105 protein-coding genes, 4 pseudogenes and 1 riboswitch (1 of these 110 only partly in view) are annotated in these 113,589 nt (G+C 62.2%); of the genes and pseudogenes, 56 read left to right on the top strand and 53 right to left on the bottom strand.

The window, feature by feature from the left end; genetic code table 11:
• Positions 1 to 151, top strand: the end of a protein-coding gene (locus NKH36_RS11235; protein WP_352958908.1) for a formylmethanofuran dehydrogenase subunit C. Its footprint begins 659 nt before the window's first position; 151 of the gene's 810 nt are visible here — the last part of the coding sequence; the start codon falls outside the window, past its left edge; the stop codon is at positions 149 to 151.
• Positions 152 to 209: 58 nt separating this feature from the next.
• On the opposite strand, the gene NKH36_RS11230 is transcribed toward NKH36_RS11235, so the two are convergent.
• Genes NKH36_RS11230 through NKH36_RS11220 form a run of 3 tightly spaced genes read right to left on the bottom strand, consistent with a single transcriptional unit; the run spans position 210 to position 3,778 of the window.
• Positions 210 to 1,034: an alpha/beta hydrolase gene (locus NKH36_RS11230; RefSeq protein WP_352958910.1), complete on the bottom strand. Its 825-nt coding sequence runs from the start codon at positions 1,032 to 1,034 to the stop codon at positions 210 to 212.
• Positions 1,035 to 1,045: 11 nt separating this feature from the next.
• Entirely contained in the window at positions 1,046 to 2,533 is a 1,488-nt protein-coding gene (locus tag NKH36_RS11225) for an NAD-dependent succinate-semialdehyde dehydrogenase (protein ID WP_352958912.1), read from the bottom strand.
• 18 nt (positions 2,534 to 2,551) lie between these two features.
• The gene (locus NKH36_RS11220; protein ID WP_352958913.1) at positions 2,552 to 3,778 is read right to left on the bottom strand and encodes an iron-containing alcohol dehydrogenase; all 1,227 of its coding nucleotides are present in this window, start codon (positions 3,776 to 3,778) and stop codon (positions 2,552 to 2,554) included.
• Positions 3,779 to 3,920: 142 nt separating this feature from the next.
• Between NKH36_RS11220 and NKH36_RS11215 the strand changes: the two genes are divergently transcribed.
• Both NKH36_RS11215 and NKH36_RS11210 read left to right on the top strand, forming a co-directional pair.
• Entirely contained in the window at positions 3,921 to 4,622 is a 702-nt protein-coding gene (locus NKH36_RS11215) for a GntR family transcriptional regulator (protein ID WP_352958915.1), read from the top strand.
• 179 nt (positions 4,623 to 4,801) lie between these two features.
• Positions 4,802 to 5,395, top strand: a complete 594-nt coding sequence (locus NKH36_RS11210) for a DJ-1/PfpI family protein (RefSeq protein WP_352958917.1) — start codon at positions 4,802 to 4,804, stop codon at positions 5,393 to 5,395.
• An 86-nt stretch (positions 5,396 to 5,481) separates the two neighbouring features.
• On the opposite strand, the gene NKH36_RS11205 is transcribed toward NKH36_RS11210, so the two are convergent.
• The 3 genes from NKH36_RS11205 to NKH36_RS11195 all read right to left on the bottom strand — a co-directional run bounded on the left by NKH36_RS11205 (position 5,482) and on the right by NKH36_RS11195 (position 8,759).
• Complete coding sequence (locus NKH36_RS11205) at positions 5,482 to 7,005, bottom strand: xylulokinase (RefSeq protein WP_352958919.1); 1,524 nt, start codon at positions 7,003 to 7,005, stop codon at positions 5,482 to 5,484.
• 88 nt (positions 7,006 to 7,093) lie between these two features.
• Positions 7,094 to 8,038, bottom strand: a complete 945-nt coding sequence (locus tag NKH36_RS11200; RefSeq protein ID WP_352958920.1) for a shikimate dehydrogenase family protein — start codon at positions 8,036 to 8,038, stop codon at positions 7,094 to 7,096.
• Positions 8,039 to 8,117: 79 nt separating this feature from the next.
• Positions 8,118 to 8,759, bottom strand: a complete 642-nt coding sequence (locus tag NKH36_RS11195) for a glucose-6-phosphate isomerase (protein ID WP_352958922.1) — start codon at positions 8,757 to 8,759, stop codon at positions 8,118 to 8,120.
• A gap of 104 nt (positions 8,760 to 8,863) precedes the next feature.
• Between NKH36_RS11195 and NKH36_RS11190 the strand changes: the two genes are divergently transcribed.
• From NKH36_RS11190 to NKH36_RS11165, 6 genes are all read left to right on the top strand, one after another.
• The gene (locus NKH36_RS11190) at positions 8,864 to 9,643 is read left to right on the top strand and encodes an orotidine 5'-phosphate decarboxylase / HUMPS family protein (RefSeq protein WP_352958923.1); all 780 of its coding nucleotides are present in this window, start codon (positions 8,864 to 8,866) and stop codon (positions 9,641 to 9,643) included.
• Positions 9,586 to 10,134 (top strand): SIS domain-containing protein, encoded by a 549-nt coding sequence (locus tag NKH36_RS11185; protein WP_352958924.1) that lies wholly within the window; start codon positions 9,586 to 9,588, stop codon positions 10,132 to 10,134. Before NKH36_RS11190 ends, NKH36_RS11185 begins: the two co-directional genes overlap by 58 nt.
• Before the next feature lie 226 nt (positions 10,135 to 10,360).
• Positions 10,361 to 11,833, top strand: a complete 1,473-nt coding sequence (locus NKH36_RS11180; RefSeq protein WP_352958925.1) for an ABC transporter substrate-binding protein — start codon at positions 10,361 to 10,363, stop codon at positions 11,831 to 11,833.
• Between the two features lie 73 nt (positions 11,834 to 11,906).
• The gene (locus NKH36_RS11175; protein WP_352958926.1) at positions 11,907 to 13,043 is read left to right on the top strand and encodes a carbohydrate ABC transporter permease; all 1,137 of its coding nucleotides are present in this window, start codon (positions 11,907 to 11,909) and stop codon (positions 13,041 to 13,043) included.
• Complete coding sequence (locus NKH36_RS11170) at positions 13,040 to 14,086, top strand: carbohydrate ABC transporter permease (protein WP_352958928.1); 1,047 nt, start codon at positions 13,040 to 13,042, stop codon at positions 14,084 to 14,086. Before NKH36_RS11175 ends, NKH36_RS11170 begins: the two co-directional genes overlap by 4 nt.
• A 5-nt stretch (positions 14,087 to 14,091) precedes the next feature.
• Positions 14,092 to 15,168: an ABC transporter ATP-binding protein gene (locus tag NKH36_RS11165; protein WP_352958929.1), complete on the top strand. Its 1,077-nt coding sequence runs from the start codon at positions 14,092 to 14,094 to the stop codon at positions 15,166 to 15,168.
• 6 nt (positions 15,169 to 15,174) lie between these two features.
• Here the strand turns inward: NKH36_RS11165 and NKH36_RS11160 are convergent, their stop codons facing one another.
• From NKH36_RS11160 to NKH36_RS11150, 3 genes are all read right to left on the bottom strand, one after another.
• Positions 15,175 to 16,683: a tripartite tricarboxylate transporter permease gene (locus tag NKH36_RS11160; protein ID WP_352961827.1), complete on the bottom strand. Its 1,509-nt coding sequence runs from the start codon at positions 16,681 to 16,683 to the stop codon at positions 15,175 to 15,177.
• Between the two features lie 10 nt (positions 16,684 to 16,693).
• Positions 16,694 to 17,167, bottom strand: coding sequence for a tripartite tricarboxylate transporter TctB family protein (locus NKH36_RS11155; protein ID WP_352958932.1), 474 nt, complete (start codon positions 17,165 to 17,167; stop codon positions 16,694 to 16,696).
• Positions 17,168 to 17,261: 94 nt separating this feature from the next.
• On the bottom strand, positions 17,262 to 18,239 hold the full coding sequence (locus tag NKH36_RS11150; RefSeq protein ID WP_352958934.1) for a tripartite tricarboxylate transporter substrate-binding protein: 978 nt from the start codon (positions 18,237 to 18,239) through the stop codon (positions 17,262 to 17,264).
• A 363-nt stretch (positions 18,240 to 18,602) separates the two neighbouring features.
• Between NKH36_RS11150 and NKH36_RS11145 the strand changes: the two genes are divergently transcribed.
• Complete coding sequence (locus NKH36_RS11145) at positions 18,603 to 19,004, top strand: hypothetical protein (protein WP_352953422.1); 402 nt, start codon at positions 18,603 to 18,605, stop codon at positions 19,002 to 19,004.
• A gap of 129 nt (positions 19,005 to 19,133) precedes the next feature.
• Here the strand turns inward: NKH36_RS11145 and uxuA are convergent, their stop codons facing one another.
• The 3 genes from uxuA to NKH36_RS11130 all read right to left on the bottom strand — a co-directional run bounded on the left by uxuA (position 19,134) and on the right by NKH36_RS11130 (position 23,281).
• Positions 19,134 to 20,342: a mannonate dehydratase gene (gene uxuA, locus NKH36_RS11140; protein ID WP_352958936.1), complete on the bottom strand. Its 1,209-nt coding sequence runs from the start codon at positions 20,340 to 20,342 to the stop codon at positions 19,134 to 19,136.
• A 306-nt stretch (positions 20,343 to 20,648) separates the two neighbouring features.
• Entirely contained in the window at positions 20,649 to 21,755 is a 1,107-nt protein-coding gene (locus NKH36_RS11135; protein ID WP_352958937.1) for a glycosyltransferase, read from the bottom strand.
• A gap of 8 nt (positions 21,756 to 21,763) precedes the next feature.
• Complete coding sequence (locus NKH36_RS11130; protein WP_352962079.1) at positions 21,764 to 23,281, bottom strand: GumC family protein; 1,518 nt, start codon at positions 23,279 to 23,281, stop codon at positions 21,764 to 21,766.
• On the opposite strand from NKH36_RS11130, the gene NKH36_RS11125 reads away from it, so the two are divergent.
• Positions 23,208 to 23,504 carry a hypothetical protein gene (locus NKH36_RS11125; protein ID WP_352958941.1) on the top strand — a complete coding sequence of 99 codons (297 nt, stop codon included), beginning with the start codon at positions 23,208 to 23,210 and terminating at the stop codon, positions 23,502 to 23,504. The genes NKH36_RS11130 and NKH36_RS11125 overlap by 74 nt on opposite strands.
• Positions 23,501 to 24,814, top strand: a complete 1,314-nt coding sequence (locus NKH36_RS11120) for a VpsF family polysaccharide biosynthesis protein (RefSeq protein ID WP_352958943.1) — start codon at positions 23,501 to 23,503, stop codon at positions 24,812 to 24,814. The genes NKH36_RS11125 and NKH36_RS11120 overlap by 4 nt, the downstream gene beginning before the upstream one ends.
• An 18-nt stretch (positions 24,815 to 24,832) precedes the next feature.
• On the opposite strand, the gene NKH36_RS11115 is transcribed toward NKH36_RS11120, so the two are convergent.
• Positions 24,833 to 25,873, bottom strand: a complete 1,041-nt coding sequence (locus tag NKH36_RS11115) for a glucosamine inositolphosphorylceramide transferase family protein (RefSeq protein ID WP_352958945.1) — start codon at positions 25,871 to 25,873, stop codon at positions 24,833 to 24,835.
• A gap of 602 nt (positions 25,874 to 26,475) precedes the next feature.
• Here NKH36_RS11115 and wecB point away from each other — a divergent pair.
• From wecB to NKH36_RS11100, 3 genes are read left to right on the top strand one after another with little or no spacing between them, the layout of a single operon-like run.
• Positions 26,476 to 27,630, top strand: coding sequence for a non-hydrolyzing UDP-N-acetylglucosamine 2-epimerase (gene wecB / locus NKH36_RS11110; RefSeq protein ID WP_352958946.1), 1,155 nt, complete (start codon positions 26,476 to 26,478; stop codon positions 27,628 to 27,630).
• On the top strand, positions 27,623 to 28,960 hold the full coding sequence (gene wecC / locus NKH36_RS11105; protein WP_352958947.1) for a UDP-N-acetyl-D-mannosamine dehydrogenase: 1,338 nt from the start codon (positions 27,623 to 27,625) through the stop codon (positions 28,958 to 28,960). The genes wecB and wecC overlap by 8 nt, the downstream gene beginning before the upstream one ends.
• The gene (locus NKH36_RS11100) at positions 28,957 to 29,760 is read left to right on the top strand and encodes a WecB/TagA/CpsF family glycosyltransferase (RefSeq protein ID WP_352958948.1); all 804 of its coding nucleotides are present in this window, start codon (positions 28,957 to 28,959) and stop codon (positions 29,758 to 29,760) included. Before wecC ends, NKH36_RS11100 begins: the two co-directional genes overlap by 4 nt.
• Positions 29,761 to 29,871: 111 nt before the next feature.
• Here the strand turns inward: NKH36_RS11100 and NKH36_RS11095 are convergent, their stop codons facing one another.
• Positions 29,872 to 31,311: a lipopolysaccharide biosynthesis protein gene (locus NKH36_RS11095; protein WP_352958950.1), complete on the bottom strand. Its 1,440-nt coding sequence runs from the start codon at positions 31,309 to 31,311 to the stop codon at positions 29,872 to 29,874.
• Positions 31,312 to 31,465: 154 nt separating this feature from the next.
• Between NKH36_RS11095 and NKH36_RS11090 the strand changes: the two genes are divergently transcribed.
• Positions 31,466 to 32,584, top strand: coding sequence for a glycosyltransferase family 4 protein (locus NKH36_RS11090; protein ID WP_352958951.1), 1,119 nt, complete (start codon positions 31,466 to 31,468; stop codon positions 32,582 to 32,584).
• 107 nt (positions 32,585 to 32,691) lie between these two features.
• Here NKH36_RS11090 and asnB read toward each other — a convergent pair whose 3' ends face one another.
• A complete protein-coding gene (asnB, locus tag NKH36_RS11085; protein WP_502912012.1) occupies positions 32,692 to 34,581 on the bottom strand; it encodes an asparagine synthase (glutamine-hydrolyzing) in 1,890 nt (629 codons plus the stop codon).
• Here asnB and NKH36_RS11080 point away from each other — a divergent pair.
• Positions 34,508 to 34,696, top strand: coding sequence for a hypothetical protein (locus tag NKH36_RS11080; RefSeq protein WP_352958953.1), 189 nt, complete (start codon positions 34,508 to 34,510; stop codon positions 34,694 to 34,696). The two genes, asnB and NKH36_RS11080, sit on opposite strands and share 74 nt — an antisense overlap.
• Before the next feature lie 190 nt (positions 34,697 to 34,886).
• Here the strand turns inward: NKH36_RS11080 and NKH36_RS11075 are convergent, their stop codons facing one another.
• Positions 34,887 to 36,128, bottom strand: a complete 1,242-nt coding sequence (locus tag NKH36_RS11075; protein ID WP_352958955.1) for a glycoside hydrolase family 5 protein — start codon at positions 36,126 to 36,128, stop codon at positions 34,887 to 34,889.
• A 117-nt stretch (positions 36,129 to 36,245) separates the two neighbouring features.
• Between NKH36_RS11075 and NKH36_RS11070 the strand changes: the two genes are divergently transcribed.
• The 3 genes from NKH36_RS11070 (at position 36,246) to NKH36_RS11060 (ending at position 40,512) form a co-directional block, all read left to right on the top strand.
• Positions 36,246 to 38,153, top strand: coding sequence for a heparinase II/III family protein (locus NKH36_RS11070; RefSeq protein ID WP_352958956.1), 1,908 nt, complete (start codon positions 36,246 to 36,248; stop codon positions 38,151 to 38,153).
• Between the two features lie 236 nt (positions 38,154 to 38,389).
• Positions 38,390 to 39,385: a sterol desaturase family protein gene (locus tag NKH36_RS11065; RefSeq protein WP_352958958.1), complete on the top strand. Its 996-nt coding sequence runs from the start codon at positions 38,390 to 38,392 to the stop codon at positions 39,383 to 39,385.
• Positions 39,382 to 40,512: a GNAT family N-acetyltransferase gene (locus NKH36_RS11060; protein ID WP_352958959.1), complete on the top strand. Its 1,131-nt coding sequence runs from the start codon at positions 39,382 to 39,384 to the stop codon at positions 40,510 to 40,512. The genes NKH36_RS11065 and NKH36_RS11060 overlap by 4 nt, the downstream gene beginning before the upstream one ends.
• A gap of 96 nt (positions 40,513 to 40,608) precedes the next feature.
• Here NKH36_RS11060 and NKH36_RS11055 read toward each other — a convergent pair whose 3' ends face one another.
• The 6 genes from NKH36_RS11055 to coxB form a co-directional block, all read right to left on the bottom strand.
• Complete coding sequence (locus NKH36_RS11055) at positions 40,609 to 41,925, bottom strand: PQQ-dependent sugar dehydrogenase (RefSeq protein ID WP_352959060.1); 1,317 nt, start codon at positions 41,923 to 41,925, stop codon at positions 40,609 to 40,611.
• A gap of 108 nt (positions 41,926 to 42,033) precedes the next feature.
• The gene (locus NKH36_RS11050) at positions 42,034 to 43,119 is read right to left on the bottom strand and encodes a c-type cytochrome (protein WP_352958960.1); all 1,086 of its coding nucleotides are present in this window, start codon (positions 43,117 to 43,119) and stop codon (positions 42,034 to 42,036) included.
• Positions 43,119 to 43,742, bottom strand: a complete 624-nt coding sequence (locus tag NKH36_RS11045) for a cytochrome c oxidase assembly protein (RefSeq protein WP_352958962.1) — start codon at positions 43,740 to 43,742, stop codon at positions 43,119 to 43,121. Before NKH36_RS11045 ends, NKH36_RS11050 begins: the two co-directional genes overlap by 1 nt.
• Entirely contained in the window at positions 43,739 to 44,119 is a 381-nt protein-coding gene (locus NKH36_RS11040; RefSeq protein WP_352958964.1) for a hypothetical protein, read from the bottom strand. Before NKH36_RS11040 ends, NKH36_RS11045 begins: the two co-directional genes overlap by 4 nt.
• Positions 44,120 to 44,126: 7 nt before the next feature.
• Complete coding sequence (gene ctaD / locus NKH36_RS11035) at positions 44,127 to 46,643, bottom strand: cytochrome c oxidase subunit I (RefSeq protein ID WP_352958965.1); 2,517 nt, start codon at positions 46,641 to 46,643, stop codon at positions 44,127 to 44,129.
• Entirely contained in the window at positions 46,640 to 47,635 is a 996-nt protein-coding gene (gene coxB, locus NKH36_RS11030) for a cytochrome c oxidase subunit II (RefSeq protein WP_352958966.1), read from the bottom strand. The genes ctaD and coxB overlap by 4 nt, the downstream gene beginning before the upstream one ends.
• 192 nt (positions 47,636 to 47,827) lie before the next feature.
• Here coxB and NKH36_RS11025 point away from each other — a divergent pair.
• The 5 genes and pseudogenes from NKH36_RS11025 to NKH36_RS11005 form a co-directional block, all read left to right on the top strand.
• A pseudogene (locus NKH36_RS11025) lies at positions 47,828 to 48,265 on the top strand (DUF2267 domain-containing protein); the annotation flags it as partial.
• A 513-nt stretch (positions 48,266 to 48,778) separates the two neighbouring features.
• A complete protein-coding gene (locus NKH36_RS11020; RefSeq protein ID WP_352953440.1) occupies positions 48,779 to 50,728 on the top strand; it encodes a PrkA family serine protein kinase in 1,950 nt (649 codons plus the stop codon).
• Positions 50,729 to 50,747: 19 nt separating this feature from the next.
• Complete coding sequence (locus NKH36_RS11015) at positions 50,748 to 52,058, top strand: YeaH/YhbH family protein (RefSeq protein ID WP_352958969.1); 1,311 nt, start codon at positions 50,748 to 50,750, stop codon at positions 52,056 to 52,058.
• 9 nt (positions 52,059 to 52,067) lie between these two features.
• Positions 52,068 to 53,654 (top strand): SpoVR family protein, encoded by a 1,587-nt coding sequence (locus NKH36_RS11010; RefSeq protein ID WP_352958970.1) that lies wholly within the window; start codon positions 52,068 to 52,070, stop codon positions 53,652 to 53,654.
• 477 nt (positions 53,655 to 54,131) lie between these two features.
• A complete protein-coding gene (locus tag NKH36_RS11005) occupies positions 54,132 to 54,629 on the top strand; it encodes a DUF1772 domain-containing protein (protein WP_352958971.1) in 498 nt (165 codons plus the stop codon).
• 21 nt (positions 54,630 to 54,650) lie between these two features.
• Here NKH36_RS11005 and NKH36_RS11000 read toward each other — a convergent pair whose 3' ends face one another.
• Positions 54,651 to 54,857 (bottom strand): hypothetical protein, encoded by a 207-nt coding sequence (locus tag NKH36_RS11000; protein WP_352958972.1) that lies wholly within the window; start codon positions 54,855 to 54,857, stop codon positions 54,651 to 54,653.
• A 201-nt stretch (positions 54,858 to 55,058) separates the two neighbouring features.
• Entirely contained in the window at positions 55,059 to 57,050 is a 1,992-nt protein-coding gene (locus tag NKH36_RS10995; protein WP_352958973.1) for a protein-L-isoaspartate(D-aspartate) O-methyltransferase, read from the bottom strand.
• 287 nt (positions 57,051 to 57,337) lie between these two features.
• Between NKH36_RS10995 and NKH36_RS10990 the strand changes: the two genes are divergently transcribed.
• The 4 genes from NKH36_RS10990 to NKH36_RS10975 all read left to right on the top strand — a co-directional run bounded on the left by NKH36_RS10990 (position 57,338) and on the right by NKH36_RS10975 (position 62,265).
• Positions 57,338 to 59,749 (top strand): phosphoketolase family protein, encoded by a 2,412-nt coding sequence (locus tag NKH36_RS10990; RefSeq protein ID WP_352958974.1) that lies wholly within the window; start codon positions 57,338 to 57,340, stop codon positions 59,747 to 59,749.
• Entirely contained in the window at positions 59,749 to 60,921 is a 1,173-nt protein-coding gene (locus NKH36_RS10985) for an acetate/propionate family kinase (protein ID WP_352958976.1), read from the top strand. The genes NKH36_RS10990 and NKH36_RS10985 overlap by 1 nt, the downstream gene beginning before the upstream one ends.
• Before the next feature lie 88 nt (positions 60,922 to 61,009).
• The gene (locus NKH36_RS10980; protein WP_352961810.1) at positions 61,010 to 61,345 is read left to right on the top strand and encodes a hypothetical protein; all 336 of its coding nucleotides are present in this window, start codon (positions 61,010 to 61,012) and stop codon (positions 61,343 to 61,345) included.
• Between the two features lie 278 nt (positions 61,346 to 61,623).
• Complete coding sequence (locus NKH36_RS10975; protein ID WP_352958979.1) at positions 61,624 to 62,265, top strand: ThuA domain-containing protein; 642 nt, start codon at positions 61,624 to 61,626, stop codon at positions 62,263 to 62,265.
• A gap of 240 nt (positions 62,266 to 62,505) precedes the next feature.
• Here NKH36_RS10975 and NKH36_RS10970 read toward each other — a convergent pair whose 3' ends face one another.
• From NKH36_RS10970 to NKH36_RS10960, 3 genes are all read right to left on the bottom strand, one after another.
• Positions 62,506 to 63,171, bottom strand: a complete 666-nt coding sequence (locus tag NKH36_RS10970) for a DUF6064 family protein (RefSeq protein WP_352958981.1) — start codon at positions 63,169 to 63,171, stop codon at positions 62,506 to 62,508.
• A gap of 101 nt (positions 63,172 to 63,272) precedes the next feature.
• The gene (locus NKH36_RS10965; protein WP_352959062.1) at positions 63,273 to 64,091 is read right to left on the bottom strand and encodes an aldo/keto reductase; all 819 of its coding nucleotides are present in this window, start codon (positions 64,089 to 64,091) and stop codon (positions 63,273 to 63,275) included.
• Positions 64,092 to 64,355: 264 nt separating this feature from the next.
• Positions 64,356 to 64,796, bottom strand: a complete 441-nt coding sequence (locus NKH36_RS10960) for a hypothetical protein (RefSeq protein WP_352958982.1) — start codon at positions 64,794 to 64,796, stop codon at positions 64,356 to 64,358.
• Positions 64,797 to 65,259: 463 nt separating this feature from the next.
• On the opposite strand from NKH36_RS10960, the gene NKH36_RS10955 reads away from it, so the two are divergent.
• The 6 genes from NKH36_RS10955 to NKH36_RS10930 all read left to right on the top strand — a co-directional run bounded on the left by NKH36_RS10955 (position 65,260) and on the right by NKH36_RS10930 (position 71,044).
• Positions 65,260 to 66,102: an alpha/beta hydrolase gene (locus NKH36_RS10955; protein ID WP_352958984.1), complete on the top strand. Its 843-nt coding sequence runs from the start codon at positions 65,260 to 65,262 to the stop codon at positions 66,100 to 66,102.
• A 49-nt stretch (positions 66,103 to 66,151) separates the two neighbouring features.
• Positions 66,152 to 66,370 (top strand): hypothetical protein, encoded by a 219-nt coding sequence (locus NKH36_RS10950; protein WP_352958985.1) that lies wholly within the window; start codon positions 66,152 to 66,154, stop codon positions 66,368 to 66,370.
• On the top strand, positions 66,343 to 66,840 hold the full coding sequence (locus tag NKH36_RS10945) for an ABC transporter substrate-binding protein (protein ID WP_352958987.1): 498 nt from the start codon (positions 66,343 to 66,345) through the stop codon (positions 66,838 to 66,840). The genes NKH36_RS10950 and NKH36_RS10945 overlap by 28 nt, the downstream gene beginning before the upstream one ends.
• On the top strand, positions 66,770 to 67,717 hold the full coding sequence (locus tag NKH36_RS10940) for an ABC transporter substrate-binding protein (RefSeq protein ID WP_352959064.1): 948 nt from the start codon (positions 66,770 to 66,772) through the stop codon (positions 67,715 to 67,717). The genes NKH36_RS10945 and NKH36_RS10940 overlap by 71 nt, the downstream gene beginning before the upstream one ends.
• Positions 67,718 to 69,043: 1,326 nt before the next feature.
• Positions 69,044 to 70,417 (top strand): coiled-coil domain-containing protein, encoded by a 1,374-nt coding sequence (locus tag NKH36_RS10935; RefSeq protein ID WP_352958989.1) that lies wholly within the window; start codon positions 69,044 to 69,046, stop codon positions 70,415 to 70,417.
• A 234-nt stretch (positions 70,418 to 70,651) separates the two neighbouring features.
• Positions 70,652 to 71,044, top strand: coding sequence for a hypothetical protein (locus tag NKH36_RS10930; protein WP_352958990.1), 393 nt, complete (start codon positions 70,652 to 70,654; stop codon positions 71,042 to 71,044).
• 300 nt (positions 71,045 to 71,344) lie between these two features.
• Here the strand turns inward: NKH36_RS10930 and NKH36_RS10925 are convergent, their stop codons facing one another.
• The 7 genes and pseudogenes from NKH36_RS10925 to NKH36_RS10895 form a co-directional block, all read right to left on the bottom strand.
• On the bottom strand, positions 71,345 to 71,473 hold the full coding sequence (locus tag NKH36_RS10925) for a hypothetical protein (protein WP_352959068.1): 129 nt from the start codon (positions 71,471 to 71,473) through the stop codon (positions 71,345 to 71,347).
• A 17-nt stretch (positions 71,474 to 71,490) separates the two neighbouring features.
• Positions 71,491 to 71,994: an MOSC domain-containing protein gene (locus tag NKH36_RS10920; protein ID WP_352958991.1), complete on the bottom strand. Its 504-nt coding sequence runs from the start codon at positions 71,992 to 71,994 to the stop codon at positions 71,491 to 71,493.
• 97 nt (positions 71,995 to 72,091) lie between these two features.
• A pseudogene (locus NKH36_RS10915) lies at positions 72,092 to 72,229 on the bottom strand (MOSC N-terminal beta barrel domain-containing protein); the annotation flags it as partial.
• A gap of 25 nt (positions 72,230 to 72,254) precedes the next feature.
• A pseudogene (locus NKH36_RS10910) lies at positions 72,255 to 73,916 on the bottom strand (ABC transporter ATP-binding protein).
• A gap of 11 nt (positions 73,917 to 73,927) precedes the next feature.
• Positions 73,928 to 74,755 (bottom strand): ABC transporter permease, encoded by an 828-nt coding sequence (locus NKH36_RS10905; RefSeq protein ID WP_352958993.1) that lies wholly within the window; start codon positions 74,753 to 74,755, stop codon positions 73,928 to 73,930.
• On the bottom strand, positions 74,752 to 75,693 hold the full coding sequence (locus NKH36_RS10900; protein WP_352958995.1) for an ABC transporter permease: 942 nt from the start codon (positions 75,691 to 75,693) through the stop codon (positions 74,752 to 74,754). The genes NKH36_RS10905 and NKH36_RS10900 overlap by 4 nt, the downstream gene beginning before the upstream one ends.
• Positions 75,675 to 76,874, bottom strand: a complete 1,200-nt coding sequence (locus tag NKH36_RS10895) for a C45 family autoproteolytic acyltransferase/hydrolase (protein ID WP_352958997.1) — start codon at positions 76,872 to 76,874, stop codon at positions 75,675 to 75,677. The genes NKH36_RS10900 and NKH36_RS10895 overlap by 19 nt, the downstream gene beginning before the upstream one ends.
• A 135-nt stretch (positions 76,875 to 77,009) precedes the next feature.
• Between NKH36_RS10895 and NKH36_RS10890 the strand changes: the two genes are divergently transcribed.
• A complete protein-coding gene (locus tag NKH36_RS10890) occupies positions 77,010 to 77,942 on the top strand; it encodes a GntR family transcriptional regulator (protein WP_352958999.1) in 933 nt (310 codons plus the stop codon).
• Between the two features lie 131 nt (positions 77,943 to 78,073).
• Here NKH36_RS10890 and NKH36_RS10885 read toward each other — a convergent pair whose 3' ends face one another.
• Positions 78,074 to 78,259 carry a hypothetical protein gene (locus NKH36_RS10885; RefSeq protein WP_036267210.1) on the bottom strand — a complete coding sequence of 62 codons (186 nt, stop codon included), beginning with the start codon at positions 78,257 to 78,259 and terminating at the stop codon, positions 78,074 to 78,076.
• Between the two features lie 301 nt (positions 78,260 to 78,560).
• Here NKH36_RS10885 and NKH36_RS10880 point away from each other — a divergent pair, with 301 nt between their 5' ends.
• Entirely contained in the window at positions 78,561 to 78,995 is a 435-nt protein-coding gene (locus NKH36_RS10880) for a hypothetical protein (RefSeq protein ID WP_082982175.1), read from the top strand.
• A 172-nt stretch (positions 78,996 to 79,167) separates the two neighbouring features.
• Here the strand turns inward: NKH36_RS10880 and NKH36_RS10875 are convergent, their stop codons facing one another.
• Complete coding sequence (locus tag NKH36_RS10875; protein WP_352959001.1) at positions 79,168 to 80,874, bottom strand: HAD family hydrolase; 1,707 nt, start codon at positions 80,872 to 80,874, stop codon at positions 79,168 to 79,170.
• Between the two features lie 202 nt (positions 80,875 to 81,076).
• The gene (locus NKH36_RS10870; protein ID WP_352959066.1) at positions 81,077 to 81,361 is read right to left on the bottom strand and encodes an acylphosphatase; all 285 of its coding nucleotides are present in this window, start codon (positions 81,359 to 81,361) and stop codon (positions 81,077 to 81,079) included.
• 207 nt (positions 81,362 to 81,568) lie between these two features.
• On the opposite strand from NKH36_RS10870, the gene NKH36_RS10865 reads away from it, so the two are divergent.
• Positions 81,569 to 82,381 carry a nucleotidyltransferase family protein gene (locus tag NKH36_RS10865; protein WP_352959003.1) on the top strand — a complete coding sequence of 271 codons (813 nt, stop codon included), beginning with the start codon at positions 81,569 to 81,571 and terminating at the stop codon, positions 82,379 to 82,381.
• Positions 82,374 to 83,126 carry a metallophosphoesterase family protein gene (locus tag NKH36_RS10860; protein ID WP_352959004.1) on the top strand — a complete coding sequence of 251 codons (753 nt, stop codon included), beginning with the start codon at positions 82,374 to 82,376 and terminating at the stop codon, positions 83,124 to 83,126. The genes NKH36_RS10865 and NKH36_RS10860 overlap by 8 nt, the downstream gene beginning before the upstream one ends.
• A 16-nt stretch (positions 83,127 to 83,142) precedes the next feature.
• Here the strand turns inward: NKH36_RS10860 and NKH36_RS10855 are convergent, their stop codons facing one another.
• Together NKH36_RS10855 and NKH36_RS10850 are read right to left on the bottom strand one after the other, a co-directional pair.
• Positions 83,143 to 84,333, bottom strand: coding sequence for an NADH-quinone oxidoreductase subunit D (locus NKH36_RS10855; RefSeq protein WP_352959006.1), 1,191 nt, complete (start codon positions 84,331 to 84,333; stop codon positions 83,143 to 83,145).
• A gap of 73 nt (positions 84,334 to 84,406) precedes the next feature.
• Positions 84,407 to 84,886: a hypothetical protein gene (locus tag NKH36_RS10850; protein WP_352959008.1), complete on the bottom strand. Its 480-nt coding sequence runs from the start codon at positions 84,884 to 84,886 to the stop codon at positions 84,407 to 84,409.
• A gap of 170 nt (positions 84,887 to 85,056) precedes the next feature.
• Between NKH36_RS10850 and NKH36_RS10845 the strand changes: the two genes are divergently transcribed.
• Positions 85,057 to 85,494 carry a CBS domain-containing protein gene (locus NKH36_RS10845; RefSeq protein WP_352959010.1) on the top strand — a complete coding sequence of 146 codons (438 nt, stop codon included), beginning with the start codon at positions 85,057 to 85,059 and terminating at the stop codon, positions 85,492 to 85,494.
• A gap of 280 nt (positions 85,495 to 85,774) precedes the next feature.
• Here the strand turns inward: NKH36_RS10845 and NKH36_RS10840 are convergent, their stop codons facing one another.
• The 4 genes from NKH36_RS10840 to NKH36_RS10825 form a co-directional block, all read right to left on the bottom strand.
• Positions 85,775 to 86,134 carry a YybH family protein gene (locus NKH36_RS10840; RefSeq protein ID WP_352959012.1) on the bottom strand — a complete coding sequence of 120 codons (360 nt, stop codon included), beginning with the start codon at positions 86,132 to 86,134 and terminating at the stop codon, positions 85,775 to 85,777.
• A 114-nt stretch (positions 86,135 to 86,248) separates the two neighbouring features.
• Positions 86,249 to 86,473, bottom strand: a complete 225-nt coding sequence (locus tag NKH36_RS10835) for a hypothetical protein (protein ID WP_352959014.1) — start codon at positions 86,471 to 86,473, stop codon at positions 86,249 to 86,251.
• Positions 86,474 to 86,589: 116 nt separating this feature from the next.
• Positions 86,590 to 87,711 carry an NAD(P)/FAD-dependent oxidoreductase gene (locus tag NKH36_RS10830; protein ID WP_352959016.1) on the bottom strand — a complete coding sequence of 374 codons (1,122 nt, stop codon included), beginning with the start codon at positions 87,709 to 87,711 and terminating at the stop codon, positions 86,590 to 86,592.
• Positions 87,712 to 87,713: 2 nt separating this feature from the next.
• Positions 87,714 to 87,839 (bottom strand): hypothetical protein, encoded by a 126-nt coding sequence (locus tag NKH36_RS10825; protein ID WP_352959018.1) that lies wholly within the window; start codon positions 87,837 to 87,839, stop codon positions 87,714 to 87,716.
• Between the two features lie 143 nt (positions 87,840 to 87,982).
• On the opposite strand from NKH36_RS10825, the gene NKH36_RS10820 reads away from it, so the two are divergent.
• Both NKH36_RS10820 and NKH36_RS10815 read left to right on the top strand, forming a co-directional pair.
• Positions 87,983 to 89,359: an aspartate aminotransferase family protein gene (locus tag NKH36_RS10820; RefSeq protein WP_352959020.1), complete on the top strand. Its 1,377-nt coding sequence runs from the start codon at positions 87,983 to 87,985 to the stop codon at positions 89,357 to 89,359.
• 145 nt (positions 89,360 to 89,504) lie between these two features.
• A riboswitch (TPP riboswitch) is annotated at positions 89,505 to 89,616 on the top strand.
• Entirely contained in the window at positions 89,607 to 90,215 is a 609-nt protein-coding gene (locus NKH36_RS10815; protein ID WP_352959022.1) for a YkoF family thiamine/hydroxymethylpyrimidine-binding protein, read from the top strand. It overlaps the preceding riboswitch by 10 nt.
• An 8-nt stretch (positions 90,216 to 90,223) precedes the next feature.
• On the opposite strand, the gene NKH36_RS10810 is transcribed toward NKH36_RS10815, so the two are convergent.
• The 4 genes from NKH36_RS10810 to NKH36_RS10795 all read right to left on the bottom strand — a co-directional run bounded on the left by NKH36_RS10810 (position 90,224) and on the right by NKH36_RS10795 (position 95,176).
• Entirely contained in the window at positions 90,224 to 91,333 is a 1,110-nt protein-coding gene (locus NKH36_RS10810) for an alcohol dehydrogenase family protein (RefSeq protein ID WP_352959024.1), read from the bottom strand.
• An 8-nt stretch (positions 91,334 to 91,341) separates the two neighbouring features.
• The gene (locus tag NKH36_RS10805; RefSeq protein WP_352959026.1) at positions 91,342 to 92,721 is read right to left on the bottom strand and encodes an aspartate aminotransferase family protein; all 1,380 of its coding nucleotides are present in this window, start codon (positions 92,719 to 92,721) and stop codon (positions 91,342 to 91,344) included.
• Between the two features lie 53 nt (positions 92,722 to 92,774).
• On the bottom strand, positions 92,775 to 94,268 hold the full coding sequence (locus NKH36_RS10800; RefSeq protein ID WP_352959028.1) for an NAD-dependent succinate-semialdehyde dehydrogenase: 1,494 nt from the start codon (positions 94,266 to 94,268) through the stop codon (positions 92,775 to 92,777).
• Between the two features lie 416 nt (positions 94,269 to 94,684).
• A complete protein-coding gene (locus tag NKH36_RS10795) occupies positions 94,685 to 95,176 on the bottom strand; it encodes an Lrp/AsnC family transcriptional regulator (protein ID WP_352959030.1) in 492 nt (163 codons plus the stop codon).
• Between the two features lie 83 nt (positions 95,177 to 95,259).
• Between NKH36_RS10795 and ehuR the strand changes: the two genes are divergently transcribed.
• The 10 genes from ehuR (at position 95,260) to doeB (ending at position 105,061) form a co-directional block, all read left to right on the top strand.
• Complete coding sequence (gene ehuR / locus NKH36_RS10790) at positions 95,260 to 96,645, top strand: MocR-like ectoine utilization transcription factor EhuR (protein ID WP_352959032.1); 1,386 nt, start codon at positions 95,260 to 95,262, stop codon at positions 96,643 to 96,645.
• 124 nt (positions 96,646 to 96,769) lie between these two features.
• Positions 96,770 to 97,555 (top strand): ectoine/hydroxyectoine ABC transporter ATP-binding protein EhuA, encoded by a 786-nt coding sequence (gene ehuA, locus NKH36_RS10785; RefSeq protein WP_352959034.1) that lies wholly within the window; start codon positions 96,770 to 96,772, stop codon positions 97,553 to 97,555.
• A 92-nt stretch (positions 97,556 to 97,647) separates the two neighbouring features.
• Positions 97,648 to 98,499, top strand: coding sequence for an ectoine/hydroxyectoine ABC transporter substrate-binding protein EhuB (ehuB, locus tag NKH36_RS10780; protein WP_352959036.1), 852 nt, complete (start codon positions 97,648 to 97,650; stop codon positions 98,497 to 98,499).
• Between the two features lie 223 nt (positions 98,500 to 98,722).
• Positions 98,723 to 99,382 (top strand): ectoine/hydroxyectoine ABC transporter permease subunit EhuC, encoded by a 660-nt coding sequence (ehuC, locus tag NKH36_RS10775; protein WP_352959038.1) that lies wholly within the window; start codon positions 98,723 to 98,725, stop codon positions 99,380 to 99,382.
• A 16-nt stretch (positions 99,383 to 99,398) separates the two neighbouring features.
• The gene (gene ehuD / locus NKH36_RS10770; RefSeq protein WP_352959040.1) at positions 99,399 to 100,058 is read left to right on the top strand and encodes an ectoine/hydroxyectoine ABC transporter permease subunit EhuD; all 660 of its coding nucleotides are present in this window, start codon (positions 99,399 to 99,401) and stop codon (positions 100,056 to 100,058) included.
• Between the two features lie 6 nt (positions 100,059 to 100,064).
• Positions 100,065 to 100,838: an ectoine utilization protein EutA gene (gene eutA, locus NKH36_RS10765; protein ID WP_352959042.1), complete on the top strand. Its 774-nt coding sequence runs from the start codon at positions 100,065 to 100,067 to the stop codon at positions 100,836 to 100,838.
• 16 nt (positions 100,839 to 100,854) lie between these two features.
• Positions 100,855 to 101,847, top strand: coding sequence for a hydroxyectoine utilization dehydratase EutB (gene eutB, locus NKH36_RS10760; protein WP_352959044.1), 993 nt, complete (start codon positions 100,855 to 100,857; stop codon positions 101,845 to 101,847).
• Positions 101,844 to 102,836, top strand: coding sequence for an ectoine utilization protein EutC (gene eutC / locus NKH36_RS10755; protein WP_352959046.1), 993 nt, complete (start codon positions 101,844 to 101,846; stop codon positions 102,834 to 102,836). Before eutB ends, eutC begins: the two co-directional genes overlap by 4 nt.
• 39 nt (positions 102,837 to 102,875) lie before the next feature.
• The gene (gene doeA / locus NKH36_RS10750; RefSeq protein ID WP_352961788.1) at positions 102,876 to 104,054 is read left to right on the top strand and encodes an ectoine hydrolase DoeA; all 1,179 of its coding nucleotides are present in this window, start codon (positions 102,876 to 102,878) and stop codon (positions 104,052 to 104,054) included.
• A 5-nt stretch (positions 104,055 to 104,059) separates the two neighbouring features.
• On the top strand, positions 104,060 to 105,061 hold the full coding sequence (doeB, locus tag NKH36_RS10745; RefSeq protein WP_352959048.1) for a N(2)-acetyl-L-2,4-diaminobutanoate deacetylase DoeB: 1,002 nt from the start codon (positions 104,060 to 104,062) through the stop codon (positions 105,059 to 105,061).
• A gap of 60 nt (positions 105,062 to 105,121) precedes the next feature.
• On the opposite strand, the gene NKH36_RS10740 is transcribed toward doeB, so the two are convergent.
• The 4 genes from NKH36_RS10740 to cueR all read right to left on the bottom strand — a co-directional run bounded on the left by NKH36_RS10740 (position 105,122) and on the right by cueR (position 106,854).
• The gene (locus NKH36_RS10740) at positions 105,122 to 105,799 is read right to left on the bottom strand and encodes a phytochelatin synthase family protein (protein ID WP_352959050.1); all 678 of its coding nucleotides are present in this window, start codon (positions 105,797 to 105,799) and stop codon (positions 105,122 to 105,124) included.
• 110 nt (positions 105,800 to 105,909) lie between these two features.
• On the bottom strand, positions 105,910 to 106,320 hold the full coding sequence (locus NKH36_RS10735; RefSeq protein ID WP_352959052.1) for a cytochrome c: 411 nt from the start codon (positions 106,318 to 106,320) through the stop codon (positions 105,910 to 105,912).
• Positions 106,295 to 106,459, bottom strand: coding sequence for a hypothetical protein (locus tag NKH36_RS10730; protein ID WP_352959054.1), 165 nt, complete (start codon positions 106,457 to 106,459; stop codon positions 106,295 to 106,297). Before NKH36_RS10730 ends, NKH36_RS10735 begins: the two co-directional genes overlap by 26 nt.
• A complete protein-coding gene (cueR, locus tag NKH36_RS10725; RefSeq protein ID WP_352959056.1) occupies positions 106,456 to 106,854 on the bottom strand; it encodes a Cu(I)-responsive transcriptional regulator in 399 nt (132 codons plus the stop codon). The genes NKH36_RS10730 and cueR overlap by 4 nt, the downstream gene beginning before the upstream one ends.
• Positions 106,855 to 107,738: 884 nt before the next feature.
• Between cueR and NKH36_RS10720 the strand changes: the two genes are divergently transcribed.
• The 3 genes from NKH36_RS10720 to NKH36_RS10710 are packed head-to-tail and all read left to right on the top strand — an operon-like array spanning position 107,739 to position 110,736.
• Positions 107,739 to 108,806: a type III polyketide synthase gene (locus NKH36_RS10720; protein WP_352961783.1), complete on the top strand. Its 1,068-nt coding sequence runs from the start codon at positions 107,739 to 107,741 to the stop codon at positions 108,804 to 108,806.
• Positions 108,803 to 109,516 (top strand): methyltransferase domain-containing protein, encoded by a 714-nt coding sequence (locus tag NKH36_RS10715; RefSeq protein ID WP_352961781.1) that lies wholly within the window; start codon positions 108,803 to 108,805, stop codon positions 109,514 to 109,516. The genes NKH36_RS10720 and NKH36_RS10715 overlap by 4 nt, the downstream gene beginning before the upstream one ends.
• On the top strand, positions 109,513 to 110,736 hold the full coding sequence (locus NKH36_RS10710; protein ID WP_352961778.1) for an NAD(P)/FAD-dependent oxidoreductase: 1,224 nt from the start codon (positions 109,513 to 109,515) through the stop codon (positions 110,734 to 110,736). Before NKH36_RS10715 ends, NKH36_RS10710 begins: the two co-directional genes overlap by 4 nt.
• A gap of 63 nt (positions 110,737 to 110,799) precedes the next feature.
• Here NKH36_RS10710 and NKH36_RS10705 read toward each other — a convergent pair whose 3' ends face one another.
• Both NKH36_RS10705 and NKH36_RS10700 read right to left on the bottom strand, forming a co-directional pair.
• The gene (locus tag NKH36_RS10705) at positions 110,800 to 111,099 is read right to left on the bottom strand and encodes a hypothetical protein (protein ID WP_352961776.1); all 300 of its coding nucleotides are present in this window, start codon (positions 111,097 to 111,099) and stop codon (positions 110,800 to 110,802) included.
• Positions 111,100 to 111,478: 379 nt separating this feature from the next.
• Complete coding sequence (locus NKH36_RS10700) at positions 111,479 to 111,742, bottom strand: hypothetical protein (protein ID WP_352961774.1); 264 nt, start codon at positions 111,740 to 111,742, stop codon at positions 111,479 to 111,481.
• 244 nt (positions 111,743 to 111,986) lie between these two features.
• Between NKH36_RS10700 and NKH36_RS10695 the strand changes: the two are divergent.
• Positions 111,987 to 113,429: pseudogene (locus tag NKH36_RS10695) on the top strand (FAD-binding oxidoreductase).
• Positions 113,430 to 113,589: the final 160 nt, after the last annotated feature.

The following is a 113,589-nucleotide window of genomic DNA, read 5'->3' as shown; positions in this document are numbered from 1 at the left end:
CGGCGCGCCGGAGAGTGTCTTCGCCGCTATCATCGATCGCCATCTGATCGCCGAGGGTATTTTGAAACGGCCGCTTCTGGGCATCGCGCCGCAGAAATATGGCGGTGACAACGCGGTGCTTGGAATGGGTGAGGTTCTTTTCCCTCGCTAAGGCGTTCGGCAGACGGCATTGCGGTTAAGCCGCCATGGCCGGTATGTCTGCGGGAGGGTTAGCGGCTGTCGTTGGCAATCAGTTTCGTCAGGCAATCACCCGCCTGGCTCTCAGGCACGCCGAGATCTCTGACACTGTCCATGTGGTTGCGGTTCGTGAGAACAAGCGACGTTACCGGCGAACCCTGCTGCAGCAGGTTCTTCTTGAATCGATCTGCTTGCTGATGGAAAGGCGCCGTCTCATTGGCTCCGACCAGAACCGTCGCCTTGGTTTGAGGATCATGCCGATAGGCAAGAGGTGTAAACATGGCGACTTCCTCATCGGTGATTCCAATCTCGTTGGCGAGAAAGGAGTTCTGGAGCGGTTTCAAATCGTAGAGCCCGCCGAGCAGAAGAGCTGCCCGCACATTCGAGGGAGTATTCTCGCTGTTGAACAGAAACGTTGAAAGATGTGCTCCGGCCGAATGACCGCTGACAGTCAGTTCTGCCGGGTTTCCGCCATGGTCGGCGATATGGGCCAGAACCCACTGCTTGGCGCGGCGCACCTGGTCGACGATCGTAGCCATTCTGACCTTGGGCATCAGAGCATAGTCGACGATGACGGCAATCGCACCCGCCTGGGTAATCGTCGTCGCGACGTATGAGTAGTCGCGCTTGGAGAACATTCTCCAGTAGCCGCCATGGATAAACATGTGCACCGGCAGGCCGCTTCTTTTGCCCGAGGGAAAGAACAGGTCAATGGTTTCGGTCTGATCCGGCCCGTAGGCCACGTCCGCAGCCATTGCAATGGTTGCGCGAACGGCCTCGCTGCGGTGAACGATGTCCTGCACGATTTTGTCAAAATCCGCGACGTGGACGCGGATGCGGAACGGATCGCTTTGCACTCTTCCTCCGCTCAGATGCTGATGGCGAGGTATTTCGCCTCCATGAACTCGGCAATGCCGTGATGCTGGCCGCCCTCGCGGCCGAGGCCGCTCTGCTTGACCCCACCGAAGGGTGCTGCCGGATCGGACATCAAGCCGCGGTTGAGAGCGATCATCCCGGCTTCGATCTTGGATGCCACCCGCATTCCACTTGCAAGATCGCGCGTGTAGATGTAGGCGGCAAGACCGTATTCGGTGTCGTTGGCGCGCGCGATGACTTCGGCTTCCGTTTCGAATCTGGAGATCGGCGCCACCGGCCCAAAAATTTCCTCGTGTGCCATCTCCGCCTCGGCCGGGACGTCGCAGAGCACGGTCGGCGGATAATAGTATCCCGTTCCCGAGCCTGCCTTGCCCCCGCACAGCACCCGCGCGCCACGGGCGACAGCATCGTTGACCAGACGGTCGATCTTGTCGACGGCCTTCCTGGTGACCATCGGCCCGCACTCCGTGGCCGCGTCCGTACCGGCGCCGATCTTGAGTGCTGACATCCGCCTGGCGAGGCTTTCGCCAAAGGCATCGTAAACGCCAGACTGGACATAGATGCGGTTTGCAGCCGTGCAGGCCTCGCCGGCGTTGCGCATCTTCGCCACCATCGCCCCATCGACCGCCGCGTCGAGGTCCGCGTCATCGAACACAAGGAATGGCGCGTTGCCGCCAAGTTCCATCGAACACGAAACCACGTGCTTTGCCGCCTCGGCCAGCAGAACGCGCCCGACACCGGTCGAGCCGGTAAAGGAGAGTTTCCGCACCCGCGGATCGGCCAGCATCGCGGCCGTCACAGGGACGGGATTGGAGGTCGTCAGAACGTTCACCACACCAGGCGGAACGCCTGCTTCCTGGTAGAGCGCGGCAAGCGCGTAGGCCGTGAGCGGGGTCTCGCTGGCTGGCTTCAAAATTACCGTGCAGCCGGCAGCCAAGGCGGGCGCGATCTTGCGCGTCGCCATGGCGGCAGGGAAGTTCCAGGGCGTGACAAGGACGCAGATGCCGATGGGCTCGTAGTCGACCACGATCCGGTTCGTGCCGGAAGGCGCCATACCGAATTCACCGGTGATGCGAACGGCTTCCTCGGCATTCCAGCGAAAGAATTCCGCAGCATAGGCGATCTCGCCACGCGCGTCCCGGAGTGCCTTGCCGTTTTCCAGCGAGATCAGGGTTGCCAGCGTCTCGGAACGTTGCGTCATCAGCTCGAAGCAACGTCTAAGGATTTCGGACCGCTTGCGGGGTGCCGTTGTGCGCCAGCCATCGGCGGCCTTGGCCGCAGCCTCCACGGCGGCTGCGGCATCTTCGATCGTCGCATCGGGAACGGCGGCGATCACCGCCTCCGTGGAAGGGTCCACGACCTGGATTTCCCTGCCGTCGGCGGATTGCCTCCATTGGCCGCCGATATACAAGCCGTGGGAGAATCTATGGAAGTCGGCAGTGTCCTGATCGTCCTCCAGCACCTGATGGGATATGTTCATGGCCTGCTCCCCGATTGCTCACATGACGTAGGTGGCGAGGTCGCCATCATAGGCTGCCTGGATCAGGCCCCGCATGGCTGCCAGATCGAATGGCCGCGGATTGTTCTTGATGAGACGGTCAATGCCAAGCGCCTGTTCGGCCGTCCAATCGAGCTTGTCGGCGGGAAGCCCGAGCTTGGCCAGCGAAGGCGTGATCCCGATCGCTCCAAACAGCCGGTCGATCTCGTCGATCGTCGCGTCGGCCATCTCACCGGTACTCCGGTCCCTCCCCTCGAGACCAAGGGCGAGGCCGATCTCGGCCATCTCGGCGGCCGCGGCGGCCCGGTTGTACTTCATGACATACGGCAACATAGTGGCGACACCCAGCCCGTGAGCGGTGTGGGTAAGGGCGCCGACCGGATATTGCACCGCGTGCGCCGCCGCCGTTCCGGCCGTACCGAACGCACAGCCGGCAGCAAGCGCGCCCATCATCACATCGGCCCGAGCGTCCTCGTCGGCGGGGTCGCTGTATGCCTTCTCGAGACTGCGGCCAAGCAGCTTGATCGCGAGCAGCGCAAAATGATCGGTCAGCGCGCTCTTTCCGATGAAGACATGCTTCTGCGGCAGGCTAGGGTCAGTGCCGCGCCTGACGGCGGTAAAAGCCTCGATCGCATGTGTCAGCGCGTCTGCGCCTGCGATCGCCGTCAGTCCCGGGGGACATGTCATCGTCAGTTCCGGGTCGCAGATGGCGGCTGCCGCGATCAGATGCGGGCTGGAGATGCCAACCTTCAAGGTGCGATCCGGATCCGAGATCACCGCGACAGGGGTCACTTCCGAGCCGGTACCGGCTGTCGTTGGCACCGCGATCACCGGCAGCGTCGGACCAGGCGCCTTGAACTCGCCATAGTAGTCCTGGAGGAGGCCGCCGTGACTGATGAGCAACGCGGCGCATTTGGCCATGTCGAGACAACTGCCGCCGCCGATGCCGATCACCATATCCGGCGCGAACTTCCGCGCCTCCTCTACGCAGACGGCAACCGTGTCTCGGGGGACGTCGGGCAGCACGCGGTCATGCACGAGTACGTCTATCGATGCGCGTTCGAGCGCCGCCATGATCTCTGCGAAGCCGACAGTCGCGGCAAAGCGCTCGTCCGTGCAGACAAGCGCGCGACGGCCCAGCCTGGCCGCAACGGTTGGAATGACATGGCGCTGGCCCTTCCCGAAGAGGATCTCACGCGGCAGCCTTATTGCAGCGAAAAGGCTCATGTTCAGCATCTCTCGATGATGTTGGGAGTGGAAAGCGAAAGCTCGTTGAGGTCCAAAAACTATCCTCTATTAAATCGTATAGGATATAGGATTGTATTGTGCGAAGCATCGTGTTAGCCAGTGATCCTGTCAAGAGGCAAAGATGCAGGTCACGAACTTAAGCAATGCCCGAGAAGTCGGCCCCGCTAGCGGACGCATCCAGCGATCCAACAGCCTGGTGGAGGACGTGTATGAAGCGATCTTCGCGCAACTCATGTCGCTGAAGATCGCGCCTGGCTCACGGATCACCGTCGACAGTCTGGTCAAGGAGCTCGAAGTATCCCACACGCCAATCCGTGAAGCGCTTGGCCGCCTGGAAGGCGAAGGCCTTGTGCTGAAGACACATTTGATCGGCTACCGCGCCGCGCCGCAGATAACCAAGCGCCGATTTGACGAACTCTATGAGCTTCGCCTGCTGCTCGAGCCGCATGGGGCCGCCAAAGCAGCCGCATTGATGGATGAGACGAAACTTGCGGTGCTTCGGGAGTCCGCAGGGGGCATGGCGCGCCGCGAAGGCAAGGATGAACGCCTGCGTTACTCCAACTTTGCGCGGCAGGACGCCATTTTCCACGACAGGATCATGGAATTTGCAAACAATGACCTCGTGCGCCAGACGCTCGCGTTCCAGCATACGCACTTCCACATCTTCCGCCTGATGTTCCATTCGCGCGTCACCGAGGAAGCGCTCGACGAGCATGAGGCCATCCTGGCCGCCTTCGCTGCCTCCGACCCCGCTGCGGCGGAACAGGCGATGCGCCGTCATATCGAGCATTCTCGTGATCGTTTGTTGCTGGCGTTCGATTGAGGCTGGCACGATGTTCGTCACCGTCGGGAGCGGCGCCGTCAAGCTGAATGCACCGTTGATCAATGCAAGCAAACGCCCGCGCGGATTCCCTTTTCTGAGACCCGCGCCGCCGGGCGAGCGCAATCCCCGCCCGCCTTCCATTCACAAAACCCTTCCATTCACAAAACGAGGAACCGACCATGCCAGGCAAGAAAATACTGATGCTGACCGGTGAGTTCACCGAAGAATATGAGATCTTCGTCTATCAGCAGGCGATGGAGGCCGTCGGCCACATCGTCCACGTTGTCTGCCCTGACAAGAACGCTGGAGACCTGATCAAGACGTCGCTTCACGATTTCGAAGGTGACCAAACCTACACCGAAAAACCGGGCCACTACGCTTTGCTGAACAAGACCTTTTCGGAGGCGGAAAAACAGCTCGACCAGTATCATGCCGTGTATTGCGCGGGCGGTCGTGGCCCCGAGTACATCCGCACGGACAAGCGCGTGCAGGCAATCGTCCGCCATTTCCACGAAAACAGGAAGCCGATCTTTACGATCTGCCATGGCGTCCAGATCCTGATCGCGGTCGACGGGGTCGTCCGTGGCAAGAAAGTCGGTGCGCTGGCTGCCTGCGAGCCGGAAGTGACCCTCGCCGGCGGAACCTATATCGACCTGTCGCCGACCGAGGCCTATGTCGACGGAACGATGGTCTCGGCAAAGGGCTGGACCGCATTAGCCGCATTCATCCGCGAGTGCCTGAAGGTGCTGGGAACGGAAATCCGCCACAACTGACTCAATCGTCCGATGCATTCCAGACGGGATGCGTCGTGATTGCCAGGTCTGTCGCTCCAGGCAGGGCTCGGCAGGCCTGAGATGCATCACGGCTGCGTCGGCCGCGTCGCCGCCGCCAGCGTGTCGATGTCGTCGTAGAGCGCCTGGCTGTGATAGTAGAGCTTGTCGAAAACGGGTTGGGTGCGCCTGTAGATCTCGGCCCATCTGGGGTCCGGCAGGATTTCGGCGCCGTAGCTTACGAAGCGCTCGGCCGCCTGTTCGACGCGCGAGAAGCGGCCTGTCGCCGTCGCGGCCATCGCGGCACAGCCGACAATGCCGCATTCAGGCTCCCGCGGAACCAGGATCGGAATGTTGAAGGCACTGGCCTTGATCTTCAGCCAGAGTTGGGTGCGCGCTCCGCCACCCGCGGCGATAACGCGCTCCAGCGGCTTGTTCGACGCGTGTTCCATGATGCGAATGTGGCGCGTCATGGCAAAGGCGATGCCTTCAAGGATCGAGCGGTGCAGATGCTCCATGCCATGCGCGGCGCCCAATCCGAAGAACTGTGCGCGGGCGTTGCGATGGCGTCCCAGGCGCTCGCCAGTGAGAAAGGGCATGAAGAGCAATGCGTCGCAACCGGCGGGCGCCTCGGCGGCACGGGCGACGATCTCGTCATAGGACAGGGCGGTGCCGTGGAAGGCCCGGCGTGCCCAGCGCATCCCGTCGCCGCCAGTCTCCAGCAGCACGAATTGCGCCCAGTTGCCTTCGATCGTCGCAACGTTTGAGATTTCCGGGTCAAGCAGCGGCCTCTCCGCGATCACCGTGATGATGGCGCCCGTGCCGGTGCTGTCGGAACCCATTCCCGGGCGACAAGCGCCCGAACCGAGCAGTGCCACCGGATAGTCGGCGCCGCCGACAAGCACGGGGGTTCCAGATCGCAGGCCGGTGTCGCGCGCAGCCTGTTCGGTGAGGTGGCCGACGACATCGAGCGGGTTGCGGATCGGCGGCAGCTTGGCGGCGTCCAGACCCATGCGCTCGATCATCACCGGCGACCAGTCAAGCCGCTCTGGGTTCATCAGGAAGCTGCAGGACGCATCGCCTCTATCCATGGCAATCTCGCCGGTCAGCCGGTAGTTGATGTAATCCTTCGGCATGATGGCGACTGCGCTGCGGGCGTATGCGGCGGGATCGTTGTCTCGGACCCATTGCAATTTGAACCCCGGCCATGCGGGGGTCGGCGTGTTGCCGCTTTCGGGCAGGTAGCTGTCCGGCTCGTTCGCTTCCTCGAAGCGACGTACGAGATCGATGGTGCGCTTGTCGTTCCAGAGCGGTGCCGTGTCACGAACCAGCGCTCCGTGCGCGTCGAGCAGGACCAGCCCGTGCATCTGCCCGCAGACGCAGATGGCGGAGATGTGTTCGCGGGCACCATCGACGCGGTCCAGCACCGTCTTGACGCTCGCTCGCGCACCCTCCCACCAGTCGACCGGCCGCTGTTCTGCCCAGCCGAATTCCGGCACGATCTGATCGTGCTCTCGCGACGCAAGTTCGAGGATCTTGCCGGTGACATCGATCAGTGCGGCGCGGACGCTGCCGGTGCCGATATCGATGGCGAGGAAAAGCTCGCCGGTCATTTCGAGAGAGTCCTCAGATGGGCAAACATGTGATCCTCTGTCTATCGATCAGAGCGAGCGCGGCGTGACGAGAATGGGTTCCACGGCATTAGCCTTTCGCCGCTTCGATGGCGATGCGCGACATCTCGTCGAAATCCGGCCCCGACACCAGGATCGCGATGTCGAAAACCTCTGCGATCACCTGCGTCCAGCCATGCAGGAAATACGTCCAACCGTCCTCGATCTGCAACTGCTGTCCGGCCTGCTGCCACCTTGCCTGGTCGAGGAAGATCAGGTCGCCGCGATAATTGAGGTCCCAGGCAATGCCGCGCTTGGGGAACACGCCGCCATCGGTGATCGGCGAGCCTGGGGCGTCCTTGCCAAGTCCGGTCGCGTTGATCACCAGCGAGCCTGGTTTCAGCGCCGCCAACGCCTCATCATTGATCTCGGGTCGGTCCGCCAGGACATACTCGATGTCGACCGTCGACATCACGCCTCTGTGGATACGCTCGATTTCGTCGAGACGCGGCTGCGAACGGTCGGTGACAATGATGCGCGAAGGTCCACGTTCCTTGCGCATCAGGTGCCAAGTGATCGCAATCGTCGATCCGCCGGCGCCCATCGACAGGACTTCCGCACCGGTGTCCGCGAAGTATCCCGCCGGGATGAAACCATCCATCGCAAGGCCCGAAGAGATCGGATCCTTGGCATGGCAGATGAGTTTTCCGCCCCGCTTCGACAGGCAGCTGGTCTCGTGCATCAGGCGAGCATGCGGATCAATCACGTCGAACAGGTCGCGCGCCGCGTTGAAGAGATCGATCTTGTGCGTGGTGACGAGCGCGCCAAGCGACAGCGGGTCGGATTTTATGAAGGAGACGACCTCACGGTAGGCCTCCGGATCAGCATGGAGCGGAAAGTCGATGCCCTTGAGAACCGCATCCTTCAGACCGAGGTGGCGCGCCCATGCTGGGAAAACCCGCATGATCGAACTGCTCGTCGTCGTGACGCCGATAAAATAAAATGTCGGCTGGGTAGCCGGCCGACAGCGGCTCATTTGCCGGTCTCCCGGATTTCCGTCGCTCGCAGCGCCGCCGCAGCAGTGCGAAGTGAAGCAGCGATCTCGAAGGGAGCCTTCATGCCCGCACCGTGCGGGATCGTTGCCCATAGAGGGCGGAGATCAGCTTCGCGTCACGCGGTCGCCAATCCGGGTTGTCGACTTCCCTCCAGCCTCCATCGCCGGCGACGACGCGCGAGCGCATGCCTCCCGATTTTGCGATGATCTCGTAGTCCTGACCTGAATCGGCGGGATAGCAGAACAGCATCACCAGGTCGTCTTCCCCGACATTGATCGAGCGGTGGATCCAGAACGGGGGGACGTAACAGACGGTCTGCGCATCGACCGGCACGATCCGGACCTCGCCCTCCGGCGATTCCATCAGCATGAGGCCGCGGCCTTTCTGACCGTAATAAATTTCGGGCCGGTCGGCCTGCTTGTGGATATGACCGCGCGTTATGAAATACTCGTTGCCGACCTTGCCAGGCACCATGCGCGTGACGCCGAAAATCAGATCGCCCGACTGCTCGGTCGGCCGGAACTCGGAGACCTCGTAGACGATGCGCTCGCCCCATGTCGCACGCATGGCTTCGAACGCCGCGGCATCGGCGTAGAGCTTGTCCAGATCGCGGAAGCGTTTCTGGTAGCTGCCGGTTGCATTTTCCATCGCACCAGTCGACAGATCGACCTTGCATCCCATGGGCTCAAACAATCTCGTCAAGGACTGCCTCCATATCGCATTGCTGTTGGCGTCGGCGCTGATCATGCCCCGCACCTCCTGCTTTCAACAAGAACTTGCTTTGCAGGGTACGATTTGCTCTCCCTATGCAGACCAGCCTGGAGGTTGCTGGATTATGGCAGATTTCGACCACGAAGCACACGACAGCAGGTTGGGCGTTGTCGTCATGCCGCATCCGCTGTCTTAAGCAATCCGAGAGAACCGCCTTGCTCCTCCAAGTCGCCTTCGACAAGCCTGAACACCTGGCCCTGCTCCCGCAGATGAAGGCGTTCGCCGATATTATCGAGATCGGCACGCCGTTGCTGAAACGCCTTGGCCTCTCTGCCATCACCACGGCGCGCGAGCTCTGCCCTGAAGTCATGGTGTTGGCTGACACCAAAACCGTCGACGGCGGCCAATTCGAGGCGGATATGGTATTCGGCGCCGGGGCCGCGTTCATGACGGTGCTGTCGTGTGCTTCGTCCGCCACGCATGAGGCGGTGGGAAAACGTGCCGCCGCCTTCGGCGCGACGGTCATCGTCGACACCATCACCGAGTCGGGCAAGGCAGAATTGCTTCCCTTGAATGCTGTCTTCCCCGAAAGCTTCGGCTACATCGCGATCCACTCGCCAACCGATGCGCGGCTGGCGGGCAACACCTCCTCGTCACATATCGACGCTGTGAGAAAGATGCACGATCGCGGCTTTCTGGTTTCGCTCGCCGGCGGGATCGGCCCCGACACGCTGGAAGCAGTGATCGCAGTCGAGCCCGAAATCCTCGTGGTTGGCAGCGCCATTACAGAATCCGCAAGCCCGAAAGAGATAGCACGATGGATTCGCGACAGATTGCCCAATCCAGGCCGTGGCTGGCCGTGGGACAGGAGATAACCGACCTTCTTGGCCGGATCGACGTTGACGCCTTTGCAAGGCTGGTGCAGGCGTTCGATGACTCCGATCAGCGATGGTTCTTTTCCGGGCAGGGGCGTTCCGGCCTTGTCGCGCAGATGGGCGCGATGCGCTTCATGCACCTTGGCCGAACGGTGCATTTCGTCGGTGAGGTATCGGCGCCGTCGATCCGCAAGGGCGATGCGCTGCTGATCATCTCCGGCTCTGGAGAGACACCGGTCAGTACAGGCTTTGCCCGCATCGCCAAGGCGGAAGGCGCCAAGATCGTTACGCTGACGCATAAGCCAGCGGGGACCTTGGCCGGCATTGCCGACGTCACGCTGCATATACCCATCGAGGAATCGAAACAGTTTGGCGGCAGCCTGTTCGAGCAATCCTGCCTGATCCTGCTCGACAGCATGGTGCTCGGCCTGGCGCAGCAGATATCCGGCGCGCACAAGCTGATGTTGTTCCGCCACACCAACTTGCAGTGACTGCGCACCCTCGGGTCACGCCCGAGGGCGTGCTTTTGGGCGACATGCATTAGCCGGGAAGCCCCGGGGCACCTCACCTTCCGTTGCGGCAAGGCACTGGACTCGCTGTGCGATGCCGATATTGTGCTTGAGGAGCGTTGGTGCCGTGCTCTGGCGACGGCAGCCGACGGGGAGATACCGGCGGCTTGGTTCGGAACAGGTCCCGGTCAATATGGGAGGAAGTCTGATGAGAATTGGGACCTTTCTGGCTGGCGTCTCGGCTTTTGCCGCGCTGGTTGGCGCACCTGCCTTTGCGCAGGACAAGCCGTTTGCGGGAGTTACCGTGAACGTCATTACGCAGACCGGTGCGATTCAGGAGCCGCTGCAGAGGCGCGCTCCCGAATTCGAAGCGCTCACCGGCGCCAAGATCAATGTCATCGCGGTGCCCTTCTCGGATCTCTATCAAAAGATCCTCACCGACTGGGCCAGCGGCACCAACTCGGTCGACGCCGGCGTGTTCGCCCCGCAATGGATGGTCGACTACATCGCCGGCGGCTACCTCGAGGACCTGACGCCGCGGGTCGAGGCCGACAAGGACATCCAGCAGGAGGATGTGGGCGCGTTCTTCCGGGACTTCTCCGAGAAGTACAGCGGCAAGACCTACATGATCACGCTCGATGGCGACTTCCATATGATGTACTACCGCAAGGACGTGCTGGAAGCGGCCGGCCTGGCGGTGCCGAAAACCTGGGACGAGTATCTCGAAGTCGCCAAGGCCACGCATGGCAAGGACATGAGCGGCGATGGCACGCCGGATTTCGGTTCGTGCATTGCCAAGAAGCGCAACGCGCAGAGCTACTGGTTCGTCACCGATGTGGTCGGCTCAATGACCCAGTCCAAGGGAACCAGCCAGGGCACCTTCTTCAACACCAAGGACATGACGCCACTCGTCAACAACGACGCCTTCCGCAAGGCGCTCGACTTCCTGTCTGAATCGACCAAATACGGCCCGCCGGACGAGCTGAACCTCGATGTCAGCGACACAAGGCCGCTCTTCGCTTCCGGCCGCTGCGCGCTGAACCTCGACTGGGGTGATGTAGGCACGATCTCGATCGACCCGGCCCAGTCCAAGGTAATGGGCAAGTGGGGCGCGGCGATCATGCCCGGATCCAAGGAGGTCCTGAACTGGGACACCGGCAAGCTCGAGGCCTGCACGGCAGAAAACTGCCCACACGCGATCGACGGCGTGAACCACGCACCATTCGCCGCTTTTGGCGGCTGGGGCGGCGGCATCAACGCGGCGGCCGATCCGAAGGTAAAGGACGCCGCCTACGCCTACTTCTCGTTCATGACGCAGCCGGCACAGTCGAACGCCGACGTGACCGTCGGCGGCACCGGCTTCAACCCGTATCGCACCTCACAGCTCAGCTACAGCGACCTTTGGAAGAAGGCCGGGATGAGCGAGGAGGAGGCTAAAGTCTACCTGGGCGCGATCAATGACAGCATGAGCAGCCCGAACATGATCCTCGACCTGCGCATCCCACAGAATCAGAAGTACCAGCAGGTCGTGCTCGACGAGGCGGTGTCGCGCTTCCTCGCCGGCGAAATCGACAAGGAAGCGACCGTCGCGGCGGTCGAGGAAGGGTGGAATGAGCTGAACGAAGAGATTGGCAAAGACGAGCAGCTCAAACTTTACAAAGCGACAATCGGCGCCAAATAGGCGCTAGGCAATCGGCCCGGCGTGGCATCGGTCCGCGCCGGGTCTCATGCCTGCCCCACTTTCCCAGGATATGATGACCGCAACCGACATTATGCCAGAAGCTGCCGACCGCCGCAGCTGGGCCGAATGGCTGGACGGCCACTCGGGCCGGATCATGGTGCTGCCTGCCGTCGTCGTGCTTCTCTGCTTCGCGATTTTTCCGCTCATCATCTCGGCCTATCTCGCGCTTTCGCGCTTTGCGCTCGCGCCGGGCGGATTCACGCTGAAATTCATCGGACTTGTGAACTTCCGCAAGCTGCTGGTCGGCTCGCAGCAGTATCACCTGCTCGGCAAGTTTGGCACGTTCGGCTTTGTCCAATCCGTTTTGCTGGCGTTGATCGCGGCAGGGCTGTTTTTCCTCCTCGCCCGCTACTTGTTGCGTGGCAGGCCGACCGTCGTCGGCACGGTTGGTCGGCTTCTCGCGACGGCAATGGCGATGGGGCTGGCGGCGCTTGCGCTGGCCACCATGGCGCCGGGCGGCGTGCCAGGGACTGTCGTCAACACGCTTCTCTACGTGTTCGTCGGCGTGTCCGTGCAGTTCGCACTGGGGCTCGGCCTCGCGCTCCTCTGCGGCCAGCCTATCCGCGGCAGGAATTTCTTTCGTGTCCTCTTCTTCATCCCGCTGATGGTAACCCCGGTCGGCATCGCCTACACGTTTCGCATGCTTGCCGACATGCAGAAGGGGCCCTTCGCCCCGCTCGTGCGCGCTTTCGGCATCAGCGAGTGGTCGTGGGCCACAGAGGCCTGGTCGGCGCGACTCATGGTGTTGGTCGGCGACACCTGGCAGTGGACACCGTTCATGTTTATCGTGCTGCTGGCGGCCATTGAGAATCAGCCTCGCGATCAGGTCGAGGCGGCGCGGCTCGACGGAGCCAACGGCTTCCAGATTTTTCGCGACATTACCTGGCCGGCGATCGCGCCGATTGCTGCTACCGTCGTGCTGATCCGGCTCATCGAGGCTTTCAAGATCATCGACCTGCCGAACGTGCTCACCGGCGGCGGCCCTGGCCTGGCGACGGAATCGATGACGCTCCATTCCTTCATTTCCTGGCGCACCCAGGATCTCGGCGGCTCGGCCGCTGTCGGCTACATGCTCCTGTTCATCTCGACCATCGTATGCGTCTCGTTCTTCAACTTCGTGGTCCGGCCGGCGCGCCGGTTCGAAGCATGAGCGCCGAGCCGCGCTCCCTGGCGCGCCGGCTGTTCGAGCCGGCCTCGATCGACAGCCAGGCGCCGGTCGCCAGGATCGTGACGTATGCGCTGCTGTTCCTGTGGACGCTCGTTGTGGTGGTTCCTCTCTACTGGGTGTTGATCACCTCCTTCAAGGGACCTGGCGAGGTCGACAACGGGCCGTTCTATCTCCCGTTCGTCGACTTTGCCCCTTCGCTGCAGGCATGGGATTTCATGCTCGTGCAGAATTACACACTGCGCCCTTATATGAATTCCGTCGTCGTCGCGGTGGCCAGCACGCTACTCGCAGTCCTGATCGGCTCGCTGGCGGCCTACGCGCTCGTGCGTATCCGCTTCCAGGTGAAGCTCGCCGCCGTTGCGATCTTCTTGATCCTGCTCACCGCAATCATCGTGGCGGTGGCCACTTTCGGCGTGCGGTGGGAGATCGCCATTGTCGTGGCGACGGCTCTCTTCATCATTGCGCTGTTCACGCTCGTTGGGCGCACGAAGCATGCGGTCGGCAATAACGACATTGAGTTCTGGATCATCTCGAACCGTATCATGCCGCCGATCGTCGCCGTGTTGCCGATCTACGTGATGTTCCAGCAGATGCGCCTGCTTGACACGCAGGTGGCGTTGATCGCCACCTACACCGCCATCAACCTGCCGATCGTCGTGTGGCTGACGCGCGATTTCTTCGCCGGCATCCCGCTCGACCTTGAGGAGAGCGCACAGATAGACGGAGCCTCCAAGTTTCGCGTGTTCTTCACCATCGCGCTGCCGCTGGTGCGATCCGGCTTGGCCGCGACCTTCCTGCTGGTGCTGATCCTCGCCTGGAACGAGTATCTGCTGGCCCTCTTCCTCTCCAATGCCGATGCGCAGACGATGCCGGTGCTGGTATCGGCACAGAACACGACCCGCGGGCCGCAATGGTGGAACATGTCGGTGTTGATCACTGTGATGATCGCCCCCGTGATCGTCATCTCCAGCATCCTGCAGAAGCACATCGCGCGCGGGCTGCTGGTCGGCGCAGTGAAGGGCTAGTCGATATGCGGGTCACCCTGTCCGATATTTACAAATCCTTCGGCACGGTCGAGGTGGTCAAAGGGCTCGACCTGGAGATCGAGGACGGCGAGTTCCTGGTGCTGCTTGGCCCTTCGGGCTGCGGCAAGACGACGGCGCTGCGCATGGTCGCCGGGCTTGAATCGGTGAGTTCCGGCCGCGTCCTCATCGGCGACCGCGACGTCACCCACGTGCTGCCCAAGTACCGCGACGTGGCGATGGTGTTCCAGTCCTACGCGCTCTATCCGCACATGACCGTCGCGGAGAACATCGCATATCCGCTGAAGCTGCGGGGCGTACCGCGCGCCGAACGCGACGCCTCCGTCCGCAGCGCTGCAGTCAAGGTCCACCTTGAGGAGTTCCTCGATCGCTATCCACGGCAGCTTTCCGGCGGTCAGCGGCAGCGGATCGCGCTCGCCCGCGCCATGGTGCGGCGGCCGAGCGTCTTCCTGATGGACGAGCCGCTCTCCAATCTGGACGCCAAGCTGCGCGGCCACATGCGCTCGGAGCTGAAACGCCTGCAGGCCGATCTGGGCGTGACGACGATCTACGTCACCCACGATCAGATCGAGGCCATGACCTTGGCTCACCGTGTTGCCATCATGAACCGCGGCGTCGTGCAGCAGATCGCGACGCCCCGACAGATCTACGACGATCCGGCGAACCTGTTCGTCGCCGGCTTCATCGGTTCGCCGCCGATGAATTTTCTCCAGGGCGAGCTGGTCGAGGGTACCTTCGCCTGTGCGGAAGGACGATTTGCGACCAGCGTTGCCGAAAGCCGGAAAAAGGTCACTGCCGGCCTTCGGCCCGAGGATTGCCGGGTCACGGGCCCATCGGCGGGCAAGATTGCCGCGCGGGTCTACGCTGTGGAACTGATCGGCGATCATACCTTGATCACCTGCCAATTCGGCGGGGCCACCGTAACGGTCAAGGCCGATAAATCGGCGCACTACGATATGGATGAGCCGATCGGCATCACTTTCCAGGACACCGCGGTCTTTCTGTTCGATTCGGAAACCGGAGCCCGCGTCGGCGGCCGCGCCCGTGATGAGGCGGCCGCGTGACTTTCGCTAATTCTCCTCCACAAACACCTCTTCGCGCTTCTTCTTGACCGCCGGCAGGAAGACGATGACGAGCACGGCGAGCGCGATGAAGAGCAGACCGGCGCTGATCGGCCTCGTCACGAACGTGCTCGGGTCGCCGCGCGCGAGAATCATGGCGCGGCGCAGGTTTTCCTCGAGCAGCGGCCCGAGCACGAAGCCGAGCAGCAGCGGCGCGGGTTCGCAGCGCAGCTTGGTCAGGAGGTAGCCGAGGAAGCCGAAAAAGGCGACGGCGTAGAGGTCATAGACGTTGGTGTTGACGCTGTAAACGCCGATCGAGCAGAAAGCCATGATGATCGGGAAGAGCACATAATAGGGGATCGTCAGGAGTTTTACCCAAAGCCCGATCAGCGGCAGGTTCAAGATGATCAGCATCAGATTGCCGATCCACATCGAGGCGATGATGCCCCAAAACAGCGCCGGCTGTTCGATCGCCACATTGGGACCGGGCACGATGCCCTGGATGATCATCGCGCCGATCATCAGCGCCATGACCGGATTGGCCGGAATGCCGAGCGTCAGCATCGGGATGAAGGAGGTCTGCGCGCCGGCATTGTTGGCCGATTCCGGTCCGGCGACGCCTTCGATGGCGCCCTTGCCGAATTCCTCCGGGTTTTTCGATATACGTTTTTCGACCGTGTAGGAGGCAAAGGCTGCAAGGATCGCGCCGCCTCCCGGCAGGATGCCGAGCGCCGAACCGATGATCGTCCCGCGCACGATGGGCGCCGCCATTCGACGAAAGTCCTCGCGGGTCGGCATCAGGCCGGAGACACTTCGGATCATCACGGAGCGCTCGTGCTCGTTTTCGAGGTTGCGCAGGATTTCGGCAACGCCGAAGACGCCGACCGCCACCGCGACGAAATTCAGCCCGTCGGCATATTCGCGGATGCCAAGCGTGAAGCGCGGCGTGCCGGTGTAGATGTCGGTGCCGACAATGCCGAGCAGCAGGCCGAGCACCACCATCGCCAGCGCCTTGACAATCGAGCCGTGGGCGAGCGCGACGGATGAGACAAGGCCGACGATCATCAGCGAAAAATATTCGGCTGCGCCGAATTCCAGCGCGATCGCCGTCAGCGGCGGGGCAAAGATGGCGACGAGGAAGGTCGACACCGTGCCGGCGAAGAACGAGCCAATCGCCGCGATGGCGAGTGCCGCCCCGGCGCGGCCGTTCTTGGCCATCTGGTAGCCGTCGATCGCGGTGACGGCGGACGAGGATTCTCCGGGCATATTGATGAGAATGGCGGTGGTCGAGCCGCCATACTGCGCGCCGTAATAGATGCCGGCCAGCATGATGAGGGAAGAGACCGGGTCGCCGATCTGGAAGGTGATCGGCAAGAGCATGGCGATGGTTGCAGTGGCGCCGATGCCGGGCAGGACGCCGATCAGCGTGCCGAGAAGGACGCCGATCAGGCAGAAGCCGAGATTTGCCAGCGACGTGGCCGTCGAAAAGCCGAGCGCGAGATTGTTGAGGAGTTCCATGTTCAGCCCCTCACAACACCAGCCAAGAGGGCAGCCACGGGCCGAAGCGCCGGAACGGCAGGCCGAGCGCATAGCTGAAGACGAGGAACGCAAACAGCGTCAGGCCGGCGGAGAGCACGAGCGCGGTCAGCGGCCTCATGCGGCCGCTGGCAAAGGATGCGATCAGCGCCGTCAGGAAGATCGAGGGGATGAAGCCGAGGCCGCGCACGGTCAGGCCGAAGAAGATCGGGGCAGGTAGGATGAACAGCATGCCGCGCCAGGCTATATGCCCGATCGGTTCGCTCTCGAAGCGCACCGCTTCGATGAGGATGACGGCGCCAAGCAGGATCAGCACGATCGCCAGGACCAGCGGGAAATAGCCCGGTCCCATGCGGAAGGCGGTGCCGATTTCGAGGCCGAGCGACTGCAACGCGAAAAATCCGCCGAGAAAGATGAACAGCGCGGCGCATATGCCGTTGGTCGTGTCGATTGTGAAAGGTTTCATGTCGTCCTCCCAGGCCCGCGCCGCGGGCGCCCGGTGCAGTGCGAAAACGCGGCCGAAGCGAACGGGGCGCCGGTGGGCGCCCCGTTTCGAAACCTCAGTCGGCGTACTGGCCGGCGGCTTCGATGATCGGCTTCCAGCGCGCGATCTCGCCCTCCAGCTTGGCCTTCAGCGCGGCCGGCGTCGCGTCGGCGTCGGACGACGGCTTGGTGCCGAGCTCGGCGAAGCGGGCGGCGACGTTCGGGTCCTTCAGCGCGACCTGAAGCGACTTCGACAGGCGCTCGGTGACCTCGGCTGGCGTGCCCTTAGGCGCATAGAGGCCGTGCCAGATGCCGACCTGCACCTCCGGGAGACCGGCTTCCGTCGTCGTCGGGACGTCCGCCAGAACATCGAGGCGTTCCGGCGAGGTGACGGCGTAGGCCTTGATCGTGCCGCCCTGGATCTGCTTGGTGGTATTGGTCGTCTGGTCGCACATGATGTCGACCTGGCCACCGAGAAGATCGGTCATGGCCGGGCCGGTGCCCTTGTATGGCACGGTGACCAGCGGCGTGCCGATGGCGCTCATGAACAGCATGCCGCACAGATGCGAGGCCGCGCCTATACCGGCATTGGCGACGGTGACCGTGTCCTTGTTGGCCTTGGCGTAGTCGACCAGCCCCTTCAGATCTGTCGGCTCGAGGTCCTTGCGGCCGACGATGGTCATCGGCACCTCGGTGACGAGGCCGACATATTCGAAGCTGTTCAGCGTGTCGTATGCGAGCTTTCGATATAGCGTGGCGCTTGTCGCCATGCCGATGTGATGGAGGAGCAGCGTATAGCCGTCTGGCTCGGCGTTCGCGACGCGGCCGGCGCCCAGTGTGCCGCCGGCGCCGCCGACATTCTCGACGATGATCTGCTGGCCGAGATCCTTCGACATGGCTTCCGCGACGAGGCGCGTGACCGTGTCGGTCGGACCGCCGGCCGAAAACGGCACCACGACGGTGATGGTGCGTTCGGGATAGGTTTGCGCGCCCGCGGCGAACGAATACAGCGTGACGGCTGCGGCGGCGGCCAGAACGGCGGCGAACTTTCTCATCGTGATTTCCTCCCAGGATATGAATTCCCAACCGCCTCCTGGAGTTCTTTTCAACACCGGCTGCGGGTGGACCAATAACGAGCGTAACCCAGCGGATTGCAATCGGACTCAAGCCGCAAGCCGCCATTATACACAAGTCCGCGCAAATGGGTGAAAAGGTGCCATCTAGCCGGTGGCCCGCTGCGGAGCGCCCAATGGTCGAATTCGATGGAATGTTAGCGAGTACTGGTTGCGGACCGCCTGTGCCCTTCCTCTAGAGTATCAACCTGCATACGCACCATGCGTCAGGCCAGGGTCTGCGTTTATCTGCTCTGCACAAACCAGGATTTACCTGTCGTGTCGTTCCTTTCGTGGGAGGAAGTTATGCAGCGTGTTTACATCGTAGTGCTTGCGTCGACTCTTTCCTTAAGCTCAGCCGCTACCCAAGCTGAGGAGATGCCAAAGAGCGCCAAGCAGTTGACGGGTGATCAGATACCAGAATTTCTAGATGGCAAGAAGTTCAACGTGAAAATCGTTGACGCCGACGCGCCGATCACTGCAACCACCAACTGGAACTGGAACACGAAGAAAGTAAAAGGTACATTCGAATATAAGGGTCAAAAGGGGAAGTTCGAAAACGACTGGGTGGTAAGAGGTGACACTAGCTGCGCAGAAAAAACACCTAAGGGTAAATGGGTTTGCCAGAAGGTTTTTGTCGATGGCACTACGATGTACGAAGTGAACGCCAAGGGGAAGCTGCACGCTATTTCCGAACCCAGCAGCTAACGACAATCACGGAAGCCGTGGCGATGCCTGGCGAATAATTTAATTTCGGACGGCTTCCGCGCCGAACTGCTTTGGAAACCATTGCCGCTCATTGAACTGCGCCGGGAGGCGAGGCCGACCCGCAGCGAACTAAGTTCTTGCCGAGTTGCGAATGGCATGTTCGACGCCGCGGAGTTCGGCCAATCCCTTAAGCCGACCGATGGCCGGATAGCCGGGTTGGGCCCCCCGCGTCAGGTCATCGAGGATATCCTGGCCATGGTCGGGGCGCATCGGGATGACGGCGTCCTGGCGTCCTTCCTTCTTACGCCGCGCTTCCTCGTGGAGCAGCGCCGCCACCACCGCCACCATGTCGGTGTCACCGGCAAGGTGCTCGTCCTCGTGGAACGAGCAAGGAGTGCCGGCCGCTTCCTTGCGCACATTGCGCAGATGCGCGAAGTGGATTTTTGACCCCATCCGCCCGATCATGCCGGGCAGATCATTATCGGGTCTTGCGCCGAGCGATCCCGTGCACAGTGTCGCGCCGTTGGCCGGGCTGTCGACTGCGTCCAGAATGTACCTGTAGTCGGCCTCGGTCGACATGATGCGCGGCAGGCCCAGCAGTGGGAACGGCGGATCATCGGCGTGGCAGCAGAGACGCAGGCCGAGGCGTTCGGCCGTAGGCACGACCTCCGCCAGGAAATCGACGAAATGCCGGCGCAGGGTGGTTGCGTCGATGCGGTCGTAACTTGACAGTTGAGCCTCGAGACCCTCGAGAGAGGTGTCCTCGGTCGAGCCGGGCAGGCCGGAATTGACGCTTCTTGCCAGGATCTTCCGCGCACGGTCATCCATCTGCGCATATCGGCGCTCCGCCTCGGAGGCGATCTCCGGTGTGTAATCGCTGAGCGCCCCGTGGCGTTTCAGGATATGGATGTCGAATGCGGCGAAGTCGGTCAGATCGAAGCGCATGGTGGTGCCGCCATGCGGCAGGCGCCAGGCGAGATCGGTGCGGGTCCAATCGAGCACGGGCATGAAATTGTAGCAGATGACCGAAATGCCGGCCCGCGCCAGGTTTTCCAGCGATATCCTGTAGTTTTCTATATGGCTGCGCCATTCGCCGACCTGCGTCTTGATCGCTTCGGAAACCGGCAGGCTTTCGACAATCTCCCAGTTCAGATCGCTTGCGCTTCCATCCGGCAAAGACGCGACTTCGCGCTGGCGTCTTTCGATTTCGGCGGGCAGCCAGACGGCGCCGTGAGGAACGTGGTGAAGCGCCGAGACGATGCCTTGCGCCCCGGCTTGACGCGCATCCGCGATCGTCACCTTGTCGACCGGGCCGAACCAACGCCACACATGTCTCATTCGAACACCTCTTTAAAAAGGAATCGCCATGCGGCTGCACCCCGCGCTTCCCGCCGCGGTGACCGACCCGCTGCTACTCTTCATCGGCTGCTATCAGATTCCGATGTATCTGACACCCCATCCTGCTCGGGCCTGTACCGGCCAACGATCGATGCGAATGGCGATAGCGGCTGCATCAACGAACACCAGCGCGAAGTTTCTGGCTAAAGCGCGTCGCCTCTGAGAGATTCATGCGACGCGCTTTAAGTTCCTGTTTTTATGCATGTCGTTGTCCCAAAACCGCTGCGCACCTTTGGGCGACATGCATTAGAGCAGCGCTTCGTACAGATCCCCGATCTTTTCAACTTCGAAATCCGCTGCCCTGCTTTTCAGGATGGCGGCAGAAGTGGGGTGGTCCAGCATCTCAGCCATCGCCTTTGCCAGGGCCGCGGCATCGCCGACCGGCACCAAGGCGCCGAAACGACCGTCACCGAGAATCTCGCGCGGGCCATGTGGCGCATCTGTGGAGACTACCGTGACACCAGCAGCCATGGCCTCGACCAGAACATTGCCAAAGCCCTCGCTCGTCGACGTAAGGACGAACAGATCGGCTGCGGCATAACAGGCTGCGGGATCATTAACGTAGCCCGCAAAGAGCACATCCGCGCCGATCCCGCATTCCTGGGCATAGGTGCGCAGCTCAGCAGCCAGCGGACCTTCGCCGAAGATGACAAGCCGAGCGCGGCGGCCGGCGCGCAGGAGAGCGAAGGCCTGGAGCAAAGTCCGGTGATCCTTGACCGGCACCAGGCGTCCGGCGGTGGCGATGACCGGGGCATCGCCCATCGTCGCCAGCCTGGTCTGCCAGCCATAGGAATCTTCCTGTGGCGCCGCAGCCGGCGGCAGCGGGTTGTTGATGACGACAACCTTGGATTTGGGGAAGCCGCGGGCCACAATATCGCGTCCGACACCCACTGAGACGGCGATGGCTTTGGTTGCGCGCGCTGCAACTAGCGCGGAAAGCCAGACCGCTATTCTCGCGCCGAGGCTGCTGGAAGGCAGTGAGGCCGCTGCGTGGAAACTTGGAAAGAACCGCGCTCGGCTTCGCGCCAAGAGAAGCGCCAGCGCCACGACCAGATTGGCAAATTCGGGGGCGCTATAGACCGCATGCGGGTCAAGACGGCTGAAAAAACTTGCGCTTCGCACGATGCCTTTCAGCGTAGCCGATTTGCCGTAACCCTCGCCCCGGATAGGAAGGTCCAAATCGACCAGATGCACGGCAGGGGAGCGCAGCGCCGCGTTGGGTCCTTCGGCGTTCCAGGTAAAAAGTATGACATCGTGGCCACGCGATGCCAACTCATTCGCCATGAGGACGAAGACACGCTCGGCGCCGCCGCCCCTGAGGCTGGCAATGTGAAAAACAATGCGCTTCGCCATGCCTGGATTCAGGCTCGGCTGATGCCGACGCCTGATCGGTTCGGCGGCTGGCGCATGTCGCGCACGATGCCCATGGCAATGGCGAGCAGCATGCCTAGAGCGAAGCCAGCGAAAGCTCCCAGAGCTGCCGTGAGCGGGGTGCGGGGCGGCCACGACCGCCCCTTTGGCGGCACCGCGGTCGAAATCACCTGTACATTGGTGGTGTCGATCTGCTCGCGCTCGGTGATTTGGCGCGCGCGAGACAGGAAGCTTTCATAGACCGTCCTCCTCGAGGCGGCATCGCGTTCAAGCTCACGCAGGGCGACCTGGGACTCGCTGTCGGTGAAAACATTGCTCTTCAGATCGTTCATCTTGGCGTTGAGAGAAGCCAACGAGGCGTTGGCCTTATCCAGGTTGGCTTTTGCCGTGCCGACCGTGCGGGCGAACTCCGCCCTAAGTTGAGAACTGACGGTTTCGAATTCTGTCCTCAGCCGGACAATCGTCGGGTGGCGCGGACCAAAGGTCATCGACTGTGAATCGATCTGCTGGCGCAGCCCGTTTGCCTTGTCGCGCAGTGCTGCGAGTGCTGCCGAAACCGCTGGGTCAGGATTGGCTCCATTGACACTGGAAGCAACCAAGGCGTCGTAACTTGCCTGCGCAGCGATAACGCGCGATTGCGCCTCTCCAATTTCACTATTGAGCTGCGTCATCGTCTGCGAACTGACAAGCTGGCCATTGGTGGAGGACAGATTGTGGCTGCGCCTGTAGCTCTCGACCTTCTCTTCGGCGGCCTGCACGTCGCGCTTGAGTTGGCCGAGCCGGCCCTCAAGAGCAGCTGCGGCACGGCCGGCACCAGCAGCTTCGGCCTTGGCCAGTTCTTCCTGGAAGGCCTTGACTATGGCTTGCGAGATCAGGATCGCCTTGCCGGTGGTTTCTGCCGATACCGAGAGGGTTGTGACGAACGACGTTTCATCTGCAGCGACGCTGACCCGCTCCGCCAGGCTTTTCTGGGCGATTAGCTTCGGATCGGACTTGGCGCCACTTGCTGCAGCGCCAGATGTGGAGGCGCTCTGGTCCGGGTCGAAAAACTCCGGATCGTTGGCTAGACCGAGTTCGTCCACTACACGTGCAAGCACGTTGCCCGAGGTCAAGATGCGCTGCTTGCTGCGCGCGTTAAGTATTTGGCTATCGACCTGGCCCGGTTGCAAGTAGAGATCGTTTTCCACAACCTGCAAATTGGCGGGATTGATGAGGATTTCCATCGTAACGGTATAACGCTGTTTGCTCAGCAACCCGTAGGCGGCGCCGATGACGCCGCCGGCCACCGCCAGCATCAATGCCACGACGAGCCCGGCACGCAGCCAGACAAACAGGCGTCGAAAATCGAGCTCAAGAAAATCGCCGATCTTGTCAAGCGTCACCGTCGGGATAGGCTCGGATGTCTGCGGAGTAACACGGCCGGAGGTGCGTGCCATGACTGGGGCATCCTGTTGCAGCCTTGCCCTGCTGGCGCGCCGCGCATTGGCGATCCGCTCGAGTGCGCTGATATCGGAATCCGCTGCAGAGGGAGGGGTTGTGCCGGAAGCGGCGGACATGGTGCTAACTCTTGTTATTCGCTACGCGGGCCAGCACTACAGAAAGATCGTTAACATCTCATTTTCCAAGTTGGCATATTTTGCCGAGTCACACGCCGCGTCCGTTCGGCGGACCTTTGAATGGATCTCGTTGGCCAGAATGCCGTTTGAATACCACCACTTGGATGGGCCATGAGCTATCCCGCTGCCGCATCGGAACGATTGTTGTCCAGCCAGGCGCGCCGTCAGAACGCGCTGTCGCTTCTGTTTTTCCTATGCGCTGCGTTCGCGTTCCTGCTCCGCTTCACGGTGTCACCGCAGATTATGAACATGGTCGTCGACTATACTGCCGACGGGGGTTCATTCTACGAGAAACTGCATTTCGGCACCTATGCTATCTTTCTGCTGCTTCCGTTCGTTCTTTTCAGCCGGCCGTTTCTGCTGCAAGGCGACGAAATTGGAATATTCAAGGCTTTGATGCTCTATTCTGCGCTGATTTTCGCGCTGGTGCCGTATCTGTTCATCACCGGCCGCGCGGGCTCCTCGGGGTTCATCATCGATACCTATCTGGTGGCGGGCGCCGCAGGCCTGTTGATGCTGGCCTTGAACGCGCAAGTGCGGCGGGCGTTGGGCGACGTCGTGCTTGGGATGGTGATCCTCAGCGCTGTAATGGGCACGATCGAGGCGGTGACTCAACATCGATTTCTGCCTTACGGTCTCAACGAACTGCAGTTCAGGCCAATCGGCCTATCGGCGCACCCGCTGGCCCTAGGTGCGCTCTGCGCCACAGTCATCGGATTCGTACCGCTGACGCACTGGCGCATATGGGTGCGGGTGCTGGCGATCTTCGTATTGCTCGTCGGCTGTGCTGCATCAGGCGCCCGCGCCGCCCTGATGCTCGCTGCCGGAGAAACCCTCATTCTGCTGATGTTCGTGCCTTGGCCGCGCCTGACCCTCAAGCATCAGCGGCAGGCCAAGTCTGTCGTACTGCTGTTCGCGCTGGCGGCTGGCGCAGTGCTGGTGGCCATACTGTTTTCGGGCGGACTGCTGAACCGATTCGGCAACACGATCTTTGACGAAAATTTCATGGCTCGGGTGACGATCTACCAGGTGTTCGGACTTGTTAGCTGGAAAGACATCCTGTTTGGCATGAACGTCGACGACCTGCTGGCGATCGTCAACGAGAAGCTGCATCTGCCCTACATCGAGAGCGCGCCGGTGGTCATCATCATGCTCTTCGGCTTGCCCATAGCCGTGCTCTTCATCATGCTGGTATTCTGGTTCATTTTTCGGCTGCTGCGCGGGGCGCCGCTGCCGGCATGGATCGGTACGATAACGTTCTTGCTTGCTGCGCTGTCGAACAACGCGCTCTCGTCAAAATCGCCGGAGATCGCGATTATCGTGGTGCTGCTGCTTGCCTATAGAAACGCGCCGTATAGAAACCGGCCGAAGAGCGCATCGTCGGCTGTGGCTGCATCCGAGCCGAAACCGGATCGGCTCGGATAAGCACAGGCTCCAGACGCGTCAGCCGGCGCTATCCACAACCTCGACACAGCCTGCGCGGTTGAGCGTGTGAATGCCCGCGCGGGCCCATGCCGGTCCCGGGCCGATCGGGCGGGGCGGCGCAAAACGGACATCGAGTTCGTCAAGCCGATCCAGTCGCATCAACCCGAGACCGCCGCCATAGGCTCTCGACCCGTTTTGCACCGGCAGCACCAGAGCATCGCCCTGGCGGATAAAGGCGCCGCCGGGCCGAGCGGCCGAGTGATCGACGGCAATGGGATTGAGCGCATGCGCAACCCACGGCCCGCGCAGCGAGGGTGCGGAATAGACCGTCATCGTATCCGACGCGCTGCCGTAACCGAACCGCTCCGTCCCCAACAGCCAGAAGCGCCCATCCGATTCGAGCAGCGTGGCGTCATTGAAATCCTTGTCCGTCATCAGCACGGTGTCGCGTACCCAGCGATCGGGAAACTGTGCTGCGCGGTAGAGCACAAGCTCGCGCGCCGCCCCACTTTCAGGAATCATGAAAATTTCGCCGGCCTGCGCGAACACCTGCGGATACGACAGGTGGTGCGCTTCCTCCAGGACCACCCTCGGCACACCGAAGGTGCCATCGTCGCCCAACTCGGCGACAGAAATCACGCCGCGACCCGTAGCGTACGGAAATTCCTCGACAAACAGATAGTGGCGGCCATCGCGCTCAAGGACGAATGGATCGGCATAGAATCGCTGGCCATCGTCCGGGAGGACGGTGAATGGCGTACCGTCGAGTTGCCCGCTTTCGGCGACACCTGGCCCGTCGATCAGCCGATAGGCGACCTGCCAATAGAAGGGGCGCCGTCCAAGTCTGAGTTTTTGCACGGCGCGATCGACCAACCCCCTGCAGAAAAAGGGCAGATAGTGCCGGACAATACCGCCGTTCCTCAGGATCGGCGCCGGGTTATCGGCAATCGGCACAAGTTCGCCCGCGGAAAAACGGGCGACACTTTGCGCAACCAGCGAGATGGCCCCAGCGAGCAGGTCGTTGCAGCTGCGAGACAGCCAGAGCCGGTCGCTGATCATCGGTCGTCCCCGGGCGACTGTGGTCCCATCGAGGCGAACGGCAAGTTCGGGCAATCGCCCGCTCGCCAGCATCTCGGCCACACCGGCGGGGAAGGTGCTATGGCCGCAAAATTCGAGCGTCAGAACCGGCGTGCCTCGTCGTGCGGCAGTGCCGGTGAGATCGATTACGAGGTCGGCTGGGCCGGAACCGCCAGACGGCAACGACTCGGAGCGGCTTGCCAATGAGGGACCGAAGCGTCGGCTCTCGATCGCCAGCACGGTATCCAGTCCGCGTGCGATCGGCGCAGGCGCAGGCGCGCGGCAACTCGAAACCACGTGACCAGCTGCGTTCAACCGCACCAGAAGCTCATTTTCCCAGCGCCGAGATCCGACGGTGTGGCCGATAATTAAAATATTAGTCAATCGAATATGTTCTTTTTCAAGACTACTGTGCCAGGATACCTATCGGTTTAGGCTTTCATAAGAGTTACCGGGGAGAACGCGGGCTTGGCTGTTAATCATATATTAGGATTTAAGGTCACGGGGGCGGCTTCTGCCGCTATTATAGCTCTTGTGGCCAATAATCAGCAGGTCGCGACGCCTTCTGGCGACCAGGATCAGCAATGAACGTCCTTTCACATCCGAAACTGCCGTCCAGGCAAAAACTGCTGATCGTGTTCGGCACGAGGCCGGAGGCGCTCAAATGCTTTCCGGTGGTGCGCGCCGCGCTTGCCCATCCGGGTTTTATTACCGAGACATGCATCACCGGCCAGCATCGCGAGATGGTCGACCAGGTCATCGAACTGACCGGCCTGCCGGTGCATCACGATCTCAACATCATGCAGCCCGGCCAGACATTGTTCGACGTCACCTCGCGCGTGCTGCTGGGCATGGCCGAAGTGCTGGAGAAGGCGATGCCCGATATCGTCCTCGTGCAGGGCGATACGACCACGGCGATGACTGCGGCTCTGGCTGCCTTCTACAAGCGCATCCCGGTCGCCCATATCGAGGCAGGATTGCGCAGCCACGATATCAACTCTCCCTTTCCTGAGGAACTGAACCGCAAGATTGCCGGCGATATCGCGACCTGGCATTTTGCGCCGACTATCCAGGCGCGCGACAATCTCATCGCCGAAGGAAAGGCTGCGAACACCATCTTCGTGACCGGCAACACGGTGATCGACACGCTGTTGCATTTTTCCGGCGCGATCGACGCCGACAAGCTGATGAGCGCGAGGCTCGCAGCCCATTTCCCCTTCCTCGATCCCGCCAAGAAAATGATCCTCGTCACCGGTCATCGCCGTGAAAATTTCGACGGCGGCATCCATCGTATCTGTACGGCGCTGAAGGGGCTGGCAATGCGCGAGGACGTGCAGATCGTCTATCCGGTCCATCCCAACCCCAATGTGCGCTCGGTGGTCAACGCAGAACTGGGCGGCGTGCCGAACATCCACCTCGTGGACCCGCAGGACTATCTGCCGTTCCTGTTCCTTCAGAAGCAGAGCTACCTGGTGCTGACCGATAGCGGCGGCGTGCAGGAAGAAGCGCCTTCGCTCGGCAAGCCGGTGCTGGTGATGCGCGAGAATACCGAGCGGCCCGAGGGGATCGCGGCGGGTACCGCCCGTCTCGTCGGCACCGATATCCAAAAAATCCTGTCGAATGCCAACAGCCTGCTCGACGATCAGGCCGCGTATCGCGGCATGGCGGAAAGACACAACCCGTATGGCGATGGCCGGGCCAGTAACCGGATCGTTGAGGAATTGCTGTATCATGGCTGAGATCAAGACCGTTTCCGTTATCGGCATGGGCTATATCGGCCTGCCGACCTGTGCCATCTTCGCCAGTCGTGGGCTCGACGTCATTGGTGTCGACGTCAACGAAGCGGTGGTCGAGAAGGTCAATCGCGGCGAAATCCATATCGTCGAGCCGGACCTCGATGGTTTGATCCAGAAGGTTGTAGCCAACGGCAAGCTTAGGGCTTTCAGTACGCCGCAGCCGGCGGACGCCTTTGTCATCGCAGTGCCGACCCCGATGACCGAGGACCACAAGCCTGACGTGAGCTATGTGCTCGCGGCGGCACGAAGCATCGCCTCCGTGCTGAAGCGGGGAGACCTTGTGGTGCTGGAATCGACGTCGCCGGTCGGCACGACGCGCATCATGACGGGACTGCTTGCCGAGTTGCGGCCCGATCTCAAATTTCCTCTGGTGCATGGCGAAGAGGCCGATGTCCTGGTCGCCTATTCGCCCGAGCGCGTGTTGCCGGGAAAGGTCCTTACCGAGTTGATCAACAACGATCGCTCGATCGGCGGACTTTCGCGCAAGTCGTCGGAACGCACCGCGGCACTCTATTCAACCTTTGTTGCCGGCGACCTGTTCACGACCCAGGCCGAAAGCGCGGAACTGGTGAAGCTGACCGAGAACGCGTTCCGCGACGTCAATATCGCCTTTGCCAACGAGCTTGCGGCAGTGTGCCAGGATCTTTCGCTCAACGTTTGGGAGGTGATCGATCTCGCTAACCGGCACCCCCGCGTGAACATCCTGCAGCCGAGCCCGGGCGTTGGCGGCCACTGCATTGCCGTCGACCCGTATTTTATCATCGACGCCGCGCCCAACAGCACGCGGCTGATGGCTTCGGCACGTCGGATCAATTCCGAGCGTCCCCTGTCGGTGGTCAGGGATATAGAAGCCCTCCTCGATCCTTCCCGCAAGCAGACGATCGCTTGTCTTGGCCTCAGCTTCAAAGCCAATATCGACGATATGCGCGAGAGTCCGGCTGTCGAGGTGGTGAAACTTTTGTCAGATATTCCCAACCTGAAGATCATCGCGGCCGAACCCAACACACATAGGCTGCCGCATGAACTCGAGGGCAAAGGCATCGTCTTCACCGATGCGCTTTCCGCCATCGACCAGTGCGATATCGTCGTCCTGCTGGTCGACCATCGGCAGTTCAATCTGGTTGATCCCGAAGCGCTCAAGGACAAGAAGCTCATCGACACAAGGGGTTTGTGGACCTGGCGCAAGGCACGCAAGCCCGACGCCCGCATCGAAGGCAAGAAATCAGCGCTCGAACACCTGGCACTTCCTGCAAGTGCAGAGGAGGCCGCATGAACGCGCACGACCCAGCATGGTCGCAGCATCGCCTGTTGGCGTCACGGCGCCGGGAATTCCTTGGCGCGCCGATCCATGCGTTGACCATGGCCGAGACGCTGGCCATTGCCGATGAGGCGATGACCCTGCGGCGGCCGCTGCATCATGTGGTCGTGAATGTCGCCAAGCTTGTGAACATGCGCAACAATACCGAGCTGCGGGAAGATGTTGCGACGGCGGATGTGATTAACGTCGACGGCATCGGCGTGCTTTGGGGGGCGCGTCTTTGCGGCGTCGCGCTTCCTGAGCGGGTAGCGGGTGTCGACATCATGATCAATCTGCTGAGCCTCTGCGCGAATCGTGGTTTCAAGCCCTTCCTCCTGGGCGCCGAACAATCCGTTCTCGATGCGGTTAGAATGCGACTTGCCAGGGAACATCCGGGCCTCGTCGTCGCTGCTATGCGCAATGGCTATTTCAAGCCGGAAGACGAGGCCGGCCTCGTTGAGGCGATCAACGCTTCGGGGGCCGACTGCCTGTTGGTGGCGATGCCGACGCCGCGCAAGGAGCGCTTTCTCAAGCGCTATCGTGACGAACTCACCCCGAGTTTAGTCATGGGCGTGGGCGGCAGTTTCGATGTCTATGGCGGCAAGGTTGCCCGGGCGCCAAAACTGGTTCAAGCGGCCGGTCTGGAGTGGTTGTTTCGCGTGGCACAGGAGCCGCGACGCTTGTGGCGCCGTTACTATGACACCAACACTGCCTACGCAGCGCTGCTGTGCCGGGAGTTATGGGATCGTCGGGGACGTCGAAAGGTCGATCTATAAGTAACGATTACCCCAACAAACGGGGCGGCCGCCTGGGGCTGCAGCATCGGTCCGACGCCGGGAACCGCTTTTCAGGACCACGGCACCCAGATTCAAGATACCATCGCGGGTCTATGCGAGCCGTAAACGCGCCCTCAGCTTGGCTACGAATTGCATCGCGGCGGCGGGATAAAACAGCCAGGTCAGCCCGAAGAAAACCACCGCGCCGGCGGTGCCACCCGCGACGAGCGGGAAGATGGCTGGCATATCGCCGAGTAGAGCGCTGGCAAGGCTGGCGGCCAGCCCGGTGCTGAGCGAGATGACGACCGAAACGCCGATGTCGCGCCATGGCACCGGCACCGGCGTGAGCCGCTCGCTGATGATGATGCAGGCTAAAAGGCCTGCCAGCGATCCGCCCGCTAGCGCCAACGCAGCGCCGACCTCCGCCATCGGAGGGATCAACAGCACGGACAGTGCGATTGTCGCCACCGAGCCGAAGGAATTGGCGATGATCAGCAGCCAAGGCCGCTTGTGCGCATGCACCACGGTGCCATAGACGAAGCTCGCGAGATTGGCACACAGCACGCTGAAGGCGATGATCGGAAAGAGCAGGCCGAAACGGCCGTGATATTCGGCGGGCAGCAGGAGCTGCGTGATGTCGCTGCTGAGTGCGACCAGCATCGCTGCAACCGGCAGGCAAAGGCGCATCATCAAGGCCATCAATTGCGACAGCAGCCGGCCCGATGCCGCAGGACCGTCGTCGTCGAACCGGCTGACCACCTCGGGAAAGGCGCCCATGTTGATGGAGTTGGCGACCATATCGATCGGCTGGCGGGCCAGTGCATAGGCTGCGGCGAAGATCGCCACTGCGCCGGCATCGTAATAGATCTTGAGGAACACACGCTCGGCGCTGTGCAGGCCGAAGCCTACCAGCGCCATGATGACCAGGGGCACGCCGAGGACGAAGAACTCCTTTTGGGCGAAACGGGGCGGACCGGCAACGACGCGTCGGGATGCCATTAGGCCCGCCACGATACCGGCAATCAGTACGCCGAGGCTCGAGCCGAGCGATACCGTCAGAAACGAATCTTGAAACATGACGATGGCGCCGATCGGCAGCGCGAGTTGCAGCACGGCGCGCAGGAACTCGAGCATCGAATAGACCGAATGACGCTGCTGCATCTGCAGCACTGTCAACGCAAAGCGGCCGATGGATCCGGCGATCAGATAGCTGCAGACTGCGATCGCGAACTCGATCCAGCGCTCCGGCACGATCACTGCGGAGGCGGCCACGGATATGATCAGCGCCACGGCCGTGCTGGCAAGCAACACCCGCCCGGCCAGCATCAGGCTGCCGCGGCTGACGTCGCCTTTGCCGCCAAGCCTGAGCAAAGCGATGCGCAGCCAGTTGGTGACGGCAACGTCGGTCATTTCGCCGACGGTCACCACCAGGGTCAGCAGGCCATACTCGGTCTGATCGATCAACCGCGTCACGATGACCAGCAGGAGCAGCGCGGAAATCCGTGTCAGCAGGATCGCCGGGGCATAGATGAGCGTGGAGCGCAGCAGCAAAGGGGTGTCCCCGGGGAAATTCACCTTCGATTAACCGTCGACCGGCGGAAAATCCAGCGCGATGGCGGCAAAGGGTGAACAGATTCAGTTTGAACTAACGGATTCGTCGTAAACTCTATTTGAAACCTTTGCTTTGTCGTTCCGAAATGGAGTCATGTTGCAGCGTCTGGTTCACAATCGAAAAGTCCACGTCCTTGTCGCGACGCCCTCGGGCGTTTCGGGGCAGGGAGGCATCGACCGCATCATGGGGGCGCTGAAGCAGGAGTTCGAGCGGCAGGAGATCGCCGACATCGATGTACGCTTCCTTGCCAGCCGCGGCTCGGGGCACGTCGGGCTTTCGATTTTCTATATGGTTGACTTTTGCTTGCGGATGCTCGCGGCACGTTTGGCGACGCGCGCCGATATCGTTCACATCAATATATCAGTCTCCGGCAGCACCTATCGCAAGATGGTGATCGCCGCCTGCGCACGGCTGCTGTCGATACCCTATGTCCTGCACTTGCATGGGGCGCAGTATGAGACATTCTGGAAAGACGATCGCGGTTTCATCAGCCGCCGCATCGAAGCTCTGTTCGAGCGTGCCGGTCGGGTGATCGTCTTGGGCGGGCTTTGGCGCGACTTCGTCGCCAGCCGGGCACCGGGGGCGGCCGGCAAGATTGTCATCGTTCCCAACGCCACGGCGGTTCCATCCTTGCCGCATGTCGGTGGCGGCGATCATGTCCATATCCTGTTCCTTGGCCGCATCGGCGACCGTAAGGGCGTCCCGCAATTGCTGGATGCACTGCACCGCATGGAGCCGATCAAGAGTTGGCGCGCCACGATCGCCGGCGATGGCGACGTCGAGGCCGCACGGATGAGAACGGCCGAACTGGGCCTTGCCGAGCGCATTACCTTTCCTGGCTGGGTCGGGCCTGACGAGGTCGCTTCGCTGATCGCTTCGGGGGACATTCTGGTGCTGCCCTCCTTTGCCGAAAACCTGCCCGTCTCGGTCATCGAAGGCATGGCTGCAGGTCTCGCGGTAGTGACGACGCCTGTCGGCGCCGTGGAGGACATCATCACCAACGAGCAATCCGGGTTGCTGGTGCCGCCCGGCGATGTTGCGGCGTTGACCGAGGCGCTGACACGGCTGGTCGAGAATCCGGCATTGAGAGCCGGGCTTGGTGCTGCCGCGATGGCCGTGCATCGGGAACGGCTTGAGCTCGCACCGTTCGTCGGTGCGATCTGCGACATCTGGAGGTCGGTGGCGTTAAAGGCTCAACCGGTCGAGCGCTGACGCTATCCTGTAAACGTGGACGCTGAGCTTGCGCGCCGTCGCTTGAGTGCGCAGATGAGCCTAAGACGAGCAGCTGCGGGTCGAGCGCGATATTGATCCCATTGGCGTCACTGCGGCGCTCCAAGCGCGAATTCGCGATGGAATATCTCCAAATTCAACAGCGCCCATATTAGCTTTTCGTGGTTTGCGGCACCCTTGGTGTGCTCCGAGACGATTTGATCAAGGTATTTCGCGCTCAAATAGCTGCGAACGACTGAACGAGAGGAGCAAAGATGGTCGTGCACGTAGTTCCTCATCGACCCGCGAAACCATTCGGCGACGGGCACCTTGAACCCGACCTTGCGGCGGTTGAGAATTTCCTCAGGAAGCATGTTGGCCATGCTGTTGCGCAAGATCAGCTTACCCTTCCGCCAACCCACCTTGTAGCGATCGGGCAATTTGCTGACGAACGCAACCAGATCGCGATCGAGGAACGGCATTCTTCCTTCGATTGAACCGGCCATCATCATCCGGTCGCCTCGTTCCAAGAGATTGTCAGGCAACCACGATGACTGATCGAAAAACAGCGCGCGGCGAAGATGGGATGCCTTCGCGCTCGAGGAGAACGGGAAGTCGTTGCGTTCATTGCGGCAATTGGCAGGCGCACCGATGAGACGACCGTGTTCCCGCGCTGTCATGGCTCCAAACCAGGAGATCATCCGGGTGGCAAAGTCCCTTTCACCAGCGCTTCGGGCAAATGTATCGAACTTGGCCGATGCGCCAGGCATGGCGCGTATCAGAGGGGCGAGGACGTTGTTGTGGAGCAAGGCTGGAACGAGCGACCGGTAGATTCCAGCCAGTGACTCTGCGCGATGTTTGGGATACCCGCCGAGAATCTCGTCGGCCCCTTCCCCTGTGAGCACCATCTTGACGTCCTGCGAGGCGCGCTCCGACATCAGGTAAATTGGAATGTCCGAACTTTGTGAAACAGGCGCCCCCAGATGGCGAATCAACTTGGGCAGGTGGTCAATCAGGTCGTCCGCCTCAATGACCAGTTCGCAATGATCAGTGTTGAAATGATCGGCGACGCGTCGGGCGAATGGAAGTTCACTGTAAGCCGGTTCGCTGAAACCGACCGAAAATGTACGAATGGGCTTGTCGCTGTGCTTGGTCATCAGGGCGACGATCGCTGACGAGTCGAGGCCTCCGGAGAGAAAGGCGCCAAAGAGTGCATCGCTGCGCATTCTGATCTCGACGGAATGGTCGAGCAGCTCCAGAAATCGTCGCTTGGCGGTTTCGTCGTCGATATCCTCGGTCAGATCCGTTTGATCTGGAGGCGAATAATAGCGCGTTTCCGTCACGGTCCCTTGCGACCAAACAGCATAGCTTCCGGGGTTGAGTTTGCGGATTTGTTTAAAAAGCGTGCGCGGTCCAGGCACGTAACGCCAGCGCAGATACTCGTGCACAGCGTCCAGATCGAGCTGCTGCGCATTTGGCTGCGATGAAAGCAACGCTTTGATCTCTGAGGCAAAGGACAGCAATTTTTCGCTTTGCATGAGGTAGAGGGGCTTTTTGCCGAAGGGATCCCGGCCGAGGATCAATTCGTGCCTCTGAGCATCCCAGAGCGCAAAAGCGAACATACCGCTTAATCGGTCAAACATGGATAAGTGCCACTGATCATAAGCTCTGAGCAGCACCTCAGTATCGGAGCGCGTTCGAAAATGATGACCGAGGCCGATCAGTTCCTGGCGCAACTCGATATAGTTGTATATTTCGCCGTTGAAAATAATCCTGAGACGGCCGTCGTCGATATGCATCGGCTGATTTGATTCGGCGTTTAAGTCAATAATCGCCAGCCGGCGGTGCACCAATGCCAATTGGTTCTCGCCAGTGTTCAAGTCCAAGAACTCGATGCCTTCGGCATCGGGACCACGATGCCGCAATGTGCTGGACATTCTGGCGGCCCGATCTTGTGGATTCTCGACCCTCGGCCCGATCCAGCCGGCAATTCCGCACATTATCTCTTCCCTGGGCGCGCGTATTCGCGACGCTGTTTACGATGAATGTATTAAACACTTGGTTGCCGACGAACCGGACCGCGCGGAGAAAGCCGCCAACGTGGTTCAAAGCTGAGCTTGACTGGTTCGATCAGGCTCTGCCGATCCTGCATGCAGTGCCACCGACGGTTGTTGCCGGTGACGGCTCTTGCCGTTGCGTGATTGATGGCCAGCAAAGAATGCTGGTCATTACGGCTCTTTAACGAAGGCAGACCGAGGTGGGCGGCGTTGCCGCCCGGCTGCTCATCCGCCAAGAGGCGCAATGGCTATGGCAGGCCCAGTGCCCGCAACATCTCCTGGTCCGGGACCGCAGGCCCTTCGGGCCGGATGACGGTCATTCCATAGGGATTGGAGAATTCCCAGATAGACCATGGTATCGCGAAGCGCTCCGCCTGCTGGCGCACCGCCGTGAGATAGTGCAGGCGGTCAGCGTCGAACGCGCCCATGCGGCCGTCCGCAGACATGAGGATGGCGCCGAATTCACCCATGAAGAGCCGCCGGCTTGGAATGCCGTGCGCCTCGGCCCACTCGACCGCCTGACGGAAGCTTGCCTCGAGTTGGCTCGGGCCCCAATTGTGCTCGAAATATCGGGCGATCGCTTCTCGCGCCGCGACCATGTTCATCATTTGCTCGACCGGGCTCAGGCCGGCGGCGTCCATCTGCGCCTTAAGGGTTTCGGTCACCTTTTCGGGCGTACTGCGGTCGGCCGGCCAGGGCAGGCCCGAGGCGAAGGCGCCTGTCCCGTCGGGCCGCTGGTGCGTGAAACTGTGCGGCTCATACATATGGAAGCTGTAGTAGAGGTTCGGATCGTCAAAGCCCGGGGTGAGATTGACCAGCCCGGCAATGCTGCCGCCGCAGGCGCCTGTTGCGACGATGGTGAGCCCGCTGCTGACTGCGCGAATATCGCGGACCGTGTCTGCCATGATCCGCTGCCAGTCATCGCTGCCGCTCGAATCACAGGGGTAGTATGCCGGCTCGTTGTAAGGCTCGAGGGCTACCTTGTCGGTGCCAACCTTGACCAGCATGGTGGCGACCGCCACAACCATTTCGCGATAGCTGGCAACGCCATCGCTGTCGGCACCGTCATAGATCGTCTCCATGCTGTAGGCCGGAACCTGGGTGACGCCGTGCAGGTCGAAAACCACCTTAAGGCCGACCGACGTGACCAGCTCGACCGCTGCGGCAAGTATGTCCAGCGCCTGCTGCCGTTTGGCGCCTTCGCTGGCAAGCAGAGGCCCCGGGTCGACGCTCAGCCGGACAAAGTCGAAGCCCATCGATCGAATGCGCGCAAACACTTCGCCATCCGGCCAATCGGTGAGCGGCCTATGTCCAGCGCGCCACTCCTCCTCGCTGCGATAGGGCGGCCAACTGTAGGATCCATCGTCCTCTACCGGCGACCAGTTGAGCCATTCATGCACGCCAACGCCGCGCTGGAGCGGGATCGGCGCAGCATTGGCGGCTATCGCCATGCCGAGCACCCACGCTGCAACCCACGCCATCCTTCTCATCGCCACTCTCCGTATCATGGTCGGAGATATTAACCGCAGGATCGGAAAAGGAGGATTGCCGTCGCGCGGCTTTTCGACAGCATGGTATATAAGAATCGAAACCTTGGCGGAGCGCGTATGAGAATCGGCTGGTACATCAACCGGTTGCGCAGCATGGAGCCGGCTGAGGTGTTGCACCGGCTGAGCGAGCAGCGTCGAAGGATCGCTTCGCGCCGCCGCGACGACGGCTGGGAGCGCTATGCTTCGCCTCAGTTGCACCCGGTGCTGCGTGGATTGCGCGATGCTGCGCTGGCGGCGACACCGGAACAACGGCAAGCCATAGCGGCGGCGGCGCAAAACACGCTTGGGGGCCAGTTTTCCGCACTTGGGCGGACATGGCCACGGCGGGACTCCGATCGGCTATTTCCTCCCGAGCTTTGGCGCCTTGATCCGGTGACCGGCAGGCTATGGCCGGGTCCCGAGGCTCATACTTTCGATATCGATTTTCGCCATGGCGGCTGCCGCGGCGATGTAAAATATGTATGGGAGATCAACCGGCTGCAGCAGTTGCCGCCACTGGCCGCCCACCTGCTTCTCGCCGGCGACGGCCAGTCCCGGATGGCCATAGAGGCGGCGATCGACAGCTGGCATTCAGCCAATCCGCCGTTTCGAGGGGTTGGCTGGGCCTCCGGCATCGAAGTAGCGCTGCGAGCCATCAGCCTGATTGTCACCACAGACCTCGTCGGCGACCGATTAGGTGCGGCGACACGGCAGCAAGTGGGCGAAATACTGGCGGCAAGCGCCTATTGGCTGCCGCGGTTCCCTTCTCGATTTTCCTCCGCCAACAACCATCTCGTCGCAGAACTGGCTGGCGAGTATCTGATCGGCCTGGCGTTGGGAGCCGAATCCGACGCTGCACGCGGCGCCCTCCTGGCTGAGGCGCGCAAGCAGATTCTCGCCGATGGCGCCGGTGCCGAGCAGACCCCGACATATGCGGCCTTCACCGCCGAACTCATCTTGCTGTGCGCCGCTGCGGCACGCCAGGCCGGCACGCCGTTTCCTTCGCCCGTCGAAGCGCGTCTGGCCGCATTTGCCGATTTCGTCGGCTGGCTCCCACCAGCCGGCGGCTTTGGCGACAACGATGAAGGTCGCGTGCTGACGCTCGGGGACGAACCGGACTATGTCCGATCCGTCGCCGCCGCCATCCATGGCTTTCTACGGATGCCGGGCAACGCGGCGGCGCCAGACGATTTTCGGGCGCTTTTCTTTGGCAAGCCGTCGGAACCGGCACCGGCGTCGTATGGGCTGCAAACGTTCACGCAAGGCGGGCTCTCCGTCTGGCGCGGCGAGATGAACGGCCGCAGCATCGATCTGACGTTCGACCACGGCCCGCTCGGCTATCTCTCGATAGCGGCTCACGGCCATGCCGACGCGCTGTCGCTCACCTTGTGCATCGATGGCGAGCCGGTGCTGGTCGACCCCGGCACATGGCTCTACGGTTCGGGGGGCGTCTGGCGCGACTGGTTCCGCTCAACACCGGCGCATAACACGCTGAATATCGAGGGCAAAAGCCAAAGCATCATCGCCGGGATGTTCAACTGGTCGCACAAGGCGGCTGCCGCATTGGTGGAGAGCGAGCCGGGAACGCACTGGAAGCTGTGCGCCCGGCATGACGGGTATAGAAGCCGCTTCGGTGTCGTGCATCAGCGCACCGTGATGCACCAGGCCGACGGGATCGTGGTGACCGACCAACTGCTCGGCGGCAGGCGCGTGGCCGAGGTCGTCTTTCAACTCGCAGCCGGCCTCGGCACCAACCGGGACGGAAGCACGATCATGGTGCTGCGCGGCGATGAGCCGCTGATGGTCATTCGCTTTCCGGACGCTGCGGTCGACATCCGCGCCGGCGGCGACGCACCGGGGCAGGGCGGCTGGGTTTCACCGCGTTTTGGCGCCAGGCAGCCGGCCGAACGCATCGCGTGGCGTGGCGAAGTGGGCGAGGACGGAATTGAGATCCACCTCGCGGCAATCCCCCCACCGCAAAGGTAGCACCGGCGCTGCAGCAGAGCGGCCACCCGGTGTTCTGGGCGTATTCGAGATTAATTACGCTCCGACATTTAGCGTTTTGTTACGGTTGATCTGCTAGTCTGACGCAAATCCGGCATGCTTTGCTCGTTGCAGCCGCAATAGCCACCTGGTTGCCGGCAACATGCAGTGGGTTTGGCAAGTTTTTTGCTTCGCAATTCGCCGGATAGCCATCTTACGGCCCAGGAGCCACTGCACCGATGTTTTCTGAATTCGCCAGAGTGATTGTGGAAAAGCTTTCGAACCTCAATCTGCTGACGCTTGGCCTGCTTTTTTTCACGGCACTGGGGAGCGCGGTTGTCGCTTACTGGCGAACTGTCGAGCATAAATCCCTCAGGGACTTTTTCGATTTCGCTTTCCCGGCGGAAGTCATCCTGCACCCGTCGGCGCGAGCGGATGTCCTATTTTGGGTCACCAAACGGGCGATAATGCCCTTCCTGCTCATCCCTGCCGGCGTCACCTTCGTTGCCGCCGTCGGCTATGGGACGCACCAGGCAATCGGCTGGCTCCTTGATATCCAGGCGCCGCTCATCGACGGCCCGGCCGGACCGGTGACGATCGTCATATTCACCGCAACCATGCTGATCGCCTACGACATTTCGTATTATCTCTACCATGTCGCCCAGCACCACTTCCCGTTCCTATGGGAATTGCACAAAGTGCATCATTCGGCCGAGGTGATGGTGGGAATCACAAAGGATCGGGTTCATCCGCTGGACGATCTGATGAACCGTATCTGGGATGGCGTCATCCCGGGGATCTGCTTCGGCATCTGGAGCCTGATCGCGCTGGATCCTGTAGAGATCGCTATCTTCGGCATCAACGTCTACGTCATCCGCAACATCCTGATGATGGACTTTGTTCGCCATACCCATTTCAAGATTTCCTTCGGCCCGCTGAACAGCATCATCTTGTGTCCGCACTGGCACCAGGTGCACCACAGCATCGACCCTCGCCACTATGACAAGAATTTTGGCCTGCTGTTTTCGTTCTGGGATCGCCTGTTCGGGACGCAGTTTGTTCCGGATCCGGATGAAGACCTCAAATTTGGCCTGATCGATCGCGATGTGCGCGACTATCAGTCGCTCTTTGGGCTTTACATCCTGCCGCTCAAGAAGATGGCAGGGCATGTTATCAGGCTGTTCCAGAGGCGTCCCGATGTCATCGCACAGCCACAGGATCATTCCCCTTCATGAACACCATTGTTTCGATTGACGCTTCGAGCGCAGAGCGCCTGGAAGTTGTCCGTTCGGCGGATCGCCTGGCTGCGATCGAAGCCGATTGGATGCATCTTTGGCATCGCACCGATGGGCTGATCTTTCAGAGTCATTCCTGGATTTCGGCATGGTGGAGTACCGTAGCGGACCGTGACCAGCGCGCGCTGCGGATCGGCCTCGTCTGGAATGGTGACAGGCTCGTTGCTGTCGTTCCCATGGCGATTGGCAAGCGCAAAGGCCTGCGGTTTCTTGAATGGGCGGCCGGCAGCTATACCGACTATGGGGATATACTCGTTGCTCCGGAATGCTCGTTATCGGCGCTGCAGGACGTATGGGCCCAGATCTGTGGCGCCGGTGGCTTCGATATTGCCTTTCTCAATCATCTCCTGCCGGGTGCGGCGGTTCGCAGAATTTTCACTCCGGATACCTCCGGCGGGATCAGGCTTCGCCCCAATCACAGAGAGGAAGTCAGCTATCGCGTCGCCGGACGGTGGGCGAGCGGAGCCGCGTGGTTCGCGGAGCAGTCGAAAAAAACACGGCAGAACTATCGGCGCGGCGTCAAGACGCTGGAAGAAGCCGGGGAACTGAAATTTCGCCTGCTTGCGCCAGACGAGCCACTGCAGCCGGTACTGGACCGGCTCTCTGCCCTGAAGCGCAGATGGCTGGTGGAGCGCCAGCGTGAATCCCAACTTTTCGAAGAGGGAGCGCCAGTACTCGCCGCACTCGTCGAGGCGCTGGCGCGCGCCGGCGTGCTGCACATTTTCGTACTTGAATGCGACGGCGCGATGGTCGCAGTCTCCATCAACTTCGTCCAGCACCGCACCATGATGGCCTTCGTGACCACTTTCGATCCGGATTTCAGCCAAGCGTCGCCCGGCATGATCCTGATGATGGACTACATACAGTGGTCGATCGATCACGGCTTGGGCACCGTCGATTTCCTGTGCGGCGCAGAGTCGTTCAAGCACAAATTCGCAACGCAGGGCGTTGTCCTGCAATCCGTTCTTGGGACGCGCACGGCGCAAGGCTCGCTCGCTTCTCTTGCCGATCGTATGCGTCAGAGGGTCCGGCATGTACGCGGGCGCGGACTGGTGCCGACAGCTTGATTTCGGCTTGATCGGGGCCGGAACACCCGTGTCCACAGGCGATGGCAAGCGGTATCCTATCGCTTCGCTCGTCGGGTCGCCGGCGGCACGAACGGCTCAAAGTGCCGATTGCGTCTGAGATGGAACGACCCGCCAGACCTTGTTGCCGACATCATCCGCCACCAGCAGGGCGCCGCGCCGGTCTATCGCCACTCCCACAGGACGGCCAAAGGCCTTGTCGTCCTCACTCAGGAAACCGGTGAGGATGTCCTGAGGCGGGCCTGATGGCTTGCCGCCGGTAAACGGCACGAAAATCACCTTGTAGCCGCTGCGCGGCTTGCGGTTCCACGAGCCATGCTGGCCGACGAACGCGCCATTCCTGTATTGAGGACCGAACAGGTCGCCCGTGTTGAAGGTCAGTCCCAATGAAGCCGTGTGCGCTCCGAGCGCATAGTCCGGCTTGATCGCCTGGGCGACGAGGTCGGGCCGCTGCGGCTTGACGCGATCGTCGACATTCTGGCCGTAATAGCTGTAAGGCCAGCCATAGAAGCCGCCATCCTTCACCGAAGTCATGTAGTCCGGCACGAGGTCGCTGCCGATCTCGTCGCGCTCGTTGACGGCGACCCAGAGTTCGCCGCTTTCCGGATTCCAGGACAGGCCGTTCGGATTGCGCAGCCCGGAGGCGAAGAGACGCGTCTCTTTCGAGGCGAGATCCATCTCCAGCACTGCGGCGCGATTCTCCTCTTCCTCTAAGCCGTTCTCGCCGACGTTGGAATTGGATCCGACCGTCGCATAGAGCTTCGTGCCGTCCTGCGAGGCGGTCATGTCCTTGGTCCAGTGGTGGTTCCTCCCCGCCGGCAGGTCGACGATCTTCTCCGCCGGTGCGGTGATCTCGGTCGCGCCCTCCTGGTAGGGAAAGGCCACAATTGCATGGGCGTTGGCGACGTAGAGCTTGCCGTTAAGCAGCGTCATGCCGAATGGCGAGAACAGCCCGGTGAGGAAGGCCGTTTTGGTTTCCGCCACTCCGTCGCCATCCTGATCGCGCAGCAACGAGATGCGATTGGCGCTAGATGTTTGCGCGCCAGCCTGGCTCTGGAAGAGGTCTATAAAGAAGCGGCGTATGCTGCGTATGCTCTCTATGAAGAAACTGCGTATGCTGCGTATTCTGAAGCCCTCGTCCGGCTTGGGCGGCGCATTGCTCTCGGCCACCAGCACGTCGCCATTTGGCAGCACGTATAACCAGCGCGGATGGTCGAGCCCGCCGGCAAACTCGTTGACTGCAAATCCCTGGGCCGCCGTCGGCTTCGTGCCCTGCGGCCATGGCGCGGCCTTGGCGACATGGACGGTTGGCAGCCAAGTCGGATTGGGCTCCGGCAGGGTCGGGTTGGGGCCATAGGTCTCCGCGATCGGAACGGTCGCCTCTTCGCGCGACAGGAAGAAGACCGCTCCGCCGGCGCCGACGAAAAGAATGATCAGCACGAGAAGGGCGGCAAGCAACTTTTTCACCAGAACCTCGAAAATGTCGAAAGAATGCAAACGCACTTATCGCGTTCCGGTTGCGGACGGAGCGGCCGATAGGGAGAAATAGGCCGCAAGGGAGCGGACGTCGTCGTCCGTCAGACCTTTCGCGGCATTGGCCATGAGATGGCCGAAGCGCGTTCCACCACGCTTTCCCGCCCTGAACAATCCAAGCTGCGCCTCGATGTAGCGCGCCGGCTGACCGGCGATGGAGGGATAAAGCGGGCTGCGATCCTGTCTTCCGTGACAGCCGAGACAGGCGGGCACGCCGGCGTCCTTGACGCCTCTCTCGGCGATTTCCTTGCCGCGCCGGACAAGCGCGGGATCGCCCCCGCCGCCGGGGCGTATCGTCGGCAGGGCAGCGAAATGCTTGGCCAGGTCCGGCCAGGACTGAGGCCCTGCCGCAATGGCGGGCAGGCTCATCAAGCCGCTTGCCCGGCCTTCCTCGGCATAGGCACGCAGGCTTTCAAGGAGATAGGCCTCGCTCTGCCCGGCGAGAACGGGTATCGCGGGGCCGCGCCCGAGACCGTCCGCGCCGTGGCAGCGGGCGCAATCCGCGAGCGCTTGCGGCAGGGTTCCGGCAGCGCCTGCAGGAGGCGCAAGCCTTTCTCCATGGGCGAGGTCACGATAGGTGGCGTCGTCCATCGACGGCAGTTCGCGCAGGAAGGCGACCATCGCCCAGACTTCGTCGTCGCGTTCCTGAGTCGGCCAGGCCGGCATGCCGGTGAAGCGCACACCGTGCTTGACGATGCGGAAAAGTTCCGCGTCGGACCATTCGCCGACGGTCCGGGCAAGGTCCGGCGGCTGCGGCAGCATCCTCGTGACGACAGGAGACCGCGGCTCGCCCGGCGCACCGTGACAGATGGCGCAGCCGCGCGCGAAATGCCCGGCGGCCGGCTCGATCGCATGACGCGGCAGAGCTTCTGGAACGTCGACCGCCAGCGCATAGGTGCGCACAGCCGATCGCATGGCGAAATGGAGAAACCATTCCGTGATCTTCCAGTGGCCGCTCGAGGCACCGACATTGAAAAAGCCGATCCAGGCCGCCAGCACCACGACGAAGGGCAGAATGGCAAGCGCGATGGCGAGCTTCTTCCAGCTGATATGCATCAGACCGTCTTCCGCGGCGGTGTGACGAGTATGCGCGCGAAGAGCGTCACGCCGCCGGCCAGGTAGACCGCCGCGCCAACCAGAAGCATGATTACGCCGCCAAGCTCCTGATCCTGCTGCGCGGAAAGCGCGACGCCGAAGCAGGTTATCTCGCCCGCCCCGTAAAGCGGCCTCGGAGTCAGCGCCAGCAGCGCGCCAAGCAAGGTCATATGGATGGACGTCAGAAGCAGGGCGAAAGCGCCGGCGGCATGGCGTGTGGCGTCGGAGCCGTGGCGCGGCAGGCAGGCCAGCCACAAGAACAGCCCGGCGGCGAGGAACGTGGCCTGCTCGACGGCGGTGGCAAACAGCGAACTTTGCGCCAGAGCCCGCAAGGCCGGCGCGTGCCAGGACCAGACGACGATGAGTTCGACGAGTGAGGCGGGGAGGGCGAGGGTGAACGCCCGGCTTGCATCTGGTGTCGGGCGGAGCTGGATCCCAATCGCTATCAGCGGCGCGGCGATTGCCACCACTCCCATATGCGCGAGCATGTGCGCCGAAAACGAATCCCGCCAGGCATCGAGCAGTGGTCCAAGCCAGACCAGGGCGAGGACGAGTAGACCGAGGATGAGGCAGGCGCGTTTCACCGGATACACTCCGTCAGGAACAATGCGGGCATCGCGGTGAAGATCACGGCGATGAAGCTGAGACCCGAGAGCAGCAGCGTCGCAAAGCCCTGGAACAGGGTCCGGTCGCGCCTCGTCGGATTGTCATGCGGCGGATCGTCGGTGCCGAAGCCCCATTGCCGCCAGGCGAGCCATGCGGACAGCGCGATGAGTGAGAGGGCGATCACAGTGGCGGCGGCGATGCCCGCGCGCACAGCGCTGAAACTCAGCCCGACAAGCTCGGGCTTAGCGCAGTAGACCGCCGCACCTATGTAGCAAACGAGGAAATGTGCAACCCACACCACGGGCGCGGTAAACAGCGTCCAGAGCGTTTCGATCTCTGTTGGGATGAGCCGCATAGCCGCCTCACATCGCTGCCGGAAAGAGGCCAATGGTGGCGAAGGTGATGACGGCGGTGACCAGCAGGAAATGCCAGTAGAGCACCACGTTGCTTAGATCCATGTCATGCTTCGGCGTCAGTCGGCCGGCCAGCGAGCGGGCCAGGCAATAGGTCTGCATGACCGTGCCGAGCGCGGCATGGGCGAGCACCCAGATCACGAGGGTCCACACGATTGCGGGATAGACGTGGCGCGTCGGGTCCATGCCGGGAGACGACGGCGCGGCCAAGCCTGCGGCGGACGCGGCAACGGTCGTCAGCAGCGACAGCACCAGCAAGCCGCGCATAATGGCCGTCGCGCCGCGCCTGTTGACCGTGCGGGCCGCCACCATCAGGCCCCACGCTGCAGCGAACAGGGTGGCAGCCACCAGCGACCAGATCGCATCAGGCCCGGCAATCCCCGCGGTGAAGTCGGCATGGATCGTCCAGTAAAAGAAATAGCCGAAGACGAGGCTGGCAAAGGCCGTGCCGTCGCCCACCATGGTGATGAACATCGCCCACCAGCCGACCGAATCGGGGCCGGAGGCATAAAGCGGCAGGCTGAGGCCGAGACCGACATCCTTTTCCGGCTTCTCGGGGATTTCGCCAGTGCCCGTCCAGAGCCAGTAGACGACGGCGCAAAAGCAGATGATTGCGGCCAGCGCCGTCGCGATCCACCAGTGGAAGGTAAGCGCGATGAAAGCGCCCCCGAGCGAAAGGGCCGAGACGATGGTGACATGGGAAGTGCCGCCAACGCGCAGCACGTGGATGGGTTCGGCGTCGAGCACGGAGGTGACCAGTCCCTCGCGCCATCCCTCTTCGGCGTCCGGCAGGTAGTAGCGGCCTTCATTGACCTTGCGCGCAAGGTCCTTCTGGTCCCAGAGCGGATAGCGGCTGCGCACGATGGGTATCGAGCGGACGCCCCAGTTCTCCTCCGGCTCGGAGATCCATTCCAGCGTGCCGGCATTCCATGGGTTGAATTCGCCGCGCGGCTCCCTGTGCTTCGGCCTGAGCACGTCGAAGACGACCACCAGCACGCCGGCGGCGAAGATGAAGGCTCCGGCCGTCGAGATCAGGTTCAGCCAGTTCCAGCCGATTTCGGCCGGATAGGTGAAGACGCGCCGGGGCATGCCGCGCAGCCCGCTCAGATGCATGGGGAAGAAGGCGATGTTGAAGCCGCAGAACATCAGCCAGAAGGCGAGCCCCCCGAGACGGTCGGAGAGCTTCTTCGCGTCGATCAGCGGGTAATAGTAGTAGAGCCCGGCCACGACCGGGAAAAGCATGCCGCCGATCAGCACATAATGGAGGTGCGCGACGACAAAATACGTGTCGTGCGCCTGCCAGTCGAAAGGCGCCAGCGCCACCATGACGCCCGTCAGCCCGCCGATGACGAAGATGGCCAGCCCTCCGGCGCCGAACAGCATCGGGGTCGAGAGGATCACTCGGCCGGCGAGCATGGTGGCGATGAAGACAAAGATCTGCACGCCCGTCGGGATCGCCACTGCCTCGGAGGCCGCCGAGAAGAAGGCCAGCGAGATCTGCGGCAGGCCTGTCGCAAACATATGGTGCACCCAGAGGCCGAAGGAGAGGAACCCCGTCCCCACTGCCGCCAGCACTATCCAGGAATAACCAACGATCGGACGCTGCGAAAAAGTCGGCACGATCATCGCCATCAGCGCGATGGCCGGCAGGAAGATAATGTAGACTTCCGGATGGCCGAATATCCAGAACAGATGCTGCCAAAGCAGCGGGTCGCCGCCGCGCGCTACGTCGAAGAACGGCCAATCGAACATCCGTTCCATCTCGAACAGGAGGTCGCCGGCGATCAGAGGCGGGAAGGCGAACAGGATCATTCCGGCAACGATCAGCAGGTACCAGGCGAAGAGCGGCATCAGGTTGATGCGCATGCCCGGCGCTCGGCATTTCATGATGCCGACGATGAGTTCGACGGCGGCCGCGATCGAGGCGACTTCGATGAAGGAAAGGCCGAGCAGCCAGATATCGGCGCCAATGCCGGAGAACTCCTTGTCGGTGGCGAGCGGCGGATACATGAACCAGCCTGCCGACGGCGCCGCATTGAAGAAGATCGAGCCGCAGACGAAGATGCCGCCGAGGAAAAAGCTCCAAAAACTGAACGCTCCGAGGCGCGGAAACGGCATCTCGCGCGCGCCCAGCATCGCCGGCAGTAGGAAGATCGCGACCGCCTCGAAGATCGGCACCGCGAACAGGAACATCATCACCGTACCGTGCAGGGTGAAAGCCTGGTTGAAGAAGTCGGCCGACACAAAATCGTTGTCGGGCACGGCGAGCTGCAGCCGCATCAGCAGCGCGAGCGCGCCGGCGAACAGCATGAAGGCGAAAGCCGCCGAGCCGTACCAGAGGCCGATCTGGAAATTATTCACCGAGGTCCAGTAGCGCCAGCCGGCCGGATTGGCCCAGACGGCGCGCAGCCGCTCTTCCTGCGCCCTGTATTCCTCCCGCGAACCCTCCTTCATCGCAGCGCTCATTGCAGGCCTTTCAGCCAGGCGGCTATGGCGCGAATGTCGTCCGGCGGCAACATGTCGAAGGCCGGCATCCTGGAACCGGGCTTGATCAGTTCGGGCCGGGCGATGAAACGGGCGACGGCGTCTTCGGTGTTGGGCAGGATGCCGGCTCCGACGGTGACGCGGGAACCGAGATGCGAAAGATCCGGGCCGATCAGGCCGCGCGCATCGGTGCCCGCGACGAAATGGCAGGACCCGCAGCCATGGCGCAGGAACAGCGCGCCGCCGCTCGCGCCGGCCCCTTCCGCGGGAATTGCCTGGGCGGCGAGCCAGGACCGGAATGCTTCGGGCTCTATCGCCACGGCCGAGAACGCCATCAGCGCGTGAGACGTGCCGCAATATTCCGCACAGGGCCCGCGGAAGATGCCGGCTTTCGTGGCCATGAGCGAAAGCCTGTTGGTGCGACCGGGGATCATGTCCATCTTGCCGCCGAGCGGAGGGATCCAGAAGGAATGGATCACATCGGCGCTTTTCAGGGTCAATTCGACCCGCTCGCCGACCGGCAGCCTGACCTCGTTGGCGGACGCGACCGGCGGCCCCTGAGCTGGGCGGTAGACAACTTCCCACCAGAACTGCCTGCCGGTGACTTCGATCCGCAGGCCGGCGGCGCTCGCCTGGGCGAAGGGCCGAAGGCCAGGCATCAGCCACAGTGCATAGGCGAGCAGGGCACTAAGCGTGACCGACGGGAAGACTACGCCGCCCCAAAAGATGATCCTGCTGGCAGACTTCTCGGCCAGCCTGCGGCGATTGAACAGGGCTGAATGAAGAAGCAGGCCCACCACGCCCAGCCAGATGAGGGCGCCGCCGCTTAGCATTACCCAAAACAGTATGGCTATCTGCTGCGCTTCCGCTCCCGCGGGCTCAAGTACCGACTGAGTGCTGGCTACCGACTGGGCGCCGGCAGAGCCGCTCGCGAGCAATAATGACGCAGCGGACAGGCTGAAATATTGACCCATTTCCAACCCCTCCGCCGTAAACCGGCGAGAGGGGCGGAAGGTTCCGGGCAACTGAGCTTTCGAACTAGCTGCATTCGCCGCTGCCCGATGGCAATTTTTCAACGCGTGACGAAACAATTGCCCTCGATTCCCGCCCGTCAGGGCGAGTGTTGGGGGCGAACGTTGGGATCGCCCATGCCAAAGGAATCGACGATGAGCGCAACCGGCTTGGAAGTTTTTGACAAAACCCCGCAGACGACAAACACCTGGCTGGACGAAATCATGGCCGATCACGGGCCCGATAGGCGCGTTGCCTGGCATATGCTGGGAGCTGTTTTACGCACCTTGCGGGATTGGCTGCAGATCGAACTGGCTGCCAATTTGGGAGCGGGACTGCCGCTTCTCGTGCGCGGAGCCTACTATGATCGGTATCGGCCGCGTGATCTGCCGACCAGCAGCCGTTCGTTGGAGGATTTCCTGCAGCGCGTGGCCGAGGAAATGAAATCCACTCGACCCGTGAATCCCGAGGATGCGACGAGAACCGTGTTCAAAGTTCTCGCCAGACATGTCGACCTCGGCCGGTCGGCCAAGGTGCGAGACGCGTTGCCGAAGCAGATCCAGGCGCTTTGGAGTCTAGCAGCAGCAAGTCGGGGCGTCGATACGGTGCTCAGTTACCTCCGCCCGCCCGGTCCTTTTCCTCGCGATACAGTCGCTCAGTGGCCCGATCGCTTTCTCTGCGCTCTGAGGGCCCACGACGGCGCCACGTGAGGAGTGCGTAAGTGATCAGGATTGCCAGCAGTAGCGGGCCGCCAGCAACGACGATCAACCACATACTGTTCTCGAACATGGAACATCCTTTCCCTCGCTGCCGAGAGGAGCGAAACCGTTGCTCCCTTCCGGTCCAGGGGTGGACAGCGCGGTGTATATCTCAGCTTGTTCGCGACGGGCTGTTGCACTCGGCACGCGCTGATGGAAGAATGGAGATCCCTCGGAAACGTTCCATTGTGCGAGCCATTCGCTTGCTGGCTTTCAGGCGTTCACTATATCTGTCTCGACCCCTAACATCCGGTCGCAGACGCACTACGTGATGATAGGGAACCACAAAGGCTTTCCGATAGTTGAATGAAGGGCGACAGCAACCAGACCGGCCGGGGCGAGGATACCATGCGCGAGAACCAGTCCGACGTCTTCGATCTGTTTTCGGAGATTTACACGAATGCGGCGCAGGAGGAGATAAGCATCCAGCAATATCTCCTTGCCTGCCGCGAGGATAAATCGATGTATGCCTCGGCGCCCGAACGGATGGTCGAGGCGATTGGCGAGCCTACCTTGATCGACACCAGCATGGATGAGCGGCTCGGCCGCATTTTCGCGAACAGGACAATCAAGATCTATCCCACCTTCTCCGAGTTTTATGGCATGGAGGACACGATCGAGCGCATAGCCGGCTATTTCCGCTATGCCTCTCAAGGGCTCGAGGAACGCAAACAGATCCTCTACCTGCTTGGCCCTGTCGGCGGCGGTAAGTCCTCGCTCGCCGAACGGCTGAAGAAGCTGATGGAGCAGCGTCCGATCTATACGTTGAAGGTGGGCGGCCAGATCAGCCCGGTTTTCGAATCGCCGCTCGGGCTTTTCAATCCTGACCGGATGGGCGACCTTTTGGAGGACAAATACGGCATCGCGCGGCGCCGGCTGAACGGCCTGATCTCGCCGTGGGCGGCCAAGCGCCTCGATGAACTGTCCGGCGACATCTCCAAGTTCAGCGTCGTGAAGCTGATGCCTTCGCGGCTGCGCCAGATCGGCATCGCCAAGACCGAGCCGGGCGATGAGAACAACCAGGACGTTTCGGCCCTGGTCGGCAAGGTCGACATACGACAACTCGAGAATTTCAGCCAATCCGATCCGGACGCCTATTCCTACAGCGGCGGCCTGAACCGGACCACGCAAGGGTTGCTGGAGTTCGTCGAGATGTTCAAGGCGCCGATCAAGGTCCTCCATCCGTTGCTGACCGCTACCCAGGAAGGCAGCTACAACGGTACGGAGAACTTCGGATCTTTCCCTTATCAGGGCATCGTCGTAGCCCATTCCAACGAGTCGGAATGGCTGCAGTTCAAGAACAACAAGAACAACGAGGCGTTCCTCGACCGCATCCTGGTGGTCAAGGTGCCGTATTGCCTGCAGGTCACCGAAGAAAGGCAGATCTACGAAAAGCTGCTGCGCGAAAGCGAGTTGGCTTCCAGTCCCTGTGCACCGGAGGTGCTGGACATTCTCAGCCGGTTCACCGTCTCGACCCGTCTGGCCGAGCACGACAATTCGCCGCTTTACACGAAGATGCGCGTTTATGACGGCGAGAACCTCAAGGACATAGATCCCAAGGCGAAGTCGGTTCAGGAATACCGCGATGCCGCCGGTGTCGACGAGGGCATGACCGGCGTCAGCACGCGCTTTGCTTTCAAGATCCTGTCGCAGACATTCAACTACGACACCAAGGAAGTGGCCGCCGATCCTGTGCATCTGATGTACATTCTGGAGGAGGCTATCAAGCGCGAGCAGTTCCCGAAGGAAACGGAGGCCGCCTATCTCGACTTCATAAAGTCGGAACTGGCCACGCGTTATGCCGAGTTCATCGGCCATGAGATTCAGAAGGCCTATCTGGAATCCTACAGCGAATACGGCCAGAACCTGTTCGACCGCTACATCGCCTACGCCGATGCCTGGATCGAGGATCAGGACTACAAAGACCCCGATACCGGCCAGATCCTCAATCGCGAGGTGCTGGACAACGAACTGTCGCAAGTCGAAAAGCCGGCCGGCATTGCCAATCCCAAGGACTTCCGCAATGAGGTCGTGAAGTTCACGTTGCGCGCCCGGGCAAGGAACAATGGCCGCAACCCCTCATGGACAAGCTATGAAAAGCTGCGCGAAGTCATCGAGAAGCGGATGTTCGGCCAAGTCGAGGATCTGCTCCCGGTGATCAGCTTCGGCTCCAAGCAGGACAGCGTAACGGAGAAACGGCATACCGAGTTCGTGCATCGGATGGTCGGACGCGGTTACACCGAACGTCAGGTCCGCCGGCTGGTGGACTGGTACATGCGGGTGAACAAGGCGGGCTGAGTCCGGCCGGGATGGTTCCATGCCGATCTTTGTCGATCGCCGACTGAACCCGAAGGACAAGAGCCTCGGCAACCGCCAGCGCTTCCTGAAGCGTGCGCGCGAAGAGCTGAAGCGAAGCATCCGGGATCGGATCCGTACCGGCAAGATCGCTGATGTCGACAGCGAGCACGCTGTCTCGATGCCGGCGAGGGGCACAGCCGAGCCGAGCTTCAGCGATGCGAAGGACAGCGGCAGGCGGCAGCACATCCTGCCGGGCAACAAGCATTTCGCCCCAGGCGACCGGGTTCCCAAGCCCGGCCAGGGCGGCGGCGGCTCGTCTCCAGGGAAAACAGTCTCGGAAGATGATTTTCGTTTCGTGCTCTCGCGCGAGGAGGTGCTCGACCTCTTTTTCGAGGATCTCGAACTTCCCGACCTGGTCAAGCTCAACCTCAAGGAGATACTTGCCTTCAAGCCGCGCCGCGCCGGGTTCGCCGCGACCGGTGCCCCGACCAACATCAATGTCGGGCGCACGATGCGAAACAGCCATGGTCGCCGGATTGCGCTCAGGCGCCCCAAGCAGGAGGAGCTTGATGCGATTGCGGAGCAACTCGCAATCCTGGAGGCAGAGCCCCAGAGCGCGGCGCCGGTACGCCAGCGCATCGCAGCGTTGCGGCAAGAGCTTGAGCGACTTGAGCGCCGCCGCAAGCGGATCGCCTATGTCGATCCCGTCGACATCCGCTTCAACCGTTTCGACGCCCAGCCCGTGCCGAATGCTAACGCCGTCATGTTCTGTCTCATGGACGTATCCGGCTCGATGGGCGAACGCGAGAAGGATCTGGCCAAGCGCTTCTTTGTGCTGCTGCACCTCTTCCTGAAACGGCGCTACGACCGCACCGAAATCGTCTTCATCCGCCATACGCACGAGGCGCAGGAGGTGGACGAGGAAACCTTCTTCTACAATACGCAAAGCGGCGGTACGGTCGTTTCCACGGCACTAGAGGAGATGCGCCGCATCATCGAGCAACGCTATCCCAGCAACGAGTGGAACATCTATGCCGCCCAGGCATCGGACGGCGACAATTTCGTCACCGATTCCGAGCGCTGCATCGGCCTGATGGACGGCCAGATCATGCGCCTGTGCCAGTATTTCGCCTATGTCGAGATCATCGACGAACGTGAGAGCCATATTTTCGGCAGCACCGACAATGGAACCTCGCTCTGGCGCGCCTACAGCGCTGTCAACCAGAGATGGCCGAATTTCCAGATGAGCCGTATCGCCAACGCAGCCGACATCTATCCGGTCTTTCGCCAGCTCTTCGCCAGGCAGCCGGTCTTCCAGAAAAGCGCTTGAGGGGAGCCGATGGCGAACCAGACCAGCAAGTCCGGCCAAACGGGCAAATCAGGCCAAACCAGCAAATCAGGATTGCTCTTTTCAGGGTCTGACTGGGATTTCAAGACACTGTCGCGCGCCTACCAGGCGATCGAGGCGCTCGCGATCGAAGAGCTTCACCTCGACGTCTATCCGGTGCAGATGGAGATCATCTCGTCCCAGCAGATGCTTGACGCCTATTCCTCGGTCGGCATGCCGCTGATGTATCGCCACTGGTCCTTCGGCAAGCATTTTCTCTACCAGGAATTGCTCTATCGCAAAGGCGGGCGGGGGCTCGCCTATGAACTGGTGATCAATTCCAATCCTTGCATCGTCTACCTGATGGAGGAAAACACCATGGCCCTGCAGGCCCTGGTGACAGCTCATGCAGCGCTTGGCCACAATCATTTTTTCAAGAACAATCATCTGTTCCGGCAATGGACGGATGCCAGCGCTATCCTGAGCTATCTGGACTTCGCCAAGGGTTACATTGCCCGTTGCGAGGAGCGGCACGGCGTCGCCGCGGTGGAGGCGATCCTCGATGCTGCCCACGCGCTGATGGAACAGGGCGTGTTCAGATACCGCCGACCGCCGAAGCTGTCGTCGGAGCGGCAGCGTGAAGGCGTTCGTGAGCGCCTGGAGTACGAAGAGCGTTCTTACAACGATCTGTGGCGCACGCTCCCGCCGTCGAAGGACGGGAGCAAGCCCAACGAAACGGACACCGGCATCGCGGAGCGGAAGAAAACGCTCAACCTGCCCGAGGAGAACCTGCTCTACTTCCTGGAAAAAAACAGCCTGGTCCTGGAGCCTTGGCAGCGTGAAATCATCAGGATCGTCCGCGTCGTCGCGCAATACTTCTATCCGCAGCGGCAAACGCAGGTGATGAACGAAGGCTGCGCCACTTTCGTGCACTACACACTCATGAACATGCTGTTCGATCGCGGCCTGATCAGCGAAGGCGCGATGCTGGAAATCCTGCGCAATCATTCGAACGTGATCTTTCAGCCGGGCTTCGACGACTCGCGGTTTTCCGGCATCAATCCTTATGCCTTGGGCCTCGATATGATGCAGGACATCCAGCGCATATCGACTGAGCCGACCGCCGAGGATCGTGACTGGTTCCCCGATATCGCCGGCAACGGCAATTGGCGCGAAACCCTGCTCGACGCATGGGCGAACCATCGCGACGAATCTTTCATCCGCCAATATCTGAGCCCCGCCCTGATGCGGAAATGGCGGTTCTTTATCCTCGCCGATGCCGCTAGCGAACCGCATTACGAAGTCGCGTCGATCCACAATGAGCGTGGTTACGAAAAGATACGCGCCGGGCTCGCCCAGAACTACGACATCGGTGCGAGCCGGCCGGATATCCAGGTGGTGGATGTGGATCTGCTCGGTGACCGACAATTGCGGCTGGAGCACAAGGTGAAGAACGGCATCATGCTGGAGGAGGCCAGTCGCGACGCCACCCTCCGCCATATCCGGACCCTGTGGGGCTATGAGGTCAGCCTGGCGGCGATCGATGCGCAAACGGGCGGGACGCTAAACGAACGTTCGACCAGCCAAATCGGTGAATGACCAAAACCGGAATGGCCGGCGACGGCGTCGTTCTACAGCCAGCTTCCACTCTTGGGGTCCGATGCCCTTGCCGTAGGACCAGGGAAGGTCGGTTCCGTGGGAATCTCAGATGGTGTCTCGGGAGGAATTTCGGGCTGCCTTTCCGGGCTGGGAACGGGATCAGGCGAAGGCGGAGGAACGCCCGGAGGCTCATCCGGAGGAGTTTCCGGCGGAGCAGGCGGCCGTGCAGGCTCGGGATTGGGATTATCCGGTATCGGCACGGGATTGTTCGGATCAGGATCGCTCATGTCCCTTTCCTTGAGGAGGATCACCTTAGGATGACAACCATCGTGCCGAACGATGGTTCCCTGCCGTTGCGGTGCTCAATGCCAGCGGCGCTGGAAATGGGGTAGCGCCCCACCATCGTCACCTTTACCGGGCCGGCGAGCACTCTATGTACGCTGCGTATTGCGAGGCACGGTTCAGGGAGTAACTTGCATGCGCGCGCTCATGATTGTCACCCTTCTTCTGGTCGCAATCACGATGGCGCTCTCGCTCGCGCACGCGTTGGAGTTGCCCGGCAAGTTGCGCCTCAAGGAAGCCACCTACAAATCTATGCAGGCGATATACTATCCCGGCTTCACGATCGGCGGGTTTGCCGAGATCGGCGGCATCATAGCGCTCGCCATCCTGCTTTACTTGACGCCTTATCCAGGCGCTCGATTCTGGTGGACCTTGGCGGCGCTTGTCTTCTTGGTGGCGGAACATGCGACTTATTGGTTGGTGACGCACCCCGTCAACAATTTCTGGGTGCAAGATACCGCCGTGTCGAAACCAGCCGCGACGTTTTTTTCAATGCTCCGTCGGAAGCAAAGTGGCGACTGGCGAGACTTGCGCGACGTTTGGGAAGCCTCGCACGTCGCCAGGGCAGGCTTGGCGATGCTGAGCCTGATCTCAATTGCTGTCGCCGCGACATTTTTTTCTGGGAGTGAATAGCGCGAAGGATGCGCAGCGACGCTACTTGTTCGTCCGCATCTTTTGCCTTGGGTTGATCCCGCCAAGGGCGTTGGTATCGTTCTCGACGTCGCCCTCCATCGTGTTTTCACCTTCGAGCAAGAGTTCGTCGCCTTCCTTGATCGTGCCCTTGGAGGTCCCGATACCGGGATTGTTCCTCAGATCGGCATCGCTCGGCTTTTTCCACTTTGGATGTTTGGTTCCGCTCATGGCACAGCTCCTTCGAAAAGGGGTCCTGTTCTAGAAACAGCAGGGCGCGATGGATGTTCCGCCGAAACTCACCTTGATGCCGCCTTGTCCTAGAGGCGGCAAAAGCGCGTCGCAATTGACCGGCCTCACGCGACGCGCTTTAGGTTGTTGTTTATGCATGTTGTTATCGCAAAACCGCTGCGCACTTTTGCGCGACATGCATTAGAGCCCGAACGGATAGGTGTCGGGAACGCCCGTTCCCACATGCTCCGGCCCAAGCGGCGTCACCGCGACGGTTTCGTCAAACCAGACGAACGCGTCAAACTGCTTGGAAAGAGAGGCATCCGCGTAATGGCTGCGCAGTTCGGTTTCCGGCCGATAGATCACGCCGATGAAGCGCTCCAGCCGACGCTCGAGAAGCCGATCGCGAAGATCGTCGTCGCGCTTGATGTCGAGCAGGAAACGCGAGACACCGCAGTCATGGCAAAGCCGCTCGTAGCTATCGTTATGGGAAGGCCGCACCCGCTTGATTTCCATCTCGCTGTCCCAGTCGGAGGCCGCGGCCACTGTCCCGGAATGCGTACTGAGCCCGATCAAGGCTGCCTTGTCGCCGAAGCGTTGGCGGCAAAGCTGGCCGATGTTCACTTCGTCCCTGACAATCCCCATTTCGGTGTAGCGGGCGTCGCCAATATGGGAATTATGCGCCCACACGACCGCCTTGGCGTTCGGCCCGCGAGCTTCCAGCAGATGCTCGAGCGTCTCGAACATATGGGTGTCGCGCAGGTTCCATGACTGCGCGCCGCCATAGTACATGATTCGATAATAACGTTCCGCGGAAGCGATCAGCCGGGCATTCTGGGTGGCCTCCAGAAAATCGACGCCGTCCTGCTGCACATAGTCGAGCTGCTTGGCAAGCAGTTCGCGGCATTGTTCGAGCACGGCCTGCTCGCATTTCTCGTAGCCGGAGGAGAGCGCGACGCGGCCGTAGGTAGATGGTTCATGTTGCCAAGGCGTCAGGCAGCCATAGCGTTCACGTGCGATCTTTGCCGCCTGCGGATCGACCCTGTCGAGATATTGCAGAACCGCGGCGATCGATCCGCTCATATTATAGATATCGAGGCCGTAGAACCCCGCCAGCCGCGACGATATCCTGATGCGCTCATTGTGTTGTCGCATCCAGTCGACAAACACCGCGACGTCGGTGTTGCGCCACATCCAGGTGGGAAACCGCTGGAACGGCGGATCGGCGTTGGCCCGCGGCGGCCGATGGCGGACGTAGCGGTCGATCGCCGCTGCATCGGGCCAGTCGGCCTCGACTGCGACGATGGTGAAGCCGTGCTTCTCGATGAGCCTGCGGGTGATCGCCGCGCGCGCCCGGTAGAACTCCGACGTGCCGTGGCTCGCTTCACCGAGCAGGACGACGCGCCGGTCGCCAAACCGGTCGAACAATTCGCCGAATGCCAGACGGTCGAAGTCCGGCAGCGGTTCGGCCGCCGCCGCGATCATCTCCGGCAGGCTGCGCGAGCGCGCCCGTCCGGACGGACGATCCGCGATACGGTTGCCGCTCTCGGGCCAGCCCTGCTCGCCGATGAGCGGGACAAACCGCACGCCGCCGAAATCCTCCTCGCTGTAAGTTGCAGCGCCGGTTCGGGTGACCTTGAGAAGGCGCTGATCATGCGGTTCGTCGCCGACCGGAATGACGAGCCTGCCTCCGACGTCGAGCTGTTCCTGAAGGGCAAGCGGCGCACCGGGTCCGCCGGCTGCGACCAGAATGGCATCGAAGGGCGCTGCGTCGGGCCAGCCTTTGGTGCCATCGCCGGTGCGGACTTCGATATTGTCATAGCCTAGCTCTTCGAACCGCTGTCTCGCCGTTTCGGCCAACCCGGCGTGGCGTTCGATCGTGTAGACGCGTTCGACGATGCGGCTCATCACGGCAGCCGCGTAGCCTGAGCCGGTGCCAACCTCCAGGACATGGTCGCCCGGTCCGATCTCTGCCATCTCGATCATCAAAGCGACGATGTAGGGCTGCGATATCGTCTGACCCTCCGCGATCGGCAGCGGCCCATCCTCGTAGGCGAATTCTTCAAAGCCGGGTGCGACGAAAGCCTCGCGCGGAACCTCACGCATCGCTGCCAGCACCTCGCGGTCATGAATGCCACGGCGGCTGAGCTGGACTTCGACCATTCGGTCGCGTGCATCGGGAAGATCGAGCATCTTTTGCTCCTCTTTCGGGCTGGCGGTCCTCCGCACTGATTGTCCCCAATCGCGCCCAACGGCTCCCCGGCAACAATCCCTCGATCGGCGAGCGCTCGACTCCGCAGCGCTTGATCTCGTTTCGGCGGCTCGTCTCCTTAACCGTTGGCGAGCTTCCAGGTTCCTGCAAAAGAGCGATTGGCGGGCGCAAATGGCGGCTCCAGCCGAACTTATTTCCGTGAAAATCCTTTCTCCGGGGCGATCTCACTCCAGATATCGACGAGCTCACGCATTCTGGAGACGTTTCGATGAACGACGAGGCTCGGACCACCGCGCAGCCAACAGGCCTTGATCAGGTCAATCTCATGGACCGCTATTGGCGCGCCGCGAACTACATTTCGGTTGGCCAGATCTACCTGCTCGACAATCCGCTGCTGCGCGAGCCGCTGAAGGCCGAACACGTCAAGCCGCGGCTGCTCGGCCATTGGGGCACGACACCTGGCCTCAACTTCATCTATGTCCACCTGAACCGCATCATCCGTGAACGCGATCTCAACGTTCTATTTATCTGCGGCCCAGGTCATGGCGGCCCGGCGATGGTCGCGAATACGTGGCTTGAGGGTACCTACAACGAGATCTATCCCGAAATCGGCCAGACCGAAGACGGTCTGAGGAAACTCTTCCGGCAATTCTCCTTCCCTGGCGGGGTGCCAAGCCACGCTGCTCCGGAAACGCCCGGCTCGATCCATGAAGGCGGAGAACTGGGATATGCGCTGGTCCATGCTTTCGGCGCGGCCTTCGACAATCCTGATCTGGTGGTCGCCTGCGTCGTTGGTGACGGTGAAGCGGAAACCGGTCCGATCGCCGCGTCATGGCACTCCAACAAGTTCCTCAACCCGGCATCCGACGGCGCCGTGCTGCCGATCCTGCATCTCAACGGCTACAAGATCGCCAACCCGACGATCCTTGCCCGCATGGATGACGTGGAATTGCGAAGCCTGTTCGCCGGCTATGGCTACGAGCCATTTTTCGTCGAAGGTCACGAGCCGATTCCGATGCATCGGTTGATGGCCACGAAGCTGGACACCGCGCTGGACAGAATCCGCTCCATCCAGAAGCGCGCCCGAGCGTCGGGCTGGCAGGGAGAGCGTTCGCTGTGGCCGATGATCGTGCTGCGCAGCCCGAAGGGGTGGACCGGACCGAACGAGGTCGACGGCAAGAAGGTCGAGGATTTCTGGCGCTCGCATCAAGTTCCGGTGTCGAACGCGCGCGGCAACGAGGCGCACCGCAAGATCCTCGAAGACTGGATGCGGAGCTACGAACCAGAAAAGCTGTTCGACAACAGTGGGCATCTGCTTCCAGAGTTGGCGGCGCTTGCGCCAACCGGGTCAAAGCGCATGGGCGCAACCCCATACGCCAATGGCGGATTGCTGAAGCGCGACCTCGTGCTTCCCGATTGGAAAAGCCTGGCGCTCGATGTACCGCGTCCGGGAGGTGCCACAGCCGAGGCGACGCGGGTTCTCGGAAGCTATCTCCGCGACGTTATACGCCTGAATGCGGAGGCCAGGAATTTCCGGCTGATGGGACCGGATGAGACGTCCTCCAACCGCCTTGACGACGTCTTCGAGGTTACGGACCGGGTCTGGATGCAGCGGATCGAGCCCTATGACGTACAGCTTTCCCGTGACGGCCGTGTCATGGAGGTGCTCAGCGAGCATCTCTGCCAGGGTTGGCTGGAGGGCTATCTGCTGACCGGCCGCCATGGCCTGTTCTCCTGTTACGAGGCGTTCATCCACATCATCGATTCCATGGTCAACCAGCATGCGAAATGGCTGAAGACATCCCGCGAGCTTGCCTGGCGCAAGCCGATCGCTTCACTCAATTACCTGCTGACCTCCCATGTCTGGCGGCAGGATCACAACGGCTTCAGCCACCAGGATCCGGGCTTTGCCGATTTCGTCGCCAACAAGAAGGCCGATACGGTCAGGCTCTATTTCCCGCCGGATGCCAACACGCTGCTCTGGATAACCGACCATTGCCTGAGAACCTACAACCGCATCAACGTCATCACCGCCGGCAAGCAGCCAGCGCCGCAATGGCTGTCTGTCGAAGATGCAGAAACGCACTGCAGGGCGGGGGCGGGGATCTGGGAATGGGCCGGAACGGTTGCGAAGGGCGAGGATCCGGATGTGGTCATGGCCTGCGCCGGCGACGTGCCGACGCTGGAGACGCTCGCTGCCACCGACATTTTGCGTTCGGCGCTTCCGGACCTGAAGGTTCGCGTCGTCAACGTGGTCGACCTGATGACGCTGCAGTCGAATTCAAAGCATCCGCATGGCCTCGCCGACGAGGATTTCGACGCGCTGTTCACGAAAACCAGGCCAGTCATCTTCGCCTATCACGGCTATCCCTACCTCATCCACCGGCTGACTTACCGACGCGCCAACCATGACAACATGCATGTGCACGGTTTTCGCGAGGAAGGTACAACCACGACGCCGTTCGACATGGTCGTGCTCAATGAACTTGACCGTTTCCACCTGGCGCTCGCCGCGGTCAAACACGTGCCAGCTCTCGCCGAACAGGCGAAAGGCCTTGCCGCCGAACTTCAAGCGAAGCTTGTGGAACATAAGGCCTATGTCCGCGACTACGGCGAAGACATGCCCGAGATTCAGGAGTGGAACTGGCCCGAGAACAGCACGACGAAGGCCGGCGATTGATGCGACACGCAATTCTTGCACTGAACGCCGGCTCCTCCAGCATCAAGTTCGGACTATATGACCTTGAACCGTCGGCAGAACTGCAACTCGTCTCGCGTGGTACGCTGGATCTGGGCGATGCGCCGAGGCTCAGCGCGAAAGCGGCCGACGGATCAGTGCAGTGTGATCGGCCGCTTGCCGGAGACGCACGCGAGACGGGCATCGGCGATTTGCTCGACTGGATCGACAGCGAACTTGGCGGCAGGAAACTGGTGTCCGCCGGTCATCGCATCGTGCATGGCGGGCGCGAGTTCGTCGAACCCGTCCGTCTGACGCCGGACGTAATCGACGCCTTGGACAGGCTGACGCCGCTTGCTCCGCTGCACCAGCCTCGCAGTCTCGAGCCGATCCGCACACTTGCGGCGTTGCGGCCGGATCTGCCGCAGGTCGGATGCTTCGACACAGCCTTCCATCAGACGATCGATCCAATCGTGAGCCGCTTCGCGCTGCCGCGCAGATACGATGCGGAGGGAATCCGCCGCTACGGGTTTCATGGGCTTTCCTACGAATACATCGCCGGGCGGCTAAAGGCGATAGCGCCCGCTCTTGCAGCGAAACGGACGATCGTCGCCCATCTCGGCAACGGAGCGAGCCTGTGCGCCATGCGCGACGGAAGAAGCGTCGATACGACGATGGGGTTTTCCGCGCTCGACGGCCTGGTCATGGGCACGCGTTGCGGCGCCATCGATCCGGGCGTGCTTTTGTACTTCGTGCTGGAGAGAGGCATCGCGGGGGAGGCTCTGCAGCACATGCTCTATGAGGAATCCGGGCTGCTCGGAATATCCGGCATCTCGGGCGACATGCGCACGCTGGAAGCGAGCGACGACCCCCACGCCCGCGAAGCAGTAGACCTTTTTGCTTTCCGGGCCGCAAGGGAGGCTGCCGCACTCGCCAACACTTTGGGCGGGCTCGAATGCCTCGTGTTCACCGCCGGCATTGGCGAGCGCTCGGCGCCGGTCCGCAAAGCAATATGCGAAAGGCTTCATTGGCTTGGCGTGGCGATCGACGAGCCATCCAATGGCTCTCATGCCGGGATCATAAGCCGACCGGACAGCAAGGTCGAAATACGCGTCGTCGCGACCGACGAGGAGAGGATCATCGCTCGCCACACGCGCGTGCAGGGGAATGCCTGATAACGCAACCAACGGTGCTGTTTTCCAAGACAAGGAACCCTGCGCGCCCGCGACCGTTCCCCTGTCTGATACCAAAGGGAGAGATCCAATGGCCGAAACCGCTAACACCGCAGGCGCCTCAAAGGCGGCAAACGAAGCCCAGGAGGCGATGAAGAAGCAGATCGCTGAGCTTCGCCGCGAGATCACGAAAATAAATCGGACCCTTTCCGACCGCGCCGAGGAGGCACAGGGCTGGTACGACAGCGCCGCCGAGCGGGCCTCGCGCGCGGCCCGGCAATTGCGTAGCCAGGCGCACACCGTGACTGAAACTGTCCAGCAGAACCCAGGCACAATTTCTTCGGCGATGATGCTTGGCGGCGTGCTCGGTGTTCTCTTGGGAATTGTGATTGCAAAGAGTTCCGAGCCTGAACGGCGGTGGTTCTAGAGGCAGATCACAATCCTTGCGTTGCCGAGCCCATCGGAAAGCAAGCACGGCTTTTGCGTTGTTGGCATCGGTTGCCACGAGCGTCGCCAACCCGACCGCGCCACGCAGCTAGAAGAATGCGGCGATCCACTGAAAGCAGGGCTCGCCGTCTACCGCGGCGTTGGGGCTGTGCTGCGCAAACTGCCAAAGTCAAACCAGTCACCACTAATTTCGTACAGCTCTTGTTTCATTGATCATCTTGCTGACAGTCTTCTTGCAACCAACTGACGGAGAAGAAAATGCGGCAAGCGCTGATCGTATGGGGCGGCTGGGATGGACACGAGCCGGAAGAAGGTGCGCGCGTCGTCAAGGCGACGCTCGAAGAGGAAGGATTTGGCGTGCGCGTCGAAACCACGACCGAGATATTCGCCGACCCCGCGATCGCCGATCTGAGCCTAATCGTCCCGATCTACACGATGGCCAAGCTTGGGAAGAACGAGGAGCTCAACCTGACAAAGGCAGTCGAGGGCGGTGTCGGCCTTGGCGGCTATCACGGCGGCATGTGCGATGCCTTTCGTGAAGCCACGGAATACCAGTTCATGTGCGGCGGCCAGTGGGTGGCTCACCCGGGCAACATCATCGACTACCGGGTCGACATCACCCGGCGAGACGATCCGATCATGAACGGCATCGATGATTTCCCGTACCGTTCCGAGCAGTACTACATGCATGTGGATCCATCGAACGAGGTGCTGGCGACCACTACCTTTTCCGGCGAGCACGCGTCCTGGATAGAAGGCGTGGTCATGCCGATTGTCTGGAAGCGCCGGCACGGCAAGGGAAGGGTGTTCTATTCGGCACTCGGACATGCCGCCAAGGAGTTCGCGGTGCCGCAGATGCGAACGATATTTCGCCGCGGCCTGTTGTGGGCCGCGCGCTGAGAGCGCGACAGTCGGCCCTGCTGGGACTGGTCGCCACCCAGGAATCCCGCCGCGCTGTCAGACATGGATTTGGTGAAGGATGGCGCCGAACCTGAAACAAAAAACCCGCCTGGCGGCGGGTCGGCGCGAATAGGCACCGTAAACAATTTCATAGCACAGCTGCCGGCACAAAGCAAGAACAAACGTGCTGCCGACAATCGCTCACGTTTCTTGCCGGAGCAAATGCCGAAGCGCCGGGTATCACCGAGCAATGCGGCGCAGGGTCAAGGCAGCGACAGCGGTGCCCGCTGCCAGAAGCGGCAGCCAGGCTTGCGGATCGCCAATGGCATGGAGCGTCAGGGCGCTGAGCAGCAGCCACAGCAGCGGGATCGCAAACAGCAGCGGCACAAGCTTGCCGCTCGCTGCAAGCAGGACGCCGAGCGCTATGATCGCTGTCGGGTCCGGCGCGATGCCGAAGACCTCGGCGCTCGCCCATGGCCGCCCGAAGAGCGGCGGCAGGAGGGGATAGAGGACGAGACCAGCGGCCATGATCAGCAGTCCGAGCCGCCCTGCGATATCCCGCCGGTCGAAGGCGAGGCCGCCGCGCGCGGCACCGCCGACCGCCAGCAGCAGCGCCTGCAGGCCGAAGGCCGGCGCGACATAGGCGATCGCCCAGTTGATCACGGCATAGCGGCTCCACAGGAAGGACCAGCCGACGAAGGCAAAAAGTGCGGCGAGGATGAGCGCAATCCAGAGGCCGTGGCGAGGCGGCCGCAACAGCACGAGCAGGACCATGGCGAGGCCGGCGGCGAGCGTCAGGAGGTGCAGCGGCCAAAACGCGGCATTGGCCAACTCGAACATGCGCCAGTAGACGCGCTGCGAGAAGAGCAGGAAATCTTCCAGCCGGTAGGTCCACCATTCCGACATCTAAGCAGGTTCCGCAAAGTGTCCCACGGTTTTGCGACAAGAACCTGCGACAAACAACAGAATCTAAGCAGGCATTCGTGGGCCAGCCCACGAATGCCTGCTTAGAGGTCCCGGACGTAGGCCGCCATCTGATCGCGCATGGCCGCGTCGGGGAGAGGACCGGTCGCCGCCATCACGTTCTCGCGCACGTGTTCGACGCGGGTGGTGGCGGGGATGGCGACGGTGACGGAGGGATGCGAAAGGATGAACTTCAAAATGAACTGCGCCCATGTCCCGGCACCGATCTCGGCCGCCCAGTCCGGCAGCGTCTCGCCTTGGAGCTGGCGCGTCAGCGCGCCTTGCCGAAACGGCCGGTTGACGACGACGGCCATGCCGCGCTCGGCCGCCAGCGGCAGGAGCCGTTGCTCCGCCTCGCGGTCGACGACGTTATAGGTGAGCTGCACGAAGTCGAGCGGATGCGCATGCATGATTTGTTCGAACAGGTCGTGCCGCCGTCCTTCGGACGTTGTGATGCCGACATAGCGGATCCGCCCGTCCGCCTTCATGGCGAACAAGGTTTCGAGATGCGTCTCCCACGCGACGAGGTTGTGGACCTGAACGAGATCGAAGCGCGGCACACCCCAGAAGCGGCGCGACTCCTCGATCTGCGCGGGTCCGTCGCCGCCGGAGGAGGTCCAGACCTTCTCGGCGGAAAACAGTGCTTCAGGCCGGCCGAGCTTCTCGAGGCCATAGCCGATCACGGGCTGCGAAGAGCCGTACATGGGCGAGGAATCGATCATGCGGCCGCCTGCCGCGAAGAAGGCCGCCATCACCTCGGCGCACTCGTCGCGCAGCACCGGATCGTCGCCGACATTGAAGGTGATCCAGGTGCCCAGCCCCACTGCGGGAAGCATCTCTCCCGATGACGGGACAGCGCGCATCACCGGCGCAGGCGACGCGCCGGGTGCGGCTCCCGGCAACACCAGAGCCGCTCCGGAAGCGGCGGCAGCCTTCACGAATGTCCTGCGGGTGATGATCATCGTCTGCCATCCCTGTACTCCCGACTCCTTGTACTCCCGACCACAAGAATGGTTCCGGGCGACCGCCTTCGCAGGGCCGATCGGCGGGGGGCCGGCTGTCGGTCTCTAGCGACTGTTCCGAACAGAACGAATGGTGCAGGGTCTGGGTTGCGCCAGCCAGCCCGATTACCTGGCGATGGCTCCTGTCCTGACTCGATGGCGCTGGCGGGCATATGCCACGCAGCCGTCGACCGTGCTGACGCAGAGCGCGTCGCGGTGGTTCGGCGTGTTGTTGTCGCCGGCGTAGGCAACCTCGGCGACACGGCCATCAACCATTCGGATTTGCGTGTTGCAATAGCCGCCAGGAGCGACGTTGAGCGATCCTCCAACCGTCGGGACCGCACCCACGGCCAAAGTTGGAATCACGACGTTGAGGTTGCCGCGTTGAACGGTACGCTGATAGGTCCAGATCTGGCCTGATCCGCCGGCATCAGCGGTGGCAGTCGGAAAGCCGGCGCACATTCGAACGTCCGCCTCGCTGAGACCGACCATCTCTTTGCGGGCTGCCGCCGTTGTGGCGTCTTCCTTTGGGAGGTTCGACGTGTCCGGGGCGACGCAGGAGGACACGATCGAACTGCCGGCCAAGAGAACAACAACAAGGACAAGCGTTCGGATGCGGGAAGATATCATACCGACTGTGGTGATTTGCGCTGAGCCCCGAGATCCTAGTTAGGCAAGCAGACAATCGAGTCAACCTGCACAACTTCACGATGTCGTTTGTCGTGCCGCTCGGCCGACCTTGAGCTGACGGCGCCGCTGCGATCGTCGCCGCGATCGAAGCCCAGGATGAGCCACGCGCAGGCGCGGCTATTGTGCGCGACATAACCGCGGCTCCACGCATCTTTTGCAGCACGTCAAGTTTCCGGAAACCCGGAACTGACGCGGCGGGCCGGATAGCTGCTCATGCTCGCCCCGATGAGGTTCGGCGTTACACGATGTAAAATACGTACTTTCCTGACACTATGGATAAACAAATGCTTTTCAGTCGCACAAAATGATGAACAATGAAATTGAGATCGGGGAAAATTCGATGCGCAACGTCAGCGGACATGGCAAGCGCCTGTCCTATTACGATTTCGGGCACACGACGGTGTACGCCTCCCGCTTCGACCAGCGCTTCCCCTATTGCGCCTATGTGCCCGACGACTATGACGAGGACGGCGACAAGACCTATCCGCTGGCGGTGATCGTGCATGGCACCGAACGCGGCATGCTCGCCTACCGGGACGCATTCGCCGACTTCGCCGAACAGAACGGCGTGATCGTGCTCGCCCCGCTTTTCCCGGCGAATATCTGTTTTCCGGGCGATCTTTCCTCTTACAAGATGCTGCGCCAGGACGACCTCCACTACGATGCCGTGCTGCTCGATATGGTCGACGAGATGCGCGAGCGCTATCGCATCCGCGGCGACCGCGTGCTGATGTACGGCTTCTCCGGCGGCCACTTCACCCATCGTTTTCTGTTCCTCCATCCCGAACGTCTGCTGGCTGCATCGATCGGTGCGCCGGGCGTCGTGACCCTGCTCGACTTCGATCATGATTTCTGGGTCGGCGTGCGCGACTTCGAGAGAGTGTTCGGCAAGGCCATCGACCTCGACGCCATGCGCAAGGTCGCCGTGCAGATGGTGATCGGTGGTGACGATCTCCAAACCTGGGAAATCACCATCAAGCCGGACGATGACTGGTGGATGCCCGGCGCCGATCTCGCCGGCGCGACCCGCAACGACCGGATCAGATCGTTGAAGGGCAGCCTGGAGAGACACGGCGTCGAGGTGCAGCTCGATGTCGTGCCTGGCATCGCTCACAACGACCGCGAGCTCATCGCCAAGGTCACGGAGTTCTTTGCGCGGGCATTGAATGCCGCGCCCGCCTGAAAAACTGCGGTCAACAAACTGGAGATAAAAAATGGGAACAGGATTGAGAATGGGAAGACGATTGATCCAGGTGCTGGCGGCAATCGCGTTGATGGCGTGTGCATTGCCGGCGATGGCGCAGGAGCAGCCGAAAACCGGCGGCACGCTCAAGGTCCGCATCAACGCAGATATCCGCGCCACCGACGGTCTCAGCCGAGACGCGAACACCGACAGGTGCTGCACCATATCTTTGAGACGCTGGTGGCTTATCGCGCCGATCTCACGGTAGGGCCGGCACTGGCCGAATCCTGGAAAGTATCGGACGACGGTAAGACCTATGCCTTCACGCTGCGCGACAGCGCGGCTTTCCACAATGGCGACGCCGTCACCTCATCCGACGTCAAATGGAACTGGGATCGCCGCATGGACCCAGCCAACCAGTGGTTTTGCGTTCCGTTCTTCGACGGCAGCCAAGGCCTCAAGGTCGAGCAAGTGGCGACGCCTGATCCACGCACCGTGGTCTTCACGCTCAACGCGCCGAATGCGCTCTTTCTGGCGCAGCTCGCCAGTGTCCAGTGCAATGGCTGGGTCGCCAGCCCGAAGAATGTCGGCGCTGACGGCAAATGGATCGCCGATTCCGCCATCGGCAGCGGCCCGTTCAAGCTGGAGGAATGGGTCAAGGGCCAGTATTTGGCGCTCGAGCTTTGCCGACTACAAGCCGGCGAAAGAGGCGCCGAGCGGCTTTGCCGGCAGCCGTGAGGCCTATGTCGACGAGGTGCGCTTCATGGTTATTCCCGACACGGCGGCGGCGGAGACCGCGCTGTTTGCCGGCGAACTCGACGTCCTTCCCGATCTTGAATCATCGCGTGTCGAGGAAGCCAAGTCGCGGGGCATGACTGTGCTGTCGACGCAAGGCCTGTCATGGACGGCGATCCTCCTGCAGACCAAGGATCCGCTGCTGTCGAACGCCAAGATGCGCGCGGCGCTGGCGCATGCCACCGACATCAACCAGATCGCCGCCGCCCGCACCAACGGCGTCGCCACCGGAGGTCCCTCTGCCGTCGCCCAGGCGAGCTCGTTCTTTGACGACGAATTCCTCAAATGGCCGGAATACGACCCGGTCAAAGCCAAGGCATTGCTGGACGAGGCCGGCTACAAGGGCCAGCCGATCAAGATCCAGACCAACACGCGTTATCAGGGCATGTATGAGAACGCCGTGCTGCTGCAGGCGATGCTGACGGCCGCGGGCTTCAATACCCAGCTCGAAGTGCTGGATTGGGCGGCACAACTCGACAATTACCTTGCCGGCAAATTCCAGATCCAGTCCTTCGGCTATTCGGCTCGTCTCGATCCATCGCTGATGTATGGCGTCATCCTCGGCGACAAGGCGACCGATCCGACGGCGCAGTGGGACAGCAAGGAGGCCCTCGACCTCTACACGAAGTCGATGGCCACGACCGACCCCGCGCAACGCAAGGCGCTGTTCAAGCAGCTCCATGCCCTCATGGCAAAGGATGTGCCGATCCTTGGCCTCTATTACGAGCCATCGGTCGACGCGATGTCATCGAAGGTGAAGGGCTATTCGGTATGGCCGGCGGCAAACCCCCGCGTATGGGGTGTCTGGAAAGGCGAATAGACTGGCGGTTGTCTGTCGCTCGAAGGATCGGAGGCGTGTTGCCTCCGATCTTTCGTTTGAGCTACCTGGTGGTGAAAACCTGACGCGTGGTTCGGGGCCGCAAACCCGCTTAGGGTGGGAAGGAGACCTAAACTCACCAGCTCTCCGACGGCGCGTTTGCGCCAGGAGCGGTCGTTCGACAGCGATCCGAGCAGCAATGGCCGTTGTGCATGGCCGTAGTGCTACCGACGTTTAGTATGAGGTGACGGTTGACCGTGGAGGTCTGTGACCTAGCTTTGTGACCTAGCTTAAGCTCAGGTGGACCGTTCCAGAGCCGGAATGGCAGAATGATGCGCACAGCGGGAGAACTCTCGGGACGTTGAGATGCAGAGGTGCAAGTCGGTTTTCAAAGCCTGTGCGCCCTTGGCGGCCGATAATCGGCGGTCACGGCATCTTCAAGTTCCGATTCAAACAAAAGTGATCCGCGCCGGCATGTCTATCGGCGCGGCGACCGGCGCTCCGCCATGCAACAACAATTCGGGCACTGGAGGGACCTCGAAGCAAGTGTCGGAGGGACACTGCTCGAAGCAAGTGACAGCTTCGAAAGCGATCAAAGGCTTTAGCCAGCACCAAGACGAGGGGCCAAACACCGCTTCACGAACTTGAGAATACACCCAAGACCGCACAGGCACGGCAATGTCAAATCCTCTTGCCGAAATTTACGCAAACGACGCAGATCTCGCCATCCTGGGCGGGATAGCAACATTTGCCTCGGTGGGCCTCTATCTTGTGCTCCGGCGTATCCTTATCGCGGTGCAACGGCGTCGCCTCAAATCAGATGTGAGCGAAGGCGGATCTGACCTCCCCGAGGAGGAGGTTTCTTGGGATTGGGAAAGCCCGGTCGACGTTGCAACCGAGCCTGCTTCTTCTTCTCAGGTTGCGGTGCCCTCAGACCCGGCAGACCTGGATGATCGGCCTCAGCATGCCAATTACCTTCGGTTCGGGGTGCGAATCGAGTATTTCGACGTGATCTCCGAAGCTTGCCAGAGCTCGTCTGTGGCCCAGACCAACGCTTTCGCTTCCGCGACGGACATACCGCAATCTGGCCGGCTTGCGACATCGATCAGAGAAATCGCTGGCTATGTTCATAGGCAGGTGGCGGCTAATCTTGCCGCCCTAACTAGTCCAGTATTGAGCGCTCTGAGCCGTATGCCGACGCAACTCGCCCTCGCGGAGGATCCCGACCCCACAGCGACGGCCTCACCCCCTCGCGTTCGCAGGCCGATCGGTCTTGTGCCCCGCTTTGGCGTCGCCGCAATCTGTCTGGCCGTGCCGCTTAGCTATGCGATGACGAGACAAAACTGGGTCGAAAGCGTCCCCGTCATTTCGCGGGCCCAAGGCACGAGTGTCGAACTGCTCAGCCCGGATTTCACGGCTGCCCGGGCGCAAGTCGGTGGTCAGGCAGCCGCTGCAGGGGAATTGGCCGGCCAGGAGCACCGGGCGGCGGAAGGCGAGCGCGCCAGGAGCGCCGCTCTGCAGCGAGCGCTGCTCAAGTCGCGCAAGGAGATCGACGCGCTGAGGACAAGCATGGCAGCCGCCGACAACGTACGCCGGGAGCAATTGCGCAACGAGCTCGCGGCAGCCCGCACAGTTGACGCATTGCGGCGCATTGCTGGAGATGCCCGCACGATGCTGCGCGAGGCCACCAACTATGTCTTTACAGAGATGCCCGCTGCTCATCTGGAGCGTCAGCGAGCCGGATCGCTGACGCGCGATCTATCGCGGGCGCGGGCGCAAATTGAACAGCTCGAGGCCGAGGCCGCCGAGGATCGCGCCAAGGCCAAGGCTTCGCTGGCGCAAGCAAGCGGAATGCTCGACGACGAGCGCCGGAAGTCAGAGAACCTTCGTGGCGACCTCGCCGAAGTGAAATTGTCCAATGCCGCGCTCATGGAGCGCGCGGACGCGGCTGAGCAGGAACGGGCCGGTGCAGTCACAGCGAGAGAACGAGTGGAGCAAACCGCAGCCGAGACGGAGCGCGCGCTGGCTCGAGAACGCGCTGCAGCAGCGCCGATTCGTGAGGAGCTAAAAAAAGCTCGCCTCGAGCGCGACGCGGCTGAACAGGAACGAGCCAGAGCAGTGTCAGCGAGAGCGCGTGCCGAGCAGACTGCAACCGAGACGGCACAGGCTCTGGCACGAGAACGTGCTGCAGCAGCGTCGACGCGTGACGAGCTGGAAAAAGCTCGCCTCGAGGGCGTCGCGACGGAGCAGGAACGAGCCAGAGCAGTCTCAGCGAGAGAACGTGCCGAGCAGACTGCAACCGAGACGGCGCAGGCTCTGGCGCGAGAACGCGCTGCGGCAGTCTCTACCCATGAGGACCTCGATAAAGCTCGCCTCGAACGCGACGCCGCCCGAGCACTTTTGATACAGGTCGCCAGGCTGAAGGAGGCTCTGGACAAGCAACGTGAAGTCACTGTTTCTCTTGCCCGCGACCTGGCCGCGGCGCGCGCGGACAATGACAGGCTCAGGGCTGAGCGTCGCAGCGCGCAAATTGAGCGGCCGCTGAAGCCGCGCTCTGGCCGCGCAGCAGCCGCTGCCGGCGGGGTGAAGGCTGTCAGCCAGAAGACTGCACGCAGCAAGGTTCGCAACCCGTCGCGGATTGCCCGGGTGCGTTCTCTCACACTTCCCTATCCCCTCAGGCCAAGACACGCGACATTGGAATGATTTCCAAAACGACTGTGCGGTCCTCCTATCGAAGGCCCAGGGACTTTGGGAGGCATTGCCTCGCACCCTCTCACGACGCCGCGGATGAATCACCCCATTCGAATTCATCCTGCTCTCGTCGGCGAGGAGTTCTGCGCAATACGCTATGTCAGCCCGATCACGCCGCCAGTCGCGTTCAATTCGCATTTGATAGGCGCCTGCCGCGTCTCCACTTTGCCTTGCCGGACATAGTCGATGCTGACCTCAACGGGAGCCGAGATCGTATCCGGGCTCAACCGACGTATGGAACCTGCGCTGCTGACGCGCACACTGGTCGCGCCAAACGGGGCGGCGGCCGACTCGATTGCATCATGGCAGGCGCGAACGACTTCATCCGGGACGCCCGGCAGCGCCTTGATTGGACTGACCGTCGATGGACTGGTGCTGGCGCTGGGAGGCTGGAGGTTGGCCGGGAGGTCGAGCGACCGTCCGGCCCCTGCGGACCGGGCGACACTGACGGCAGTTGCCGTCATTGCCGCCGTTGCAGTGGTGCTGGTCCCATCGTCGTCCACCGGTGAACTACTGCTGGAGCCGCTGGGAACGCCGCCAGGTCCTTTGTGCGCGCCGCCTTTGCGGCCTTCACCGTGATTGCTACCAGCGCTATTGCCTCCGCCACCGTGGCTGCCAGCGCTATTGCCTCCGCCACCATGATTGCCACCGCTATTGCCTCCGCCGCGCTCGCCGCCGGCAGCAGCTCCTGCGCAAGCTACCGCGATCGAGCAAACGAATGCGAAATATGCCCAGCTGGATTCAGGGGATTGACGCACGACCACCTCCACAAAAGCGTCGGTCGAACCGTCTTTCCGCGGCATGCAGTCAGGACGGCGCGACCGCCGCCACCCCCAGGCAAACTCGCCACGGAAGTAACTAGGGGATGAATCCGGTGGATCAAGGACGCGGTGCGTAGTGGCCGGCATCAGCAGCGAGTTCGGCAAACAACGCATACTCCGCATAGCCGCCATCGAACTTACTGCCCATCTTACCCATCAGCCGCCGCAACGTGCCGCCGTCCGGCATCGAAACCTGGAAGAAGGTCAGGCTTCGTTCAAGGTGACCTGGTCGCCCAGCCTGATCTTGCCCGGCTGCATGACCTGGCAGAGCGCGCCGAAGCCGCCTTCGCCATGGCGCGCTATGGTTTGCAGCACTGCCGGTTCGAAGGCGAGACGGCCTTGCGCCAGCGCCGTGAAGGTGCAGCGCGCGCACGGTTCTGAAATCATGATCCGCGCCTCGCCGATCGAAAGCACTTTGCCGATGATCTGCTGCTCGACGAAACCATCCCGCGAAGCGTCGGTTTCGATCACGATGTTGGGCCGGAACCGCCTGGAATTCACTTGCGAGGCATCCAGAAGCAGGCCGGCAAGCCTGTTCATCGAGGCTGACGTGACGATGTGGATGTCGGCGCGCTGATAGGCGCGGCGCGATATCGGCCTGGGCTTCCGAGCCGAAGGGGACGTGCGGGTGCAGCGCAGCCGGGAAACCGAGGAAGGCCGAAACCAGTTCGCCTGCGAGGCTGGAGCCGGCATGGATCCAGGTGCCATCGTCCAATCCGATTTCCGGCCGGTCGCTCTTCAGCCTTGCAAGAAGGTTAGGCAGCGGCCGCCAATGTTTTCGCTTCTCCGGCGCGGCAACAATTCCGTCGCGCCGGTCGACGACGCCCCAGATGCGATCGCCGGGAATCCCGCCTTCCGCAAGCTCCGTCCCGTCCAGCCGTTCGCCGCCCATCGAACTGACGGGATATCGCCAGATTTCCTTGATATGGCCGAACGGTGTCATAATGCGGAGACGAGCCATGTCGCCGTCATTGCGCCACTGCCTTGCGTGCGCCCGCGCCGTCGGTGAAATTCCGGTCGATCAGCATCGCCGCATCGAGAAGGGCGCGTGTATAGGCGTGGCGCGGCCGGTCGAAGACGTTGTCGCGGTCGCCGATCTCGACGATCCTTCCGTCCTGCATGACGGCGACCCGGTCGGCAACCTGCTCCACCGCACCCAGATCATGCGAGACGAACAGGCAGGCGAAACCGTAGCGTTCCTGCAACGACCGGATCAGAAGCAGGATCTGTTTCTGCACCGTCATGTCCAGCGCCGAAACCGGCTCGTCGGCGACGACAAAGACCGGTCGCCTGACGATCGCCCAGGCGATGGCGACGCGCTGGCGTTGGCCGCCCGACAGCTGTTGCGGGAAGCGCTCGAGAAGGTCGCGCGTCAGCCCCACTTCCTCGATGACCTCATCCATGCGCGCGGTCCGTCGCTTGCGATCCAATTCGGTGTCGAGCTTCAACGGCTCGGTGACGATCTCGGCAATGGACTGGCGAGGGTCGAGCGACGAATAGGGGTCCTGGAAGACGATCTGCATGTCGCGACGCTGCGCACGCGCGTCAGCCGATCGTCCATTCGCAATCGCCTTGCCAAGAAACGAGATCGTTCCGCTGAACGGCCTGACGAGGCCGACAATGGCGCGCCCGAGCGTCGTCTTGCCGGAGCCCGACGCGCCGACCAGCGCCAGGGTCTCGCCGCGCCGGATGGTCAGGTCGACGCCGTCGACGGCGCGCTTCGGTTGCGCGCGCGCAAACAGCCTGGGACGGCCCGGATAGTCGATGACGACATTGCTGATCTCGACCAGAGCGGGGCCGTTGACGGCTCTTCTCGATCCGCCGGCGCTGCGCTTGGGAAGCGCATCCACCAACCGCCTCGTGTAATCGTGCTGCGGTGCGTGAAGGACCTGGGTGCTGCTTCCCTATTCGACCGCCTTGCCTTCGCACATCACCGTCACGTTGTTCACATACTGCGACACCATGCCGAGGTCGTGACTGATCAGCAGGACGGCGGTTCCATTCTCCCGCGTCAGCTCGACCATCAGATCGAGCACGTCGCGCTGCACCAGCGTGTCGAGCGCCGTGGTCGGCTCGTCGGCGATCAGCAGGCGCGGTTTGAGGAGCATGACCGATGCGAGCATGATGCGTTGCCTCATGCCGCCCGAGAATTCGTGCGGATAGGCCGCAAGGCATTTGCCGGGATCCTTGATCTTGATCCTGTCCAGCATCGCCAGCGAGCGATCCTTTATCTCGGCGCGCGACATGGCGCGATGCAGGCGAAGCCCTTCGGCCATCTGCTCGCCGATCGTAACGGCGGGGTTGAGCGAGACCATCGGCTCCTGGAAAACCATGCCGATCTGTGCACCGCGTATCTGGCGCAGCGCCTTTGCGGCTAGACCGGTGAGCTCCCGTCCTTCGAAGCGGATGCAGCTGTCCGGGGTCGTGACCAGCGGGGCAGGGAGCAAGCTCAGGATCGAGCGGGCCGCCATCGTCTTGCCCGAACCGGATTCGCCGACCAGCGCCAGCATGTCGCCAGAGGCGAGATCGAAATTCAGCTCGTCGACGATCCGCTTTCCCGATGGTCCGACCGAGATCGACAGGTTGCGCACTGAAAGCATCGTGTTGTTGTCCCCAGCCGGCACGAGCATGTTTCCAGCACCTACATTTTCGGGTCGAGCCAGTCGCGCACCGCGTCGCCCAGCATGTTGATGCCGAGAAGCGTGATCGAGATGCAGAGACCCGGCAGGATGATCAGATGCGGCGCCTGGCCGATATAGGGCCGTGCGGTCGACAGCATGTTGCCCCAGCTCGGCGCCGGAGGCGGGACGCCCAGTCCCAGAAAGCTCAGTGCGCTTTCCGACAGGATGATCCAGCCGAACATCGTGGTGGCGAGCACGATGATCGGAGCAACGCAGTTGGGCAGCACATGCCGCGCCATGATGATGATCTCGCTGTTGCCCATCACCCGCGAGGCCTCGACATATTCCCGCTCGCGAATGGACATCACGGACGCCCGCACCACGCGCACCACGATCGGCATATAGGCAAGGCCGAGCGCAACGATGATGCCCTCGCGGCTGGCGCCGATCACCGCCATCAGGCCGAGCGCCAGGAGCAAGCCAGGGAAGGCCAGGAATGCATCGTTGACCATCATGATGGCGCGATCGACCCAGCCCCGCAGGAAACCTGCCAGAACGCCGAACACGGTGCCGGTGATCAATGCGAAGATAACCGTCGCAAAGGCGATCCAGGCGCTGGTCCGCGCGCCGCTGGCGAGGCGGCTGAGCACGTCGCGGCCGAACTCGTCGGCGCCAAGCAGGTGCAGAGGCGAGGGTCCGCTGAGGCGCGACGGCAGATCGAGCTTGAGCGGATCGTAGGGCGCGATCCACGGGCCGAACACAGCCAGAAGGATCAATGCTCCGGTGACGGCGATCCCGAAGATTGCGTTGAATTTCAGACCGGGCCGGCCGAGTGCACGGCCGATCATGCGGCGACCCTCGGATCGAGCAGTGGGTAGACCAGGTCGACGAGAAGGTTGACCACAACATAGATGAAGGCGACGAACAGCATCGATCCCTGAATCACGGGATAGTCGCGGGCATAGATCGCGTCGACCAGCAGCCGGCCGAGGCCGGGAATGGTGAAGACGGTCTCGATGACGACGATGCTGGAAAGCAGGCTGCCGAGCACCAAGCCGATCAGGGTCAAGGTGGGCGCGAAGGCATTCTTGAAAGCGTGGCGCCACATCACCGCGCTTTTCGAAAGCCCCTTCGCGCGCGCATGGGTGATGTATTCCAGGCGCGCCACCTCGATCGTGCTGGCCCTGGCCATGCGTGCAATCGGGCCGGATTCGACGAGCACCAGGGTAACCACGGGAAGGATCACATAGAGACTGGCTTGGGCGAAGTCGCGGCTGAAGGGCACGTAGCCGACGACCGGCAGCCAGCCGAGATAGAGGCCGAAGATCAGCATCAGCATCAGCCCCAGCCAGAAACTGGGGATCGAGAGCAGGATGGTCGAGGTGGCGACGACGGTGACGTCGCGGAGACTGTCCTGCTTCCAAGCGGCCAGCATGCCCGCAGGCACGGCGATCGCCGAGGCGACAAGCACGGCGAGAAAGACGATGGTCGAGGAGACGGCGAAACGGTCGAGGATAAGCGGCAGCACCTCTTGCCCGCTGCCGATCGAGCGTCCGAAATCGCCTGAAAGGACGTTGCCGGCCCAGATCAGATATTGCACCACCACGGGCTGATCGAGCCCCATCTGATGCCGCATCGCATCGACCTGTCCGGGCTGCGCGAGGTCTCCCAGCATCAGGGTCGCAGGATCGCCGGGGACGAAGCGCATCATCACGAACACCGCAACCGAGACCAGGATAAGGGTCGGTATGGCGCTGGCGAGGCGGGTCAGGACAAAGCGGACCATCGTTTCTCCTGTGCTGATATTGAAGGTCTCTCCCGCGCCGGCACTGCCTTCTCCGCGCGCTCGAGGATCTCGTCTTCGATGGTGAGTTCGTAGCGGGTGAATTCGCGGTTCTTGGCCGGCAACGGCGCGATCTCCATGACGCCGGCGGCGGGTTCGAAGACGATCATCGCCACCGTCGCCGAGAGATTGCCGCCTTCCTTCCTGATCTGCGGACGGCACACGCTGAACGGCGAAGCGAATTCGTCGAATAGGGCTTCCTTCAGGTCGTCGATGGTGATGTCGCCATGCCGCGCCGACAGGTGACGGCGCACGCGGTGGTCGCGATAGAGGCTGTCCGGCACGTCGTGAAGTCCGGTTTCGCGCAGCTTCGACAATGCCACCGGGCTCTGCCAGTGATTGGCGTGGACGATCATGTCGTTGTCCGGATAGATGGCGAAGGCCTCGTCCGGCGCGCATTCGAAATCGACCGTGAACCCCTCGGCGGTGCTCAGGATCATGTTGTTGGAGCCGGATTTCGGCGTCGTCGCCACCACCTTGATGGCATGGGCGAAATGCTGCGCCTCAAGAGCCCGGCGCCGGACGAAGGGAAGCGGAATTCCGATCCCGCGATAGTCGCGGTCCGATTCGAGATAGTTCGCGGTGATGCCGATGCCGGCCGCGTTGAAGCCGCTGCGCGCCAGTCCGCCGGCTTCGGTGAAGGTGAGGAGGTCCGGCCCGTCCGTTCGCCGGATGCGCAGCACCACCGAGGTCTCGGCGCACTCAGCCTTCCAATCCCAATTCTGGCCGTGGATGAGCCTGCCGTGCCGGGTTGCCTCCGGCAGGATCGCCGCGCCCGTGCATCCGTCGGGCTCGTCGTCGGAAATGCCTTTCTCGCGCCGGGCAAGCTGCAGGATTTCGGTACGCGCATTGACCAGGACGATCGAGGACAGGTGGAGGTTGGCGCCTGACGCAATCCCTTCCATTTCCTCGACGAGATCGGGCGCCCATTGCCGCAAGCGAGGCAGGAAGATGCCGGAGAACCGCACGACATCGTCCCGCCTGAAGCCGAAACGGTCGAGCTGGCCCGCATAGAGCGCTACCGAAGCGCCGATACGCCCGCGCGCCTGTTCGCCATAAGCTATGCCACGCTCTCTCGGCGCCCCATCGATCTCGACAAGCGGAAATGGTGCGACTGTTGTCATCAAACGGAAGCCTCAAGCTGGTGTGAACTTGGATACTAATGCATTTTGATTGAATGAAAAGCAGGAAAATTCGATAGATTGCCAGTTCGAACTGCGTGGCGCATATCTATAATGCGAACGGCTTAGGAAGTGCATATGAAGAAAACGATGATCGACCGGCCGGCACGCAGCGAGGCGGCCAGTCCGCTGCAGATAGATCTGGCGCGGCGGATCCTGGAGCGGATGAGGGATTCGGGCTGGACGGTCGGAACCCGCGTCTCGGTGCCGGACCTTGCCCGCACGTTCGGCGTTTCGCGTTCCCCCGTCAGCGCGGCGCTGGAACTGCTGGTCGCCCAGGGCATTCTCAGTCCTTTCGAGACGAGGGGGCTGCAATTGGCGCGCGATGTCGCCGACCTCGACCCGCAGGATATTCTGCCCAGTTCTCCGCTCGAGGACCTGTACCGCAGGATGATGCGGGAGCGCGCGCTCGGCCAACTGCCCCAGGAGGTGTCCGAGGCGGAACTGATGCCGCGCTATCAGGTGTCGCGCGGCGTCGTGCGCAAGCTTTTGCTCCGCTTTGCCGCCGAAGGGCTGGTGCAGCGCCTGCCGGGGCATGGCTGGCGTTTCGCCGACACACTTGTCGGCGAGGACGCCTACCGGGAAAGCTATGAATTCCGGATGGCCGTCGAATGCGCGGCGCTGCGGTCGCCCATGTTCAATGCGGATCCTCAGCAGCTGGCGCCGGTCCGGCGTGCTCACGAGCGCATCCTGGCGATCGTGTCGACGGGCAAGACGCTGATCGGCGGCGACGAATGGTTCCGGATCAATGCATCCTTTCACGAAGGGCTCGCGGCCTGCTCCGGCAACCGGTTCCTGGCCGATGCGGTGCGCCAGCAGAACAATCTGCGCCGGTTGCAGGAATCGGCAGGTTTCGAGGAACTGCCGGCGGAACGCATCGAGCAGTCCTGCCGGGAACATCTGGCCATCCTCGATGCCGTCGAAGCGGGCGAGATCGAATGGGCCGAGGCGCTGGTGCGCCAGCATCTACGGCAGCCCTCGGAGTTCGCTTCGCCGCAGCGCTCGATCTGATGCCTGCCGGCGGCGGCACCGCGCATGCTGGCCACTCGGCCGCCCAATACCCCGACACCCTCCGGCATCCATGAGGAATTGAGCGATCTGGAACGAGCATCTCCCCGATCGCTTCAGGCCAATCCGCTCCGTCAAATGTCGGGATTGGATGCTTTAGGCCCGATTTTCAGCGGCGCATCATTTTCATCCGGATTGGGGACGGGAGCTTCGTCGGGAAGTCTATCCGGATCCGGCTCACGCACCGGCTTCGGTTCAGGAAACGGCGGTGGCGTGGGCGCCGGAGTGGGCGTTGGTTCGGGAGTGGGAAGAATGGCCATGGTGTGATTTCCTTCCGCTCGCTGCACTCTGCCTTGGCGGGTCGCCAACGTCGGCCGGGATTTTGACGCCACCCGTTTCGACCGGTTTCGCTCTACGGGCCGATGCACGCAGAACGACCACGCGTGCCTATAGTTCCGATGGGAACCTCCGATGATCCCCAGGCATCAGGCGTTCGTGGCAGGACGCCGCCGTCAGAAAAGTGATCGAATGGTCCGTGCATCAGGGCCTTGTCGGCGTCGTGGAGCGCCATAATTTCCATTTCAGGGTGGGACGAACTCACCTGCTGAATAGGAGGCGGCCGTGAAGCACCAAACACTTGACCAACTGCATACCGTTGCCGACGTTCACGCTGAAGCAACAGACCTCGTAGCGACCCGAAGCCAGCGTCTCGAACGTTGGGCGAAACTGCTGGAGAAAAATCCCGATCGGCGTCTCGAAGCGCTGACGGGCACCGAATACAAATCCCCTGAGATACGCGAAAAAATGCGTTACAACGACTCGCCTCTCACGGTTGCCTTCGAGGATCCGATCTTTCGTGCGCAAGGCTTGAGAGACGACACCTACGGCGAAGCCAGGCGCTTCTTCGAACTGACCGATTGGCAGCTGCACGAAATCGTCTGCCATTGCCATGTCGGCGCCACGATACGAGCGCGATGGGCTGCCTCTCGCGTCCGTGCGGCAATGTCCGAGAGGTTCGGCTTCTTCGCCTGGCTGCGAGGAACATTCATGCATTGACCCTACGGGCATTCACGCTGCCGGCATTACGCTAGGGGCCGGCTTGTTCGGGTGATGGAGGCGGCGAAGCGATTTGCCACGCCTCGCATCAGCGATCGTTGATGTGCGGATATGCCGTTCGGCGGCGATCCGCCATCGGCGAAGGGGCCTCGATCACAGGCATGGACTACTTTCAGTTGGCGGGCGCCGTGTAGCGGCGGTGGACCGCTTCCGCGATGGCGGCGCGGCTTCTGTGCGGATCGAGACTATCGTCATCCTCGATGACGGCCGCTTCCTCCGCAAGTCCCTGGTCTTTGACCTGGTCGCGGAACCAGGCCGAATAGTCGCCCGCGCGCAAGTGATGCTCCCAGGTGCGGTCGTCGATTCCCTCGGCGATATGGAGGAACATCATGAGATTTTGCGCTTTCAGGTTGAGCTTGCCGTCCGCGCCGCGGAAATAAAAACTGTTATCGCCAAGGTCGCCCTCGGCATACTTCCGAATATGGCGCTTGCGTTCCTGACGGGGACGCTCGATCGAGATCGGTCTTGCAGGATCGCCTGTCGACCGGTTCCAATACAAGACCTTGTTTTCCGGTGGCGGCACGACGCCCGGCGGTACGCCCTCGCCAATTGCGGCACAGAAGCTTTCGACGACCTTGTCGGCTTCCGGGCCAAGAGCCAGCACCGTGTCGACACCTGCCAGCACGTCCCGCGAAACCAGATCGGGATGAACTGTGATCAGAATGGTCGCCGAAAGGCTTTTTGGAAGCGCAAAGGATGTGCCATCGCGCGCCTGCGGCAGCAGGTGGTGTGCCTCGTCGATGATCAGCCAGTGCGGGCGTCCGGTGCGGGCGCGAAGCGCGGCAAGCTCCGGCAGCAGCTTGGCGAAGGCGTTTGGCCGCTCCGCGGTCTTGATCCCGAGCATGTTGACGGCAACATTGTTGGACGGCTTGGACAAGAGGTCGAAGATTTCGCGCGAGCTCGGCGGGCTTTTGGCGTCGCCAACCACCAGCACGTCCTCCAGTTCCTCGTAGTCGCCCTCCGGGTCGAGGACGCAAAACTGGAAGCCTTGCTCGACGAAGCGTTCGGTCAGGGCGGTGGCGAGGGTGGATTTCCCGATCCCCGACGTGCCGGCCAGCAGCACGCCGCCGCCGCGCGGTGAAAGGTGCATCACCGTCCCCGATCCGTCGTCCGCGCCAATCTCGATGCGTTGCCGCGCTGTGTCCAGCAAGGCGGCGTCATGCGAGATGAGGCCCTCGATCAACTCCCTCACGCCCGCGCCGCGGGCACCATTCGTCACGTGGCCCGCCGTCTCCCTTACCTTCGGCAGTGCATTGGCGACTGCAACTCCGAAGCCGACGGCGCGCAGAAAGGCATGGTCGTTCTCCGCATCGCCGATGCCGACGACATTGTGGGCGGACAATCCCAGATCCTCGAGGGCAGCCGCAAGACCGGTCGCCTTGTTGACCCCGCTCGGCAGCACCATGACGGCACCCTTGTTGAAGATGATCTCCAGCTCCAGGCCAAGGTCCTTGATCACTTCCAGCACAATGGTCTCGTTAGGCTCCCTGGTGGCGACGACGGAACGTCCCATCGACAGGGGCGCGATCTTGCGCATCATCAGCCTGTCGACGAATTCCGCCGGAGGCGCAGGCGCCAGGATGCGCTCCTCCTTCGAAGCCGGCGTGTAGACGAGCGCGCCATTTTCGGCGACGACTTTGTCGAAAATGCCAAGCTCCGGGAAAACGCTTTCGAGGTCGGCAAGTTCGCGACCGGTGACCATTATCAACTTGCGGCCGGTTTCCTTCAGCCGCCCGAGCGCGGCACGGGTCGCATCGGAAACGATCCCGTTTTCCGCGAGTGTGCCGTCATAGTCAGTGGCTAGTGCAAGAGCATACATCGAACTGTCCGTCGGTAGTCCGAAGCTGACCCGAGAAGCTTTCTCGCCGAACTGAGCGGAAAGCCATCTGCTCCGGTGACTTTGTCTTGGCTGATCGGTTCAAACGGCGCTGGCTGCCGATTGTTCCCGGCGGCAGAAGGCAAGAGTTGCTGAGGCCTGGCTCTTGCTTAAGCATCGGTTTTCCCAACCCGGTACCCGCTTGCTAGCCGACAATCCTGAATCCGTTCGGCTCCCGGCCGGGATCGACGTCTTGCGATGTCACGCTGGAGACCGACGCCCCGGTCGGCCCTTTCCAGAACCGGTTCATCATCGTCGAAACCGCGCCCTCGGCTCCGACGATCAGTGCCGTTACGGATCCGTCATCCTCGTTGCGAACCCATCCGGACAGACCGAGCCTCTCGGCCTCGGTGCGTGTCCACACGCGAAACGAGACGCCTTGCACCCTTCCACTGAGCCTGACGCGTAGCGCTTTGCGCCCGTCCTCCATCATGATCACCTCCGGTGCCAGCGGTTTTCTCATATCTTCAACTCCCCGGCGGCGGAAAAGGCTCCGCCTTCGTATTTCCTACTGCGTCGGCTGCCCGGCGGTCCGATGGGGACGTCGGTCCGCATGATGTTGGCGACGGAACCATGCGGCGGCGGCTTTGTTAAGAACGGACAGCTGCAGGTTGCTGGGCTTCGGAGCCACGATTTCATGACCAACGAACCTCCAACGGGAGGCACCATCCCGGCATCCGTTCCGACGATCGATGCAAAAGCGGCGCCGACGCTTCAGCACGCCGAGGCCGAGGTCTTCTACACAGAGGCGATCCGCGAACTCGCCGCGACGGACATCCCCTTTCTTGTCGCCGGCACCTACGCGGTGAGCGCCTATACGGGCGTCACGCGCCAGACGAAAGACCTCGACATTTTCTGCAAGGCCGGCGACTACGCCCGCATCCTCGCCCATTTCAAGCAGGCCGGCTATGCGGTCGAGATATTGGATGACCGGTGGCTCGGCAAGGTCTTCAAGGGCACGCATTTTTTTGACGTCATATTCGCCTCGGCGAACGGAACTATGCCTGTCAGCGACCAGTGGCTGGAGCACGCAAGGCAAATCGACTTGCTGGGTAGTCGGGTGCGGATCGTCGGTCCGACCGAGCTTATCTGGTCCAAGTGCTTCATCCAGGACAGAGGCCGCCATGACGGCGCCGACGTCGCTCATACAATCCTCAAGGCGCAGGATCAGGTCGATTGGCACCGGCTGCTTTCCTATCTGGAGGTTCATTGGGAGGTGCTGTTGATGCAGCTTCTGAATTTCCGATGGATCTATCCGAGCGAGCGCGATTATGTACCGGCCTGGCTGCTCGACGAATTGCTTGACCGTCTCGCCAAGCAGAGGGAGCTGCCTACTCCCCGAATGAAAATCTGCCGCGGACGCCTGCTTTCGCCGACCGACTACGAGATCGACGTCAAGGAATGGGGCTTTGCCGGCGTCGGTGGAACAGGAGAATTTCGTGATGGCTGAGAAGGGCACAACCGCCAAGGCAAGGGTTGGGAACGGCGACACCGTGAGGATTGCGGCTGTCGGCGACCTGCATGTGAAGGAAGACGCCGAGACCTCTTGTCGTGATCTCTTCGGCGAGGTCTCGCGCGAAGCGGACGTTCTCGTCCTCACTGGCGACCTCACCAATCTCGGCAAGCCCCGAGAGGCCGAAATCCTTGCGGAGGATTTGCGCGCCTGCGCAATCCCGGTCGTCGCCGTGCTCGGCAACCATGACTATGAATCCGGTGCGGTCGAGGACGTCGCCCACATCCTTCGGCAGGCAGGCGTCCATCTTCTCGACGGCCAGACGACGGAAATCAAGGAGGTCGGCTTTGTCGGCGTGAAGGGTTTCATTGGCGGTTTTGGATCGCGCATGCTCGGTTCCTTCGGCGAGCCCGCGATCAAGGCGATGGTCGCCGAAAGCGTCAGCGAGTCGATGCGGCTCGAAAACGCAATGCGGCAGGTTCGCACCAACCGTACGCTCGTCGTCCTGCACTACGCTCCGGTGGTCGAGACAGTCGCTGGCGAGCCATTGGAGATTTTTCCGTTCCTGGGCTCGTCGCGCTTGGCGGAGACGATTGATCGGTTCAAGGTCAGCGCCGTGGTGCATGGCCACGCGCATCGCGGCGTCTATGAAGGTCGCACGCCCGGCGGTGCCCCGGTATATAACGTCGCCATGCACGTGGCGAAGCCAACCGGCCGTCCCTACGCCTTGCTCGAAATCTGAAGCACCCTGTGGGTGGTCAGCGGTCGATCTCGCCGAACACGATATCGAGCGACCCGATGATCGCAGCGACATCGGCGATCATGTGTCCCCGCGACAGAAAATCCATTGCTTGCAGATGGGCAAAGGACGGCGCCCGGATCTTGCATCGATACGGAGTATTGCTGCCATTCGAAACCAGATAGACGCCGAACTCGCCCTTCGGCGCCTCCACCGCGGCATAGACCTCTCCGGCGGGCACGCGAACGCCCTCCGTATAGAGTTTGAAATGGTGGATTGTCGCTTCCATCGAGCTTTTCATCGTTGCCCGCGGCGGCGGCGTGATCTTTTGGTTCGGAATCGCCACCGGCCCTTGGCCTTCCGGCGATCGCAATTTCTCCAGGCATTGCTTCATGATCCGCACCGACTGGCGCATTTCCTCCATGCGGACGAGATAGCGGTCATAGCAGTCGCCGTTCTTGCCGATGGGAATGTCGAAATCCATCTCGGGGTAGCATTCGTATGGCTGTGCCTTACGCAAATCCCATGATGCGCCCGACCCGCGCACCATGGGGCCGGAGAAGCCCCAGGCCCAGGCGTCGTCGAGGCCGATCGCGCCGACATCGACATTGCGCTGTTTGAAGATGCGGTTTTCGGTGAGCAACTCGTCGAGGTTGCCGCAGACCTTGAGGAACGGATCGCAGAAATTCCAGATGTCGTCCAGGAGCTTCGGAGGCAGGTCCTGGTGCACGCCGCCGACCCTGAAATAATTCGCGTGCATGCGGGCGCCGGAGGCGCGCTCGTAGAAGACCATCAGCTTCTCGCGCTCGGCGAAACCCCAGAGCGGTGGGGTCAGCGCGCCGATATCCATGGCCTGTGTCGTGACGTTGAGGAGATGCGACAAGAGCCGGCCGATTTCGCAAAAGAGAACACGGATGAGCTGTCCGCGCTTCGGGACCGATATTTCGAGCAGCTTCTCGGCGGCGAGGCAGAACGCATGCTCCTGGTTCATCGGCGCGACGTAGTCGAGCCGGTCGAAATAGGGCAGGGCCTGCAAATAGTTCTTGTACTCGATGAGTTTTTCCGTGCCGCGGTGGAGCAGGCCGATATGGGGATCGGCGCGCTCGACGATCTCGCCGTCCAATTCCAGCACCAGCCGCAGGACGCCATGAGCAGAGGGATGCTGCGGCCCGAAGTTGAGGGTGAAGTTGCGAACTGCGGCTTCGACCATGACGGTGTTCCCGTTGTGCTGGGTTCTTACGGCCGAAGCCGAGTGCTCCGGTCAGCCACCCCCGGACCGCCGATCACGTGGTTGTCTGGATGATCAGCGTCAGCGTGCCATTGCCATCGATGTTGGCGGCGACAACCTGCGAGGAATCCAGCCCGATTGCCGCCAGCGCCGTTGCTGCCTGCGGCGACGCATCGATCGAGCTCTGCAGGGTAAGCAGATCTTCAACGCTGGTCTGGGTTATCACGGCCTCGGCTTGTGTTTTGAGCTCCGGAGGCAAATCCTCGAGGGCGACGATCGCAATGCCAGTAAAGTTCTGGTCGGTGAAACCCTGATCCGGTAGCGCTTGATCCGGCAGGGCTTGGTCAGGCGGCGTTTGGTCGTGCAGGGTTGGATCGGGCAGGGCTTCCGGGGCCGGGGGTGCGATTTGGGGAAGCTGCGGGTCGGTGGATTGCGCGTGGATCGGCTGGGCCAGCGCCAATCCCGAAAGGGCGGCAATTGTCGTCAACATGCGCATGATCGTTCCTTCCGTTTTCCGTTTTTCGAGGAGGATCACTTGGTGACCACACAACCATCGTGCCGGATTATGGTTCCCCGTCCGTCACGGATATGGCCACGGTCGAGCCAATCCCGTCGCGCGTGGTCGAAAGGTGGAACGATTCCGATAGGCGTTCATTCTCCCCTGATCACACCTTGAACACAGGATCGGCGGGGCGCGGCACCTCGATGAGAATCAGCGAGTGCATGACACAGAATGTTCAGGTCGCCAGTCCGAACCAGTCCCTGCGGGATGCCGCACGAGCCATGGCCGATCTTGACGCCGGTGTTCTGCCCGTCGGTGAGAATGACCGGCTGGTCGGCATGATCACTGATCGCGACATTGCCGTCCGTGGGATCGCGGAGGAAAGAGGTCCCGACGCCAAGATCAGGGATGTGATGAGCGCGGAGGTACAATGCTGCTTTGACGACCAGGAAGTCAGCGATGTTCTTCAGAATATGCGCGATCTCAAACTGCGGCGAATGCCGGTGATCAGCCGCGACCGGCGGTTGGTTGGCATTGTCTCGCTCGGCGATCTCGCCACGACTGGCGAGCCAGCCTGGGCCGGCGAAGCGCTGGGCGGCATTTCGCAGCCGGGCGGCGACCATTCGCAGACGGCGCACTGATGCATCATAACCAAATTTGAAGTTCCTGCTCGACAGGATCGGCGTTCGGGAAGTTCGGATCCAAAACCGGGTCCAGTCCTTTGCGCCGCAGCGCCGTGCGCTCGTTTGGACGCTGCAGCACTTGGTTTCGCGCATGACCTCGATGCCGATTTTCCGGGGTCATGCGTCGGGACGGCGCTAGAGGGGGATACGTTCAAATTGAACTGAGCATCCCGCTCTATTTATTTGTTTTAGCCGCATTTCTGCGACGCCAAGTGATTTCACTTGGTTGCAAAATGCTCTAGGCAACGGAGAATCGATCGATGACCCATAGCCATGTCCCGTCGCCTTGGCGCCGGGCGACCTCGGTGGTTACGGTGCCATCGGGAAGACGGGTTGACGTGAGTGCCAAGTCTCCGCTGATAACCGCCGGTGCCTGATTTCCGGCAGCAAATTTTCGGCCCGTTGCGGTGATGTCCGCGAAGAGTGCCCGGATCGCTTCGCGGCCAAGCGTCAGTCGCCCCTCACCGCTGTCAACGACGGCGTTGGGTTCAAAAAGCGCGGCCATGCCGTCGATGTCTCCCACCCACTGCCGGGAGATCAGCAGGCGCTCTAAATCCTGGGGATCACGCGCCGGTTCACGGCTTGGTTCATCGGTCATGGCGAGACTCCTCCGATGTTCGGTACCAAAGCGTTCGACCCTGCGTCAAATTTCGTCGGAAAACGAGTCGTCGAAGCTCCGCCATGCCGATCGCCAGGTAGAGCAGCCTGGCGATCATCCTCCCCAGCCGACATCGCGGTCCGCAACGCGCCATTCGACGGCGCCGGCGCGGCGCCGACGGCTGCGGCTGTCGTTGAGAAAGTCGGCGACCCTTGCCGCCGATTTCGCCGAGGCGAAGGTGAGCAGCCGATCGTGATGGACCACGAGCTCGCCGGTCTCATTGTCCCAGATCTCGAACCGGCAGCTTGGGTTCGGTATGGCTTCGAAACGGTTCTTCATATCGATGGTCCCGGTGATCGACGGACCCAGGTTCCGCGACCCCGGCTTACGAATGGCTTACGGGCGTCTTGGATTTATGCTTTGGCAGCGGGCGCGCTCGCTCGATGTCGCCTCGGCTAACTGGCCTTCGGCGCGAGGCGCTGCGCGACATGCTCGGCGATCGCCAGGCTTGAGGTCAGGCCGGGGCTCTCGATGCCGAACAAATTGACCAGGCCTTCCACGCCGTGCACCGCCGCATCCTGGATGACGAAGTCGGCATTGGCTTCGCCGGGACCGGAGAGCTTTGCCCGGATGCCGCTATAGGCCGGCTGCAAGCAGCCATCGGTGAGGTCCGGCCAGTATTTGCGGATCTCGTCGTAGAAGCGCTCGCCACGCGCTGGATCGACGCGATAGTCGAGTTGATCGGTCCATTCGACGTCAGGCCCGAAGCGGGCGACGCCGTCGAGGTCGAGCGTCAGATGGACACCGAGCCCGCCGGGTTCGGGTATCGGATAGACCAGCCGCGAGAACGGCGCCGGGCCGGCGACCGAAAAATAGTTGCCCTTGGCATAGCGAAGTTCTGGCACGAACTGCGGGTCGAGCCCGTCAAGCGAGCCGGCAAGCGCCGTGGCGCCAAGCCCGGCGGCGTTGATGAAGCGTGCGGTGACGATTTCAAAGCGCTCGCCGCTGCTGCTGTCGACCGTGTCGAGCACGATGCGCCTACCCTCGATACGGCCGGAGACGATGTGGGTGTTGATGCTGAGCGCCGCCCCGTGCTCCTCGGCGTCGCCCAGTAGCGCAAGCATCAGGGCATGGCTATCGATGATGCCGGTGGCGGGCGACAGCAGGGCCGCCGTGCACCGCAGCTTGGGCTCCAGCCTGCGCGCCTCGGCGGCGGTCAAGGGCGTCAGGTCGCCCGAGCCGCAAGCAGAGGCGTTGGCTAGGATGGAAGCGAGTGCCGGCTCCTGTTCGGCATCTGTCGCGACGATCAGCTTGCCGCAGCGCGCATGCGGAACCGCCCGCTCCTCGCAATAACGGTAGAGCTTTTCGCGGCCTGCCACGCAGAGCCGGCCCTTCAGCGATCCGGCCGGATAGTAGATGCCTGCATGAATGACCTCGGAATTGCGCGAACTCGTTCCGGTGCCGATCGCGTTCGCAGCCTCGAGGATCAGGGTATCCATCCCGCGCTGCGCCATCTCTCGCGCGATCGCGAGGCCAATGACGCCGGCGCCGGCGACGATGCAGTCGACATGGTCCATGATCAGGCCACCTCAGCCTTGTTGTTGTGCCTGCTGGTGAGCCGTTCGGGAATCAAGTCCTCGCGACGCGTACAGCCGGCTTCGCGGAGGTTCTCGCGTTCTGCAGCCTCGAAGCTGAAATTCTGCATGTCTCAGTCCATCCGCCAGCCCTTCCGAAAGGGCTTGACACCCTTACAAGAAACAGATGCACCAAACAGCATCAATGCCAGAGGCCGATGCGCGCCGAACGGCGGCAAGGACGCACGTCCCGGCACGCAGGACAGGAACCATCATGGACGCTCGACCGAATTCTCCCGAAGCTCGCGACATCAGCTACCACATGCACGGCTACACCAATGCCCGCAAGCATGAGGAAGCAGGACCGCTCGTCATCGAGAAAGGCGACGGCATCTATGTCGAGGATCTCGCCGGCAACCGCTATATCGAGGCAATGGCCGGGCTTTGGAGTGTCGCGGTCGGCTTCTCCGAGAAGCGGCTGATCGATGTGGCGGTGCGCCAGATGTCCAAGCTGCCTTACTATCACAACTTCGGTTCCAAATCGCATTCGCCGCTGATCGATCTCGCCGAGAAGCTGGTGCAGATGGCGCCGGTGCCGATGAGCAAGGCGTATTTCACCAATTCCGGCTCCGAGGCCAACGACACGGCCATGAAAATGATCTGGTACCGGTCGAACGCGCTCGGCCAGCCGGCGCGCAAGAAGATCATCAGCCGCAATCGCGGCTGTCACGGCGTCACCATTGCCTCGGCGAGCCTGACCGGCCTGCCCAACAACCACATTTCCTTCGACCTGCCGATCGCCAATGTGCTGCACACCTCGACGCCGCACCACTGGCGCGAGGCGCTGCCAGGCGAGAGCGAAGAGCAGTTTTCGAGCCGGCTTGCCGACGATTTGGAAAAGCTGATCCTGGCCGAGGGCCCGGAAACCATCGCCGCCTTCTTCGGCGAACCGATCATGGGCGCCGGCGGCGTCATCGTTCCGCCGGCCGGCTATTGGGAGAAGATCCAGGCGGTCCTGTCGAAATACGACATCCTGCTCGTCGCCGACGAAGTCATCTGCGGTTTTGGCCGAACCGGTGAAATGTTCGGCTCGCAGACCTTCGGCATCAGGCCGGACATCATGGTGCTGTCGAAGCAGATCTCTTCCTCCTACCTGCCGATCTCGGCCCTGCTGATCAACGAGAAAATGTTCGAGCCGATTGCCGACGAAAGCAATCGCATCGGCACCTTCGGTCACGGCTACACCGGCGGCGACCACCCCGTTGCGGCGGCGGTCGCGTTGGAGAACCTGAAGCTGATCGAGGAGCGCGACCTTGTCGGCAATGCCCGCACGGTCGGCACGCATATGCAGAAGCGGCTGCGCAACCTCGCTTCGCACCCGCTTGTCGGCGAGGTGCGCGGCGTCGGCCTGATCGCTGCGGTCGAACTGGTCGGCGACAAGGCAAACAAGACGCCGTGGGAGACGGCCGGCGCGCTGGGCGGGCTCGTCAACGGTTTCATGCAGCAGAACGGCGTCATCTCGCGCAACATGGGCGACGCGCTGGCCTTCTGCCCGCCGCTGATCATCACCGAGCCCCAGGTCGATCAGGTGGTCGACGCGTTCGAAAGATCGCTCGAAGCCGCCGCCAAGCAGGTTGGATCACAGAGCTGATCAGGTCGTCCGAAGGCAGAGGCTGAATGGGCGTTGGTGATTGGCGAAAATCGGCAGCTTCGCTGGCGGCGCCACGCTCGGCAATTGGTCTGAAGCGATTGCCCCGGATCGTACTTGAACATCCACCGGGCCGGTGCTACGTCCACCCAATCGACAGGGGCGCTCCGTATTGCCGGGGCTGAGATGGTGGGTGCAAGCCCTCGGTCCCTCAAGCTGATCTGGGTAATGCCAGCGGAGCGAGGCGACTATGTTTTCAGGTGCACAGATTTCCCTGTATCCGATGTGCGACGATTTCGTAGGCGTCATCCTTAGAGCAATTTCGGCGATGGATTCCTATCGGCCGAATTTCCGCATCGAGATCGACGACATCTCGACGCTGATCGTCGGCCCGCCCGAACAGCTTTTCCCGGCCATGCGCGATCTGTTCACCTCGGCGGCGGCAAGTGGCGCGCATTGCGTGTTGTCGGCGACGGTGTCGCGCGGCTGCCCCGGCGAGCCCGACGATCCAATCTGCACACCGATTTCCGGCAGCAGCCCCGAACTCTCCCTGGCCGAGCGCATCGGCGCGGCGCGGGCGCATGTCGACAGTGCGAAAAAGCTCGGCCAAGAGGTCGCCGCGCAGTTCTCGCTCTATCCGCTCGGCGAGGGCCATCACATGGACGAGATCTACGGCTGCATCGACTTTCTCAAGACCTCGGGCGTCTTCGACAGGTCGAAGAATTTCTGCACCAAGCTGAGGGGCGATGCCGGACCGGTGTTCGCGACGCTGTCGGAAGCCTTCCTTCGCTTCGGCGCGCCGCAAGGCCATGTCGCGCTCGACATCACTGTGTCGGCGAACAGCCCGAGCCCCTGTTAGTGTTGTTGTCAGCGGGTTACAGCGAAATCCGAAACGGCATCCGGAACGACCACCAGCTTGCCGACAAAGTCCTTGGCAATGAAATCCGCCTGGGCGCGGTGGAAATCGGAGAGCTTGTAGACACCGCCGACCAGCGGCTGGATCTTCTTCTCCTCGATGTAGCGGACGATACGGCGGAATTCGTGTCGCGTGCCCTGGCTCGACCCGTGCAGCTGCAACTGCTTGAGATACATGGTGCGCAGGTCAAGCTGTACGACCGGACCGGCAATCGCGCCGGCGGTGGTGTAGCGGCCTTCGGGCCGAAGAATGCGCAAGAGGTCATTGAAGATCGCGCCGCCGACCAGGTCGGCGACGACATCGATCGGCTGGCCCTTGGTCGCCGCGTTCACGGCGGCGGGCAGGTCGGCGACGCCACGGGTGATCACGGCCTCGGCGCCGATGTCGAGCACCGCCTGTTCCTTGCCCTTGCCGACGACGGCATAGGGGATGGCCCCGCGCGCTCGCGCCAGTTGGACGATGCCGGAGCCGACGCCGCCCGACGCGCCGGTGACCAGCACACGCTCGCCGGCCTTCAGGCCAGCACGTTCCAGCATCTGTTCGCCGGTGAGATAGGCGCAGCAGAAGGTGGCGAGTTCGACATCGGTCAGATCGGTGTCGACGACATGGGCGTTGTCGGCCGGCACGGTCTGGTACTCGGCATAGCCGCCGTCGCGGCCGTGGCCCATATAGTCGATGTCGGCGAGTGAATCGTCGTCGCGGTTGTAAATGGAGAAGTCGACCATCACCCGCTCGCCGATGCGGGCCGGCGAGACACCATCGCCGACGGCAACGATGTTGCCGACGGTGTCGGTGCCCTGGATGCGCGGGAAGGTCAGCGTATTGCCCTGACGCCGCCAGGTCGAGACGGCGGCAGCATCTTCTTCCGTGCCATAGGCGCCCTGGCGCACCCAGACATCGGTGTTGTTCATGCCGCAAGCGGTGACCTTGACCAGCACCTCGCCCGGGGCGGGCGAGGGCATTTTCACGTCGGTGCGGTAGACGAGCTTTTCCGGTCCGCCGTGGCCGATAAGCTGCACGGCGGCCATGGTGGCGGGGAGGGTTTTGGTCATGGCGTTCACGTCAGTTTTCAGATGTTTGCAAACACGCTCTTCACCGCATCGGCCGTCTTGGAGACGACGATGTCGGCCTCTTCGCGGGTGAGGCAGAGCGGCGGCGCGAAGCCGAGGATGTCGCCCTGCGGCATGGCGCGGCCGATGACGCCGCGCTCGGCAAGGGCGGTCGCGACCTGCGGGCCGATCTTTTGCGAGGCGTCGAAGAACTCGCGATCGTCCCGGTCGGCGACGAATTCGATTGCCGCCAACATGCCGTCGCCGCGTACCTCGCCGACGTTCTTGTGGCCGCCGACGGCTTTCGCCAGTTCGGCGCGGAAATAGGCGCCGGTTTCGCCGGCGTTGGTCACCAGGTCCATCTCGTCGATCAGTTCCAGGTTGGCGACACCGGCGGCAACGCAGATCGGATGCGCTGAATAGGTCCAGCCATGGCCGAGCGAGCCGAGCTTGTCGGAACCCTGCACCAGTACCTGCCAGACCTTGTCAGAGACGATGACGCCAGACAGCGGCGCATAGGCCGAGGTCAGGCCCTTGGCGATGGTGATCAAGTCAGGCCTGATGCCGTAATGGTCGGAGCCGAACATGGTGCCCAGCCGGCCGAAGCCGGTGACCACTTCGTCGGCGACCAGCAGCACGTCGTACTTCCTCAGCACCGCCTGGATCTTTTCCCAGTAGAGAGCGGGCGGCGGCACGATGCCGCCGGTGCCGAGGATCGGCTCGCCGATGAAGGCAGCGACTGTTTCGGGCCCTTCGGCGAGGATCATCTCCTCGAGCTTGTCGGCGCAGTATTGCGAGAATTGCTCCTCGCTCATCGAGCGGTCGGCGCGGCGGAAATAGTAGGGCGCCTCAGTGTGCAGGATTGGCGCACGCGGCAGGTCGAAGGCGTTGTGGAACAGGTCGAGCCCGGTCAGCGATCCGGTCATGACGCCGGAGCCGTGATAACCGCGCCAGCGCGAGATGATCTTCTTCTTCTCCGGCCGGCCGAGCACGTTGTTGTAGTACCAGATCAGCTTGATATTGGTCTCGTTGGCGTCGGAGCCGGAGAGGCCGAAATAGACCCTCGACATGCCTTGCGGCGCCCGGTCGATGATCATCTTGGAAAGCGTGATCGACGCCTCGGTGCCGTGGCCGACATAGGCATGATAATAGGCGAGGTTCTTGGCTTGCGCGGCGATGGCGTCTGATATCTTCTGGCGGCCATAGCCGACATTGACGCAGTAAAGCCCGGCGAAAGCATCGATGCTCTTGCGGCCGTTATTGTCCCAGATGGTGACGCCTTCGCCGCCGGCGATGATGCGGGTCGGCGATTCACCCCGTGCATGCGTGCCCATATGGGTCGAAGGATGGAAGAAGTGGTCGCGGTCCCAGGCGGCGAGTTCGTTGGACTGGTCAAGCATCTTTTTACTCCTGAGGAAAAGTTTCGGGCGCGGTTCTCGGGCGTCACTACGACCTAGGCCACGTCCAGGCACAGATATTTGAGATCGGTAAAGGCTTCGAGCCCGTGGCGCGAGCCTTCGCGGCCGATGCCGGACTGTTTGACGCCGCCGAACGGGATCGGCGCGCCGGTGATCTTGACGCGGTTGACGGCGACCATACCGTAGTCCAGCGCACGGCCCATGCGCAATTGGCGGCCGCCGTTCTCGGTGACGACATAGGCGACAAGCCCGTATTCGGTGGCGTTGGCGCGAGCGATGACCTCGTCCTCGCTGTCGAAGGGCGTCACGGCGGCGACCGGACCAAAAGTTTCCTCGCGCATGATCAGCGCGTCGTCGGTGATATCGGCGAGCAGGGTCGGGCGGTAGAACAGCGGTCCTGCAGAATCGCGTTTGCCGCCGGTAAGGCAGCGCGCGCCATGGGCGAGCGCATCGGCGACCTGTTCCTCGACCTTCTTGACGCCGCGCTCGTGCATCAAGGGCCCGATGTCGCTGTCATCAGCCAGGCCATTGCCTGTCCGCAACGCCTCGATGCGCCTGGCGAAGGCGGCGCAGAAACGATCGTAAATCGGGCGCTGGACATAGATGCGGTTGGCGGCGAGGCAATCCTGGCCGGAAGTGGCGAATTTGGCGTCGACGGCGATAGTCACAGCCTTGTCGAGATCGGCATCGGCGAAGACGATCAGCGGCGCATGACCGCCAAGCTCCATCACCAGCCGCTTCATCGTCGGCGCACTTTGCGCGGCGATAAGCCTGCCGATCTCGGTCGAGCCGGTGAAGCTCATGGCGCGGACGCGAGCGTCTTCGCACATCCGCCCAACGATGGTCGAAGCCTTGCCGGTGAGAACGTTGAAGACGCCAGTCGGCAGCCCGGCGCGTTCGCCGAGCTCGGCCAGCGCCAATGCCGACAGCGGCGTTTCCGAGGAAGGATGCGCGACGATGGTGCAGCCGGCGGCAAGGGCCGCCGCCGCCTTACGGGTCAGCATGGCCGCGGGAAAATTCCATGGCGTGACGATGCCGACGACGCCGAGCGGTTCGCGCCGCACCATCATCTCGGCGTTTGGCAGATGGCTGGTGACGCTTTCGGCGTTGAGGCGTTTTGCCTCCTCGGCATACCACTCGACGAAGGAAGCGGCGTAGTCGATCTCGCCAAGCGATTCCTTGAGCGGCTTGCCCTGTTCGAGCGTCATCAGCAGGGCCAGATCGTCTTTGGCGGCGATGATCAGGTCGAACCATTTTCGCAGGATTCTTGCGCGTTCCTGCGGGAGAGCCGCGCGCCAGGCGGGAAAGGCGCGGGACGCCGCATCGATCGCCTTGCTCGTCTGCCCGCTATCGAGCGCGGCAACCCAGGCAACGGTGGCGCCTGTAGCAGGGTCGGTCACCTCAAAGCTCTCGGCGGCCTCACTCGCCGTCCAGTGGCCGTCGACATAGGCGAGTTCGCGCAGCAGCCGGCGGTCGGCTAGGCGGTCGAGCGCTTCGTGGCGTTGTGGGCGGGCAAAATGCGCGGACATGTTCGAGGTCTCCCGATGTCGAGGCGATGCGGAGAGACTATGCGCGCGGCGCAGACAGAGAGACTGTTTCGGTGCCCGCGCGTAGAGAGATTGTCTCTATTGGGCTGCCGGAACGGACGATCTCTCTGGCCCTACGGCAGGCTGTAGCAAACCGTGGAGATTGGCTGAACCTCCTCAGCTTCGTCATCTCTGGGCGAATCAGGAGCGAAGCTCCGTCGCGGAGACCCTGGGATCTATTCCGTGACCTTCGCTGAGGAACGCAGCGGAGCAGAATTTTGCACCGTAGCGGTGCAATGATGTCGCGGCATGGATCCTGGGGTCTGCGCCGCGTCGCTTCGCTCCTTGCTTCGCCCCAGGATGACGAAGCGACAAATGTCTCGGCCAATCTCCTAGGCGTGTGATCCGGGAGATCGACCTCACGACTGCACCGGCAGCAGATCCGCCACCGGCAAGGCGACCTCCTCCTTCACCGTCTTGGTGACGATGTAGGTGAAATAGCGGTCGATGCCGATCTCGCGTTCGAGCAGGGCGTCGACCAGCCGCTGATAAGCGTCGATGTCGCGCGCCATCACTTTCAGCAGATAGTCGACGCCGCCGCCCACCGACCAGCAGGCGATGATTTCGGGGACGGCGCGGATGACGCGCTCGAAGCGGTCAAAATCGGCCTGGCGGTGGCTGGCCAGCGTCACCTCCATCAGTACGGTTGCGACCGGCGCGACGGCGCGCATCGCAACCTTGGCGTGATAGCCGGAGACGATGCCGGCCTTTTCCAGCTTGCGCAGCCGCATCCAGCACGGCGTCGGCGACAGGCCGACCTTGTCGGCGAGCGCCAGCTTGGTGATGCGCCCGTCGCGCTGGACCGCGTCGAGGATTTTGAGGTCGATCTGATCGAGTTTCGATGCGGCCATGAGCGTCCACTTTTTCGTCCCCGACACCATGACGGCGCATTATTTCGATTGTCAATTGCACTGATTTCGATCTCTAATATGTCATGACATTGTGGCGTCCAGATCCCGCGCTCATCCGGCGGCCGGCCTATCAATCGCTCGCCGATCAGTTCGCACGCGCCATCCATGATGGGCGGCTGGCCAATGGCGCGCGGCTGCCGACGCATCGCCGGCTGGCCGACGAATTGAAGCTTTCGGTGCAGACAGTCAGCCGCGCCTATGAGGAACTGATCCGCCGGGGCCTGGTCTCCGGCGAGATCGGCCGCGGCAGCTTCGTGCAGACGCAGCGCCGCGAGCCGGAGCCGCCATACCTGCCGGAGCGCCTTGGCGAGATCATCGACCTCTCGATCCTGAAGCCGGTCTGCGAGCCGATGCATCTGGAGCGGTTGAAACAGGCGCTAGGATGGCTTGCCGAAAACCTGCCGTCGAGCTCGGCGCTGTCGTTCCGGCCGAACATGGTGTTTCCGCGTCACCGTGCGGTGGCGGTCGAATGGCTGCGGCTGTGCGGTCTCGATGTGTCCGCGCAGAATGTCAGCCTGACCAACGGCGCCACGGCCGGCATGACGGTGGCGCTGATGAGCGTGGCGCCGCCAGGTTCGACCGTCGCCACCGAGGCGATCGGCCATCACACGCTGTTCCCGCTGGCGCGCTATCTCGGCTTCAACCTCGAGGGCCTGCCGATCGACGACAACGGCTTGATCCCGGGGGCGCTCGACGAGGCGTGCCGGCTTTCCGATATTCGCGCCGTGTTCGTGCAGCCTTCGGTGATCAACCCGACCGCAACGCTTATGGATGCCGCGCGGCGCGAGCAGATCGCCGCGGTGGCGCGCAGGCACGACATCGCCATCATCGAGAACGACGTGCTCGGTCCGCTGGTCGAAGACCGGCCGCCACCGATCGCCGCCTTCGCGCCGGAGCGCACGCTCTACGTTACCAGTTTCACCAAGATCGTCGTGCCGGGCCTGCGCATCGGCTATCTCGCGGCACCCGACCGCTATGTCGCCGCTGTCGCCAACCGGCATCTCGTCTCCAACTGGATGGCGACGCCGTTGGTGGCGGAGATCGCGACAAAATGGGTGACCGACGGTACGGCGATGGAGCTCGTCCGCTGGCAGCGTTCGGCGCTGCGGCGGCGGCAGGAGATCGCCGCCGAAGTGCTTGCCGGGGTCGACTATCGTGTCCATCGCGACGGATTGCATCTGTGGCTGCAGCTGCCCGGAGACCGCGCCGAGGAAAGTTTCGTCTCGCAGGCCCGCCTGCAGGGCGTGGCGATCGCACCAGGCACATCGTTCCGCATCTCGGCGGCGCCCTGGCAGCCAGCGGTTCGTATCTCGCTCGGCTCGACTACCGAGGAGGAACTGCGCGCCGGCCTGAGCGTTGTCACCAAACTTCTGCTCGGCGATCCGGAGCATCTCCTGCTGGCGATCTAGGCAGACATTGCCGCGAAATTGTGCGGAGCCAGAAACATTGTCATGAGTTTATTTTCCTGATTGACATGATTTGGCGCGTTCCGCATCGTTGAAGGCACCAAGTTTCTCCAGCACGGGGAATTCATTGTCCGCGCCCATCATCAAGATCGACGGCATTTCGAAAAGCTTCGGCACCTTCAAGGTGCTGGACGGCCTGTCGATGCAGGTCATGCTGCGCGAGAAGCTGGCGCTGATCGGCCCATCCGGCTCGGGCAAGACGACAATCCTGCGAATCCTGATGACGCTGGAGAGGATCGACAGCGGCCACATCCAGATCGACGGCGAGCAGCTTTACCACATGGAGCGCAACGGCCAGTTGCTGCCCGCCGACGAACGGCATCTGGCAAGAATGCGCCAGAAGATCGGCATGGTCTTCCAGCTGTTCAACCTGTTTCCGCACAAGAGCGTCATCGACAACGTCACGCTGGCGCCGATCTTGACCAAGGGCATGCCGCGCGCCACCGCCGAAAAACGGGCGATGGAGCTGCTCGACATGGTCGGCATGGCCGACAAGGCCAAAGCCATGCCGGCGCAGCTTTCCGGTGGCCAGAAGCAGCGTGTGGCGATCGCCCGGGCGCTTGCACTGCAGCCCAGGATCATGCTGTTCGACGAGGTGACATCGGCGCTCGATCCGGAACTGGTCGAGGAGGTGCTGAACGTCTTGTGGCGGCTCTGCGCCGAGACCGACATGACCATGCTGCTGGTCACCCACGAAATGGGTTTTGCCCATGATTTCGCCGACCGGGTTCTGTTCTTCGACCGCGGCAAGATCGTCGAGGAAGGCAAGCCCGACGAGATTTTCCGCAATCCCAAGCAGGAACGTACGCAAGGCTTCCTGAAGAAGATCATCGCGGCCGGACATCGCGTCTGACCGCCATGCCAAGGCGGCAACGCCGTCCTCAAGGCGGCGAAGCCGTCCCGTAGAACGACCAAACCAAGAAGAGAAGCAAGGAGTTGGGAACAATGAAGAAACTTGGCATTCTGGCCGGCGTGGCCGGTGTTGCACTGACCGCGATTCTGGCCGCCTCGACCGCGGGATCGGCCGACGACGGCAAGCTCGAAGAGCTCAAGGCACAGGGTTTCGCCCGTGTCGCCATCGCCAACGAGCCGCCCTATACGGCGGTTGCGGCCGACGGCAAGGTTTCGGGTGCGGCGCCCGACGTGGCGCGCGAGATATTCAAGCGCCTCGGCGTCAACGACATCGTCGCCTCGATCTCGGAATATGGCGCCATGATCCCCGGCCTGCAGGCCGGCCGTTTCGACGTCGTCACCGCCGGCCTGTTCATGAAGCCGGAGCGCTGCGCGGCGGTCGCTTATTCGGAGCCGGTGCTGTGCGACGCCGAGGCGATGCTGGTGAAGAAGGGCAACCCGAAGGGCTTCAAGAGCTACGAGGATGTCGCCAAGGACGCCACCGCGACGATCGGGGCGCCGGGCGGCGGCACCGAGGAGAAGCTGGCGCTCACTGCCGGCGTGCCACGTGACCGCGTCATCGTCGTGCCGGACGGCCAGAGTGGCCTGAAGATGCTGCAGGACGGCCGCATCGACGCCTATTCGCTGCCAGTGCTGTCGATCAACGATCTGGTCAAGAAGGCCAACGATCCGAACCTCGAAGTCGTCGCCCCGGTGGTCGGCGCGCCGGTCTATTGCGACGGTGCGGCCTTCAAGAAAGGCGACGAGGCGCTGCGCGACGCCTATGACGTCGAGCTGGCCAAGCTAAAGGAGTCCGGCGAATTCGCCAAGATCATCGAGCCTTACGGCTTCTCGGCAGCGGCAGCGATGTCGACGACGCGCGACAAGCTCTGCTCGGCAAAGTAGGCGCCTCTTTCCTTCTCCCCGCTCACGGGGAGAAGGTGGCCCGAATGCATGTCGCCCAAAAGTGCGCAGCGGTTTTGGGATAACGACATGCACAAACAAGGCCGGATGAGGGGCAGCACCAGTTCTGCCGGGTTGGCTCCCGGCATCTTCTCCCCGTGAACGGGGAGAAGGGGCCAAGACTACCGTCTCGCACAACTGTCAACGTTTGGAAACTCTTGACTTCATGACCCAATGGTCCGGCTATTTCGGCCTGATATTGCAGGGAGCGCTTGTTACCATCGAGCTGACGCTGATGGGATCGGTGCTTGCCCTGATGATGGCGTTTCTCGCCGGGCTGGGGCGGCTGTCGCGTTTTTTCGCCATTCGCGCGCTGGCCACCGCCTATATCGAATTCTTCCGCGGCACCTCGATCTTCGTGCAGTTGTTCTGGGCCTATTTCGTGCTGCCCTTCATCGGCATTTCGCTGACGCCGCTGCAGGCCGGCGTACTGGCGCTGGGCCTCAATGTCGGCGCCTATGCGGCAGAAGTGGTGCGCGGCGCCATCCAGTCGATCGGCCGCGAACAGTACGAGGCCTGCATCGCGGTCAATCTCGGCCGCTGGCAGGCCATGCGTCATGTCATCCTGCCGCAGGCGCTGCTGGTCATGCTGCCGACCTTCGGCAACAACGCCATCGAGTTGCTCAAGGCCACCGCCGTCGTTTCGCTGATTTCGCTCACCGACCTGACCTTCCAGGCGCAAGTGGTGCGCTCGCAGACCGGCAACACGCTGGTGCCGTTCACCACAATCCTCATCATCTATTTCGCCCTTGCGCTGATCATCTCGTGGGGTGTTCGATCGCTCGAAAGGCGCATGGCACGCGGCCTCGACGGGGTGCGGGTCTGATGGATCGGGCCTCATAATGGAATGGGATTGGAATTTCGTCTGGGAGATCATGCCGACGCTGATCCAGGGCGTGAAGATCACCATCCTGGCGACGCTGCTCGGCTCGGTTCTGGCCGCGATCGTGGGGCTGGCCATCGCGCTGGCGCGGCGCTCGCCGAACAAGGGCTTGTCGCGCACCGTCGGCTTCCTCGCCGAGTTCATCCGCGGCACGCCGCTTTTGGTGCAGCTCTATTTCATCTTCTACGTGCTGCCGGATATCGGTATCCTGCTGCCGCCGCTGGTGGCGGGCGTCATCGGCCTCGGCCTGCACTACGGCACCTACACGGCCGAAGTCTATCGCGCCGGTATCGACAATGTGCCACGCGGCCAATGGGAGGCCGCCAAGGCCTGTAATCTGAACGCCAGGCAGACCTGGACCCACATCATCATGCCGCAGGCGATTCCGCCGATGATCCCGGCGCTTGCTAACTACTTCATCGCCATGTTCAAGGAAACGCCGCTGCTGTCGGCGATCACCGTGCTGGAACTGATGAACCAGGCCAAGAGCGTCGCCAACACCTATTACCGCTATGTCGAGCCGATGACCTTGGTCGGCGCCTTCTTCCTCGTCATCAGCCTATTCTCGGTCGTGCTGCTGCGCTGGCTGGAACGCCGCTACGGCAAGATCGAGAGGTAGTCTTTCATGAAACACTTGCCCGAAATCAGATTGACGCCGACACGGCCGGCGCTCGACGCGCGTCCGCTGGAAAAGCGCGTCGGCCTGATCATCCTTGCCACCGACCATACGACCGAACCGGATTTTCGCCGCATGGTGGCAAGCGAGCGGATCGGCGTCTATGTCGCGCGCATCCCCTACGCCAATCCGACGACGCCGGAGAATTTGCGCAAAATGCAGCCGTCGCTGACGGCCGGCGCGGCGCTCATCCTGCCCGACGAGCCGCTCGACGCGATCTGCTATTCCTGCACCTCGGCCTCCGTGGTCATCGGCGATGCCGAGATCAAGGCGGCGGCGCAGGCAGCCAAGCCCGGCGTGCCCGTGGTCACGCCGCCGTTGGCAGGGGTGCGCGGCTTGAAGGCGCTGGGCGCCAGGACGATCAGCATTCTCACTCCCTACACGGTCGAGACCAGCCGGCCGATGGCGGCCTATTTCGCGGCGCACGGGTTCGAGATCGTCAGCTTCACCTGTCTCGGCTTCGAGGACGACCGCGAGATGGCGCGGATTGCGCCGGCGTTGCTGGTCGATCTGGCGCGCGAGGCGACCGATGCGCAAGCGGACGCGCTGTTCGTCTCCTGCACGGCGCTGCGGGCAGCACTTGCCGTGGTCGGCATGGAAGAGGCGATCGGCCGTCCGGTCGTCACCAGCAACCAGGCGACGGCCTGGAACTGCCTGCGGCTTTGCGGCGACGACGAGCCGCGCGCCGAATTCGGCCGTCTGATGACGCTGCCTTTGAATTGATTGCAGAGCAAAGGTCATGACTGCGAACGACGTCACCCTCTCCGATATCCGCGCGGCGCGCGAGCGCATCGCAGGCAAGGTCGAGCGTACGCCGACTATGCTTTCCCCGAGTCTTTCCGGACGCTTGGGCGCGCCTGTTTATCTCAAGCTCGAACATCGGCAGACTACCGGCAGCTTCAAGCTGCGTGGCGCCTCGAACGCCGTTGCTTCGCTGAACGCCGAGGAGAAGGCGCGCGGCGTGGTCGCCGCCTCGACCGGCAATCACGGCCGGGCGCTGGCTCATGCGGCGAAGCTCGAAGGCATGCGCGCGACGATCTGCATGTCGCGACTGGTGCCGCAGAATAAGCTCGACGAAATCCGCCGGCTCGGCGCCGAGATCCGCATTGTCGGCAACAGCCAGGACGATGCGCAGCAGGAGGTCGAACGGCTGGTCGCGGAAGAGGGACTGGTCATGCTGCCGCCCTTCGACCATCCTGATATCATCGCCGGGCAAGGCACGCTCGGGCTGGAGATCATCGAGCAGGTTGCGGACGCCGCCCTGGTGCTGGTGCCGCTGTCGGGTGGCGGGCTGGCGGCGGGTGTCGCCGCTGCCGTGAAGGGTGTCAGTCCGAGCACTAAGGTCATCGGCGTTTCAATGGCGCGGGGTGCGGCGATGAAGGCGAGCCTCGATGCCGGACATCCAGTTTTGGTCGAAGAACTGCCGACGCTGGCGGATTCGCTCGGCGGTGGCATCGGCCTCGACAACCGGCTGACCTTCTCGATGTGCCGCGACCTGCTCGACGATGTGATCCTGCTCAGCGAGGGCGAGATCGCCGCTGGCATCCGCCATGCCTATGAACAGGAGCGCGAAATCGTCGAAGGCGCCGGCGCGGTCGCCATCGCCGCCGTGCTTGCCGGCAAGGTCAGGGGGAGCGGCCCCACGGTGCTCATTCTGTCGGGCCGCAACATCGACATGACGCTGCACAGGAAAATCATCTATGGCGAAGCGATCGAGGAGAGCGCCGTATGAGCCGGATGACGATACTCACCGAAGCCGAATTGCGCGCAATCGTGAAGCTCGATCTCGATGCCGTCGCCTGCGTCGAGAATGCGTTCCGCGCGCTTGCCACCTTGTCGGTGGCGATGCCGCCGATCCTGCGGCTCGACATTCCCGAGCATCGCGGCGAGGTCGACGTCAAAACTGCCTATGTGCCCGGGATCGACGGTTTTGCCATCAAGATCAGTCCCGGCTTCTTCGACAATCCGAAGCTCGGCCTGCCCAGCGTCAACGGCATGATGGTGCTGCTGTCGTCAAAAACCGGGCTGGTCGAGGCGCTGCTGCTCGACAATGGCTATTTGACCGACATCCGCACCGCCGCCGCCGGAGCGGTCGCGGCCAAACACCTTTCGCGGCCGGACTCCTCGATCGCCGCGATCTTCGGCGCCGGCGTCCAGGCTGGACTGCAGCTCGAGGCGCTTATGCTGGTGCGGCCGATCGCCGAGGCCCGCATCTGGGCCAGGGACGCCGCCAAGGCCGAGGCTGCGGCGGATGCATTGCGCGAAAAGCTGGGCATCGTCGTGCATGCCGAGCCCGATGCGGCAACGACGGTGGCCGGCGCCGACATCATCGTCACCACGACGCCATCGACCGAACCGCTGATCAAAGCCGGCTTCATCTCCGCCGGCCAGCATATCACCGCGATGGGCTCCGACGCCGAGCATAAGAACGAGATCGCGCCGGCGATCCTGCGCATGGCCGATCTCTACGTCGCCGACAGCGCGAAACAGACGCGGCTGCTGGGCGAACTGCATCATGCCATCGCGACGGGCGTGATGGCGGCCGATGCCGAGATCACCGAGCTCGGCCAGATCATCGCCGGCGAACGACATGGCCGGCGCTCGGCCAGCGACATCACCATCGCCGACCTGACCGGCACCGGCGTGCAGGACACGGCGATCGCCACGCTCGCCCGCGACCGTGCCCGGGCGGCTAACACCGGTACGATTTTCGAAAGCTGATGCTGGCCGCGAGGGCCCAACAAACGAGGACCAAGAACAATGCAGCCTAATCTCAAATTCTCGCGCGGCGAATATGCGGAGCGCCTCGCCAAGACACGGAAGGCCATGGAGGCCAAGGGCGTCGATCTGCTTGTTGTCAGCGACCCGTCCAACATGGCCTGGCTGACCGGCTATGACGGCTGGTCGTTTTATGTGCACCAGGCCGTCATCGTGCCGCCGTCGGGCGAACCGGTGTGGTACGGGCGCGGCCAGGACGCCAACGGCGCCAAGCGTACCGCCTACCTCGCCCACGACAACATCGTTGGCTATGCCGACCATTATGTGCAGTCGACCGAACGTCACCCGATGGATTTTCTCTCGCAGGTGCTGGCCGATCGCGGCTGGGGCAAGCTCGCGATCGGTGTCGAGATGGACAATTACTGGTTCTCGGCCGCTGCCTTCGCGTCGCTGCAGAAACATCTGCCCAATGCCCGCTTCGTCGATGCCACGGCACTGGTCAACTGGCAGCGCGCGGTGAAGAGCCCGACCGAAATCGACTATATGCGCAAGGCCGCTCGCATCGTGGAAGCGATGCACCAGCGCATCGTCGACAAGATCGAAGTCGGCATGCGCAAATGCGACCTGGTCGCCGAGATCTATGATGCCGGCACGCGCGGCGTCGACGGCATCGGCGGCGACTATCCGGCGATCGTGCCGCTGCTGCCGTCGGGCGCCGACGCGTCGGCGCCGCATCTGACCTGGGACGACAGGCCGATGAAGTCAGGCGAGGGCACCTTCTTCGAGATAGCCGGCTGCTATAACCGCTATCATTGTCCGCTTTCCCGGACTGTGTTCCTTGGTAAACCCACGCAGGAATTCCTCGATGCCGAAAAGGCGACGCTGGAAGGCATGGAGGCCGGGCTTGCCGCGGCAAAGCCTGGCAATACGTGCGAAGATATCGCCAATGCTTTCTTCGCGGTGCTCAAGAGATACGGTATCGTCAAGGACAACCGCACCGGCTATCCGATCGGGCTTTCCTACCCGCCGGACTGGGGCGAGCGCACGATGAGCCTGCGTCCTGGCGACCGCACCGAGCTGAAGCCCGGCATGACCTTCCATTTCATGACCGGCCTGTGGCTGGAGACGATGGGGCTCGAGATCACCGAATCCATCCTGATCACCGAGACCGGTGTCGAGTGCCTGGCCAATGTGCCGCGTAAGCTGGTGGTGAAGGATTGAGCCCGGTGTCCCACCTTCGCCCGTCACCGATCACGCCGACCGTCGATTTCGACCGCGACGGCGTGCAGCACGGTTTCCTGCACCTGCCTTATAGCCGCGACGATTCGGCCTGGGGATCGGTGATGATCCCGATTTGCGTGATCCGCAACGGCAACGGGCCGAGCGCGTTGCTCACCGGCGGCAATCATGGCGACGAATATGAGGGGCCGCTGGCGCTCTACGATCTCGCCCGTACGCTCGATCCGAAGCAAGTCAGCGGCACGGTGATCATCGTGCCGGCGATGAACTATCCGGCGTTCCGCGCCGGCACCCGCACCTCGCCGATCGACAAGGGCAATCTGAACCGCAGCTTTCCCGGCCGGCCCGACGGCACGGTGACCGAGAAGATCGCGGATTACTTCCAGCGCGAACTGCTGCCGCGCACCGATATCGCGCTCGACTTCCATTCCGGCGGCAAGACGCTCGACTTCGTGCCGTTCTGTGCCGCCCATATCCGGCCCGACAAAGTGCTGGAGGCAAAGGGGTTCGCGGCGGTCGAAGCGTTTTCGGCGCCGTGGTCGATGAAGATGCTGGAGATCGACGCGGTCGGCATGTTCGACACTGCGGCCGAAGAGATGGGCAAGCTGTTCATCACCACCGAGCTTGGAGGGGGTGGGACCTCCCGCGCGGAGACGGTGCGGATCGCGCGTCGCGGCGTGCTCAATGTGCTGCGCCATGCCGGCATTGTCGCCGGTGCAGTCGAGATGCAGCCGACCCGCTGGCTCGACATGCCGTCGGGCGATTGCTTCTCGTTCGCCGAGGACGACGGGATGATCGAGACGATGATCGATCTCGGCGAGCCTGTTGAGGAGGGCCAGGTCCTGGCGCGCATCCACTCCATCGGTCGCACGGGTACGGCACCTCAGGAGATCAGGGCAACAATGTCAGGCCTTCTGGCCGCGCGGCATTTCCCCGGACTGGTCAAGGCAGGCGACTGCACCGCCGTGGTCGCTGTGCTCGTTGATTGAAGGCAGCCGCAGGGACTCGGCTCATGGACTAGGTAGTCTGCGAAACTGCTTGCGACCGTGCTACTCGATAAGCAGTAAGCCGCGCTTTTTGTCGCCATCGCTGTCGATTGTGTCCATGGCGGAGAACAGGCGCTCACGCTCGATCAGCCAGGGCTTGTAGTCCTCGTTTACGTCGAGGACGAAAACCATGTCCTCGGCCTCCAGATACCCTCCGACCGGGGAAAAATGGCCAGCGCCGGCGCCGAAAATCTTCTCACGGGTAAAGTTGACGATGTAACGGCGGCCGGGATCGTTGGCGCGCTTCATGTGCTCGCGAAACGCATCAGCGCCCAGATTCCGAAGCACGGAGACCTTCCGTCTGGTGTTGGTTCGAGCGACCTCGGCAAGCTCGTCCAGCGTGAGCCCGATGATGCAAAAGCCTGTCCAACACTTTCCGGTTCCCGCGAGGACTTCGGCTTCGGTTGTCTCCTCCTCGCCGATGGAGCGGAATGCGTTCGCGACACTTGCCGGGCCGCACCTTGATCCGTTTAATTGCCATGTGACATCGGCATTGAAAGTGGCAGCCACGGGGAGCTTCCAGGCACTGTCAATCAATTCAGGGGTGCGGGTAACCGATGACTGGATTGCACCTTGCGAAACTCTGGACTGGCCAGCGATCAAAAGTGCGCCGCCGCCCAGCAGGCCGACGACGGCGATTACACTGCCGACAATCACACCGAAAGCGGGACTGCGCTTCATTGCTGAACTCGGAGGTAGCAACAGGACAATGAAGAAAAGGTACCGCAGCGTCAATCAACGCCGCATCCGGCCAATCAGCCATCCGGTCCTGCAACAGGATCGGTCGGCCTTCACAGGACCTTCTGCCGGAAGTTCGAATGACAGCTTGAGCAATCCTGCAGGATAAGATGGAGGAGGTGCTCGGCGGGAGCCTTGGCAGGATCGGCTTCCGCCGCTGCCGGCCGCTTGCCAAGCAGGCTGCCGCCGCCCATCGCCGGGCCGGAACCCATCCTCATATCGTCGGTAATGCTGGCGGGCGCCCGCTCGGCCTTGGCTGCCAGCGTGCTGGCCAGCGTCCCGATGTGGCGGGCCAGCGCCTCGAATTCCGAACGGGCTTGATCAATCTCCAACTTGGCGCCCGAAGGCGCGCCCAAAGTCGCGCTGGGAAATTCCGCAATGAGGGCAGGGCCGGTGCGGGCGCGAATGGTTCCGGCCGCCGCCTTGAAGGCCGCGGCGTCATAGGCCAGCTTGCCCTCGAACATCCCCGCGATCGTCTTCGGCGGCGGCCATCTCCTTCATCGAGGCCTGGCGCGTCGCGACGATTGGGTCAGGTCCGGCCGCGGCCACCACAGCGGAGGCGCAGGCAAGCGACAGCATCACCGCGGCGGCGGTCCATTTCACTGAACCATGCCCTCTCCCGCCAGTTCGTCGATGATCGGGCAGTCCGGCCGCTCGTCGCCCTGGCAGTGCTCGATCAAATGATGCAGCAGGCCGCGCAATCCCACGAGTTCGGCGATCTTCCTGTCGATCTCCACCAGCTTAGCTTCGGCGATAGATTTGACGTCGGCGCTCTCGCGGTCCTTGTCTTGATAGAGCGACAGCAACTGGCGGCACTCTTCGACCGAAAATCCCAGGCTGCGCGAGCGCTGCAGAAATCGGAGGCGGTGGATATCGGCCGTCGAATAATCACGATAACCATTGTCTGTCCGGGCCGGGCGCAAAAGCCCGATGTCCTCGTAGTAGCGTATTGTCTTGGACGGCAGGCCGGATTTTTCGGAAGCGACGCCAATGTTCATGATGAAAATCTCCGTTTGCATGGAAATTAGACCTTCCAGCAGCTGGAAGGTCAACTGCCATGGTAATTTTCACGCGTTGCAGCCATTGCGGGAGGGGGAGGGCGACGAGGCCGGGGCGTCAGACGAGAACGTTGGGTCTTGAAGGGTATTGGGTCGGGCGGGCGCCTCGCCCGTGAAGGAGCAGGAGGGTTAGCGCGCGCCCACACACCCCCACGTGAGTTCCAGGGTCGACCCAAGTACTATCTGATCCTGCGTCGCCTTTTCGTTAAAGGCGAATGTTAACGAAGGCCAAGGAAGCTGAGTATCGCTATTACGATAACAATGGCCCCAACCAGCCAGATGATATTATTCATGACAGCTCTCCTTTGTCTTTGCCGCGAATCCTGGGCAGCTGGACATAATTTGTGGAACGCCTGCTCGGCGTTCTTGTTCCAATAGCCGTCCTTAGGACCGGGGGGGCCCCCCCCGGGGGGGGGGCGGGGGGGCCCCGCCGCGCGCCGCCGCCCCCCCCCCGACCGGGGTACAGGCCCCGATCCAGCAGCCAATATCCGGGAGATACTCGCTGTCATCTACAACTGTTAGTATTCGCTAATGTTCCATCGATCAGCAAAAAGACCGTGCCCAGTGACGGCCGGACGCAATGGCGTCTCGGCCCGAAGCGCGGGCTCTTGGTGGACGCGTCGGCAATGGAGCCTATGTTCCTAGTACCCGCGAGCTGCAGCATCGGCTGGTAACAGCACAAGCTGAACCTCGGGATGAAATCAGTTCTCTGAAACGTTTATCGAACAACACTCAAAACCTGATGTCACATCTGGTGCTGATGACCAAACAACCTCCGGCGGTGGCCTCAAGATACACCGTGCACAACGCCGAGGAGACAGAATATGCCGGCCAAAGCGTACATCAACCGGATCGCGACAGCGGTGCCGGAGCACGAGGTTCATCAATTCTATCTGCGTTTCGCGGCCTCCATGCTTGCGGCCGATCGCCGAAGAATTTTCAAACGTATGGCTGACCTTGCCGGCATCGAGCACCGCTATTCCTGCTTTGCTCCTGCCGGCGACCCCGAGGGACCATCAGCAGATCTGGCCGGGAGGTTCATCCGGGGCGCCTTTCCTGGAACGGCCGAGAGAATGGCAATGTTCTGTCATGCCGCACCTGTTCTGGCGCAAAAAGGCGTCGACGGATTGGAGCTTGGTGGCGGTGCTTCCCGCATCACCCACCTCATCGTCACCACCTGCACCGGTTTTACAGCGCCGGGCATCGACCTGGAGCTGGTTGCGCGATGCGGCCTGCCGGAAAGGGTCGAACGCTCAATGATTGGGTTCATGGGCTGCTACGCGGCGATCAACGGCCTCAAGCTTGCCCGCCACATCGTCCGCTCCGATCCGCAGGCCAGGGTCCTGCTGGTCAATATTGAACTTTGCACGATGCATCTGCGCGAAACCAGCGAGCTGGAAAAGCTGCTGTCGTTCTGTCTCTGGAGCGATGGCTGTGCGGCTGCGCTCGTCACCGCCGAACCGCACGGCATCGAGCTCGAAAGCTTTTACTGTATCGTGGCGCATGAGCGGCGGGATCTGATGAGCTGGAGCATTCGCGACCACGGTTTCGAGATGATTCTTTCCGGCCAGGTCCCGGCAGCGATCCATGAAGCGTTGCGGAGCAACCAGGACGCCATTCTCGGCGGCCGGATGGCGGAAGCGATCGACCTCTGGGCCGTGCACCCGGGTGGACGTTCGGTTCTCGACGCCGTGGAGAGGGCGCTGAAACTTGCACCCACCGCGCTGGAGCCATCGCGCGAGGTGTTGCGCCGATACGGAAACATGTCGTCCGCGACCGTCATGTTCGTGATGAAAGAGATGTTGAAGGCGTCACCAGGCCAGCTTGGCTGCGGCATGTCGTTCGGACCTGGGCTGACGGCCGAAACCATGCTTTTCCGAACGGTGTCATGAGCGGCCTGGAGCACCGGCAGCTTGAGCCGGAAATCCTCGACGGACTTGCGGGCGACGATCCGCGAGCGCTTGCCGCGCGCCGCGACCTCCGTCGTATCAACGCCCTGATGTTTCAGGCGAGGATCATGGCGTCGCTGCTCCGGAAATTTGTGCCAAAGCCGCCACGCCGGATTCTGGAGATCGGCGCCGGCGATGGCTCCTTCATGCTGGCGGTAGCGCGGCGCGTAACCGGGCACTGGCCTGGAGTCGAGCTGGTAATGCTCGATCGCGTCGACCTCATCACCGCGCAATTGCGTGTTGATTTCGATAGGCTGGGATGGACGGTTCAAGGCGTCACCGCCGATGTCTTCGACTGGGCGAGAAAGAATGAGGGCACGCGGTTCGACGCGATCACCGTCAATCTGTTTCTGCATCATTTCGACGACACCGAACTCGCGCGTCTGTTTTCGCTGATGGCGCCGAAGGCCCCGTTGCTGTTGGCGACCGAGCCGTTGCGGACCAAATTGGCGTTGGCCGCGACGCGTCTTCTGCCGGTAATCGGCGCCAATGACGTGACACGAAACGACGCGGCTCAAAGCGTGCGTGCCGGCTTTCGCGGCAGCGAGCTTTCCGGTCTCTGGCTCGCAGCAAACGGCAAACCGGTCGAGGAACGGCGCGCCGGCCTTTTTTCTCACATTTTCGTCGGTACCGGCGCCGGTCATGACCTATGACGCGATTGTCGACCCACGACGCGATCATCATAGGCGCCGGCCCGGCGGGCACATCCGTCGCGCTGACGTTGGCCCGGCGCGGATGGGCCGTGGCTATTGTGGAAAAGAGCGCATTCCCGCGCCGCAAGGTCTGCGGCGAGTATATATCGGCAAGCAATCTTGCGCTTCTGGACCGGTTGGAGATCGGCGAAGCGTGGCGTGCCAATGCCGGCCCTGAAATCCGCCGTGTCGGCTTCTTTTGCGGCGATGCGAGTGTCGAGGCGCCAATGCCTCCTGCGAAAGATGGGCCCTGCGAGAAAAAAGATGGTTTCGGCCGGGCGCTCGGCCGGGACATTCTCGACTGTCTGCTTTTGCAGGCGGCGCGATCGGCGGGCGTCGAAATCTTTCAACCTTGCCGCGCCGTCGCCATCGATCGGGATGGCGAGATGCAAATGGTGCGAACTCAAGCCGGAAACGAAACGACGATGTTGCGTGCGCCGGTGATTGTCGCCGCACACGGCTCCTGGGAACCAGGACCGCTGCCCAGCCAACTCGGGAGGACCAACTGCCCTTCGGACCTGCTCGGCTTCAAGGCGCATTTCACCGAGTCGTCCCTGGCGCCTGATTTGATGCCCCTGCTGGTGTTTCCGGGCGGTTATGGCGGCATGGTTTCGGCGGATCATGGCCGGCTGTCGATTTCGTGCTGCATTCGGCGCGACATGCTCGCACTGTTGCGCAAACAACCTGGCCCCAACCACCAGAGCCATTTGTCGGCCGCCGATGCGGTCTTCCGTCATCTGATGGAATCGTGTCGGGGTGTCAGGGATGCCCTGGAGTCAGCTCACGCGGACGGTCCGTGGCTTGCCGCAGGTCCGATCCGGCCGGGAATTCGCTCCTGCTACGAACGGGACATTTTCCGCGTCGGCAATGCAGCCGGAGAGTCTCATCCTGTTATCGCCGAGGGCATCTCGATGGCGCTTCAGTCCGGCTGGCTGCTGGCCGCGGAACTCTCATGCGCGCCAAGCGGCCGTGCAGGGCGCGAGGCTGCCGGTAGGCGCTATGAGACGGCCTGGAAGAGACTGTTTTCGACACGGGTCTACGCCGCTGCAGCGATTGCCGGAATTACCCTTCGCCCCGGGAACGCCACCTTGATGGCGGCAATTATCCGGAGTTTTCCGCAGGCACTGACACTGGGCGCGCTATTAAGCGGAAAGACAAAGCCGGTTCCCGGCTTTGTCTAAAGTGGTGCGGCGCACCATGCGCAAACGAAGGCACTACAGCGTGCTCAACAAGCGCTGGCTCCGTCACTTGGGGCAATTCTCCATGTCCGAAGTTGCAGTGCCACTGGCGGAGTTTGTATTCGCATCGGCGCCTGCCGTTTCCTTACACCGGTCACCCATGCCGTCGGCGCCGTTGGTTGTTGAACCGGTTACGTTTGGATCGGCAGGAGTGGCATTATCGGTGCCGGGAGCCATGGTGCCAGTGCCTGTCCCAGTGCCCGCTCCCGGATCGCTGGTGCCGGATCCTGTGCCGGTTGATTGCGCCATCGCCGAAGTGGCAAGGGCGATGCTGAGTACGGTTGCAGAAAGGATTTTCTTCATCATGGTGGGGGTCTCCATTCGAGTTGCATCGCTAATTGCGATGATTATCCAACGAGCGTTTTTTGGAGTTGTTCCATCAGACAGAAATTGTGATCGAAGGGTTGAGCCCTATGGCGATCAAGCAGCAACGCTGGGCAGCAATGCTGGCGAAACGGAAAACGGGCGCCCTTCTTTTTTCGGTTTCGATGGAACAAGATCCGCCGGCCATGGTTTGGAAGCGCAGTCGTTCTACTCCAGCGACTATGAAAAGCCGTTCGCACGGCGTTCGGACAAAGGCCCCGCGCTTCCTCCCGCGGGGTCTTTTCTGTCGCTGCAGGAACTTTCACGGAATTTGGAGCGCACCCGAAACGGGCCGGCTAGGCGCGCTGTTGAATGCCGCCGTTCAAGGCTCGTCGATATCTTGCTTCGAGGGGTTGCGTGAGATGGCGCGTTCCTCCTCGTCATCCGGCAGCGCCTCGTCGCTGTTCTGGTACGGATTGTCGTCGTCTTCCTCGGGCAGTTCAGCCTCCTTCTCGACGTCGTAACGGATGTCGCCGTTTCCGGGTACGCTGTCCGGGAGAATTTTACTGCCTTTGATCGCGTCCCAATCCTGCTGTTCGATGGTCGGGCCCTCGGACGGATCGTCGGGTTTTCTGCGCGGTGCCATCTGAGCTCTCCTATGCATTGGTTGCTGATATGGCTTAACTCCGCGACCGCTGTGTAGTTCCTCGACCGAACCGGCGGAGACCGCCTTACGGCGATCCAGCAGCCATCTCGGTTTGGCCTGCCGGCGGGGCTTTTTACCAATACCGCCCGGCAAGCCACTAGGAACTTGCGTGACCTCTAATATAGGGGCGCACTTCGAAACGGGTGGAGGGAAAACGGCTCAAAAAACAATCGGGAGGAAAGCCATGGATAGCATGAGCTTCACCACGCTTGAACGCGGCAAGACAACAGTCGATGCCGCGGCCTTGGACGCGCTTTGGGCGCAATTGCGCGGCACTGTGCTGAGGGAAGGCGACGCCACCTATGACGAGGCACGCAGCATCTGGAATGCCATGATCGACCGGCGGCCAGGGCTGATCGTGTGCTGCGCCGGTGCCGCCGACGTTATCGCCGCCGTCAATTTTGCCAGGGAAAACAGGCTGCTCGTCGCGGTTCGCGGCGGCGGCCACAACATCGCCGGCAGCGCCGTCTGCGACGGCGGCCTGGTGATCGATCTGTCGCCGATGAAGTCGGTGCGGGTCGATCCGGCGACGCGGCGGGCATGGGTGGAACCTGGCGCGACGCTCGCGGATGTCGACGCGGAAACACAGGCCTTCAGATTGGCGGTGCCGATCGGTATCAACTCGACCACCGGCATCTCAGGCCTGATGCTGGGCGGCGGCTTCGGCTGGATCACGCGGAAATTCGGCCTGCCTGACCATCGACAATCTTCTCTGCGCCGATGTGGTTACCGCCGACGGCAAGCTGCTGCGCGCCAGCCAGACCGAAAATCCGGACCTGTTCTGGGCGCTGCGCGGTGGCGGCGGCAATTTCGGCGTCGTCACGGCCTTCGAGTTCAAGCTCCACCAAGTCGGTCCGCAGATACTGTCGGGACTTGTCGTTCATCCCTTCGCCGATGCCGAAAACGTGTTGGAGGAATACCGAGCGGCGCTCGAAGCAGCGCCCAATAAGCTGACCTGCTGGGTGGTCATGCGGCAGGCGCCGCCGCTGCCGTTCCTGCCGGCCGAATGGCATGGCAAGGAGGTGCTGGTTCTGGCTATGTGCTATTGCGGCGACCTTCAGCAGGGCGAGAAAGCGACGCAAAGGCTTCGCGCCATCGGCACACCGATTGCCGATGTCGTCGGACCCAACCCGTTCACCGGCTGGGAGCAGGCATTCGATCCGTTGCTGACGCCCGGTGCCCGCAACTACTGGAAGAGCCATGACTTCACCGAGCTTTCCGACAGCGCGATCGAGGTCGTCACGGCGGCGATACCCAGGCTTCCGGGGCCGGAATGCGAGATATTCTTCGCCCATATCGGCGGTGCCGCGGGCCGCGTGACAGCGGAGGCAACGGCGTTTCCGCAACGCAGCGCGCATTTCGTCATGAATGTCCACGCCCGCTGGCGCGAACCGGAAATGGACCGCGCCTGCATCGACTGGGCGCGCGGTGTTACGAGGCGGCCAGGCCCTATGCCGCCGGCACGGCCTATGTGAACTTCATGCCCGAGGACGAGGTCGACCGGGTCGAAGCAGCCTATGGCGGCAATTATCCGCGGCTCCTGGAAATCAAGCAGCGATATGATCCGCTGAACCTGTTCCGTATGAACCAGAACTTGCGGCCGGTGGAAAGCCTGCGCGCTGCATAGGCGTGCGCAGCATGACAAAGGCCCGCGCCTCCAACTGAGGACGCCGGCCTCATTTTCGGGTCATGCCCTAGGCCATGTGGACAGTTACCGCAACCATAGGACAATAGCCGCGAGAGTGACAACGGCGCGGTAATTGCGGGCGGTTTTCTCGAAGCGGGTA

The sequence above is a fragment of the Mesorhizobium sp. M1312 genome (assembly GCF_040318115.1).
GTDB lineage: Bacteria > Pseudomonadota > Alphaproteobacteria > Rhizobiales > Rhizobiaceae > Mesorhizobium.
Note: the sequence above shows the minus strand (reverse complement) of the source record. Positions and strands in the feature narration are given on the sequence as shown.

Coding starts and splice junctions, on each gene's coding strand:
- NKH36_RS11225 (WP_352958912.1), bottom strand. CDS start 2,533: ATGAACATATCCCATCAGGTGCTGGAGGACGATCAGGACACTGCCGAC.
- NKH36_RS11220 (WP_352958913.1), bottom strand. CDS start 3,778: ATGAGCCTTTTCGCTGCAATAAGGCTGCCGCGTGAGATCCTCTTCGGG.
- NKH36_RS11215 (WP_352958915.1), top strand. CDS start 3,921: ATGCAGGTCACGAACTTAAGCAATGCCCGAGAAGTCGGCCCCGCTAGC.
- NKH36_RS11210 (WP_352958917.1), top strand. CDS start 4,802: ATGCCAGGCAAGAAAATACTGATGCTGACCGGTGAGTTCACCGAAGAA.
- NKH36_RS11205 (WP_352958919.1), bottom strand. CDS start 7,005: ATGACCGGCGAGCTTTTCCTCGCCATCGATATCGGCACCGGCAGCGTC.
- NKH36_RS11200 (WP_352958920.1), bottom strand. CDS start 8,038: ATGAGCCGCTGTCGGCCGGCTACCCAGCCGACATTTTATTTTATCGGC.
- NKH36_RS11190 (WP_352958923.1), top strand. CDS start 8,864: ATGCAGACCAGCCTGGAGGTTGCTGGATTATGGCAGATTTCGACCACG.
- NKH36_RS11185 (WP_352958924.1), top strand. CDS start 9,586: ATGGATTCGCGACAGATTGCCCAATCCAGGCCGTGGCTGGCCGTGGGA.
- NKH36_RS11180 (WP_352958925.1), top strand. CDS start 10,361: ATGAGAATTGGGACCTTTCTGGCTGGCGTCTCGGCTTTTGCCGCGCTG.
- NKH36_RS11175 (WP_352958926.1), top strand. CDS start 11,907: ATGACCGCAACCGACATTATGCCAGAAGCTGCCGACCGCCGCAGCTGG.
- NKH36_RS11170 (WP_352958928.1), top strand. CDS start 13,040: ATGAGCGCCGAGCCGCGCTCCCTGGCGCGCCGGCTGTTCGAGCCGGCC.
- NKH36_RS11165 (WP_352958929.1), top strand. CDS start 14,092: ATGCGGGTCACCCTGTCCGATATTTACAAATCCTTCGGCACGGTCGAG.
- NKH36_RS11160 (WP_352961827.1), bottom strand. CDS start 16,683: ATGGAACTCCTCAACAATCTCGCGCTCGGCTTTTCGACGGCCACGTCG.
- NKH36_RS11155 (WP_352958932.1), bottom strand. CDS start 17,167: ATGAAACCTTTCACAATCGACACGACCAACGGCATATGCGCCGCGCTG.
- NKH36_RS11150 (WP_352958934.1), bottom strand. CDS start 18,239: ATGAGAAAGTTCGCCGCCGTTCTGGCCGCCGCCGCAGCCGTCACGCTG.
- NKH36_RS11145 (WP_352953422.1), top strand. CDS start 18,603: ATGCAGCGTGTTTACATCGTAGTGCTTGCGTCGACTCTTTCCTTAAGC.
- uxuA (WP_352958936.1), bottom strand. CDS start 20,342: ATGAGACATGTGTGGCGTTGGTTCGGCCCGGTCGACAAGGTGACGATC.
- NKH36_RS11135 (WP_352958937.1), bottom strand. CDS start 21,755: ATGGCGAAGCGCATTGTTTTTCACATTGCCAGCCTCAGGGGCGGCGGC.
- NKH36_RS11125 (WP_352958941.1), top strand. CDS start 23,208: ATGACTGGGGCATCCTGTTGCAGCCTTGCCCTGCTGGCGCGCCGCGCA.
- NKH36_RS11120 (WP_352958943.1), top strand. CDS start 23,501: ATGAGCTATCCCGCTGCCGCATCGGAACGATTGTTGTCCAGCCAGGCG.
- NKH36_RS11115 (WP_352958945.1), bottom strand. CDS start 25,873: ATGATCAGCGACCGGCTCTGGCTGTCTCGCAGCTGCAACGACCTGCTC.
- wecB (WP_352958946.1), top strand. CDS start 26,476: ATGAACGTCCTTTCACATCCGAAACTGCCGTCCAGGCAAAAACTGCTG.
- wecC (WP_352958947.1), top strand. CDS start 27,623: ATGGCTGAGATCAAGACCGTTTCCGTTATCGGCATGGGCTATATCGGC.
- NKH36_RS11100 (WP_352958948.1), top strand. CDS start 28,957: ATGAACGCGCACGACCCAGCATGGTCGCAGCATCGCCTGTTGGCGTCA.
- NKH36_RS11090 (WP_352958951.1), top strand. CDS start 31,466: ATGTTGCAGCGTCTGGTTCACAATCGAAAAGTCCACGTCCTTGTCGCG.
- asnB (WP_502912012.1), bottom strand. CDS start 34,581: ATGTGCGGAATTGCCGGCTGGATCGGGCCGAGGGTCGAGAATCCACAA.
- NKH36_RS11075 (WP_352958955.1), bottom strand. CDS start 36,128: ATGAGAAGGATGGCGTGGGTTGCAGCGTGGGTGCTCGGCATGGCGATA.
- NKH36_RS11070 (WP_352958956.1), top strand. CDS start 36,246: ATGAGAATCGGCTGGTACATCAACCGGTTGCGCAGCATGGAGCCGGCT.
- NKH36_RS11065 (WP_352958958.1), top strand. CDS start 38,390: ATGTTTTCTGAATTCGCCAGAGTGATTGTGGAAAAGCTTTCGAACCTC.
- NKH36_RS11060 (WP_352958959.1), top strand. CDS start 39,382: ATGAACACCATTGTTTCGATTGACGCTTCGAGCGCAGAGCGCCTGGAA.
- NKH36_RS11050 (WP_352958960.1), bottom strand. CDS start 43,119: ATGCATATCAGCTGGAAGAAGCTCGCCATCGCGCTTGCCATTCTGCCC.
- NKH36_RS11040 (WP_352958964.1), bottom strand. CDS start 44,119: ATGCGGCTCATCCCAACAGAGATCGAAACGCTCTGGACGCTGTTTACC.
- ctaD (WP_352958965.1), bottom strand. CDS start 46,643: ATGAGCGCTGCGATGAAGGAGGGTTCGCGGGAGGAATACAGGGCGCAG.
- coxB (WP_352958966.1), bottom strand. CDS start 47,635: ATGGGTCAATATTTCAGCCTGTCCGCTGCGTCATTATTGCTCGCGAGC.
- NKH36_RS11020 (WP_352953440.1), top strand. CDS start 48,779: ATGCGCGAGAACCAGTCCGACGTCTTCGATCTGTTTTCGGAGATTTAC.
- NKH36_RS11015 (WP_352958969.1), top strand. CDS start 50,748: ATGCCGATCTTTGTCGATCGCCGACTGAACCCGAAGGACAAGAGCCTC.
- NKH36_RS11010 (WP_352958970.1), top strand. CDS start 52,068: ATGGCGAACCAGACCAGCAAGTCCGGCCAAACGGGCAAATCAGGCCAA.
- NKH36_RS11005 (WP_352958971.1), top strand. CDS start 54,132: ATGCGCGCGCTCATGATTGTCACCCTTCTTCTGGTCGCAATCACGATG.
- NKH36_RS11000 (WP_352958972.1), bottom strand. CDS start 54,857: ATGAGCGGAACCAAACATCCAAAGTGGAAAAAGCCGAGCGATGCCGAT.
- NKH36_RS10995 (WP_352958973.1), bottom strand. CDS start 57,050: ATGCTCGATCTTCCCGATGCACGCGACCGAATGGTCGAAGTCCAGCTC.
- NKH36_RS10990 (WP_352958974.1), top strand. CDS start 57,338: ATGAACGACGAGGCTCGGACCACCGCGCAGCCAACAGGCCTTGATCAG.
- NKH36_RS10985 (WP_352958976.1), top strand. CDS start 59,749: ATGCGACACGCAATTCTTGCACTGAACGCCGGCTCCTCCAGCATCAAG.
- NKH36_RS10980 (WP_352961810.1), top strand. CDS start 61,010: ATGGCCGAAACCGCTAACACCGCAGGCGCCTCAAAGGCGGCAAACGAA.
- NKH36_RS10975 (WP_352958979.1), top strand. CDS start 61,624: ATGCGGCAAGCGCTGATCGTATGGGGCGGCTGGGATGGACACGAGCCG.
- NKH36_RS10970 (WP_352958981.1), bottom strand. CDS start 63,171: ATGTCGGAATGGTGGACCTACCGGCTGGAAGATTTCCTGCTCTTCTCG.
- NKH36_RS10965 (WP_352959062.1), bottom strand. CDS start 64,091: ATGCGCGCTGTCCCGTCATCGGGAGAGATGCTTCCCGCAGTGGGGCTG.
- NKH36_RS10955 (WP_352958984.1), top strand. CDS start 65,260: ATGCGCAACGTCAGCGGACATGGCAAGCGCCTGTCCTATTACGATTTC.
- NKH36_RS10950 (WP_352958985.1), top strand. CDS start 66,152: ATGGGAAGACGATTGATCCAGGTGCTGGCGGCAATCGCGTTGATGGCG.
- NKH36_RS10935 (WP_352958989.1), top strand. CDS start 69,044: ATGACGAGACAAAACTGGGTCGAAAGCGTCCCCGTCATTTCGCGGGCC.
- NKH36_RS10930 (WP_352958990.1), top strand. CDS start 70,652: ATGCTGACCTCAACGGGAGCCGAGATCGTATCCGGGCTCAACCGACGT.
- NKH36_RS10925 (WP_352959068.1), bottom strand. CDS start 71,473: ATGCCGGACGGCGGCACGTTGCGGCGGCTGATGGGTAAGATGGGCAGT.
- NKH36_RS10920 (WP_352958991.1), bottom strand. CDS start 71,994: ATGGCACCTGGATCCATGCCGGCTCCAGCCTCGCAGGCGAACTGGTTT.
- NKH36_RS10905 (WP_352958993.1), bottom strand. CDS start 74,755: ATGATCGGCCGTGCACTCGGCCGGCCCGGTCTGAAATTCAACGCAATC.
- NKH36_RS10900 (WP_352958995.1), bottom strand. CDS start 75,693: ATGGTCCGCTTTGTCCTGACCCGCCTCGCCAGCGCCATACCGACCCTT.
- NKH36_RS10895 (WP_352958997.1), bottom strand. CDS start 76,874: ATGACAACAGTCGCACCATTTCCGCTTGTCGAGATCGATGGGGCGCCG.
- NKH36_RS10890 (WP_352958999.1), top strand. CDS start 77,010: ATGAAGAAAACGATGATCGACCGGCCGGCACGCAGCGAGGCGGCCAGT.
- NKH36_RS10885 (WP_036267210.1), bottom strand. CDS start 78,259: ATGGCCATTCTTCCCACTCCCGAACCAACGCCCACTCCGGCGCCCACG.
- NKH36_RS10875 (WP_352959001.1), bottom strand. CDS start 80,874: ATGTATGCTCTTGCACTAGCCACTGACTATGACGGCACACTCGCGGAA.
- NKH36_RS10870 (WP_352959066.1), bottom strand. CDS start 81,361: ATGGAGGACGGGCGCAAAGCGCTACGCGTCAGGCTCAGTGGAAGGGTG.
- NKH36_RS10865 (WP_352959003.1), top strand. CDS start 81,569: ATGACCAACGAACCTCCAACGGGAGGCACCATCCCGGCATCCGTTCCG.
- NKH36_RS10860 (WP_352959004.1), top strand. CDS start 82,374: ATGGCTGAGAAGGGCACAACCGCCAAGGCAAGGGTTGGGAACGGCGAC.
- NKH36_RS10855 (WP_352959006.1), bottom strand. CDS start 84,333: ATGGTCGAAGCCGCAGTTCGCAACTTCACCCTCAACTTCGGGCCGCAG.
- NKH36_RS10845 (WP_352959010.1), top strand. CDS start 85,057: ATGAGAATCAGCGAGTGCATGACACAGAATGTTCAGGTCGCCAGTCCG.
- NKH36_RS10840 (WP_352959012.1), bottom strand. CDS start 86,134: ATGACCGATGAACCAAGCCGTGAACCGGCGCGTGATCCCCAGGATTTA.
- NKH36_RS10835 (WP_352959014.1), bottom strand. CDS start 86,473: ATGAAGAACCGTTTCGAAGCCATACCGAACCCAAGCTGCCGGTTCGAG.
- NKH36_RS10830 (WP_352959016.1), bottom strand. CDS start 87,711: ATGGACCATGTCGACTGCATCGTCGCCGGCGCCGGCGTCATTGGCCTC.
- NKH36_RS10825 (WP_352959018.1), bottom strand. CDS start 87,839: ATGCAGAATTTCAGCTTCGAGGCTGCAGAACGCGAGAACCTCCGCGAA.
- NKH36_RS10820 (WP_352959020.1), top strand. CDS start 87,983: ATGGACGCTCGACCGAATTCTCCCGAAGCTCGCGACATCAGCTACCAC.
- NKH36_RS10815 (WP_352959022.1), top strand. CDS start 89,607: ATGTTTTCAGGTGCACAGATTTCCCTGTATCCGATGTGCGACGATTTC.
- NKH36_RS10805 (WP_352959026.1), bottom strand. CDS start 92,721: ATGCTTGACCAGTCCAACGAACTCGCCGCCTGGGACCGCGACCACTTC.
- NKH36_RS10800 (WP_352959028.1), bottom strand. CDS start 94,268: ATGTCCGCGCATTTTGCCCGCCCACAACGCCACGAAGCGCTCGACCGC.
- NKH36_RS10795 (WP_352959030.1), bottom strand. CDS start 95,176: ATGGCCGCATCGAAACTCGATCAGATCGACCTCAAAATCCTCGACGCG.
- ehuR (WP_352959032.1), top strand. CDS start 95,260: ATGACATTGTGGCGTCCAGATCCCGCGCTCATCCGGCGGCCGGCCTAT.
- ehuB (WP_352959036.1), top strand. CDS start 97,648: ATGAAGAAACTTGGCATTCTGGCCGGCGTGGCCGGTGTTGCACTGACC.
- ehuC (WP_352959038.1), top strand. CDS start 98,723: ATGACCCAATGGTCCGGCTATTTCGGCCTGATATTGCAGGGAGCGCTT.
- ehuD (WP_352959040.1), top strand. CDS start 99,399: ATGGAATGGGATTGGAATTTCGTCTGGGAGATCATGCCGACGCTGATC.
- eutA (WP_352959042.1), top strand. CDS start 100,065: ATGAAACACTTGCCCGAAATCAGATTGACGCCGACACGGCCGGCGCTC.
- eutB (WP_352959044.1), top strand. CDS start 100,855: ATGACTGCGAACGACGTCACCCTCTCCGATATCCGCGCGGCGCGCGAG.
- eutC (WP_352959046.1), top strand. CDS start 101,844: ATGAGCCGGATGACGATACTCACCGAAGCCGAATTGCGCGCAATCGTG.
- doeA (WP_352961788.1), top strand. CDS start 102,876: ATGCAGCCTAATCTCAAATTCTCGCGCGGCGAATATGCGGAGCGCCTC.
- NKH36_RS10740 (WP_352959050.1), bottom strand. CDS start 105,799: ATGAAGCGCAGTCCCGCTTTCGGTGTGATTGTCGGCAGTGTAATCGCC.
- NKH36_RS10735 (WP_352959052.1), bottom strand. CDS start 106,320: ATGTTCGAGGGCAAGCTGGCCTATGACGCCGCGGCCTTCAAGGCGGCG.
- cueR (WP_352959056.1), bottom strand. CDS start 106,854: ATGAACATTGGCGTCGCTTCCGAAAAATCCGGCCTGCCGTCCAAGACA.
- NKH36_RS10720 (WP_352961783.1), top strand. CDS start 107,739: ATGCCGGCCAAAGCGTACATCAACCGGATCGCGACAGCGGTGCCGGAG.
- NKH36_RS10715 (WP_352961781.1), top strand. CDS start 108,803: ATGAGCGGCCTGGAGCACCGGCAGCTTGAGCCGGAAATCCTCGACGGA.
- NKH36_RS10710 (WP_352961778.1), top strand. CDS start 109,513: ATGACGCGATTGTCGACCCACGACGCGATCATCATAGGCGCCGGCCCG.
- NKH36_RS10705 (WP_352961776.1), bottom strand. CDS start 111,099: ATGATGAAGAAAATCCTTTCTGCAACCGTACTCAGCATCGCCCTTGCC.
- NKH36_RS10700 (WP_352961774.1), bottom strand. CDS start 111,742: ATGGCACCGCGCAGAAAACCCGACGATCCGTCCGAGGGCCCGACCATC.